General features: G+C 51.5%; 112 protein-coding genes (1 of these 112 cut by a window edge). 65 read left to right on the top strand and 47 right to left on the bottom strand.

Translation table 11 applies throughout. From position 1 onward, the window contains the following. The 5 genes from CSR04_RS00565 to CSR04_RS00545 form a co-directional block, all read right to left on the bottom strand. Positions 1-137: the 5' portion of a phage tail protein gene (locus CSR04_RS00565; protein WP_102794287.1), read on the bottom strand. 322 nt of this gene lie to the left of the window's left edge; the window shows 137 of its 459 coding nt (coding positions 1-137); the start codon lies at positions 135-137; the stop codon falls past the left edge of the window. Continuing rightward, positions 137-592, bottom strand: a complete 456-nt coding sequence (locus CSR04_RS00560) for a head completion/stabilization protein (RefSeq protein WP_102794286.1) — start codon at positions 590-592, stop codon at positions 137-139. Before CSR04_RS00560 ends, CSR04_RS00565 begins: the two co-directional genes overlap by 1 nt. A gap of 103 nt (positions 593-695) precedes the next feature. Then, complete coding sequence (gene gpM, locus CSR04_RS00555; protein ID WP_102794285.1) at positions 696-1,487, bottom strand: phage terminase small subunit; 792 nt, start codon at positions 1,485-1,487, stop codon at positions 696-698. A gap of 67 nt (positions 1,488-1,554) precedes the next feature. Next, on the bottom strand, positions 1,555-2,589 hold the full coding sequence (locus tag CSR04_RS00550) for a phage major capsid protein, P2 family (RefSeq protein WP_102794284.1): 1,035 nt from the start codon (positions 2,587-2,589) through the stop codon (positions 1,555-1,557). A gap of 11 nt (positions 2,590-2,600) precedes the next feature. Further along, positions 2,601-3,536, bottom strand: a complete 936-nt coding sequence (locus tag CSR04_RS00545) for a GPO family capsid scaffolding protein (protein ID WP_102794283.1) — start codon at positions 3,534-3,536, stop codon at positions 2,601-2,603. A 147-nt stretch (positions 3,537-3,683) separates the two neighbouring features. On the opposite strand from CSR04_RS00545, the gene CSR04_RS00540 reads away from it, so the two are divergent. The 3 genes from CSR04_RS00540 to CSR04_RS00530 are packed head-to-tail and all read left to right on the top strand — an operon-like array spanning position 3,684 to position 6,855. Next, a complete protein-coding gene (locus tag CSR04_RS00540; RefSeq protein WP_245921260.1) occupies positions 3,684-5,468 on the top strand; it encodes a terminase large subunit domain-containing protein in 1,785 nt (594 codons plus the stop codon). Between the two features lie 8 nt (positions 5,469-5,476). Beyond that, positions 5,477-6,493 (top strand): phage portal protein, encoded by a 1,017-nt coding sequence (locus CSR04_RS00535; protein ID WP_102794282.1) that lies wholly within the window; start codon positions 5,477-5,479, stop codon positions 6,491-6,493. Further along, the gene (locus tag CSR04_RS00530; RefSeq protein WP_245921256.1) at positions 6,490-6,855 is read left to right on the top strand and encodes an ogr/Delta-like zinc finger family protein; all 366 of its coding nucleotides are present in this window, start codon (positions 6,490-6,492) and stop codon (positions 6,853-6,855) included. Before CSR04_RS00535 ends, CSR04_RS00530 begins: the two co-directional genes overlap by 4 nt. Positions 6,856-7,131: 276 nt before the next feature. Here CSR04_RS00530 and CSR04_RS00520 read toward each other — a convergent pair whose 3' ends face one another. From CSR04_RS00520 to CSR04_RS25480, 15 genes are all read right to left on the bottom strand, one after another. After that, positions 7,132-7,938: a hypothetical protein gene (locus tag CSR04_RS00520; protein WP_146027075.1), complete on the bottom strand. Its 807-nt coding sequence runs from the start codon at positions 7,936-7,938 to the stop codon at positions 7,132-7,134. Between the two features lie 11 nt (positions 7,939-7,949). Beyond that, positions 7,950-8,366: a helix-turn-helix domain-containing protein gene (locus tag CSR04_RS00515; protein WP_146027074.1), complete on the bottom strand. Its 417-nt coding sequence runs from the start codon at positions 8,364-8,366 to the stop codon at positions 7,950-7,952. 295 nt (positions 8,367-8,661) lie between these two features. Then, positions 8,662-9,387, bottom strand: coding sequence for a DNA adenine methylase (locus CSR04_RS00510; protein WP_102794278.1), 726 nt, complete (start codon positions 9,385-9,387; stop codon positions 8,662-8,664). A gap of 208 nt (positions 9,388-9,595) precedes the next feature. Next, on the bottom strand, positions 9,596-12,469 hold the full coding sequence (locus CSR04_RS00500) for a replication endonuclease (protein WP_102794276.1): 2,874 nt from the start codon (positions 12,467-12,469) through the stop codon (positions 9,596-9,598). Positions 12,470-12,488: 19 nt separating this feature from the next. Continuing rightward, on the bottom strand, positions 12,489-12,728 hold the full coding sequence (locus CSR04_RS00495) for a hypothetical protein (RefSeq protein WP_102794275.1): 240 nt from the start codon (positions 12,726-12,728) through the stop codon (positions 12,489-12,491). Next, complete coding sequence (locus tag CSR04_RS00490; RefSeq protein ID WP_102794835.1) at positions 12,725-13,720, bottom strand: DNA cytosine methyltransferase; 996 nt, start codon at positions 13,718-13,720, stop codon at positions 12,725-12,727. Before CSR04_RS00490 ends, CSR04_RS00495 begins: the two co-directional genes overlap by 4 nt. A 15-nt stretch (positions 13,721-13,735) precedes the next feature. Next, complete coding sequence (locus tag CSR04_RS00485; RefSeq protein ID WP_102794274.1) at positions 13,736-13,918, bottom strand: hypothetical protein; 183 nt, start codon at positions 13,916-13,918, stop codon at positions 13,736-13,738. Beyond that, positions 13,915-14,850 (bottom strand): hypothetical protein, encoded by a 936-nt coding sequence (locus CSR04_RS00480; RefSeq protein WP_102794273.1) that lies wholly within the window; start codon positions 14,848-14,850, stop codon positions 13,915-13,917. The genes CSR04_RS00485 and CSR04_RS00480 overlap by 4 nt, the downstream gene beginning before the upstream one ends. A 9-nt stretch (positions 14,851-14,859) precedes the next feature. After that, entirely contained in the window at positions 14,860-15,300 is a 441-nt protein-coding gene (locus CSR04_RS00475) for a hypothetical protein (RefSeq protein WP_102794272.1), read from the bottom strand. Positions 15,301-15,309: 9 nt separating this feature from the next. Beyond that, positions 15,310-16,140, bottom strand: a complete 831-nt coding sequence (locus tag CSR04_RS00470) for a 3'-5' exonuclease (protein WP_102794271.1) — start codon at positions 16,138-16,140, stop codon at positions 15,310-15,312. A gap of 11 nt (positions 16,141-16,151) precedes the next feature. After that, complete coding sequence (locus CSR04_RS00465) at positions 16,152-16,871, bottom strand: DNA-methyltransferase (RefSeq protein ID WP_102794270.1); 720 nt, start codon at positions 16,869-16,871, stop codon at positions 16,152-16,154. Between the two features lie 17 nt (positions 16,872-16,888). Further along, complete coding sequence (locus CSR04_RS00460) at positions 16,889-17,443, bottom strand: hypothetical protein (protein WP_102794269.1); 555 nt, start codon at positions 17,441-17,443, stop codon at positions 16,889-16,891. A gap of 74 nt (positions 17,444-17,517) precedes the next feature. Next, on the bottom strand, positions 17,518-17,805 hold the full coding sequence (locus tag CSR04_RS00455) for a helix-turn-helix transcriptional regulator (RefSeq protein ID WP_102794268.1): 288 nt from the start codon (positions 17,803-17,805) through the stop codon (positions 17,518-17,520). A gap of 13 nt (positions 17,806-17,818) precedes the next feature. Beyond that, a complete protein-coding gene (locus CSR04_RS00450) occupies positions 17,819-18,319 on the bottom strand; it encodes a phage regulatory CII family protein (RefSeq protein WP_102794267.1) in 501 nt (166 codons plus the stop codon). Between the two features lie 2 nt (positions 18,320-18,321). Beyond that, positions 18,322-18,543: a Cro/CI family transcriptional regulator gene (locus CSR04_RS25480; RefSeq protein WP_102794266.1), complete on the bottom strand. Its 222-nt coding sequence runs from the start codon at positions 18,541-18,543 to the stop codon at positions 18,322-18,324. Between the two features lie 114 nt (positions 18,544-18,657). Here CSR04_RS25480 and CSR04_RS00440 point away from each other — a divergent pair, with 114 nt between their 5' ends. From CSR04_RS00440 to CSR04_RS00430, 3 genes are all read left to right on the top strand, one after another. Next, the gene (locus CSR04_RS00440) at positions 18,658-19,179 is read left to right on the top strand and encodes a helix-turn-helix domain-containing protein (protein ID WP_102794265.1); all 522 of its coding nucleotides are present in this window, start codon (positions 18,658-18,660) and stop codon (positions 19,177-19,179) included. 16 nt (positions 19,180-19,195) lie between these two features. Beyond that, positions 19,196-20,095 (top strand): hypothetical protein, encoded by a 900-nt coding sequence (locus CSR04_RS24830; RefSeq protein ID WP_102794264.1) that lies wholly within the window; start codon positions 19,196-19,198, stop codon positions 20,093-20,095. Positions 20,096-20,321: 226 nt separating this feature from the next. Continuing rightward, positions 20,322-21,155: a hypothetical protein gene (locus CSR04_RS00430; protein ID WP_146027071.1), complete on the top strand. Its 834-nt coding sequence runs from the start codon at positions 20,322-20,324 to the stop codon at positions 21,153-21,155. On the opposite strand, the gene CSR04_RS00425 is transcribed toward CSR04_RS00430, so the two are convergent. Continuing rightward, positions 21,139-22,377: a tyrosine-type recombinase/integrase gene (locus CSR04_RS00425; RefSeq protein ID WP_102794262.1), complete on the bottom strand. Its 1,239-nt coding sequence runs from the start codon at positions 22,375-22,377 to the stop codon at positions 21,139-21,141. The genes CSR04_RS00430 and CSR04_RS00425 overlap by 17 nt on opposite strands. A gap of 253 nt (positions 22,378-22,630) precedes the next feature. On the opposite strand from CSR04_RS00425, the gene pilM reads away from it, so the two are divergent. The 5 genes from pilM to CSR04_RS00400 are packed head-to-tail and all read left to right on the top strand — an operon-like array spanning position 22,631 to position 27,173. After that, positions 22,631-23,701 carry a type IV pilus assembly protein PilM gene (gene pilM, locus CSR04_RS00420; RefSeq protein WP_342751342.1) on the top strand — a complete coding sequence of 357 codons (1,071 nt, stop codon included), beginning with the start codon at positions 22,631-22,633 and terminating at the stop codon, positions 23,699-23,701. Beyond that, on the top strand, positions 23,689-24,279 hold the full coding sequence (locus CSR04_RS00415) for a PilN domain-containing protein (RefSeq protein WP_102794261.1): 591 nt from the start codon (positions 23,689-23,691) through the stop codon (positions 24,277-24,279). The genes pilM and CSR04_RS00415 overlap by 13 nt, the downstream gene beginning before the upstream one ends. After that, on the top strand, positions 24,276-24,884 hold the full coding sequence (locus tag CSR04_RS00410; RefSeq protein WP_102794260.1) for a type IV pilus inner membrane component PilO: 609 nt from the start codon (positions 24,276-24,278) through the stop codon (positions 24,882-24,884). Before CSR04_RS00415 ends, CSR04_RS00410 begins: the two co-directional genes overlap by 4 nt. Beyond that, entirely contained in the window at positions 24,881-25,420 is a 540-nt protein-coding gene (locus tag CSR04_RS00405) for a pilus assembly protein PilP (protein WP_102794259.1), read from the top strand. Before CSR04_RS00410 ends, CSR04_RS00405 begins: the two co-directional genes overlap by 4 nt. After that, complete coding sequence (locus tag CSR04_RS00400; RefSeq protein ID WP_102794258.1) at positions 25,413-27,173, top strand: type IV pilus secretin PilQ; 1,761 nt, start codon at positions 25,413-25,415, stop codon at positions 27,171-27,173. The genes CSR04_RS00405 and CSR04_RS00400 overlap by 8 nt, the downstream gene beginning before the upstream one ends. A 32-nt stretch (positions 27,174-27,205) precedes the next feature. Here the strand turns inward: CSR04_RS00400 and CSR04_RS00395 are convergent, their stop codons facing one another. Continuing rightward, entirely contained in the window at positions 27,206-28,378 is a 1,173-nt protein-coding gene (locus CSR04_RS00395; RefSeq protein WP_102794257.1) for a PA5033 family protein, read from the bottom strand. 286 nt (positions 28,379-28,664) lie between these two features. On the opposite strand from CSR04_RS00395, the gene aroK reads away from it, so the two are divergent. The 4 genes from aroK (at position 28,665) to CSR04_RS00375 (ending at position 32,646) form a co-directional block, all read left to right on the top strand. Further along, on the top strand, positions 28,665-29,180 hold the full coding sequence (gene aroK / locus CSR04_RS00390) for a shikimate kinase AroK (protein ID WP_102794256.1): 516 nt from the start codon (positions 28,665-28,667) through the stop codon (positions 29,178-29,180). 26 nt (positions 29,181-29,206) lie between these two features. Further along, positions 29,207-30,280, top strand: coding sequence for a 3-dehydroquinate synthase (gene aroB, locus CSR04_RS00385; RefSeq protein WP_102794255.1), 1,074 nt, complete (start codon positions 29,207-29,209; stop codon positions 30,278-30,280). A 9-nt stretch (positions 30,281-30,289) separates the two neighbouring features. Further along, a complete protein-coding gene (locus CSR04_RS00380) occupies positions 30,290-31,690 on the top strand; it encodes an SPOR domain-containing protein (protein WP_102794254.1) in 1,401 nt (466 codons plus the stop codon). A 65-nt stretch (positions 31,691-31,755) separates the two neighbouring features. After that, positions 31,756-32,646, top strand: coding sequence for a Dam family site-specific DNA-(adenine-N6)-methyltransferase (locus tag CSR04_RS00375; protein ID WP_102794253.1), 891 nt, complete (start codon positions 31,756-31,758; stop codon positions 32,644-32,646). On the opposite strand, the gene CSR04_RS00370 is transcribed toward CSR04_RS00375, so the two are convergent. The 3 genes from CSR04_RS00370 to CSR04_RS00360 all read right to left on the bottom strand — a co-directional run bounded on the left by CSR04_RS00370 (position 32,563) and on the right by CSR04_RS00360 (position 33,937). After that, positions 32,563-32,754: a DUF2970 domain-containing protein gene (locus CSR04_RS00370; RefSeq protein ID WP_102794252.1), complete on the bottom strand. Its 192-nt coding sequence runs from the start codon at positions 32,752-32,754 to the stop codon at positions 32,563-32,565. The two genes, CSR04_RS00375 and CSR04_RS00370, sit on opposite strands and share 84 nt — an antisense overlap. Continuing rightward, positions 32,754-33,071, bottom strand: a complete 318-nt coding sequence (locus CSR04_RS25095; protein ID WP_216362483.1) for a hypothetical protein — start codon at positions 33,069-33,071, stop codon at positions 32,754-32,756. Before CSR04_RS25095 ends, CSR04_RS00370 begins: the two co-directional genes overlap by 1 nt. 185 nt (positions 33,072-33,256) lie before the next feature. Beyond that, positions 33,257-33,937 carry a TorF family putative porin gene (locus CSR04_RS00360; RefSeq protein ID WP_102794251.1) on the bottom strand — a complete coding sequence of 227 codons (681 nt, stop codon included), beginning with the start codon at positions 33,935-33,937 and terminating at the stop codon, positions 33,257-33,259. 284 nt (positions 33,938-34,221) lie between these two features. Here CSR04_RS00360 and rpe point away from each other — a divergent pair, with 284 nt between their 5' ends. Together rpe and trpS are read left to right on the top strand one after the other, a co-directional pair. Next, a complete protein-coding gene (gene rpe / locus CSR04_RS00355) occupies positions 34,222-34,899 on the top strand; it encodes a ribulose-phosphate 3-epimerase (RefSeq protein WP_102794250.1) in 678 nt (225 codons plus the stop codon). Between the two features lie 47 nt (positions 34,900-34,946). Beyond that, positions 34,947-35,957, top strand: coding sequence for a tryptophan--tRNA ligase (trpS, locus tag CSR04_RS00350; protein ID WP_102794249.1), 1,011 nt, complete (start codon positions 34,947-34,949; stop codon positions 35,955-35,957). Between the two features lie 25 nt (positions 35,958-35,982). Here the strand turns inward: trpS and CSR04_RS00345 are convergent, their stop codons facing one another. Then, positions 35,983-37,518 carry an alkaline phosphatase D family protein gene (locus tag CSR04_RS00345; RefSeq protein WP_216362482.1) on the bottom strand — a complete coding sequence of 512 codons (1,536 nt, stop codon included), beginning with the start codon at positions 37,516-37,518 and terminating at the stop codon, positions 35,983-35,985. A gap of 176 nt (positions 37,519-37,694) precedes the next feature. Here CSR04_RS00345 and CSR04_RS00340 point away from each other — a divergent pair, with 176 nt between their 5' ends. The 10 genes from CSR04_RS00340 (at position 37,695) to CSR04_RS00295 (ending at position 50,963) form a co-directional block, all read left to right on the top strand. Continuing rightward, positions 37,695-38,285: an anthranilate synthase component II gene (locus CSR04_RS00340; protein ID WP_102794247.1), complete on the top strand. Its 591-nt coding sequence runs from the start codon at positions 37,695-37,697 to the stop codon at positions 38,283-38,285. Positions 38,286-38,456: 171 nt separating this feature from the next. After that, positions 38,457-39,254: a GGDEF domain-containing protein gene (locus CSR04_RS00335; protein ID WP_216362481.1), complete on the top strand. Its 798-nt coding sequence runs from the start codon at positions 38,457-38,459 to the stop codon at positions 39,252-39,254. A gap of 84 nt (positions 39,255-39,338) precedes the next feature. Further along, the gene (locus tag CSR04_RS00330) at positions 39,339-40,499 is read left to right on the top strand and encodes an HDOD domain-containing protein (protein WP_102794245.1); all 1,161 of its coding nucleotides are present in this window, start codon (positions 39,339-39,341) and stop codon (positions 40,497-40,499) included. Between the two features lie 315 nt (positions 40,500-40,814). Beyond that, positions 40,815-42,020 (top strand): aspartate aminotransferase family protein, encoded by a 1,206-nt coding sequence (locus tag CSR04_RS00325; RefSeq protein WP_102794833.1) that lies wholly within the window; start codon positions 40,815-40,817, stop codon positions 42,018-42,020. Between the two features lie 144 nt (positions 42,021-42,164). Next, a complete protein-coding gene (astA, locus tag CSR04_RS00320) occupies positions 42,165-43,193 on the top strand; it encodes an arginine N-succinyltransferase (RefSeq protein ID WP_102794244.1) in 1,029 nt (342 codons plus the stop codon). A gap of 2 nt (positions 43,194-43,195) precedes the next feature. Next, entirely contained in the window at positions 43,196-44,665 is a 1,470-nt protein-coding gene (gene astD, locus CSR04_RS00315; protein ID WP_102794243.1) for a succinylglutamate-semialdehyde dehydrogenase, read from the top strand. Positions 44,666-44,895: 230 nt separating this feature from the next. Then, positions 44,896-45,696 (top strand): DUF1338 domain-containing protein, encoded by an 801-nt coding sequence (locus CSR04_RS00310; protein ID WP_102794242.1) that lies wholly within the window; start codon positions 44,896-44,898, stop codon positions 45,694-45,696. A 103-nt stretch (positions 45,697-45,799) separates the two neighbouring features. After that, a complete protein-coding gene (locus CSR04_RS00305; RefSeq protein ID WP_102794241.1) occupies positions 45,800-46,726 on the top strand; it encodes a chemotaxis protein in 927 nt (308 codons plus the stop codon). A gap of 160 nt (positions 46,727-46,886) precedes the next feature. Next, entirely contained in the window at positions 46,887-49,235 is a 2,349-nt protein-coding gene (locus tag CSR04_RS00300; RefSeq protein WP_245921252.1) for a zinc-dependent metalloprotease, read from the top strand. Positions 49,236-49,367: 132 nt separating this feature from the next. Continuing rightward, positions 49,368-50,963, top strand: a complete 1,596-nt coding sequence (locus CSR04_RS00295) for an esterase-like activity of phytase family protein (RefSeq protein ID WP_102794240.1) — start codon at positions 49,368-49,370, stop codon at positions 50,961-50,963. Positions 50,964-51,216: 253 nt separating this feature from the next. Here CSR04_RS00295 and fusA read toward each other — a convergent pair whose 3' ends face one another. Continuing rightward, complete coding sequence (gene fusA, locus CSR04_RS00290; RefSeq protein ID WP_102794239.1) at positions 51,217-53,310, bottom strand: elongation factor G; 2,094 nt, start codon at positions 53,308-53,310, stop codon at positions 51,217-51,219. A 303-nt stretch (positions 53,311-53,613) separates the two neighbouring features. On the opposite strand from fusA, the gene trhP reads away from it, so the two are divergent. The 3 genes from trhP (at position 53,614) to CSR04_RS00275 (ending at position 55,668) form a co-directional block, all read left to right on the top strand. Further along, positions 53,614-54,945 (top strand): prephenate-dependent tRNA uridine(34) hydroxylase TrhP, encoded by a 1,332-nt coding sequence (trhP, locus tag CSR04_RS00285; protein ID WP_102794238.1) that lies wholly within the window; start codon positions 53,614-53,616, stop codon positions 54,943-54,945. A gap of 4 nt (positions 54,946-54,949) precedes the next feature. Continuing rightward, positions 54,950-55,195 (top strand): YfhL family 4Fe-4S dicluster ferredoxin, encoded by a 246-nt coding sequence (locus CSR04_RS00280; protein WP_102794237.1) that lies wholly within the window; start codon positions 54,950-54,952, stop codon positions 55,193-55,195. An 80-nt stretch (positions 55,196-55,275) separates the two neighbouring features. Beyond that, on the top strand, positions 55,276-55,668 hold the full coding sequence (locus CSR04_RS00275; RefSeq protein WP_216362480.1) for a GFA family protein: 393 nt from the start codon (positions 55,276-55,278) through the stop codon (positions 55,666-55,668). Positions 55,669-55,703: 35 nt separating this feature from the next. Here CSR04_RS00275 and CSR04_RS00270 read toward each other — a convergent pair whose 3' ends face one another. Both CSR04_RS00270 and CSR04_RS00265 read right to left on the bottom strand, forming a co-directional pair. Then, positions 55,704-56,717: a GGDEF domain-containing protein gene (locus CSR04_RS00270; protein WP_102794236.1), complete on the bottom strand. Its 1,014-nt coding sequence runs from the start codon at positions 56,715-56,717 to the stop codon at positions 55,704-55,706. Between the two features lie 85 nt (positions 56,718-56,802). Next, on the bottom strand, positions 56,803-58,956 hold the full coding sequence (locus CSR04_RS00265) for a GspE/PulE family protein (protein ID WP_102794830.1): 2,154 nt from the start codon (positions 58,954-58,956) through the stop codon (positions 56,803-56,805). Positions 58,957-59,359: 403 nt separating this feature from the next. On the opposite strand from CSR04_RS00265, the gene rpsJ reads away from it, so the two are divergent. The 12 genes from rpsJ (at position 59,360) to CSR04_RS00205 (ending at position 65,088) form a co-directional block, all read left to right on the top strand. After that, positions 59,360-59,671 (top strand): 30S ribosomal protein S10, encoded by a 312-nt coding sequence (rpsJ, locus tag CSR04_RS00260; protein ID WP_010179497.1) that lies wholly within the window; start codon positions 59,360-59,362, stop codon positions 59,669-59,671. Between the two features lie 18 nt (positions 59,672-59,689). Next, on the top strand, positions 59,690-60,328 hold the full coding sequence (gene rplC, locus CSR04_RS00255) for a 50S ribosomal protein L3 (RefSeq protein ID WP_102794235.1): 639 nt from the start codon (positions 59,690-59,692) through the stop codon (positions 60,326-60,328). A gap of 17 nt (positions 60,329-60,345) precedes the next feature. After that, positions 60,346-60,951 (top strand): 50S ribosomal protein L4, encoded by a 606-nt coding sequence (rplD, locus tag CSR04_RS00250; RefSeq protein WP_102794234.1) that lies wholly within the window; start codon positions 60,346-60,348, stop codon positions 60,949-60,951. Next, positions 60,948-61,250, top strand: coding sequence for a 50S ribosomal protein L23 (gene rplW / locus CSR04_RS00245; RefSeq protein WP_102794233.1), 303 nt, complete (start codon positions 60,948-60,950; stop codon positions 61,248-61,250). Before rplD ends, rplW begins: the two co-directional genes overlap by 4 nt. Positions 61,251-61,265: 15 nt before the next feature. Beyond that, positions 61,266-62,090 carry a 50S ribosomal protein L2 gene (rplB, locus tag CSR04_RS00240; RefSeq protein WP_102794232.1) on the top strand — a complete coding sequence of 275 codons (825 nt, stop codon included), beginning with the start codon at positions 61,266-61,268 and terminating at the stop codon, positions 62,088-62,090. Between the two features lie 15 nt (positions 62,091-62,105). Next, positions 62,106-62,381 carry a 30S ribosomal protein S19 gene (gene rpsS, locus CSR04_RS00235; protein ID WP_102794231.1) on the top strand — a complete coding sequence of 92 codons (276 nt, stop codon included), beginning with the start codon at positions 62,106-62,108 and terminating at the stop codon, positions 62,379-62,381. Positions 62,382-62,392: 11 nt separating this feature from the next. Continuing rightward, positions 62,393-62,725, top strand: coding sequence for a 50S ribosomal protein L22 (gene rplV / locus CSR04_RS00230; protein WP_102794230.1), 333 nt, complete (start codon positions 62,393-62,395; stop codon positions 62,723-62,725). A gap of 9 nt (positions 62,726-62,734) precedes the next feature. Further along, positions 62,735-63,445: a 30S ribosomal protein S3 gene (rpsC, locus tag CSR04_RS00225; protein ID WP_102794229.1), complete on the top strand. Its 711-nt coding sequence runs from the start codon at positions 62,735-62,737 to the stop codon at positions 63,443-63,445. A 3-nt stretch (positions 63,446-63,448) separates the two neighbouring features. Beyond that, positions 63,449-63,862: a 50S ribosomal protein L16 gene (gene rplP, locus CSR04_RS00220; RefSeq protein ID WP_102794228.1), complete on the top strand. Its 414-nt coding sequence runs from the start codon at positions 63,449-63,451 to the stop codon at positions 63,860-63,862. Next, positions 63,862-64,053 carry a 50S ribosomal protein L29 gene (gene rpmC, locus CSR04_RS00215; RefSeq protein ID WP_102794227.1) on the top strand — a complete coding sequence of 64 codons (192 nt, stop codon included), beginning with the start codon at positions 63,862-63,864 and terminating at the stop codon, positions 64,051-64,053. The genes rplP and rpmC overlap by 1 nt, the downstream gene beginning before the upstream one ends. Next, entirely contained in the window at positions 64,053-64,313 is a 261-nt protein-coding gene (rpsQ, locus tag CSR04_RS00210; protein WP_102794226.1) for a 30S ribosomal protein S17, read from the top strand. Before rpmC ends, rpsQ begins: the two co-directional genes overlap by 1 nt. A gap of 223 nt (positions 64,314-64,536) precedes the next feature. After that, positions 64,537-65,088, top strand: a complete 552-nt coding sequence (locus tag CSR04_RS00205; protein ID WP_102794225.1) for a hypothetical protein — start codon at positions 64,537-64,539, stop codon at positions 65,086-65,088. Here the strand turns inward: CSR04_RS00205 and CSR04_RS00200 are convergent. Further along, entirely contained in the window at positions 65,059-65,937 is an 879-nt protein-coding gene (locus CSR04_RS00200; protein ID WP_102794224.1) for a hypothetical protein, read from the bottom strand. The two genes, CSR04_RS00205 and CSR04_RS00200, sit on opposite strands and share 30 nt — an antisense overlap. A 155-nt stretch (positions 65,938-66,092) precedes the next feature. Between CSR04_RS00200 and CSR04_RS00195 the strand changes: the two genes are divergently transcribed. From CSR04_RS00195 to pntB, 3 genes are all read left to right on the top strand, one after another. Further along, positions 66,093-66,821: a hypothetical protein gene (locus CSR04_RS00195; protein ID WP_102794223.1), complete on the top strand. Its 729-nt coding sequence runs from the start codon at positions 66,093-66,095 to the stop codon at positions 66,819-66,821. Positions 66,822-66,981: 160 nt separating this feature from the next. Further along, entirely contained in the window at positions 66,982-68,535 is a 1,554-nt protein-coding gene (locus CSR04_RS00190; protein WP_102794222.1) for a Re/Si-specific NAD(P)(+) transhydrogenase subunit alpha, read from the top strand. After that, entirely contained in the window at positions 68,535-69,908 is a 1,374-nt protein-coding gene (gene pntB / locus CSR04_RS00185) for a Re/Si-specific NAD(P)(+) transhydrogenase subunit beta (RefSeq protein ID WP_102794829.1), read from the top strand. The genes CSR04_RS00190 and pntB overlap by 1 nt, the downstream gene beginning before the upstream one ends. Before the next feature lie 47 nt (positions 69,909-69,955). On the opposite strand, the gene CSR04_RS00180 is transcribed toward pntB, so the two are convergent. From CSR04_RS00180 to CSR04_RS00150, 7 genes are all read right to left on the bottom strand, one after another. After that, entirely contained in the window at positions 69,956-72,070 is a 2,115-nt protein-coding gene (locus CSR04_RS00180; protein ID WP_102794221.1) for a TonB-dependent receptor plug domain-containing protein, read from the bottom strand. Positions 72,071-72,181: 111 nt separating this feature from the next. Further along, positions 72,182-74,566: a TonB-dependent receptor gene (locus tag CSR04_RS00175; protein ID WP_102794220.1), complete on the bottom strand. Its 2,385-nt coding sequence runs from the start codon at positions 74,564-74,566 to the stop codon at positions 72,182-72,184. 188 nt (positions 74,567-74,754) lie between these two features. Next, positions 74,755-75,609, bottom strand: a complete 855-nt coding sequence (purU, locus tag CSR04_RS00170) for a formyltetrahydrofolate deformylase (protein ID WP_102794219.1) — start codon at positions 75,607-75,609, stop codon at positions 74,755-74,757. 98 nt (positions 75,610-75,707) lie between these two features. Continuing rightward, a complete protein-coding gene (gene thpR, locus CSR04_RS00165; RefSeq protein ID WP_102794218.1) occupies positions 75,708-76,268 on the bottom strand; it encodes an RNA 2',3'-cyclic phosphodiesterase in 561 nt (186 codons plus the stop codon). 16 nt (positions 76,269-76,284) lie between these two features. Then, positions 76,285-76,788: a YfiR family protein gene (locus tag CSR04_RS00160; protein ID WP_172449192.1), complete on the bottom strand. Its 504-nt coding sequence runs from the start codon at positions 76,786-76,788 to the stop codon at positions 76,285-76,287. Further along, entirely contained in the window at positions 76,785-78,722 is a 1,938-nt protein-coding gene (locus tag CSR04_RS00155; protein WP_102794216.1) for a TonB-dependent receptor plug domain-containing protein, read from the bottom strand. The genes CSR04_RS00160 and CSR04_RS00155 overlap by 4 nt, the downstream gene beginning before the upstream one ends. Continuing rightward, positions 78,719-80,008 (bottom strand): sensor domain-containing diguanylate cyclase, encoded by a 1,290-nt coding sequence (locus tag CSR04_RS00150; protein WP_146027070.1) that lies wholly within the window; start codon positions 80,006-80,008, stop codon positions 78,719-78,721. The genes CSR04_RS00155 and CSR04_RS00150 overlap by 4 nt, the downstream gene beginning before the upstream one ends. A 165-nt stretch (positions 80,009-80,173) precedes the next feature. Between CSR04_RS00150 and hrpB the strand changes: the two genes are divergently transcribed. From hrpB to CSR04_RS00135, 3 genes are all read left to right on the top strand, one after another. Further along, positions 80,174-82,639: an ATP-dependent helicase HrpB gene (gene hrpB, locus CSR04_RS00145; protein WP_102794214.1), complete on the top strand. Its 2,466-nt coding sequence runs from the start codon at positions 80,174-80,176 to the stop codon at positions 82,637-82,639. After that, on the top strand, positions 82,639-84,951 hold the full coding sequence (gene mrcB, locus CSR04_RS00140) for a penicillin-binding protein 1B (RefSeq protein ID WP_102794213.1): 2,313 nt from the start codon (positions 82,639-82,641) through the stop codon (positions 84,949-84,951). Before hrpB ends, mrcB begins: the two co-directional genes overlap by 1 nt. Positions 84,952-85,138: 187 nt before the next feature. Then, a complete protein-coding gene (locus CSR04_RS00135; RefSeq protein ID WP_216362479.1) occupies positions 85,139-86,053 on the top strand; it encodes a GGDEF domain-containing protein in 915 nt (304 codons plus the stop codon). A 15-nt stretch (positions 86,054-86,068) separates the two neighbouring features. On the opposite strand, the gene hemL is transcribed toward CSR04_RS00135, so the two are convergent. Further along, complete coding sequence (gene hemL / locus CSR04_RS00130; RefSeq protein WP_102794212.1) at positions 86,069-87,349, bottom strand: glutamate-1-semialdehyde 2,1-aminomutase; 1,281 nt, start codon at positions 87,347-87,349, stop codon at positions 86,069-86,071. Positions 87,350-87,373: 24 nt separating this feature from the next. Then, the gene (locus CSR04_RS00125) at positions 87,374-88,390 is read right to left on the bottom strand and encodes an aspartate carbamoyltransferase (RefSeq protein WP_102794211.1); all 1,017 of its coding nucleotides are present in this window, start codon (positions 88,388-88,390) and stop codon (positions 87,374-87,376) included. A 305-nt stretch (positions 88,391-88,695) separates the two neighbouring features. Here CSR04_RS00125 and CSR04_RS00120 point away from each other — a divergent pair, with 305 nt between their 5' ends. After that, positions 88,696-89,400 (top strand): AAA family ATPase, encoded by a 705-nt coding sequence (locus CSR04_RS00120; RefSeq protein WP_102794827.1) that lies wholly within the window; start codon positions 88,696-88,698, stop codon positions 89,398-89,400. Next, entirely contained in the window at positions 89,354-89,671 is a 318-nt protein-coding gene (locus CSR04_RS00115) for a ribbon-helix-helix protein, CopG family (protein ID WP_102794210.1), read from the top strand. Before CSR04_RS00120 ends, CSR04_RS00115 begins: the two co-directional genes overlap by 47 nt. A 224-nt stretch (positions 89,672-89,895) precedes the next feature. On the opposite strand, the gene hemJ is transcribed toward CSR04_RS00115, so the two are convergent. Beyond that, positions 89,896-90,327, bottom strand: a complete 432-nt coding sequence (gene hemJ, locus CSR04_RS00110; RefSeq protein WP_102794209.1) for a protoporphyrinogen oxidase HemJ — start codon at positions 90,325-90,327, stop codon at positions 89,896-89,898. Further along, a complete protein-coding gene (locus CSR04_RS00105; RefSeq protein ID WP_102794208.1) occupies positions 90,324-92,006 on the bottom strand; it encodes a chloride channel protein in 1,683 nt (560 codons plus the stop codon). Before CSR04_RS00105 ends, hemJ begins: the two co-directional genes overlap by 4 nt. Before the next feature lie 96 nt (positions 92,007-92,102). Between CSR04_RS00105 and CSR04_RS00100 the strand changes: the two genes are divergently transcribed. From CSR04_RS00100 to CSR04_RS00085, 4 genes are all read left to right on the top strand, one after another. After that, on the top strand, positions 92,103-92,822 hold the full coding sequence (locus CSR04_RS00100; RefSeq protein WP_102794207.1) for a DUF6776 family protein: 720 nt from the start codon (positions 92,103-92,105) through the stop codon (positions 92,820-92,822). A gap of 62 nt (positions 92,823-92,884) precedes the next feature. After that, a complete protein-coding gene (erpA, locus tag CSR04_RS00095; RefSeq protein WP_102794206.1) occupies positions 92,885-93,229 on the top strand; it encodes an iron-sulfur cluster insertion protein ErpA in 345 nt (114 codons plus the stop codon). Between the two features lie 120 nt (positions 93,230-93,349). Beyond that, the gene (locus CSR04_RS00090; protein WP_102794205.1) at positions 93,350-94,756 is read left to right on the top strand and encodes a type 2 periplasmic-binding domain-containing protein; all 1,407 of its coding nucleotides are present in this window, start codon (positions 93,350-93,352) and stop codon (positions 94,754-94,756) included. A gap of 13 nt (positions 94,757-94,769) precedes the next feature. Further along, positions 94,770-95,345: a glutathione S-transferase family protein gene (locus CSR04_RS00085; RefSeq protein ID WP_102794204.1), complete on the top strand. Its 576-nt coding sequence runs from the start codon at positions 94,770-94,772 to the stop codon at positions 95,343-95,345. A gap of 14 nt (positions 95,346-95,359) precedes the next feature. On the opposite strand, the gene CSR04_RS00080 is transcribed toward CSR04_RS00085, so the two are convergent. Next, positions 95,360-96,718 carry a S41 family peptidase gene (locus CSR04_RS00080; RefSeq protein WP_102794203.1) on the bottom strand — a complete coding sequence of 453 codons (1,359 nt, stop codon included), beginning with the start codon at positions 96,716-96,718 and terminating at the stop codon, positions 95,360-95,362. 169 nt (positions 96,719-96,887) lie between these two features. Between CSR04_RS00080 and CSR04_RS00075 the strand changes: the two genes are divergently transcribed. Further along, a complete protein-coding gene (locus tag CSR04_RS00075) occupies positions 96,888-98,672 on the top strand; it encodes a PLP-dependent transferase (RefSeq protein WP_102794202.1) in 1,785 nt (594 codons plus the stop codon). Positions 98,673-98,896: 224 nt separating this feature from the next. Beyond that, complete coding sequence (locus tag CSR04_RS00070; RefSeq protein WP_102794201.1) at positions 98,897-99,316, top strand: SRPBCC family protein; 420 nt, start codon at positions 98,897-98,899, stop codon at positions 99,314-99,316. Positions 99,317-99,375: 59 nt separating this feature from the next. On the opposite strand, the gene CSR04_RS00065 is transcribed toward CSR04_RS00070, so the two are convergent. After that, entirely contained in the window at positions 99,376-99,837 is a 462-nt protein-coding gene (locus tag CSR04_RS00065) for an Lrp/AsnC family transcriptional regulator (protein ID WP_102794200.1), read from the bottom strand. A gap of 13 nt (positions 99,838-99,850) precedes the next feature. Beyond that, positions 99,851-101,137, bottom strand: a complete 1,287-nt coding sequence (locus CSR04_RS00060; protein ID WP_102794199.1) for a peptidoglycan DD-metalloendopeptidase family protein — start codon at positions 101,135-101,137, stop codon at positions 99,851-99,853. Positions 101,138-101,337: 200 nt separating this feature from the next. Here CSR04_RS00060 and tyrS point away from each other — a divergent pair, with 200 nt between their 5' ends. The 9 genes from tyrS (at position 101,338) to CSR04_RS00020 (ending at position 110,800) form a co-directional block, all read left to right on the top strand. Beyond that, complete coding sequence (gene tyrS / locus CSR04_RS00055) at positions 101,338-102,537, top strand: tyrosine--tRNA ligase (protein ID WP_102794198.1); 1,200 nt, start codon at positions 101,338-101,340, stop codon at positions 102,535-102,537. 195 nt (positions 102,538-102,732) lie between these two features. Next, positions 102,733-103,260, top strand: coding sequence for a hypothetical protein (locus CSR04_RS00050; protein ID WP_102794197.1), 528 nt, complete (start codon positions 102,733-102,735; stop codon positions 103,258-103,260). Then, the gene (locus CSR04_RS00045; protein WP_102794196.1) at positions 103,244-104,497 is read left to right on the top strand and encodes a hypothetical protein; all 1,254 of its coding nucleotides are present in this window, start codon (positions 103,244-103,246) and stop codon (positions 104,495-104,497) included. Before CSR04_RS00050 ends, CSR04_RS00045 begins: the two co-directional genes overlap by 17 nt. Positions 104,498-104,500: 3 nt before the next feature. Further along, the gene (locus tag CSR04_RS00040; protein WP_102794195.1) at positions 104,501-105,910 is read left to right on the top strand and encodes a hypothetical protein; all 1,410 of its coding nucleotides are present in this window, start codon (positions 104,501-104,503) and stop codon (positions 105,908-105,910) included. Further along, positions 105,897-107,891, top strand: a complete 1,995-nt coding sequence (locus tag CSR04_RS00035; RefSeq protein ID WP_102794194.1) for an SUMF1/EgtB/PvdO family nonheme iron enzyme — start codon at positions 105,897-105,899, stop codon at positions 107,889-107,891. Before CSR04_RS00040 ends, CSR04_RS00035 begins: the two co-directional genes overlap by 14 nt. Further along, a complete protein-coding gene (locus CSR04_RS25325) occupies positions 107,888-108,010 on the top strand; it encodes a hypothetical protein (protein ID WP_281259774.1) in 123 nt (40 codons plus the stop codon). Before CSR04_RS00035 ends, CSR04_RS25325 begins: the two co-directional genes overlap by 4 nt. A gap of 1 nt (position 108,011) precedes the next feature. Then, positions 108,012-108,779: a MotA/TolQ/ExbB proton channel family protein gene (locus tag CSR04_RS00030; protein WP_102794193.1), complete on the top strand. Its 768-nt coding sequence runs from the start codon at positions 108,012-108,014 to the stop codon at positions 108,777-108,779. A gap of 9 nt (positions 108,780-108,788) precedes the next feature. Beyond that, positions 108,789-109,859 (top strand): VWA domain-containing protein, encoded by a 1,071-nt coding sequence (locus CSR04_RS00025; RefSeq protein WP_102794192.1) that lies wholly within the window; start codon positions 108,789-108,791, stop codon positions 109,857-109,859. Then, on the top strand, positions 109,856-110,800 hold the full coding sequence (locus CSR04_RS00020) for a hypothetical protein (RefSeq protein WP_102794191.1): 945 nt from the start codon (positions 109,856-109,858) through the stop codon (positions 110,798-110,800). The genes CSR04_RS00025 and CSR04_RS00020 overlap by 4 nt, the downstream gene beginning before the upstream one ends. A gap of 69 nt (positions 110,801-110,869) precedes the next feature. Here CSR04_RS00020 and CSR04_RS00015 read toward each other — a convergent pair whose 3' ends face one another. The 3 genes from CSR04_RS00015 to CSR04_RS00005 all read right to left on the bottom strand — a co-directional run bounded on the left by CSR04_RS00015 (position 110,870) and on the right by CSR04_RS00005 (position 114,734). Beyond that, on the bottom strand, positions 110,870-111,685 hold the full coding sequence (locus tag CSR04_RS00015) for a CsgG/HfaB family protein (protein ID WP_216362478.1): 816 nt from the start codon (positions 111,683-111,685) through the stop codon (positions 110,870-110,872). 266 nt (positions 111,686-111,951) lie between these two features. Beyond that, positions 111,952-113,262, bottom strand: coding sequence for a CsgG/HfaB family protein (locus CSR04_RS25090; protein WP_216362477.1), 1,311 nt, complete (start codon positions 113,260-113,262; stop codon positions 111,952-111,954). 119 nt (positions 113,263-113,381) lie between these two features. Further along, complete coding sequence (locus CSR04_RS00005) at positions 113,382-114,734, bottom strand: NAD(P)/FAD-dependent oxidoreductase (protein WP_102794190.1); 1,353 nt, start codon at positions 114,732-114,734, stop codon at positions 113,382-113,384. Between the last annotated feature and the right edge of the window lie 326 nt (positions 114,735-115,060).

Here is a 115,060-nt window from a genome sequence, read left to right as displayed (position 1 = left end):
GCGGCCACAATGCTGCCGTTGCTTACCTGTTTGCCACTTAGCTGCAACTGGCATTCGGTAATAAAGTGGTTGAGCTTTTCGCTGGCGACCAGGTTGGCCTGGTGCAGGTAGTTAAGCAGAGCTTTGAATTTTTGCATTAGATCAACTCGCAGGTAATGCCGGGCACGCCGCGCAGTTGTCTTACATACTGGTCGGCTTGCTGCCTGTACCAGTCTTCGTTCTTTTCGGCTTTTTCGCCGGTGGTGTCGCTGGTTTTACGGTCTGTCACGGTTGGCATGCGGCGCATTACTTCGGCCTTGGCCCAGTGGTAAACAGCAGCTAAGTACAGGGTGGTAAAGGCGCCATCAATGGGTTGGTTGGGGGCGTCGTCCAGGTCATAAATACCAGCGGTTTGCCAGCTTTGCTTGTGGCTGGTCAGGCGGGTGTTGATTTCGATCATGGCCAGCAGTAAGCACTGCTCAACCATGGCTTGGGAAAAGTCGGTGGCCACACGGTATTGCTGCTGAAAATCACCCAGCGAGATATCCGGGTAAAAGTCGTCGTTAGCCAACACTTTGGCTAAATACTCTTTGGTGCGGCCGGTAAAGCTCATGCTGGTACCCTGCTGGTAAAACTGACAGCAGGCAGGATCCGCAAGCCGGTTAGCGCACGGCTTTGGCTATTGGATCCTGCTGCGTCAGCGGCTGGGAGACACATCATTCGCCCTTGCTCGGTTGCTGCGCCTCGGCCTGTGCGGCCAGTTGCGCGGTAGCGTTTTTCAGTAAGCCTTTCACGCCTGCCTTGTCGTTGGCTTCCAGGGCGGCGTTGGCATAGTCAAAGGCCTGTTGCCAGTTGCTTTCTGCTTCGGCGTTTTTGGCGGCTTCGGCCAACACTTTGCCTTTTACAATGTCGTGTACGTCCCAGCCGCTTTGCACACCGTCAATGGCGAACTGCAGGGCGGGGGCCGGTTGCTTGGCCTTGCGCTGCGCTACTGAGTAGTCGGCCAGGCTGTCGCAGATAAATGTTTCAAAATTGGGGGTGTTGAATCTGGCGGGCAGCTTTTGTTTTTGCTGCATGGCTAAATTGGCGTAGACAAAGGCCATATCAAACTGCTGGCAATCGAACAGCCATACCACAGTTTGGCTTAGCACCTCGTTGGGGTGGTTATGGCCTGACTGGGCGTACTGCTGCAGGTAGTCCAGGTACTGGGGCAGAATGTGGGCCTTGTATTCCAGTTTTTCCTTAATGGTTTTCTGGTTTTTCAGGGTGTTAATGTCGCCCTGCAACGCTGCTTTGACAATGTCGTAGGTTTGCGCACTTTCCTGGCTGGCTTGCTGCTGTTGGCGTGTAGCCTCTTGCTCGGCCAGTTTGTTCAGGCGAAATTTGGCCGCGGGGTTACCGCCCACTTGTTGGTGCTGTTTGCCGTAGTTGGGGGCCGGTATTTTTACCGCTTCCCCGGCAGCCAGTTTGGCTTTTATTTCGGCCTGGCGGCGCTGTGCTATGTTCATTGGTTGTCTCCCAGTGCGTTTTCAAAATCGCCCTCGTAAGGGCGATTCGTGAAACCGTACTGATGGTTTATGGTCCTGTTTGTTCTTCCACGAACTCGACGTTGGCGCCTTCGATGTAGGCGGCTTTTTCGAGTTCTTCGACTACGTAGCCTTCGTTCTGGCTCATGTAGTCTTCGTACCGGTTCTTCTCAGGGTGGTCTTTGATATGCCGGCGCATACTGCCGCTTTGGTAGTACAGGCTGAGGTTGTCAAAGCTGGTGACCAGCAAACCGCGGGCCGGGAAGTAAGGCACGGTGTAGGTAGGCAAACCGCCGTAGGTGTCGATGGTTTGCGCCATTTCGATTTTTTCTTTTTCGCTGGGCAGTTCGCCGTGCTGCGCGTAGCGGCGGCCTTTGTCGCGCATGATCAGTTCGCGGCCAGCAATCACCACCAGGTCGCCCGCGTCGGCATATTCTTCTGGGATCATGGTCAGTGCGGAATACGCCAGGCTGTTAAGGTTTTCAAAGTCGCCACTGGCGCCGAGGATAATTTTGCCCGCGGTGTCGCCTTCGGTGAGTACTTGGGCTGGTGCTTGCTCACGCAGGATCTGCAGCCAGCCTTTGTTTACGTCCTGGCCTAGCGGGTTGGTCTCTGGGTCAGTGGTTAGGGCAATGCTTGTACCATGCCAGCCAATCATAACCTTATTGGTGGCAATGGTGCGCTGTATGTAGCGCTGATAACGCTGCACCAGGTCGGGGAACTTGGCCCAGGTGTCGATCATGATATAGCGAATGGCTGTGTCCATATTGGTTTGGAACAGCTCATAGCCTTTCTGGTCCAGGGCCAGTAATTCACGGGCCACCCTGGCACCTGCACCGCTGGTATCTGTGCGGGTAGTGACCAGGCCGTTAACGCTGCCTAACAGCTTTTCGCCTTTCAGCTCGGTTACCGGCAGTACGTTAACGCGCTGCAAAAAGTCACTGTGCAGGACGACTTTGTCCATCAGTTCCTGGTGCAGGCTGGGTTCTGCGGCGAATTGCTGGGCGACGGATTCCACGCCGTAGGTGGCCGCCATAGCGGTAAGTAGTGCGGCAAATTTATTGCGCGATGCGGTGCTTAACATGTCGGCGGCTCCTACAGAACTTTGTCCATGCCTTCACTACCCGTGGCTGGCGGTGTATCGTCGCCTGCGCCGGTAGTGAGAGCGGTGTTTAACTTTTCGGCCAGGCCATTAACCTGGTCGCTCAATTTGGTGATGGTGTCCTGCATGGCTTTTTTATCCTCTGCAGAAAATGACTCACCGGCAGGGGGTTGCCCACCCTCTGCCGGATTGTCATCACCACTGCCATCGGTTGCCGCTGCATTCACCTTTTGAGACAAGGCTTCAATGGTTTCCCCTTGCTTGGTTACTGCGGCGGTAAGATTTGCAATCGGTTCGCCCAGGGCGTCTTTAAGCGCGCTGGCTAGTTCTTCAGGTTTCATTTCGTCGTCCTGCTTTTGGCTAAATAGGTTGCGGAAGCTGAAAGGTTTTTTCTGTTCGCGCTTTTGGCTGGTCGAAAGTGGCGACAGGTCTGAAAAGTCCAGATTCGCCTTAAAGTTGGGCACCGCGTCTTTAATGCGTGTTTTGCTGTTGAAGTTGGCGCGGGTGGTATAGCAACATGCCGGGTAGTCGGTAGCGGCCAGGCCTACCAGGTAAGCCATGCCAGTGTCCTGAAAGTCGAAATCGACTTCTGCGCTGTAGTAAACGGCCTGCCCTGACTGGTTTAGCAGTACAAAACTGGCGTTAGGGCTTAAGATGGCATACAAGCAAAGTACGCCGTCTTCGTTCTTTTCGGCCCGAACTTCTACCACGTCGCCCAGCATGCCGCCGTTTAGGTCGATGGCATAAATGTTCTTGGCTAACCAGCCGCCCCATTCACCTTCATGATCAAGGTTGATACGTGCGCCGTATTTCCTGGCGTTGTAGGTGTCGGCCATTTGCTGAATATGTTCGTCCTTGATAACACGACCATCTACGGTCATGCCTGCCGAACAAATTGCCTGTGGGGTGGTTCTGAGGTCGCCTGCCATTTACATGATCCTGTGTCCCAATTGCATGGAGAATTGCGCTTTCGTTGGTGCAAAACTAGCGGGGTTTTATGGCGCTGAAAACGGCTTTAATTTTTTGAATTTCCTAGATTTTTGTTTTAGGAGGTAGGCGGAAAAGTAAGGCGGTTTTTGCTGTTTTTGGCGGGCTACTATGGCGGCACGTTGAACGACAATTCCGGCAGCATGGCAGGCTATAGCAGCGAGATACGCGACCAGGCAAAACGCCTGTACCTACAACACTGGGCAATGGACGACATTAAAGAGCACCTTAACCTGCCTAATGTGCGGGTGCTGTACCAGTGGAAGGAAAAGTATTGCTGGGACGACCTGCTAGCCCATGAGTCGCCCAAAATTGCCATAGCCCGCCGCCTGACCAGCCTGGCCGACAAGCCCACCAAAGACGACAACGATTTTAAAGAGATTGAAAAACTCAGCGCGGCGCTGCTGCAGCTTGAGAAAGTGGAAACTGAGCGGTTTAAACGCGAGCGCATGGAGCAGGGCGAAGACGGCCCCGGAAAAAAGAAAAAGAAGCGCAAGAAAAACGATGTTTCTGACATTACCGCCGAAGACCTGGCGCTGGTGCGCAACGACCTGTTTTACGGCTACCAGCAGCGCTGGCACGACAACAAGCACCAGCGCACCCGCTTTATTCTAAAAAGCCGCCAGATTGGCGCGACCTACTATTTTGCCTGGGAAGCCTTCGAAGACGCGGTAACCACGGGCGACAACCAAATATTCCTGTCGGCCAGCCGCGCTCAGGTAATGGTGTTTCGCGCCTACATACTGAGTTTTGCGAACAAGTACTTTGAAGTTGAGCTGAAAGGCAACCCGATCATATTGAGCAACGACGCGCAGTTGCATTTTTTGTCGACCAACGCGCGCACGGCGCAAAGTTACCACGGCCATTTGTATGTGGACGAGGTGTTCTGGATTAACGATTTTGCCAACGTGTGGCATGTGGCCAAGGGTATGGCCAGCCATAAGCGTTGGCGGCGCACGCTGTTTAGCACGCCGTCGAGCAAAAGCCACGACGCGTACACGATGTGGAGCGGCGACAGGTACAACGAAGGGCGCAAAGACGAAGACAAGCAGGAACTGGATACCTCGCACGCTGCGCTGCATGGCGGGCATTTAGCTAAAGATCGCATCTGGCGCGACGTGGTAACGGTGGAAGATGCCGCCAATGACGGCTGCGACCTGTTCGACATTGACGAGCTGAAAGAAGAGAACACGCCCGACGAGTTCGACAACCTGTTTATGTGCGAGTTTGTGGACGACAGCCACAGCGTATTTAAGCTGAAGCAGCTACTGGACTGCGCGACTGACCGGCAGCACTGGAAAGATTTTAAAGAAAACGCCACCCGGCCGTTTACCAACCGGGCGGTGTGGCTGGGGTACGACCCGGCCCGCTCGCGCGACGACGCCACCCTGGCGATTATTGCGCCGCCTGTATTGCCGGGTGAGAAATTCCGCGTATTACAGCGTGTGTATTTGCGCGGCAAAGACCTGCGCCAGCAGTCGGAAGAGATACGCAAGATCAAGGACCGCTACAACGTGCAGCATATTGGCATAGACGTTACCGGCATTGGCTGGGGTGTGTATGACCTGGTGAAAGTGTTTTACCCGCGTGCCTTGGCCCTGCATTACAGCCCTGAGATTAAAACCAAGCTGGTGCTGAAGATGATGGACGTGATCGGCGAGGGGCGTTTTGAGTACGACGCGGGCGACAAAGACATTCCGCAGGCCTTCCTGGCCGTGAAAAAGTTTGTGACCAGCAACGGGCAAATTAGCTACTGCGCGCACCGCAACGCCGAAAGCGGCCATGGCGATGTGTTTTTTGCCATTGCGCATGCCATTTACAAAGAACCGATTAACTACGGCAGGCGCAAAAGTAGCCTGTCGGTTGCAGCATAGGAACCGCCATGAGCAAGCCCCATGTCAAAATTCGCGCCGGCAATGTATTTAGCTTTGGCGACCCTGAGCCGGTGTTAAGCAGCCATTTAACCGACTACCTGGGCATTTTTACCCACAACGGGGAATACTACACACCGCCGGTTAGCCTTTCCGGGCTGGCCAAGTGCAGCCGGGCCAACGCCCACCACGGCAGCGCGCTGTATTTTAAGCGCAATATGGCGGTTAGGTGGTTTAACCCGTCGTCGGTATTATCGGCCCAGGACCTGGGCAAAGCTGCGTATGACTACCACCTGTTTGGGCAAGGCTATTTGCGGGCCCGCAAGCACAAGCTGGGTGGTTTTTTACGTTACGAGCATTTACCGGGCATGTATATGCGCAGGTTGAGTGACGGCACCAACCGCTACGGGTTGTTGCTGGAAGGGGGCAAGCTGCAGAAGTTTGCAGAAGGGGAAGTAGTGCACCTGATGGAATACGACCCGGTGCAGCAAATTTACGGTAGCCCGCAGTACCTGGGCGGGCTGCAAAGCATGCTGCTGAATGAGGACAGCACCCTGTTCCGCCGCCGTTACTACAAGAACGGCGCGCATATGGGCTACATCTTTTTAAATACGGCGGCGGAGCTGAGCGACGAAGACGAGATAACCCTGAAAGATCAGATAACCAAATCAAAAGGGGTGGGTAACTTCCGCTCTATGTTTTTGAGTTTGCCGGGGGCCGACAAAGAGGCGGTTAAAATTATTCCGGTGGGGGATATTTCGACCAAGGACGAGTTTGAGCGGGTGAAGAACATTACCCGTAATGACGTGCTGGCGATGCACCGTATACCGCCAGCACTTGCAGCGGTGATGCCCGACAATATTGCTGGGTTTGGCGATATTGAGAAGATTAGCCGGGTGAATTACGACAACGAAGTGGTGCCGATTCAGCAGGTATTTTTGCAGCTAAATGAGTACTTGCCGAGTGGCAGCCAGATTAGTTTTAAGGAGCCACCCAGCCAGGAACCAAAGCAGGGCGAGGCGGCATGAAAACGCGGTTAAATTGGGTTTTGTTGGGCAGTAGTGCGGCGGGCTGCGCCGATAGATTGCCCCGGATCCCGGCACTGGCTAAGGTTGCGGTGACGCCACCACCACGAGCCGACACCATGCGTATTACCTGCCCCACCTGCAAAGCCAAAGCGGTGATCACCAGCCGCGAGAATAAAACCGATACGGTTGCCGACCTGTATTGTATGTGTACCAACGCTAAGGAATGCGGGCACACCTTTGTTTATACCCTGGGTTACAGCCACACCTTGAACCCGCCACGGGCCAGCACGCTGGACTTGGCGGCACGCCTGATTAACACCCTAACCCCTATTGAGCGGCAACAGTTGCTTGACCTGCATTGATTGCCGCCCGGCAAGTTTTTGCCGCCTACCTGGCTGCAAAGCCTTGCCAATTCGCCTGCCTGTGCCTGGCACGGGCTTTGCCTAGTAAATAACCGGCCTGTGGTTGGCCGGTTTCACAAATGGAGTATTGCTATGATCAACTATGCTGCCGCATTACTGACAGCGTTTGCCCTGACCTTTGCCAGCGTTGGCCCCAGTGTGGCGAGTGAAGACCCGCCCAGCGTGTGGAAGCCGGGTGTACGGGTTTAAGGTAGTAAAAAGGCGGGTTAACCCGCCTTATTTTTTGAACTTGCGTTCCAGATGTTTGAGCATGCGTTCTTTGTCTTGCTCGTTGTGGGCGATGGCGGCGGCGTAGTCGGGTTGTTGGCGTTCGCGCAGCATGCAGTAAGCAAAGGCGGCTAACAGTAATACCGACATTAGGGCCATGGCGACGGCGTACAGATCAAACGGCAGGGTGGCGGCCAGGTAGGCCAAGGGGCTTTGGCTGGCGGCGGCTACCTGGTCCATGGTGCCCATAATGCTGCCGGTGGGTGGTACGTGGTGGGCAATGCCGTAGCCTGCTATGTACAGGGCAAAGGTAAATTCGATGCAAAACATGGCGGTGAGTATGCCAACCAGGTAGCGTTCGGCGCGGGTTTTGCGGTGTTTGGCAATGCTTAGTACGGCCCACTTTTGCTGTATACCCAGCGCCTGGCAAGTGCGGCTGGCCAGGCGAATCACGGCCCAGCGGTGGCGCAACCACAGCAGGTGCACGGCGTAGCACAGGGCAAACATGCTGGTCATGGCGTAGGCGTTGCGCACGTCGGTAAAAATAAACCAATAAGCGGCCAGGTAATACAGGGCAAATTCTAAGGTGGTGCCCGCGCCGAAAATTAGCAACACGTTGCGGTTATTGGCGCCTTTGGCCATGGCGCCGGTGATGATCATCATTAACACCACGCCGCCGGCTACCAGCAGTTGGAACAGTTCCATTTCGTTGGCTGGGCTAAAGCCAATGCCAAACATAAGCTGTTTTACCACAAACGAGGCGGCCGCCAGGGCCATCACTATGGTTATCAGTAGGTGATAAGTTGGGTTTTTCATGCTGGGTAACATTATTTTTTGTCCAGGTGCAGCAGGCGTAAGACTTTTTGCTTCATGCTTTGGGTGATCGACAGGCCGAACTTCACCGCGTCTTTGGTGGCTTTGAGGTCGGCCCATTCGGCGGCGCTGTCGGCTATGGCCTGGTACAGGTGTAGTATGTCTGACGGCACCATGTAGGTGCCGTTTTCGTAGCGCTGCACCCGGCGGCGGCTTAGGCCCGATATGCGGATTACATCGGCCTGGGTTATGCCCGCGTCTTCGCGTATGGCTACCAGTTTGTGGCCATAGCTACGGCGGGTGAGTTTGTCGATTTGGTTTTTCGACAGTTTGTTAAAATCAAGGTGTTCAACGGCCTGGGTAAAGTCGGCCCGGTTTAATTGCAGCAGTGGTTCTATGTCCATCCCCCGGCCGCTTGTATTTATTGTCACGCTACTACCATCCACTCTTTAGCCTCGGTTACAAAACTAGCACAAGGTTAAAGGTGTCGTGTAGGCGACATTTCTGACGCTGTTGTAAAAATATTTTATGGTGGTGTAAAGAAAAGCCCCGAAGGCAAACGGGGCTTACTGCACGGCGCGAAAAGGATATATGACAAGGAATACGCCGCAGTTTCAGTATAGACGGCTTTTGGTACCCTGCTGGCGTTTTTGCCGTGGACTGCCGGTAATGTTGCCAGTGCTGCAGTGATGGTGTTTTTGCCTGTGCTGGCCTGTGCGGGTGGGGTTACCCGCACTGCAGTATTTGTTTTTCCTCTTCTGGCAGGCTTTCGGCTAGTTCCCTGAGTAGTCTGGCCCGTTCTGCGGGCGTCCATTCGAGCAGCTTTTTTTTGTTACGGGTGATGCGGCGGGCTATGTCTATGCGTTTGTCGTTGTTGTCGCCCAGGTAACGGTCGTCGTGCAGGTAGGTGGGCTCGGCAAAGTTGCAGTATAGGTGTTCTTCGCGTACCTGGCCGCTACTGGCCACGCTGGTATGTTCGACCAGGCGCCAGTCTTTTAGGTGTTCGGCGTACAGGGGGTTTGGGTAGGTGCTGATCATGACGTTGCAGTCTAGATCTGTAATGGTGGTTAGCAATGCGCTGTGCTGGGCGTTGGTGAGTTCGTTGGCGTAACGGGCGTTGCTGGTGCGGGTGGTGTGTGGGTAGGGTGGGTCGAGGTAGATTAGGGTTTCGTGGCCCCATAACCCGGCAATGCTGCCGTAACGCAGAAAGTCCAGGGCGTTGCCGTAGTGTAATTCGCACCCAGGGAGTGCGTGCAGATATGCCTGCTGGAATTGCTGCAGGGCTGGCAAAAACAGGTCCATGCCTATGCTGCGTTTGGCGGGGCGCTTGTAGCGCATGACTGAGCCGCCGCCCAGGAACGGTTCGATATACAGATCGTGGACCGGCATTTGGTTAATGATGGTGTGGTAAACACCGGGCTGGCCTTTGCCGCCTAAGTAGCGTTTGGTCATTTGACGGCCCCTTTAACTGGTTGCCATTTTTTGCGGTTTTTGCCTGGCCCTTTTTTGGCGTATCTGGCATATGATGGCCAGAACCAGTTGTTAGGCAGAGAGTTTTCGCGCTGTTCTAACAGTTCGTTAATTGCCTGTAACCTTTGTCTGACTTGGGATTCTTTAAGGCTTAAACAGGCCTTTATGGTTTTCCGCATTAAATCGTTGTTCACGCTACGTCCTCCAGTTCGTCGTAGATATCGTCTTCGTCTGGCCAGTCTTCCATTAGGTCGCGCTGCAGGTAGTAGCGCACCGGCACCAGGTGCAGGCTGCCGTCGGGTTGGGTAACCAGGCGCCAGCCTTCGTTTTTGTTTAATACCAGGTCTTTGCCTTCGCGCAGGCGGGCTATATAGCCGCGCAGCAGGGCTGGGTTTATGCCTTGGGCGAGCAGGAATTCGGCAATGGGCTGGTCAGCAATGGGGATTTTGCTGGTGATTGCGGCCGCCGCTGGCATTTGTGGCGGTGGTGGGAAGGGGGATTGATAGCTGTTACCGGGTGGTTTTGGCTTTTCAGCAGCTGCCGCTGGCATTTGTGGCGGCGCTGGGTAGTTAAATTCTTGCGGGTTTGGTACCGCGCTGGCAGTTTCGCCGGGTGGCTGCGCAGGCCCCGGCGTACAGTTATTGACAGCACTCCGAGGGGCAGCGGCCGCTACGCTTGCCGCAGCCTGAGAGCCAGCCCCAGCGCGCTGCGCTGCGGCTAATACCGGGGCTTCGCCCCTGGCGCGCGGGCTTTCGCCCTTGCGGTGCAGGGACCAGCTTTGGCCGCTGGTAATAATGGCGGCGGTGTGGCTTTGTACGCCGATGGCTTTATGCGGCAGGGCTTCGCCGTAACGGTTGATCACCGGCTCTTGGGGCCTGAGCAGTTGCACGGGGCGGTGGTCGTGGCGTACGAATACGCCGCCCATGGCTTGCATGTATTTGTCCCAGTGGCCGGTGTCGGCCCACATGCGGGCGGCTTCTATGGTTTCGTCGGGGCAGCCTTTGGGGCGCAGGGTGGCCAGGTAGGCCTGTACATGGGCATTGCAGGGGGCAAAGTACTGGGCTTTGGCACGTTCGCGCCGGGCCTGGCTGGTGCTGCTGGTATACACAACAACGTGGCCATTGTGCAGGCTGTACTGCTGGCCGTTTTTGCGTTCCTGCTCGGCGTGTTGGGCGGCGCTTTTGTCGAGCCAGGTGGCTACGTGGGCATTGCACAGGGTGGTGCGGTTGGCGTAAAGCTGTTCGGTTTTAATGGCGGCGCGCCAGGGCGTAGCTTCTTCGCGGTTATATTTGCGCAGTTCGCGCCACACGGTAACCGATGGGTTGCCAACAAACTGAAAGGCCCGAATACCCCAGCACTTGCGCCAGGCGGTAACCCGTTTGGCGGCGTCGCTGGCGCTGTTGCCCAGGTTGTCGCCGTCCAGTTCGGTGCCGTCGGCCTGGTAACCGTCGATATTTTTGGAAATATATTTGGCTATGTAGCCGGTGGCGCTGCCTTTTTTGGGGTCGATGTACACTACATGCACACGGTTACGCTTGGCGCCCGCTTCGTTACCGTCGACCAGCAGGCCGTAGTGCTTAAATACTTCAACAATCTTGGCCTGGTCTTCTGGCCTGCTAAACAGCAGGTAATGGTGGTGCGGGGTTTCGTCTTCGTGCGGTTCGACTACGCGCAGGCCATAGGGTTTAATGCCAAATCGGTCGAGCGCGCTGCGTATCAGTGCCCAAATGTGGTTTAAGTAGGCGTTGGTTTGCCTGGGGGTGGCGCCGTCGTATTTGGGGTTGGCAATGGTACAGCGTTTGCCAAACAGGTTTTTGGTGGCAGTGGGGTGGTAACGGCTGGGCGCGGTTAGGGTGATCATCATACCGCTGTGGCCATTGGCGGTGGCAAATTCTTCATTGCCGCGTATGCGTACCATCAGTTCGTGGCGGCGTATTTTGGGGTTGGCGACTGACTTTTCTATCAGGCTCATTAGCGGCACTTCAACGCCGGTTTCTTCGTTGTAGGCCACCATGTCATTCAGCACTTTGCGGTTTTCGGCTTCGCGCTTTTGGTAGTAGCGGAAAGTGTCGTTGCTGATATAGGGCTGTTTGCCGTTGTGTACTACCCCGGCAGCAATGGCGATTTCTTCAAATTTCTGGCGGTGTACGGTGCGCAGTTTGCGTAGCCACCACTTTTCGCACAGCAGGCGGTTCAGGCCGATTTCGGCGTGCTCCTGGGTGAGGTCTTCAAAGGGTATGGCCTGGTACTTTTCGGTAATACCCATTTGGTTGGGGATGCTGCACAGCACCCGGTAAATGCGCACGGTTAGGGCTTCGTTGCTGTAGTAGTTTTCGCCGGCGCGCATCAGGCGCAGCATAAACTGGTAGGTTAGCCGCACCATGTCAAAGGCGTAGTCGCGTAGCTCGTTGTCGCTGCGCTGCCAGAATTCGTGCAGGTGGCGGGCGTCGGTTTGGTGCTGGCGGTCTGGCTGGCCGTCTTCGGCTTCGCCCTGGGTGCGCAGTACCGGCACGATGTGGGCCACAATTTCTTGTTGGTTTACACAGTCGACCCTTTCCAGCATGCACCACAGGGCGTCTTTGCGTTTTTCGTTAAAGGCTTTGTTCAGGCTGCGCAGTTCGGGGGCGCGGCCGAAGGTTAGGTCGCCCAGTTCGTCTTCCAGCACCATTTCGCTGGGTTTAAAAATCAGCGGGTTCTGGCACAGGCGGGCCAGCTTTTTGCTTAGGTGGCGGTTGTAAATACTGGTTAAAAAGTGGTTGGCGCGGCGGCGGGCCTGGCCCTGGTCTTTTTGTTTGTTGTTGGTGTTAAACAGGTCGCGGTACACGCTGGCCACGGCATTGCCGACGGTGGTGGGCAGCGGGCGTAGTACTTTGGCGCGGTGGTAGCGGTCGGCGTCGTCGCCCAATTTCCATAGGGCTTTTTCGCCCTGGCTGGCAAACAGATCGGGCTTGGCGTAGGTGACTTCGCCTTTTGGGGTTTGCCAACTGGTAAAGCGCGGCCACTGCGCCAGATGTTGGTGCAGGGCCGGGATAAATGGGGTGGGTAGTGGGTGGGTGGTGTGCATGTTAGGCAGTTGGCCGTTGTCAGTTATCCGTGGGCAGCGAACGGCGCTTGCGGGTGTTTACCTGTACCAACTGGCAGCGGCATACAGCCTCTGCCAGGTCGTGGCCGATGTTGTTGCAGGTGGCGCGCAGGCAGTCGCCCAGGTTTTGCCATTCTTCTGGCCCGCAGGCTTCCAGATCTTCGGCTATGGCGCGCAGGCGGGCTGCCATGTCGTTTAGGTGTTGTTGGGTTACTGGTTGGGTTAGGGTTGGGTTGGTCATGCTGCTTGCTCCTGCATTGCTAGCATGAAAGCGCTTATGAACTCTGCGGCCGCTTCGGCATTGATTGCATTGCCGTAACCGCGCAGGCGTCCCACTCTGGCGGGATCCCCATCAACCAACGGGAATGTGCCGGGTTCAACTGGCCGCCACTTGCCATCCTTGCAGAAGAGCCAGTCAGCATCTGCCCAGAGACCGTTAGTCTGGCGGGTTGCGAAATCCCCTTTATCAAGTCCAATGCATTCATTCCCCGTTTGCCGTCCGGCACCCTTTGTCCACTTTTTCCTTCTGCTGCTTTCGGTGACGGCCAACCCGCAAAGTGCACCATTTGTTTTAGTGCTAACCCGCCGGTAATTGTTTTGCCTATTTGGCCCCCGGTGCCGTCCTGCGCTCGACATGTCGGCCAACCCGCTAAAAATACTGCATCCTCTAATCGGCTCTTGTTGTTGAATGCCCTGTTTGGATTCCCCGTTGTGTGTCCGGAATGACAACTCCTTGGTGTAGGCCAACCAGAGTCTTTGCCGGATGTGCGGCGCACCGACGCCCGCAGCGCATAGATCGATCGCCCCGCCGGCGTAACCCTTGTTTTCCATGTCAGTTTGTACAAGGTCGAGCCAAGTAAGGCCGTCCTTGCTTGCAACTTGTTCACCAATAACGACATGAGGCTGGCACTGGTTGACAAGATGGAACCACGCTGGCCACAGGTGCCGCTCGTCAGCAAACCCTGCGCCTTTGCCTGCCGTGCTGAAAGGTTGGCAGGGGCATGATCCTGTCCAGACTGGTTTGTCATCTGGCCAGCCTGCTCTACGCAGTGCATATGACCAGACGCCGACGCCGGCGAAGAAATGACATTGGGTGAACCCTTTGAGGTCATTTGGTGTGACATCTTCAATGCTTCTTTCATCAACTACCCCTTGTGCTATGTGGCCTTCTTGGATAAGTACGCGCAACCAACTGGCTGCTTTTGGGTCAATTTCGTTGTAGTAGGCGGTCATGGTTTTGGCTCCCACTTATTTACGCGGCCATTTGCGCTTATGGCTGGCCCATTTTTTGTTTTTAAATTCGTGGTCTTCGGCGGTGGTTAGGTGTTCGCGCACCAGGGCCTGCAGGTGCGTGGGTACGTCCTGCAGGGTGGCGGTGTTGTCGCGAATTTTTGCCGCCCATTGGCGGGGCCAAAGACCGGTGTGGTTCATGCGTTGGCTGCCTTTGGTTGAGCTGTGTTGGCTTTCAACCCCGCAATAAAGCCGCTAAGGGCTTGTTTGACGGGCGGCACCCCCAAGGCTTTGGCAAGTTCCAGCACCAGTTCCTGCGCTTCAATGGCGCTTTGGGCGGTAATGCCGTGGCTGCTGAGCATGGCCCATTCGTTTATTTCGTCACGGGTGAGCCAGACCAGGTTGTCTTTCAGGTCTTTTCCGGCCAGGTCGCTGTTGATGTGCAGGAGCTTTTCAAACAGGGCGATAACGGGGCGCGGGCCTTCATAATCCGGTGCTTCAATGCCTAGCGCTTCGTGGATGCGGTGCAGGGTGTTGCGGTGGGTGCGGGCTTCCTGGGCTTGGGCCTGGGCTTGCTGTTTCAGATTGTCGCATTTGCGTTGTAGGTAGCTAAAGTTTTCGGCAGATGGAATGCTGTATAGGTTTTGCAGCGACCTGATAGCATTCAGCCCATTGCGGCGGCTTTTCATGGCAACCGCTACTGCGGTTTGGTCTGGCTGACTGGCAAAGTCGCAGCAATATTCTTTTTCGAATTGTTCCGGTGTCATGCTGGCTATGCGTGGGTCCAGGTGAAGTACTGGCCAGTAATTAATGGGGGCACCTTCTTCGGCGCGTATTTTGTCGGCCAGGTTTGTAGCGCTCACAACGTTCTGTTGGGCTTGTTCAGCTAAGCTTCTGGTTGGCTTTTCGCCCTGGTACTGAATGGTGTTTGGCGTGCCTTGTTCCAGTTGGATCAGGGCTTTTTGTATCAGGGCGTTTAGGTCGATCAGGCCGCAGTGGTCGGCAATGCAACTGCAGGTGTGCAGCACTTCCTGGGCGGTAATTTGTGTAAGGCCTGTATGGCGGCGTTTGGCCAGGCTGAGCGCTTCGTTGCATTGGCTGACCAGGGCTTGGGTGACAGTGGCGTTGTTCATGGTGGTTCCTTATTTGAGTGCTCTTAGCATTTCTGAAACTGATGTAACGATGTGGGTTGCCATCAGTGCCATTAGCTCGGGTTCTTCGCCGTCGCGGGTGAAGATGATGCAGCGCTTGCCCATGCCACAGAACCAGCCCGCTTCTAGGTGAGCTGAGCGGCCACATGGCAGTAATAACACGCAGGTGTCTGCCCACTGCATGGCGCGCATGTCTCTTTGAAAGCCGAGCGCTGCTATTGGGTGGTTTAATAGCAACTCTCTGTACCTCTCTGCAGACCAGTTTTGCCAATCAGGATCTATGTCACTCCATGCAAAGCCGTTACTGTCCGGTGTTGGGTTTTTAAAGTCGTAAACCTCGTGACCTGCCGCGCGCAAGACGTGTAGTACTTCCTGTTGGTCTTCGTTTCTCCAGCTTGATGCCAGATAAATTCTTCTTTTTTGGTTGTTCATGTTGGTTCCTTAATAGGTAAGGGCTTTTTGGCCCAGAAGACGTTCGTAAACGGCTTGTACGGCCAGGTGCCAGTGGGGGGCCATAAAGCACTGGCCGCTGTAGATCACGTTGCAGTCTTGCTTTGTGCCTGTGGTGCTTTTTCTGATGGTGAGTTCCAGTGTGTAGCCTCTGTCGGGTAGCAGGGCGTCAAGCAGGCTGTGGGCGCTGTAGGTGTCGTGGATGTTGGCGATGGCCTGGCGGGCTTCTTGCTCTGTTGGCTTCCATTGCCAGGCTGCCATGTGTTCGATTAGGTGCTTGGTCATCAGGCAGTCGGCGTAGGCGCGGTGGGCGGTTAGCCCTTCGGGCATAGCAAAGCCGGTAAGTTCGGCGGCGTGGCTGAGCTTTTGCCATTTGTACTGGCCGTTTTCTTTTGTTTCGCCGTGGAACATGGCAAAGGCGCGCATGGCACAAAACACATTGGCGCCTTTAAAGGGGTTGCCGCCGCTTTGTTCCATTAGCTGCTGGTCGTAGTCGCTGCTGTAGATAACCAGGTTGGGTATGTTTTCCTTAGCTTTGGTTAGCCCGTACAGGTTGGTCAGTTCGGTTCCTACCTGGATCCAGTCTGGTTCGCTTTTTACGGCCTCGTCGGTAATGCCGTGTACGTTGGTGGCGTCTGGCGGAATCGGTATGCCTGGGTTGACCAGGCTGCTGTAGTGGCTGTTGTCGGGGGCGATAACGGCCACTTCTACAATGCGGCCGTTTTCATCCAGCCCGGTGGTTTCGGTGTCGAGGGTATAAAACCCTTCGTGTTGCAGGCGGCGGCATTCGCTGGCTATGTAGATTTTGTCAAATACGTTCATGGCGGTGGTCCTTAACAGTGGTTTAGGGCAATGCCCTGGGTGTCGGCCTGGCTGGCCAGAAATTGGTGCGCGGCGGGCGCTATGTCGGTGCCGATGGCGTGGCGGCCAAGGCGGGCGGCGGCTAACAAGCCGTTGCCGCTGCCAAAGAACAGGTCGGCTACTACTTCACCCGGGGCGCTGGATTGTTCGATTAGGTCTTCGTACAGGCCGGGGGGCTTTTCGGTTGGGTAGCCTTTGTGTATGCGTTTGTGCTGTAGCACGTCGGGCATGCTTAGGTCGTGCAGGCGGCGCTTGCCTTTTTCCAGAAACATGACCCATTCGGTTTGGTTGCGGTAGTGGTAGCCCATACCAATGCTGAGCTTGTCCCAAGTGATGAATTTCCAGAATTTAAAGCCGGCTTGTTCGGCGATGGGTTTGATTAATAAGCCGGTTTCCTGGTCGCACATCACGTACATGTGGCTGTTTTTTTCCAGCACCCGGTAGGCTTCGATAAACAGATCTAAGTACCTGTCGTTGGGAAAGGTGGGAAACCAGGTGTTGCTGCTGGCGTCGCTTTGTTTTAAGCGGGTGGTGGTGCCTATGGCGCGGTGTTTTTCCAGGCTTTCGTAGGCAGGATCCGTAACAATCAGGTTTACCGATTGGTTGGGCTGCATGCGTAGCCAGTCTACGGCGTCTTGCTGCCATACGTTGATGGCGGGCGCAGCTTGGGCTATGTGGGCGGTGTTTGGCATGTGGTTATCCTTGGTGGTTATTGGCTGGCTTCGGCCTGCATGGCTTGTTTAAATTCGGCGCGCTCGGCCTCTTCGGCTTGTGCCAGTTCGGCCTGGCGCTGCCTGGCGGCTTCGGCCCTGGCGGCTTTGGCCTGGGCAATCAGTTGCATTTCTTCGTCGCTGGCGGGGGTTAGGCCTTTTAACTCGCCTATGTTCCAGGCGGCTGGCTTCCAAAAACCGGCTTTGCGCAAGCGTTCTACCAGTTCCAGGTAGGCGCGCAGGTTGATGTAAATCTGTTGGCGCTGGGCGCCGGTGAGCTGGTCGAAGGGTTTGGCCAGGTCGGCTTTGTCGATATAGGCGGCGTAAAACAGGGCGTTGCGCAGGCGTTTGGGCAGGGCGTCGAGAATGGCGCCAAGCTTGTGTTCGCGGCCTTCGCGCAGCATGGCTTGCAGGGCTTCAATATGTTCTGCCGGGCTGCGGTGCGGGGCGTGGTTGGCGGCTTGCTGGTTGCGTATATCCAGCTTATGCCAGGCGCTATGTTCGCTGGGGCGGTGGGCTGGAAGGTATTCGCCAGCCAGGGCTGTGTTTTTCATGGTGGTGTTCCTTAAAAAGGGCGGGCTGGGCCCGGTAAACCGCAGCCCGCCAAGGCTCTGCCAGCTAGACTCCGTTAGGCTTTACGCCGGGCTTGTGTGTGTTCGTTTTGTAACTGTTGGCCGTAGCGTTGGTGCCAGCCGATGGCCCCGGTTTTGTGCCATTCGGTTAGCTCTGACTGCCAAAAGCCCACGCGCCCTGGGGTAATGAAGTGCTTAGGCGGAAAGCGAAAATCGGCAATCATCAAATCAATGGTTTTGCGGCTAATGCCCAGTTGCAGGCAGGCTTCTTTCATTGTGACGTGGCGGTCATCGTCGGCAATGGGCTGGCCGCAGGCGTTCAGTACGGGGGCAAGTGGTTGCATGGTGGTGGCTCCTTTACTTGTTGTTCTGTACGGGCAGTTTTCTAACCTGGCTGCCTATGCTTTCGTCTAGTTCCAGCACGGTACGCACCGCATTTAAGGCGGCGGCGCGTATGGCCTGGCGTTCTTTGGCGTCGATTACGCCATCAGCACGGGCGTTGCGAATTTCGGTATGCAGGCAGCCGATCACTTCGCTTACCAGTAGCAGTTGGTCGGCTAACTCTTCCTCGCAAATGCAATCGGTTGGCAGGCTCACCAGGGCTTTGCCGCGCTTGGCGGCCCAGGCGGCCAGTTGCCTGTCGTCGTTCAGTGCTACCGACAGGGCTACGGCTTCAATCAGGGTTTGCACGTTGCGTTCTGACTCGGGGTTTAGCTTGTTGCGCACAATGGTTTCGCTGCTGCATACCATGATTTCTTTAAGGTCGTTGGTGTCGTAGTCCTGCAGCAGGCTGTACCCAGCCATCACCGGGTCTTCACATGCGTTTCGGCGTTTTATGTATGGTGTTTTGTTAGGCATGGTTAGCTAACCTTACTTACATGGAGTTGGTGACAAGGACGTTTTTGTAATGCTGGTTGCTTGGGTTCGCGCTTTAGGGCGCCTTGGGTTATCAATTCGATTTCCGCTTGGCGCCCGTAGGGTGGGTATTCGCCCCACTGGCAGACTGCTGGGTGTGCGATGTCTAGGACTCTAGCTGTTGCGTTTACACCGCCAAAGTATTCAATAACGTCTTTCGTCTTCATTTTGTTAACCAAGGTAAGAAAGGTTAACTTAGTATCAGATCGAAAAACTTACCTTGTCAACCAAATAGGTAAGTTTTCTTTTATTTTCTTACTTCGCCCCGTAAGCTTACTTACATGACTACAGGCGATATCATCCGCAAGATCCGCAAGACACTAAGGCTCACGCAGGCACAGTTTGGGGCAGGCATTGATGTGTCGCGCCCGTCAGTTACCCAATGGGAAAATGACGACCACAAACCGAAAGCCGATAAGATTTGGGCAATTTGTGAAGCGTGGCCGCAGTTGCCTGCCAGCCTTATGGAACAGTTGGTTCAAAGCGTTTATGAAAATAAGCGTGTCCCGCTTGAGTTGCGCCCGTTCTTACCTAACACGCCTGACCACAATGCCGTGGCTGAGCCAAAGCAGCATTTCAAAGTGTTGCCTAATGCTCCTTTAGATGCAGATGTAAGCCGCGAACAAGAGATGCATTTTCTGATGGCTGTGCAGTCAGCCATTTACGAATTGGCTATGGCTAAAGATATAAATATTAATGCCACCAATGCGGCGGAAACCGGCGCTAAACTGGCCTTTCGAAAGTTCTTTGGCAGCTTGCCAAAGGAGTTAAGCGATGCTGAATCTGAAAAAACAACAGGGTAATTTATAAGGACTTTACATGGATGACTTTGTTTTAGTTTCAGGCATTCAGGTTGAATTTGATTACAAGAATGCAAGTGGCGAGGTATTGCGCCGAACAGTTGACATAGAGCAAATTGATATTGATGAACACTATGACAACCAAGGAAATGAAGTTCATGGCTTAGCTGGCGGAATAACTGGTTTTTGTCATGTTAGAAGTGAAGAGCGTTCTTTTTCGTTAGACTCGATAAGGTCTGACATTCTTGTTTTGCATTCTGGTAATAGTATTCCATTGGCGCTACTGACCAGTGGAAAGTTAAAAGCTGTCGACTTGCTTGATTTGTTGAAACACCCTTCTGATAGAAAAAACAAAATTAAAGCAAAACCCTTATCAGCACAAAAGTATCAGCACGTAGAACCCAACTCATCTGTTACCAATTCTGACAACAAAGGTAAGCTAGGTTGTTTGATATTAATTTTGCTGTGTATAGCTGTCGGCTATTTAATGACACCAGACCGAATTGAAACAACTACTGATTCAATACAGACTATTCCTGTAGAAAATACCGAAGTTAACAGTGTTTCCGCTCCAACCGTTGATGATATATGGGCTGAGTTTAAGAAGTTGCAGCGGCGTGGAACTGGGCACACCATTAATAATCTTGCTGCAACTACCTTGTATTTTGGTTCTGATTCTAGATTTCTAGAATTCACTTTTGCTACCGAAAAACAGCCGGAACCATTTGAAGTTTATTTAGCTAATGATAGGCGAGACCCAAATTTCAACGTTTCGTTGAATTGGGATGGCGAAACCTATGTTCTCAGCAGTAAGCATGAGACTCACTTTATGTTTACGCTTGATGAAAATGGGGCAAACATGGCAGGTAAACTCGTAACTATTGGCGCAGATGGCCGCCCTGTTTTCGTGGAATTTTGATTGAATGATACTGCTCTATCAATCGCAGCATTCAACCTGTCGATACGTTCCACACCCGGCGGCATATCGGCGGCGCTGGCCAGTTCCAGCACTATGGCGCGGGCTTGGTACAAACTAATATCTGTTGTGCCTTCCATGGTAATTCCAGGTAGTAAGACGATGGTTTCATATTAGCCCACCGCACAGGCTTTGAAAGGCGGCAAGAGTGGCGCTTTGGGGGATTTTTATGGGTGATGAACAAAAATTGGATGCAGAAGAATTGGCACAATCTCAGGAAGAAAAGGAATTTCTTTCATACACCAGTAAAATAAAATCACGTATTCTCATAGGCCTTACTGTTGCTGCGGCTATTTATGTTGTTAGCATTTTTTTAACCCAGTCTTTTTATTCAGGCGACAGCGGCGACCTTGGCACGTTTGGCGACTTTGTTGGCGGCGTTTTTAATCCCTTCTTAAGCTTCTTGACTGTTTTACTTTTGGTGTATTCCATCAAGTTCCAGCTTTATGAGTTGCGACAAACTAGACTTGAAGTTAAACAAGCAACTAGTGAGCATAAGAGGTCAGCAACTGCAAATGAGTATCTTAGCAATCTTCAGGAATTTACACTTCTAGTGAACACGGTTGAAAAGGAAATTAGCAGCTTTGAATATGAAGTATACAATCTTAAGTTTGTTAACTTTCCAGAAGTTGACGATAAAAATAACCCAGTACTATCTGGCCCTGTACCACACTCGCGTTTGCGAGCCCGCTTGCAGGAGTTGGCATATTCTAATCATGCTACACGTTACCACTGGACTTTAGTTGGTGAGTATAATATTGATATATACGCATCTAGCTTAAAGTTAAGGTTTAAATTTCTCCAAAGTCTTGTAAACCAGTTTCATGCTTTAGATAGCAAGTTCAATTCTAGCAATGATGAAAGTAAGTTTTTTGGATTTGAGTATTATTCTTTGTATTCTAGTAAGCTTGATAGCGTTGAAAGATGTTTTAAGATTTGGGAAGTTATGTTAATGAAGCACAATGAACATAAATTCATCGGTTTCTTTAATATGAATAGATAATTTCAACTAGATACTTGTGCCAAATATCCATTGCTTGCTGTTTTTCCTGCAAATAGTCATACCTATCATAATGCACTGTGGCCACATCACTTTTAAAGTGCTGTTGCAGCATATCGCGATGATCACGATTTACCCCAGCTTTTGACATATGGGTTTTGCAAGTGCGGCGAATATCGCGTGGGGTAAACCGGGTTATGTTGGGGTGTTTGGCCAGCCAGGCGTTGCATTCGTTAAGTAGTGACCGCAGGGGAACCGGCTTTTTACCGTTGCGGGCGCTGGGGAATAGCAAACCGTTGGCGCTGCGGTGGTGCATGCAGGTGCGTAGTTCTTGTATGGCCAGTTCGCTGAGTGGCACAACGTGTGAACCGCGCGCCTGAATTTTTACCCGTTCAACCGGGATTTCAAACAGGCTGGCTTTGGTGTCGAATTCATCGGCATTGGCGGCGATAACTTCGCTAATACGCTGGCCTGCCAGGGCTAAATTTAGCCTAATGTAGCGGTGCAGGGTGGGGTGCATGTCTGTGGCATGCCAGATAGCACGTATTTCCTGTTCACTTAGATAGCGCTGGCCTGGGGTTTTGCTGTGTTCCAGGTCAATATCTCGTATAGGGTTGTGGGCAATGCCATAGGTTTTTGGCTGGCCAAACCGTTCCGGGCCGTTGTCGTAGTTGATACCGTACTGAAACATAACCGACAGGGCCGACTTTAAGCCCAGGGCGGCGTCTTTGGCGCCACGATTCCACACTTTGTAAATGATTTCGCGGGCCATATCTGCGGTGTAGGCGTTGGCAGGCATGTGCAGATCAACCTGCTTTTCAAAGCCGGTTTGCAGAAACCCGGCCACGGTGTTGTAGCTGTTCAGCTTACGCTTGCCTTTGTACCAGGTCAGAAAGTTTTGATATAGCTCGCCCAGGCTGGCCAGGCCTTCCAGTTTTGGCTGCTCTGGTGCTTTGGGGTCAATGCTTTGCTTAACCAGGCCCGCCAGTTCGGCAAATTCTATTCTGGCTTCGCGCAGGGTGTAGTCACCAGGTGCATTGCCATAACGTCCAAACTCAAAACGCTTGCGCGCTTTGTTGTGGAAGTACTGAATCTGGAATTTTTTGGCCCCTGTGGGGTAGACGTTAACCTGCAATCGGCTTTCGCCACGCTCGCCGGTTGATTCTGTAACAGTGTACTTTTTATCTTTCGGCTGCAGGCCCTTTAGGTATTTATCCGTAAACACAAACTGCCCCCACTACTGACACTATTAAGGGTTTATGGTGTCAGTAACGGCGATACTTACCGCACTTTGCCTACCCACTACAACCCAGTTCGATACAGGCTTAAGCCTTTCTTTATGCGGTTTTCCACAAAAGGTGCGCGTTTATCCCTTTTGTCATTTATATTTTATACCTATGTACAGTTATTAGAACCATTAACTATTTAATTTTAGTGAATAATGGTTTCGGCTAGTTTAACAAAAATAGGAAGCCCGCGTGCTTAATAATCTGTTCAGCAAAAAAATGCCTGTCATGTTGGGGTTAGATATTGGCACGCGCTCGGTTAAGGGCGTGTTGCTGAACAGCGTGGGGGGGCAGGTGCAGATTGTGGCTCATGCCTGTGAGTCCATTGCCGGTAATGCCTTTGCCGACCGGGAAATAAAAGATTTCGATGCGGTCAGCAATGCCATACGCAAAGTTAAAATGTCGCTGAAAAGTAAATGCAAAACCGTGGCGGCAGCAGTCTCCGGCTCATCTGTGATCACAAAAGTGGTGTTTATGGACCCCGACCAGTCTGATCACGAACTGGAAACCCAGATTGAAATTGAGGCCGACAGCCTGATTCCATACCCCCTTGATGAAGTCTATCTGGATTTTGAAGAGTTGGGGCCCAGCAAGTTGCACCAGGGCAAAGTGGATGTGCTGCTTAGTGCCGCACACCGGGATATGCTGGATTCCAGAGTGACACTGCTGCGCGAGCTGGAACTGGAACCTAAAGTGATCGATGTGGAAGGTTATGCATTGGGAACAGCGCTGCTGCAGTATGGCCCCGCCGTGGAAGAAGATGTGCCGCTTTGTTGCATTAACCTGGGAGCCAGCCAGCTGTTACTGACCGTGATAGAAAACAGTCAGGTGATTTACAGTAAGGAACATGCTTTTGGTATGGACACCTTAGTGCGCGATCTGGCGCTGGTATACGGTATCGAACTGGCCGAAGCCGAGCGCCAGTTGATGGACAACAGTCTGCCCGACGGCTGGCGGCAACAAAATGGCGCGATGTTTCTGGCTAACCTGCAACAGCAAATCAGTCGTTCCCTGCAAATGTACGTGGCATCAACCGGCCGTCAGCGCCCGCAAACCTTGCTGATCAGTGGTGGCGGTGCCAATTTGCCGGGTATTGCAACCGACCTGGAGCAGGAGTTGTCGATGGAAGTGAAGATCTTTAATCCCTTTGACACTATGCAAAATAAAGACAGCAAAGGGGAGAGTGAATTGAACCGGCTGGCGCCACAGTTGGCTATTGCAGTCGGTCTGGCGCACAGGAGTTTTACCCCATGGCACATATAAACCTTTTGCCCTGGCGCGAAGTTCAGCGTCAGAAACATAAGAAAGAATATGTGGCGACGCTGGCTATGGTGGCGCTGTGCGCATTGGCGTTGTTTTGGGGGATTGGTGCGGTGGTGGACAATATGATCACGGCCCAGCAACAACGTAATGACTTCCTGAATCAGCAAATTGCCGTGCTGGATGGGCAAATCGCCAAAATTAAGGATATTAAAGAGCAAAAGAAACAGGTTGAGCAGCGCATGGCCCTGATAGAGCAACTGCAGGCGAATCGCAATGCCGCGCCGCATGTCCTGGATGAGCTGGCCAGAATAGTACCACCTGGGGTGTCATTTATTACCCTGAGCCGCAAAAACAATCGGATGGATGTCACTGGCATCAGCGAATCCAACAATAGATTATCCGAATTTATGCGCCGTCTGGAAGAGTCGAGAGTCTTTACCAATGGTGACTTGTCGTCCATTGTTGCTGATACCAGCAAATCTGACGCAGTAAGCGAGTTTAAGCTGACCTTTAATATCAGCCCCAGTGTTGCTCCTGAGTTGCTGGCAACTGGCACAGCTGAAGGTAAAAAGAAATGAAGTTCGATTTCAACAAACTTAAGGAAATGAATGAACTGGACTTCGAACAAGTGGCAGTCTGGCCATTTGAAGTAAAGGCTGTAGTGGCCCTGGTGGTGGCCATACTGGTTAGTGTACTGGGCTATTATCTGCTGGTGAATGACAAGTTGCCGGTATTAACCAGCGCCGAGCAAAAAGAAATTGAGCTGAAGCAAACCTTTGAAGCCAAATATCGTATTGCCGTCAATCTGGACGCCTATCAGGAACAGTTAACCCGGATTCAGCAGGACTTTTCTTCCATGCTTAAATCCCTGCCTACCAGCAATGAAACGCCGGGATTACTGGACGATATTACCTTTGTTGGCACCTCTGCCGGCCTGAATTTCAAGTTGCTGAACTGGCAAAAGGAAATTCCCAAAGAATTTTACACTGAATTGCCAATACAGATGGAAGTCAGTGGCAGTTATCACGAGTTTGGGCAATTTCTGGCTAACGTGGCAGGTTTACCGCGTATTGTGACTGTGCATGATTTTGATATGAGCCAGGAAGGGAGCAGCCTCAAGCTTAGCCTGCAAGCCAAGACCTACCGGACTTCTAATACTGGGTTGCAAGGGGGCAGTAAATGAAACGCTGGTTGTTGAGTTTGGCTGTGGCCACAACCTTGCTGGGTTGTCAGCCCAGTATACAGGATTTACAGGAATTCGTGGTACAGGTAAAACAGAACACGCAAGTGAATATTGAGCCTTATCCCACATTCAGCAAAACCCCGCCCTTTCAGTATCAAGTGGCGGATATACGCAGTCCGTTTCAACGGTTGTCGGGTATCACCCCGGAAACCTTGCAAACAGCCAAGGCAAATTGCTTACAACCCGATTTTGCCAGGGCTAAACAGCCGCTGGAGCACTATGGTACTGACGCCTTATCGATAAAGGGCTTTTTTACCCGTGAACAGCATACCTGGGCACTGTTCCAGGCCAATGATGGCAGTTTACACAAAGCCAGAGCCGGGGATCGGCTGGGGCTGTTTTTTGGACGTATTATATCCATCAGGGAAGGTCAGGTAACTATCACAGAAATGCTGCCCGACGGCACCGGATGCTGGCAGGAAAAACAGGCCACGCTGACGGTGTCCGAAGCGGCAGGAGAACAGAAGAATGTCTGAGCGGTTTATATTCAACAAGAAACTCAATAAACGTAGGCGGTTACTACCTTGTATGCTGGTTGTTCTGGCTGGTGTGCTTGGCGTCAAGTCTATCTCGGCCCAGGCTCAGGACATGCAGCTTGTCGACCCGGATGCCAATAAAGCCTTGCCTTACAGGTTAACAGCGCTGGATTTTAAACGCAGTCAGGCTGGTGGAGCCCGGATACAAATGCAATTTGACCGGGAAGGCTTTGATGCTGCATTGGCGAAAGGCAAAGAGGGTTTGGAATTGATGTTACCAGGCAGTCAGTTAGCAGAAGACCTGCTGTATAAGCTGGATGTCACAGATTTCGGTACGCCGGTACAATGGTTGGAAACCTTTCAGGGGGAAAAAGGCAGCAAAGTGCTTTTTGCCGTGGAAGGTGACATGCAGTTCCGCCATCAGAAGAATGCCGCCAGCCTGGTGGTGGAAATTGACCCGCCTAAGCAGACCACCAGGGTAGAAACAGTGACCGATACGCAATACAGTGGCGCGCCAATTTCACTGGATTTCCAGGATGTACCGGTTCGTCAGGTTCTGCAGGTGATTGCCCAAATTAACGGTTTCAACCTGGTTACCACCGACACCGTGTCCGGTAATGTCACGATAAATCTGGATAATGTTCCCTGGGACCAGGCCCTTGGCATGATTCTCAAGATCAAGGGGTTGGATAAGCGTATGGAGGGCAACATCCTGCTGGTGGCGCCGGCAGAAGAACTGGCCTCCAGAGAGACCCAACGATTGCAATCCCAGCAGCAAGTGGCAGATCTTGCGCCATTAAAATCCGAAACCATTCAAATTAATTACGCCAAAGCCGCAGAGATGGCCACTATTCTGAAGTCTGGAGAAGGAGGTATTCTCAGCGCTCGTGGCACCGTTACGGTGGACAATCGTACTAATTCGCTGTTGATCCGCGACAGTCAGGAATACATAGAAGAAGCCAAAATAATGGTCAAGCAACTGGATATTCCTATCAAACAGGTGCTGATTGAGTCGCGCATGGTAACGGTAAGGGACAATGTGGACGAGCAGTTGGGAGTTCGCTGGGGGTTCAGTGATCAGCAGGACACCGATGGTGTATCGGGGTCACTTGAAGGGGCGCAGGCCATTGCCAGTGGACAGATCCCAGCTCTTGCCAACCGACTGAACGTTAATCTACCGGTGGCGGGTACATCGGCAGGCCGAATTGGTTTTCATATCGCCAAGCTGGCCGATGGCACCATATTGGACCTTGAACTGTCAGCCCTAGAGCAGGAAAACAAAGGCGAAATCATTGCCAGCCCGCGCATCACCGTGGCCAACCAGCATGAAGCCTATATCGAGCAAGGTACGGAAATTCCTTACGTGCAGGCTACATCCAGCGGTGCTACGTCGGTTGAGTTTAAAAAGGCAGTACTTAGCTTAAAGGTGACACCCCATATCACGCCGGACAACAGGATTATTTTAGATTTGGTTGTCACCCAGGATACCCGCGGCGACACTGTACAAACATCTACGGGCCCTGCGGTGGCCATCGACACCCAGGAGATTTCCACTCAGGTGCTGGTGGAAAATGGTGAAACCGTAGTGCTTGGCGGGATCTTTCAACAGAATCTGATCAAAGCCGTCAGCCAGGTGCCATTACTCGGAGATTTGCCGCTGGTAGGCAACTTGTTTAAGAATTCCAGAGATTTTAATGAAAAGCGCGAACTGCTGATTTTCGTCACGCCGCGAATTATGACTGAGCAACTCTAGTCAAAAGACCGGCAATCACCGGTCTTCTCTATTTAGTTGTATTTGATTCGATAGCTTTTGTCGTAAATGATTGCGTGCTGATTTCGCCCGTAGTTGTTAATCATGATCTCTTTTCCGGCAATACCATCAATATTGCGGACCTGTTCAACGTGATAGGCACCGGAGATTTGATATGTTCTGGTGCGGTTGTCTGCATCATCAATAATCTCAAAGTAGCCCGACTTTACTATGCCAATTTCGTCCCCGGTTTCACCATCGGTCTCATAATGACCGTTAATTGACCAATTGTTGCCTAGAATATAGCGTCTGGTTCGGTAAGCACGATCATCGACAATATGGATTGAGTCGCCTATTACAATGACAACCTCGGCACCCGCCAGCCCATTGGTGTCATAGCTACCGTTAATTGCCCAGTTGGAACCTAAACGGTATGAACGGGTGCGCTTTTGTTTTTGGTCTATCACGACAAGAGAATCTCCACTGACAATGACCATTTCTTCACCCGCCTGGCCATTGGTGTCATAGTGACCGTTAATGGCCCAATTGTTACCCAATCGATAGCTGTTGGTGGAGGCTGTTCTGTCGGTGATCATCACAACGCTGTCGCCGTTTACCACTGCAACTTCACTGCCAGGTTGCCCGTCTGTATCGTAGACGCCATTGATTGCATAGCTGTTATTGAGCCGATAACTGCGTACCCGCTGATCTTTGTCATCTATTATGCGGAAATATCCTGACTGCACGACACCTATTTCCAAGCCTGGCTGGCCATCGGTGTCATAGCTGCCTTGCACCGCGTATGAACCGCTGAATCTATAGCTAAAGGTCCTGTTGGTACATGGATGGAAGATATCGATACTGCTGGACTTTAACGTAACCTGGTCAATACAACCATCACCATTGAAATCACCGCTTGGAACCCAAGCTACGGCCTGGCTTTTTTGTACCTTTTTGAGACTGAGTGGGCCACCATCTCCATTAAAACCCTGTTCTGAAATGACCGCATAGTCAATGTCATGTTGTAAGAAGGCGCCCGATGCAGAGATTGACATTGGGGTTGGGTCAACATCTTTGAGTGCGTCATCAACATCATATTCCTGGGCGAGCACCTGGCTGCTGACGCTGCACAGCAATATGGCGCAGATTTTCAGATAGGGTTTTGATCTTAGAGAATGCTTCAGACATTGAAGATTTGTCTTGTTCATTAGATATTTCCTTATACTTAGTTGGATTGGCGGGCTACCAGAATAGTTAATATTTCGGTATAAACCTCCTCAATCAGCTTCCTTGCCAGTGGGCGATTTGGGCCTGTGCAATAGCAGAAAGCCGACATCGTTCACATCTTAACCGCAGTTTGAGATGAAAGGAAAGAATGAAACGGCCATCAAAACTTGCATAAATGGCGAATTAACTGAGATAATCCCGCCCCTGAAATTCGACCGGGGGTTGAGTTTATCCATTTTCAATTTTAGTTGTGTGACATAAGCAGAGATGGCCGAAAAACGTAATATCTTTCTAGTTGGACCTATGGGAGCCGGTAAGAGCACCATTGGTAAACACCTTGCAGATGAACTTCACTTGGAATTCTTCGATTCTGATCAGGAAATCGAACGCCGTACTGGTGCCGATATTGCCTGGGTATTTGATATCGAAGGTGAAGAAGGTTTCCGTCAACGTGAAGAAGACGTCATTAATGACCTGACTGAGAAGCAGGGCATCGTTCTGGCTACAGGGGGAGGCTCGGTAATCAGTAAGAATGTTCGCAACCGTTTGGCGGCCAGGGGCATAGTGGTATACCTGCAGACTACTATCGACAAGCAGGTTGCCCGCACACAGCGTGACAAACGTCGTCCGCTGCTGCAAAACAATGATCCAGAGAAGGTACTGCGCAACCTGGCTGACGAACGTAACCCGCTGTATGAAGAAGTGGCAGATTACGTGGTGCAAACCGATGACCAGAGTGCCAGGGCTGTGGCTACCCAGATTATTGAGAAAATCGGACTGTAACGCTTTCCTACCGCGAGGCTACGCTCATGAACCAATTGATTGTTGAACTGGGTGAGCGTAGCTACCCCATCTATATCGACGCCAACTTATTGCGTCAGCCTGATGTGCTTAAACAGCATTTAAAAACCGATAAAGTGGTGGTGGTCACCAATCAGGTGGTCGAAGTCCTGTACGGTGCTCTGATGCGAGAGCTGTTGGACGGTATGCAGGTCGAAACCATCGTACTGCCGGATGGCGAGCAATATAAATCACTGCAGAGTTTTGAAGCGGTATGCAGCCGTTTGCTGGAGATTCAGGCGGCCCGCGATACGACCCTGATCGCGTTTGGCGGCGGCGTGATTGGCGATCTGACCGGCTTTGTAGCAGCCTGCTATCAGCGTGGTATTCCTTTTATTCAGGTGCCAACAACCTTGCTTTCCCAGGTTGATTCTTCGGTCGGCGGTAAAACCGCAGTCAATCACCCTCTGGGTAAGAATATGATTGGTGCATTTTATCAGCCCCAGGCCGTGGTGATCGACACCATGACCTTGTGCAGTCTGCCAGGCCGCGAGTTCGCCGCGGGCATGGCCGAAGTGATTAAGTATGGCGTTATTTATGATGCTGAGTTTTTCGCCTGGCTGGAGAACAATCAGCAAGGCCTTAAAGCCAAACGTCAGGACTTATTGCAGCAAGTGATCAGGCGCTGTTGTGAAATTAAGGCCGAAATTGTTGCCAAAGATGAACGTGAGAGCGGATTGCGGGCATTACTGAACCTTGGCCACACTTTTGGTCATGCTATCGAAGCTGAGCAGGGTTACGGTAATTGGTTACATGGTGAGGCTGTTGCAACGGGCATTGTTCTTGCTTCTGAGGTAGCACAGCACAAGAATTGGTTGTCGGCGTCAGATCTTTGTCGTATTCGTGATTTACTGGTGTTTTTTGACTTACCTGTGCAGGCACCGGAAACCATGGGCTATGAAGATTTTATGCGGCATATGCGTCATGACAAAAAGGTGCAGGCCAGCCGTATCCGTTTTGTGATCCCAACCAGTATTGGCAGTGCTGTGGTAACTGACGATGTTGACGAGGCGCTGCTTAAACAATTGCTCGACGCCTCCTAAGAAGGCGCTGTGCATAAGGCATATCAGGACTTACATAAGAGACTGTCACACCTGACCAGCTTCGTGTCGGGTATGATTGTTTTGGCTGCAGAGGGGGAGGGGCACCAACAGGCCTTTGCCGGAGAATTTCTGGCCAGCCAGGGCTCTGACTGCAATCTAGCTTACATTAAGGCCACAGCCGGCAAAGAGGCTGCCAGCTATCGTCAGCAATTGGCCAGTCAGCTAATGGGCAATATCAGCCTAGACGCCCGTCGACCTCTTAACCACAGTTTGATGAAATTGCTGGAACGGGATCCGCAACCCGTGCTGATTTTTATTACTGGCGCAAATCATTTGCCAGTCGAACTTATCCTGGAGCTTTGGAACACAGTTCAGCAGCTTAGTGAACAGCAGTTTTGTGTGGTACTGGTTGGCAGTAATGACTGGGCCAGCTATACACAACAGAAATTACCGGGTCCCGGCCAACCTGTTTTGTTAACCCATGACTTTGCCGGATTAGAAAGTGTCAGCGGCTCTGAACTGGACCGGCTGATTGCTGAAAAGCGTAAGGCTTTTAATGCCAGGCTGGCGGCCAGAAATGCGCCACCCATGGAAAAAGCGCGTAGCGCTTTACAATCTGGTTGGATGAAAGTCGCGTTGAGTCTGATATTTGTTGTTTCTTTTGTCGGGTTGATGGCGTTTTTGTACCGGGATTCATTGAGTTCCATTTGGCTGCAATCGTCGCAAATTGTTAAGGATAGCAGTGCGCCAATTGATAAGGCTCAGATGGATAAGCAAGCCACTTCAGATGCATTATCAGACTCTGTAACTACTGATGTTCCGGTTGCAGAAGATATCCAGCTCGCCTCTGTGTCTGCTGTTGAGACATTGCCAGATAAAAGCAGTCAGGCGGATGAGTTGGTCAGTGACTGGCAAAGCCAGCTTGAAAAGATGCAGCCTGCTGAGGAGTCTGTCAAATCAGAGCCGCCGGGCATTCAGCCCGAATCAGATGCATCCTTAACAGAGCCTGTTCAGGTCGTTGCGCCACCCGTGCAGCAGCCTGATATTGAATCTGCACAGATTGCAGACCAAGCCGGGTCTGTCCCGGCTCAGTCAGCTTTTGCCTGGGATGAGGAAAAATTACTGGCGTTGCCCCCTGACACTTACCTTTTGCAGCTTTCTGCTGCCAGTGATGTGACTGTGTTAAATGGCTTTATTCAGGCTAATCAACTGGCGCCGAGCACCTGGCGATATCGAACCCTTCGCTATGGTGGTCCCTGGTATGTGTTGTTGGCCGGTGAGTCGTTTGCCAGCCTTGCACTAGCCCGCTCTGCGGTGTCAGGATTGCCTCAGGTTGTGCAGAGGGAAAATCCCTTTGCCAAAACGGCAAAGCAGGTACAGGAAGAAATTCAACGCACCGCAGCGCAATAAATTTAATCCAATTGAGCGGCGCTTTCAGTTACAATCCTGCCTTTGTATCGTAGCTTTCAGCCTGAATGGATAATAAGAAGTGTCGCGCCTTTTTGAAGTGGGCAGGCGGCAAATACGCACTGGTTAATGAGATCCGTAGTCGCTTGCCCGATGGACAGCGGCTGATAGAGCCTTTTGTCGGGGCCGGCTCGGTATTTCTTAACACCCATTACACTGAATATTTGCTCAATGACATTAATCCGGATCTGATTAATCTTTATAAAGTTCTGCAACAAACACCAGACCAATATATTCAGGATGCGCGTGAATTCTTCCGGGCTTCAGGCAATCAGTCAGAAACCTACTATCAGTTGCGCGACGAGTTCAATCAAAGTGACGACAGCTATTATCGTTCCTTACTGTTTTTGTATCTGAATCGCCATGGTTACAACGGCCTTTGCCGCTATAACCTATCCGGAAAGTTCAATGTGCCCTTTGGCCGATACAAGCAACCCTATTTTCCAGAGACTGAACTGCGTTTTTTTGCCGCTAAAGCGCAATACGCTACGTTTGTTTGCATGCCTTTTGCGGAAGTATTTGCATTAGCCTCAGAAGGTGACGTGATTTATTGCGACCCACCCTATGCGCCTATCAGTCGCACTGCCAATTTTACCAGTTATGCGGGAAGCGGGTTTCCTGTGGCTGAGCAGCGCAGTTTGGCGCAACACGCCATACAGACTATGCAAAGCAGCAGTGTGCCAGTGTTGATTAGCAACCATGATACAGAGCTCACCAGGGAAATTTATGCGCAGGCAAGTTTGTCTGAGCTAAAGGTGGGCCGTTACATCAGTCAGAAAGGGCATAAACGCAAGAAAGTGGATGAGTTGCTGGCTTTATTTCACCAGCCAGTTGACCAACATTGCCAGGCTGACAACAAATATCGCGACAAACATAACACCGACAATCAGGTAGGGTAAAACGCTGGGGCTGCTTTCAAAGTCTTGCTGGCGGTTCTTGGCACTCTGCACGCCAAAGGCACTGGCTACCACGCTCTTCAAAACCTGAGTCCAGCTTGGTTGGCTCATTAGCTGGCAGTGCGTTGATCTTTACCTGGCTCTGCGTGCCTGGACAACAGCTCAAGTAAATCAAGAAAATGGAACTGAACTGATTGGTTGCCGCCCTTAAGCCAGGACAGCCAACTGACATCCTGCTGTTGCCCGGTGGCACAGCGATTAGTAGGATGACTGAGTGGCAAACTGTTATCCAGCTCAATACCGGAATCACAATTGCATGAGCCGTAACTCTGTACATACTCCTGCTGAGCGGCGGGCACCATAAACACCATAAGCAGGAGCGTGGCCCCCGCTGCGGTTGAGTACATCATCCTGATTTTGCTGGTCATGATAAATCCAAATCTATCTGCTTCCCGACATTATACGCCAGAAGAAAGTTTGAACAACCAGCCTTATCCCATTGAGTGGTTCATTTGTCGCAATTTTAGACAACAATTGGGAATAGGCCAGCACGGCCAACAACATCGGAAAAATCAAGCTGCTGGCAAACTATGCTGACCTAAGAGTACCTCAGTTAGAAACTGGTTCCCCAACTCACCACAAATTTAGTATCGTCATCGCCGGACTCCTCATCTGCCTTGGACAAGGTAAACGTAAAATCCCCTTTACTCAGATCTAACTGAAAATGTCCGTAATCCTTATCACCATGCACGGCTTCGTCAATGTCGAAACTGTAGTAGCCGTAGGTCAATCCCAATGAAAAGTCTTCGGGCAGGGCAAAGCTATAACTGACGTGATAGTACATATCGCCCTTGCCAAAAGGGGCGTCGTCATCGGCGTCGCTATTGGCTGTGTAAGCCAGGCCAAACCCCAGGTCACCGAATGAGCCGTTGAAATACAATTCACCGAAGTTGGAATCATCATATTCTTCTTCAGGGTAAGCATAATAAATGTAACCCACGTCATAACCAAAATCGCCAGCTTCACCGCTGTATCCGGCATACCAGTCTGTTTCCACGCCATTGCCATTGCCCCAATCGATAGAGCCGACCCAGGTGCCTGCGTAGAAACCACTTTCATGGCTGTAATCCAGACCGCCTGAAATGGAGGGGCCGTCTGAGCTTTGTGTGACACCGCGCCACAGGTAATTGCTGGTGACACCGATATTCGCGCTGACTTCAGCCAGGCATACCGGGCTGGCCAGCGACAAACCCAACAGGGCAGTGAATAGTGACAACTTGTTGTGTGTTTTCATGTGTGTGCTCCGTTTTTTGATGTTGACTCTGTCTATCTGTTGAAAACCTGAGCAAGCTTGATGCCGCCCTGTGCAGAAAAACACACTGACCATTCATTTCTTCTTAAGGTATTGATTATTATTGATTAATTTTTGTTACTTGGATGGTTGGTCGGAAACTGGAGACCAAGACCGTAGGACATGCAAATACCCGTTGCACCATAAATGGGCGCAGGTGCAGCTGTTGGTGCAAGCCGACGGCTTTTTTTGTATCTTAGGCGTTACTGCAATCAGCTGGATCTGTCATGCAACCATTCTTAATCGCACCGTCCATACTTTCTGCCAACTTTGCCAAGCTTGGGGAAGAGGTCGACAACGTGCTGGCCGCCGGTGCCGACCTGGTGCACTTTGATGTGATGGACAATCACTACGTGCCCAATTTGACCTTTGGCCCCATGATTTGCAGTGCGCTGCGCAAAAATGGCGTGACCGCCGATATTGATGTGCACTTAATGGTGCAGCCGGTAGATACCCTGATAGGGATGTTTGCCGATGCCGGGGCCAGTATGATTAGTTTTCATCCTGAGGCCTCATTGCATATTGACCGAAGTGTGCAGTTGATTCATCAGGCGGGTTGTAAAGCCGGTCTGGTACTAAACCCGGCCACACCGCTGCATTATCTGGACTATATGCTGGACAAGCTGGATTATGTGCTGCTGATGTCAGTCAACCCAGGTTTCGGCGGGCAAAGCTTTATTCCGTCGGTACTGGATAAACTGCGGGAAGTAAAGTCTCGCATCAAGGCCAGTGGTCGTGAAATCCGTGTTGAAATTGACGGCGGCGTAAAAGTCGATAATATTCGCGCCATTGCTGAAGCGGGGGCAGATATGTTTGTAGCCGGTTCAGCCATATTTAACCAGCCTGATTATGCCAAGGTCATAGACGCTATGCGTCAGGAGCTGGCCAGGGCAAATATTGAGTAACAGTAACGGCGCATCAGCGTTTGCGAACACAGCAGGAATTTTTTGTTATGCATAAACCCATTGTATTAAGTGGCTGTCAGCCGTCCGGACAACTGACCATTGGTAACTATATGGGTGCGCTTAAACAGTGGGTGGGCATGCAGCAGGAGTACGATTGTCTGTATATGCTGGTGGATTTGCATGCCATTACCGTGCGCCAGGATCCATTGGCCCTGCGTAACGCCACCTTAGATGGGCTGGCCTTATATCTGGCCTGTGGCATCGACCCCAACCAGAGTACTCTGTTTATCCAGTCTCAGGTTCCGGAGCATGCACAACTTGCCTGGGTGCTGAACTGTTACACGCAAATGGGCGAGTTGAATCGCATGACGCAGTTTAAGGACAAGTCGGCTAAAAACGTTAACAACATCAATGCCGGGTTGTTTACTTATCCAACACTGATGGCCGCTGATATTCTGATTTATCAGGCCGAACAGGTACCGGTCGGTGATGATCAGAAACAACATCTGGAACTGACCCGGGATGTGGCGATTCGTTTCAACAATCAGCATGGTGAGACGTTCAAAGTGCCAGAGCCCTATATTCCCGAGTTCGGCGCACGTATTATGAGTCTGCAGGATCCGGCCAAGAAAATGTCCAAGTCTGACGACAATCTTAACAACTTTGTCGGCCTGCTGGAAGATCCCAAGAAAATCGCCAAGAAGATCAAAAAGGCCGTTACCGATTCAGATGAGCAGGCGCGTATCTATTTTGATCCTAAGGAAAAGGCTGGAGTGTCTAACTTACTGACCCTGCTAAGTGGCGCTACCGGCAAGTCCATCGAGCAATTGGTTCCTGAGTATGAAGGCAAGATGTACGGCCATCTGAAAGGCGATGTGGCCGATGCGGTGGTGGCTCTGCTGGAGCCCATTCAACAGCGCTTCCACCAACTGCGTGATGACCAGGCCGAACTTGACCGCATTATGTTGGAAGGGGCTGGGAAAGCCAGCGCCAGAGCGGCGAAAACTCTGGCGGCAGTTTATGAAAAGGTAGGCTTTATTGCCCGCCCGATAGGTTAGTTGAAATCCAACTGTTACTGACCTCTCAGGTCGGTAACAGTTGGGTATGCCACAGTCGTTCCCCTTTGCGATTAAAGTGACTGACAGTAAGGGCACCACTTTCTCCATCAATGTCCATCTGCCCAAAGAACTGATAATCCTGTGAAGGCTCTGCCCCTTGTTGCAAATCATCAGGAATACCTTTAAACACCAACTGCGGGCCAAAGGTATTATCCAGTTCCCCCGGACCAAAAGTACCGGCATGTAAGGGGCCACTGACAAATTCCCAAAATGGCATAAAATCCTTGAACTGCGCCTGTTCGGGGGCGTAATAATGCGAAGCGCAGTAGTGCACATCGGCAGTAATAAAGTGCACATTGTGAATGTGGTTGTCGCGAATGTGCCGCAGCAGTTCTGCCATTTCCAGTTCACGTCCCAGTGGCGGTCCGTCGATATTGGCCATATTTTCCGCTATCTCTGTGCCCCAATCGGTAACCTTCAGGCCAATCGGCATATCTGCCGCGATAATTTTCCAGGTGGCATCAGAACGGCTCAGACTCTGCTTCAACCAGGCGAGTTGCTGAGCACCCAGAAAAGCGGTTTGCGCACTGGATTCGGTTTGCCGATTCAGGCTGTTGGGGCCACGGTAACTGCGCATATCCAGCATAAAGATATCCAGGTGCGGACCATAGGCAATTTTGCGGTAAATCTGCCGCTCGTCCAGGCTGTTCAGGCGTATCGGGTTGCATTCCAACATGGCCCGGCGTGAATGCTCGGCAAGTAACGATATGCTTTTTTGTGTATACCTTGGGTCATCCAGTATCTGGCCAGGGAACCAATTGTTGCGCACCTCGTGATCGTCCCATTGTTGGAAGGTGGCGACCTGGCTATGCAGTTTTGCCACATGTTCATCGAGAAAGTTGTAGTAATAGTGCTCGCGAAATTCCTGTACGCTTTCGGCGACTTTGCTGACCCCCTCCGTTTGCAGGTTTTGCCATTGACTGCCGTCGCTCAGGGGCTTGCTTGACTCGATAGGATTATCGGCATAAATCAGGTCGCCACAATGGACAAAAAAATCCGGTTGCTGCCGCAATATCGCCGCATAGGTTTGCATGCCGCCACGACTTTTATCTATACCAAAGCCTTGTCCTGCGGTATCACCGGACCAGCAAAAACGCACATTGCCCTTCACTACCGGAGCCGTTTTGAACTGCCCCTGCCAGATATCACTGACGGCACCCGGATTTTCCAGGCTGACAAAGCTGACCCGGTAATACCAGATTTTGCCGGGCAATAGGCCATGCAACAGGGTTTTGGCATTAAAGTCAGTGGGAGCCAACGCGGCGCTGCCATGAAAAAGGGTGGTATGGCTAAAGTCTGGTGTGGCACTGATGGTAACCTGCATCAATGACGGGCGGTCAGTTCGACCCCAAATCACTGCACCATCAGCACTGACATCGCCAGCGCTGATACCGGTTAATAGTCTGGGGCGCTGTGGATCGGTTGACAGGGAAAACACCAGAGGGCTGGCACATAAACCGGCGGATGCCAGGCTGAATTTTAGAAAGTCTCTGCGCTGCAAGATAGTACTCTGCAAATTGTCATGGCTGTTATGTTAACCCATATTCATGGCGAAACTGTTACCGGAGCTTGCCAATGCGGTGGATGGGCCAGGCAGGTGAGTGTGCGGTTGGGGTTCTGTAAAATGCCAAGTTCCGCTATTATCCCTGCCCGGTTTTTTTCCTGCTGACTGGCTTCATGCTGCTGTTGATTGACAATTATGACTCCTTTACCCATAACCTGGCCCGATACTTTATGGAACTGGGGCAGGAAGTGCGGGTGGTGCGCAATGATCAGATCGATATTGCCGGGATAGAGGCGCTCGCCCCTGATTATCTGGTTTTTTCGCCAGGTCCTTGTACTCCGGATGATGCCGGTATTACCCTGAATGCCATTGCCTATTTTGCCGGCAGGTTACCCATTTTGGGCGTGTGCTTAGGTTATCAGGCTATTGGTCAGGTGTTTGGTGCTAAAGTCATCAGGGCGGCGAAGGTCATGCACGGCAAAACATCCATGCTAAGACACAATGAGTCGCGGCTTTTTGCCCGGGTAGACAATCCCTTTGTGGCGACACGCTATCATTCTCTGGTGCTGGCGCCTGAGTCTATCCCTGAAGATTTTACCGTTAGTGCCTGGGTAGAGGATGAAATGGGGGCCTCTACGGCAATGGCGATAGAACATAAAAGCCTGCCACTCTGTGGGGTGCAGTTTCATCCTGAGTCAGTGATGACTTTGGCAGGCCATTGTATTCTTAAGAATTTTCTCGAGTTGTATAAGGCAAAAGGCTGAAACTGGTCCATATTTACTGACACAGCAGCAGAAGTAAAAAGCCCCGTTTATTACATGCAACAGCGACCAGCAACTAATTTGCGCTTTCTGATCCTGTCAGCCCACTACTCTGGTCGGCCTTTCTTTGTTGGCGTTGGCGCTTGGCTGATAGTCAATGCCCTGGTGACTTGCTTGATAACTGTCTGGGTGCTGGCCGACGCGGATAAGCAAATTGCCTCTGACTGGTTAGGTGCGAGTCTGGCTTGGGTATCAGCTTTGGCTATTGGTTTTAGCTACGTGCTGGTTAGTTTTATCTTGCTCAAACGGCACATTAAGGTAACAGTGCTACTTGGTCTTTTGCTGCTTCAACAAGCCCGCTATCTGGATGGTTTGGACCAGGTATTACTGTTGCGGGGACAAGGGATGGACTTAGCTGAAGATGTGCTGTTCCTGCTTGGGGCGCTGATTCTGGCAAGTGGCATCACCTTGTGGGTGATTTTTACATACCGGCTATCCACACTGGACAAGCTCACCCGGGTACACAACCGACGCTATTTTGATACAGCCTTACAGCAACACCTATTGTTTCGTCGGCAGGAGCCTCATCGGGGTTGTTTGCTGGTGATGGATGTAGATGACTTTAAAAAAATTAATGATGACTTTGGCCATGCCATGGGTGACAAAGTACTGAAAATTTTTGGCGCAGTAATAAGTGAAAGCGCCAGACGCGAAGACATAGTATGTCGCAGTGGTGGAGAAGAGTTTGAAATTCTGTTGGTCCGGGTCGCTCCGGATACTGCGATGGACGTTGCCAGACGCCTGATGACAAAGATTGCGGATGCCACCCCACATTCATTGCCTATACTCACTGTCAGTATGGGGCTGACCGCAATTCGCGCGCAGGACAGTGTGGATAGCCTCAGACGTCGTGCTGATAAAGCCATGTATCAAGCCAAGGAACAAGGTAAAGCCCGTATTGTTCAGATTTAGAATTCGCTCAACCCGCTTCATCTTTTCCTATATGATGCATCTTTCATTCCGATAAACCCGATAGAAGAAACTCGAATAAAACTAATGACAGAGCAGCAAGACGTCTCACAACTCATCACACACAGATTCAGCAGCCTGCTGATTGGCCTGGATATGGCCAAACAAACTGTAATTGAAGACAAGGACGTCGAACTACCTGCATTTCTTGATCAGGACAGGGATGGACGTCAGTTATTGCGCGTAGAAAAACAGGCGCAACGTGACAAAAAACTCAATGAACGCTACCAGCAGAATTTTCTGGATAAACTGCAAGGCCAACTGAACGAAGAGCTGAAGCGCCGTATTGCCGAACAGTTGGTGGATACTGATACCTTATACAATAAACTCATTGGTATTCCACCACAGTTGCCTGAGGTATTGGATATTATGCCGGTCAAGGCCGCCTCTATTGGCCGCATTGAACCCTTAGTGGCAACGATTCCCTGGCTGGTTAGTGACCTGATCAAAATGGTCAATATGCCCAAGTACCGGCGCACAGATAAAAAAGGCAAGGTCATTCCGGTCGAGAGTTTGCGCATGGCATTGAGCTTTTTGGGGCTGGAAAACCTGAAACTAGTGATTCCGGCACTGGCATTCAGACGCTGGCTTCCGCAGATCACGGATCCCTATCCCAATATAAAAGTGCGTTTATGGGAACATGCCATGGGCAGTGCCCTTTCATGCAAAAAGGTGGCTGAAGTGGCTGGGGTTGATGCGGCGTCGGCCTTTACCCTGGGCATGTTGCATGAAATTGGCCGTATTGCTGTTATACGTCTGTATTTCCGTTTGTTTGAGGAGGTTCGGCGCGATGCAATTACCGAGGCGCATGAAGCAAAGATGAAGGAAGAGCATGCCGCTTTAGGGGAAATTGAACCTTCAGGGCAATGCCTGAGCGATGTAATGGAACAGTATTCGCTGCAGACCAGCAATTGGCTGATCGAACGCATGGATCTGAAAAGAGTCATGATCGCGCCAGCTATGTCAGAGGTGGTGCAATTCCTGCCAATCAGGAATATGCAGCCTTTGGCCAGAGTATTGATGCAGGGCCGCAGCTACAACCAGTACCGCATGCTGAAAAATCATCGTCTGATTAATATGGATGAAGCCAAATTGTTCTTACGGGGTATACAAATGCCAGCCGGTGCCCTTGCGGCATTGAAGGATGCGGATTTACGCCATCTGAATCTGACTTTTGAAGAAAATTAATTTGCTGTTAGCCGATTTGAGCGGCCAGACGATGGATTTCAGACATTATCGCTAAATTTTTTTTTACATATTCATGCACGCCCCGTTTCGGGGCTAAAATGTCAGGCTCGTTTCTTTGGTGGTAACAGACAGCGTTGGCTTTTTACAACAGTTACCAAATATAGTTATTCAGAATTCCTGCAAACTTAGGCCAATGCCTTGTATTCTGGGCGTTTGCGTCATGTTGACGGGAAGACACTGACGATCAGTTCTGCAATAATGGCGGCAGATTTTTTCGCCATTGCCCTTCTAAAAGCAAAGCAAGAGGTATCAAGAATGAAAGTGACCAGAGCATTATTCGACGACGTTATGGCTCCCAATTATAACCCAGCTGCCATGATTCCAGTTCGCGGTGAGGGTTCCAGAGTGTGGGACCAGGAAGGTATCGAATATGTGGATTTTGCTGGCGGTATCGCGGTGAATTCTCTGGGGCATTGTCATCCGGCCATGGTTGCCGCGCTGAACGAGCAGGGTAGCAAATTGTGGCACCTGAGCAACGTGTTCACCAATGAGCCAGCCTTGCGTCTGGCTAAAAAGCTGACCGAGATGACCTTTGCTGAGCGCGTTTACTTTGCCAACTCAGGTGCGGAAGCCAACGAAGCCGCCCTGAAGCTGGCGCGTCGCTGGGCGCTGGAACACCATGGTGAAAGCAAAAATCAGATAATCGCTTTTAAACAAGGTTTCCATGGTCGTACTTTCTTCACCGTTACCGTGGGCGGTCAGCCAGCATACTCTGACGGCTTCGGACCAAAACCTGCTGCGGTTGATCATGCCGTATATAACGACCTGGACAGCCTGAAAGCGCTGATTTCAGACAACACTTGTGCGGTAATGCTGGAACCACTGCAAGGTGAAGGTGGCATTATCAGCCCCACTAACGAGTTTATCCAAGGCGTGCGCGAACTGTGTAATCAACACAATGCCCTGCTGATTTTTGATGAAGTGCAATCAGGCGTAGGCCGTACAGGGGAACTTTATGCCTATATGGGCCTGGGGGTCACGCCAGATATTCTGACCACCGCCAAGGCGTTGGGTGGTGGCTTCCCCATTGGTGCTATGCTGACGACCAAAGACATTGCTGCCAGTTTGAAAGTGGGTACCCACGGCAGTACTTATGGTGGTAACCCGCTGGCCTGTGCTGTGGCAGAAGCTGTGCTGGATGTTATCAACAGCAAAGAAGTGCTGGATGGTGTTAAGCATAAGGAACAACTGTTCCGTGACGGCCTGAATGCCATTAATGCCAAATACCATGTATTTAGTGAAATACGGGGTAAAGGCTTGTTGTTGGGCGCAGCATTGAACGACAAATACCAGGGCCGTTCCAGAGATTTTCTGGTGGCCGCCGTGGCTGAACATCTGATGTGCCTGGTGGCCGGTGCAAACGTCGTGCGTTTTGCCCCTTCTCTGATTATTTCTGACGAAGACATCAAAGAGGGTCTGGCACGTTTTGAACGCGCCGTGGCCAAAGTAGTACAAGGATAAATTAGCGGGCAGGACGATGTCCTGCTTAATCCAGGATGGATGATTGACCGGTGCCGCAGCCTGGCACCGGTTTCTGTTTGCCGGATATTCCGGTTTCCCAAAGAGTGTTAACAAACCGCCTCAGTAACAGCGGAGTAAGCGACTATGATGGTGATTCGCCCAATCCAAGCCAGTGACTATGGGTCACTGCATGATATAGCCGTGGAGTCCGGTATCGGCTTTACGTCCCTGCCGGTTAATGAAACCTTGCTGCGCAATAAGATTGCCGGTTCGGAGGCATCTTTTGCCCAGGATGTGGATGCGCCCGGTGACCAAAGTTACCTGTTTGTGATGGAAGACAGCGAGACGGGTAAGGTGGTTGGAACCAGTGGTATTCAAGCCTCTGTCGGACTGGATGATGCTTTTTATCATTACCACCTGAGCAAGGTTGCACACGCTTCCAGGGAGCTGGATATCTATAATCTGGTGGATATTCTGACCTTGTGTAACGATTACACCGGGGTCACGGAAATCTGCACATTGTTTTTACGTGAACAGGCGCGTAAAGGCAACAATGGCCGCTTTTTGTCTAAGTTTCGCTTCCTGTTTCTGAAAGAGCATGCGTCACGCTTTGCTGAAACCGTGATAGCTGAAATGCGCGGGGTGTCTGATGAGCATGGCAATTCACCATTCTGGCAGTGGTTGGAAGAGCATTTCTTCTCTATGGACTTTCCTACCGCTGATTATCTGACGGGAATTGGCCAGAAGGTGTTTATTGCCGAGTTGATGCCGAAGTATCCTATATACGTCAATCTGCTCAGCAAAGAAGCCCAGGCGGTGATCGGCAAGGTACATGATAAAACCCGACCGGCGCTGCAATTGCTGGAGTCGGAAGGCTTCCGTAATCGTGGTTATGTGGATATCTTTGATGCCGGTCCGACAGTTGAAGCTGATCTTCAACATATTCGTACAGCCCGTATCAGCCGCAAACTGGCGGCGGCAGTCGGTGATCCCGAGGGGGCAAAGTTGCATATGGTGATTAATACCAAGTTGCAGGGCTTTCGCGCCGTGGTGACTCCCTTGCTGGTCAGTAAAGACGAACAACGGGCAATTATTTCTCAGGCCGCTTTGACGGCATTGCAAATTGATGAAGGCGACCAGGTGCGTTTTGCATCCTTGTTGCTAAAGGGGTAGAAATGAGCAAAGCACAATTTATCGCAGGCCAATGGCTGGAAGGCCATGGCCACCCAATGAGCTCCACAGATCCGGCTAAGAAGCAGGTGATTTGGCAGGCCCAGTCAGCGACTGCTGAGCAGGTTGAACAAGCCATTAACGCAGCCCGTCAGGCATCTTTACCCTGGGCGGAATTCAGTTTTGAAGAGCGCCTGGTTTTTGTTAAGCGTTTTGCTGAGCTTCTGGGTGAACATAAAGATGAACTGGCACTGGTGATCGCCCGTGAAACCGGCAAACCGCTGTGGGAAACTGCGACAGAAGTCGCTGCCATGGTCGGTAAGGTGGCAATCTCTGAGCGGGCCTACCAGGAGCGCACCGGCACGGTTGAAAACCCCATGCCGCAAGGTCGCGCCTTTATTCGCCACAAGCCTCATGGTGTGGTGGCGGTGTTTGGGCCTTATAACTTCCCCGGTCACCTGCCAAATGGGCATATTGTGCCAGCGCTGTTGGCCGGTAATACGGTCATATTTAAACCCAGTGAACTCACTCCCTTAGTGGCGCAGAAGACGGTCGAACTGTGGGAGAAAGCCGGCTTACCGGCTGGTGTTATCAATCTGGTGCAAGGGGAAGTGGAAACCGGTAAGGCGCTGGCTGGTCACCCTGGTATCGACGGTCTGTTTTTCACCGGAAGTTCGCGCACTGGCAAGTTACTGCATGAGCAATTTGGCGGTCATCCGGGTAAGATTCTGGCCCTGGAAATGGGCGGCAATAACCCGTTACTGGTCAAGAGTGTTTCTGACATCGACGCCACGGTACATGATATTGTGCAGTCTGCCTTTATCACATCCGGTCAGCGCTGTACTTGCTCGCGTCGCTTATTTATAGAGAAAGGCGAGCAGGGCGACGCCATTCTGGCCCGTTTGCTGGAAGTGACCCGCCAGATTAAAGTGGGCGACTACGACGCCCAGCCACAGCCCTTTATGGGCGCAATGATATCTGCCCGCGCAGCCGCACAGATGTTGGCAGCTCAGCAACAATTGCTGGATTTGGGTGCTACTTCGTTACTGGCAATGCAACACCTTGATGTGGAGTCAGGCTTTGTCACCCCTGGTATTGTCGACGTGACCGGTATTCTTGCCAGCCTGCCTGATGAAGAACATTTTGGTCCGTTGCTTAAAGTCATTCGTTACACGGATTTTGATCAGGCTATCGACGAAGCAAACAATACGGTATTTGGTCTGTCAGCCGGTTTACTGTCTGATGATGCCGAGCTGTATCAGCACTTCTTCCGTCGCATCCGTGCCGGTATTGTCAACTGGAACCGGCCGATCACCGGTGCCAGTAGTGCAGCCCCCTTCGGCGGTATAGGCGAGAGCGGAAACCATAGAGCCAGTGCATATTATGCGGCTGACTACTGTGCTTACCCGGTTGCCTCGGTGGAGCTGGATAAATCCGTTATGCCGACCAGCCTGAGCCCAGGCCTGTCGTTCTGAATGAGTCTGGCCGGGTAACGCCCGGCCATGATCTCTGATCTGAATCAAAGCCGTCCGAGCGAACAATTGCTACGCTTTTTCTGACAAATACATCACTGTCTGTTTTTTGTTCGAAATTGCTGTATAATACGCCGCCGCAAGAAGCTGCCTTGGCCCAATGGTGTGAAACCCTAGGCCAAAAAGCATTGAATTTACGTTTTTCAATCCCTTAGGACTGAGTAAGAAGCATCATGCACAATAACGTTGAGACCCTGTTTGCAAACCTTTGGCAAGACTACGTTGCCATGACCCCTTCCGCCTTAAAAGTTCACCAATTACTGGGTGATGGCGATGAACTGATCAATGACCATGTCGCATTCCGTACCTTTAATATCGATAAAGTCGGTCTGGAAAAACTGGCGGCGCACTTCCTGGCATTGGGTTACGAAGAAAAGGGGCAGTACAACTTTGAACAGAAAAAGCTCAAAGCCAAACACTTCGAACATGCTGACGACACTAAGCCTAAAGTCTTTATCAGCGAACTCTTGGTTGAGGAGTTTTCTGCGCCAGTTCAAGCCATAATCCGTAAAATGGTTGACGCAGTACCTGCTGATGCGGTGAACAAGGAAAACTTTTTATACTCTGGCACGCATTGGCAGGTCAGCAGTGAAGAGTATCAAACACTGCTGAATGAGTCAGAATATGCCGCCTGGGTCTCGGCCTGGGGATTCCGTGCCAATCACTTTACCGTCAGTCTGAATCACCTGAAACGCTACACTTTGTTGTCAGAAGTGAATGACAAGCTCAAAGAAGCTGGTTTTGAATTGAACACCTCCGGCGGCGAAATTAAGGGCGGTCCTGAAGTGCATCTGGCCCAATCTTCTACCATGGCGGATAAAATGGAAGTGTGTTTCAGTGACAAGAGCCTGGTGATACCCAGCTGTTTTTACGAATTTGCCCAGCGTTACGCCATGCCCAATGGAAAGTTATATACAGGCTTTGTGGCTGCCTCGGCAGATAAAATCTTCGAAAGCACCAACGTAGGTATGTAGTACCTGCCAACTGATTTATTAAAGCCCGCTTTTATGCGGGCTTTTTGTTGGTATTATCTTTGTACCTGCTATTGTTTAGCTTAAGTAGCCAATCGGAGCGATTATGAGCAAGTTGATTGCGTCAGTGGATCAAAGAACCAATATTGTTGGCCAGAATCGTCTGGAACTGTTGATCTTCCGCCTTATCGGCGAACAACCTTTTGGTATTAACGTATTTAAGGTCAGGGAAGTTCTGCAATGCCCTGAGCTGACTGAGATGCCTGGTGCCAGTAATTGTGTTCGCGGCATTGCTCATTTACGTGGTGTGCCCATCACCGTGATTGATCTCAGCGAAGCAACAGGCGGTAAGCGCATTGAAAATCTGAAATCGGCCTTTGTGCTGGTGACAGAGTATAACCGTACCACCCAGGGCTTTTTGGTCGGCGGCGTTGACCGCATCGTCAATATTAACTGGGAGCAGATTATGCCACCGCCCAAAGGCGCTGGTGCTAATCATTATCTGACGGCAGTCACCAAGGTCGACAATAAGCTGGTACAAGTTATCGATGTAGAGAAGGTGTTCGCCGAAATCTCACCCATTGATGAGGAAGTCAGTGAGGATGTGAAAAAGCAGGCATCGGAAGTGGATTTATCAGAACTTACCGTGCTGGTGGCGGATGATTCATCGGTGGCACGCAATCAGGTTAAACGGGCACTGTCGTCGGTCGGTGTCAATGTGGAGCTGGTGAATGACGGACGTCAGGCATTGAAATGGCTGGAAGACAAGGCCAAAGAAATGGGCGGTGATATTACCGCAAAAGTGCCACTGCTTATTTCTGATATTGAGATGCCGGAGATGGATGGTTATACCCTGACGACGGCTGTTAAAGCGCATCCTGATTTGCGTAAAGTCCATATTGTTTTGCACTCATCGCTGAGTGGTGTATTTAACGAAGCCATGGTGCGCAAAGTAGGGGCCGACCAGTTTATTGCCAAATTTCATCCCGACGAGCTGGCCTCTGCGGTGCGTAAGTGGATGGCGAGCGACTGAGTTATGTTCCGGTAGCCATTGAATATATCAGCCCGCTTCTGCGGGCTTTTTTATTGGCGCTTCAACAGTAAATCTGGCGAATTCGACCGACTTGCAGTTTATCTGTCAATCCGGCTGGGATATGGTAAGTGCAGGAAAAACAACAATATCAGAGGCAAGAATGAAAAAATGGGGAATATTGCTTTGTCTGTTAGTCAGCCCACTCACCCTGGCTGCAGGGATTAAGGACTTTACTAAAGGCATGGAGCATCGTCAGGGCTATTTTGATTTTTACTATCAGCCCAGTGAAGGCAAGCTGTTTCTGTTGGTGGACAAACTAGAGCAACCTTTTATTTTCCAGAGTTCTCTGCCGCGGGGAATTGGCTCTAATGATATTGGTCTGGACCGCGGTCAACTGGGTGAAACCCGCCTGGTACAGTTTGAGCGCTTTGGCAACAAGCTGGTGCTCAAACAACTCAATACCTATTATCGTGCCGACAGTCACAATGCAGCGGAACGGGCCAGCATCGACGAGGCTTTTGCCAGTTCTGTATTAGCAGGCTTGCCTGTGGTAGCCAGTGACGCAGATAAATGGCTGGTGGACTACAGTGATTTTCTACTCAGCGATATTCATCAGATAGGGCCACGCCTGGCGGCACAAAATCAGGGCAGCTATAAGGTCGACCCTAAGCGCAGTGGTGTTTACCTGAATCGTTCCAAAGCATTTCCCCTGAATACCGAGCTGGAAGCGTTGGTCACTTACGCAGGAAGCAAAGCCGGTGAGTTTGTCCGCCAGGTTACCCCAGAGCCGGATGCTATCAGTGTGCATTTACATCACTCGTTGGTGGCATTGCCCGAGGCCGGTTATCAGAGCCGTGAGTTTCACCCCTATTCAGGTTATTGGAAAGTGGAATACATGGATTATGCAGCCGCCATTGACGAGCCAATGGTAAAGCGTCTGCTGCCGCGCCATAGATTGCAGAAGAAGAACCCTGGTGCTGCCATCAGCGAGGCCATAGAACCTATTGTCTATTATCTTGACCCTGGGGTGCCAGAGCCGGTGCGCACCGCTTTGTATGAAGGGGCTATGTGGTGGAACAGTGCTTTTGAGCAGTTGGGTTACAAGAATGCCTTCGTGGTAAAAACTTTGCCTGCAGATGCTGATCCTATGGATGTGCGCTACAACGTTATTCAATGGGTGCACCGCGCCACCAGAGGCTGGTCATATGGTGCGGGTGTGACCGATCCCAGAACCGGTGAGATTATTAAAGGGCATGTCACGCTAGGCTCTTTGCGAGTAAGGCAGGACTTTCTGATCGCTTCTGGTTTAACCGGGCCATATAAGGGCAATCAGGCCGATGTGGAGAAGCAGAAAGCCATGGCGCTGGCCCGTATTCGCCAGTTATCTGCCCATGAAGTGGGGCATACCATTGGCCTTATTCATAACTTTGCTGCCAGTGCTAACGGGCGTGCTTCGGTGATGGATTACCCCCATCCTTTGGTGGAACTGAAAGACCAGCAAATCAGTTTGCAGCATGCCTATCGGGAAGGGCTGGGAGAATGGGATATTTACGCCATACAATATGGCTATGGCGACTATTCAGACCAGCAATTGGCTGCATTGGTGGCCAAGGCCAAAGCCGACGGGCTGGAGTATATGGCTGATGAAGATGCCCGGCCTACCGGTGGTGTCAGTGCCATAGGCCATTTATGGGATAATGGCGCTGACCCGGTGGAAGAACTGAAGCGTTTGATGCGGGTTCGACAGACTGCCTTGAGCCACTTTGGCTTGGACAATATTGCCAGCGGGCAACCGCTGTCCAGTTTGCACGAAGCGCTGGTGCCAATCTATTTGTTACACCGTTATCAGATTGAGGCCGTCAGTAAACTGGTGGGCGGGGCCTTCTATGAGTATGAACTTAAAGGTGAACACCCCCAAGCCAAGGGGTTCAAGTGGGTGGAAACTGAAAAGCAACAGCAGGCAGTAAAGGCGCTGCTCGACACAGTGCAACCGGAGTTTCTTGCATTGCCTGACAATCTGTTGGCATTGATTCCGCCTAAGGCCTATGGCGACAGCGACGGCCGCGAGAGTTTTAAAGGGCGCATGGGGCTGGCGTTTGACCCATTGTCGGCAGCGGAAGCGGCGGCCAATCATAGCCTTAGTATGTTGTTACACCCGCAACGTCTGAACCGATTATCGTCGCAGGGACAACTGACTGAGGTACTGAGCCAGATACGACAGTCGGTTATACAAGGGAAAGACCACAAGGGAAAACTGGCGTTAATTCAGCAAAGAGTTCGCCATGTAGCTTTTTATCAATTGATGAAAAGCCTGACCAGTCAGGATTTAGCCCCAGAAGCACGTGCGGCGTTATACCTGCAGATGGATGACCTGGCAGACTGGCTGGATAAGCATGACAAAGATGCCAATCTGAAGATGCTGCTGCAACAATGGCAAGCATTCGAAGACAATGGTGAATGGCAACCTGGTTTTAAACCCCTGGCTTTACCACCAGGGTCGCCCATATAAGTTTGACCGGAGCGTGGTGACTGCCGCGCATTTTTTCTCAGGCTTGCAATAAATCCTTCATTAATCAGTCACTAAAGTGACGTATTCGAACCCTACTCTGAGTTGTTTACAACCTTTGTAGGGACTCGAATAATGAAAAAGTTGGTGATTTCTGGATTAAGCCTGGCGGTGATGTTGGCGCTGGGAGGCTGTGACGACGGCGATGATGGTGCCCAAGGTGCGGCAGGCGAAAAAGGGGCGAGCGGTCTGAATAGCCTGGTCGTGCAAACTGAATTGGCTGCAGGAGATACGCAGTGTTGGATGGGCGGTGTACGCATTGACTCCGGCTTGGATAAAGACAGCAATGGCACATTGGAAAGTGCCGAAATCACTGATACGTCCTACGTTTGTCAGCCGGACAATTTCAGTTCCGCCGGTGTAACCTTGCCTTATTCTGTACTGCGCAACGATTTGCAAAATGGTGCCATTCCCGGTTCTACATTCGAGATCCGCAATGGTGGCTTTGGTTCTGACATGGACGGCCATCCCACCAACCCTATGCAGTTTTATGCGATCACTGACCGTGGACCTAATGCCAATTTCACCGGTGAGCAGGGCAGTGGCAAAATGTTCCCTACTCCAGATTATGTGCCACGTATCGGTTTGTTTGAGATTCAGGCCACGGGCAATATCCGTCTGCTAAAAACCATTCTGCTTAAAGACCGTGATGGCAATCCTATCAGTGGTTTACCCAATACAGCAGCGTTGGGAGGCACAGGTGAGACCCCTTACGATGCACAGGGTAATGTGATTCGGATGAATCCGGATTTACCTTATGATGCCAACACCAACCCCATCAAACTGGATGATTATGGTCTGGACTCGGAAGGCCTGGTTGCCATGAGTGATGGCAGCTTCTGGGTAAGTGACGAGTATGGACCGCATATGGTGCATTACAATGCCGACGGTGTGGAAATAGCGCGGATTAACCCTTTTGCCACGGACAGCCGCAATCTGTATAGCCTGCCAGCAGAGTTTGGCCATCGCTGGGCCAACCGAGGTATGGAAGGCCTGACTATCACCCCGGATGAGAAAACCCTGGTGGGCATTATGCAGTCCAGTCTGGACAATCCCACTAAGCATCGTACTGACCTGACCCGCATCGTCACGATTAACCTGGAAAGCGGAGCCGTGAGCCAGTACTTATATCGTCAGGAAAAAGCCCAGAATTCAAACTCGGCCATCAAAGCGCTGAGTGATACCAGTTTCCTGGTACTGGAGCGCGATGGCGCGTTTTACAACACCAATTCCAATGCCATGAAGCATGTGTATAAAATTGACATCAGCCAGGCGACGGATTTGGAAAGCATCACTGGCGGTGAGCTGGTCCAGGATGCTGAAGTCGGCTTATCGTTAAATGGTAAGAGCCTGGAGCAACTGATAGATGAAAACAGGCAGGATGGTAATACCGATGCCGGGTGGCAGTTACTGGCCAGTCATAATATTCAGCCTGTTGTAAAAAGCAGTCTGGTCGTGGATATGGTGGCCGAAGTTGGCTACCCTCACGATAAGATGGAAGGGCTATGGGTCATAGACGGACAACGTCTGGGGGTGATCAATGATGACGATTTTGCTACCTGGTCGAGCAATGGCGTGCTGGAACAAAAGTATCTGGACAGCAATCAATCCCAGATAGATGGCAACACCTTATATATTATTGACGGCCTGGATTTAGCCCCGGTGCAATAATTTCCCTGTGCCGTCATGACTGGCGGCATAATATTGCTGTGAAGATTAATTATTTTCCGATGAACTGCCAGCAATAGCTTCCATCGCAAACTGGTTGTGCTTGTCGGAGTGATTCAGTATGCCAGCAAGGAACTGGTAGATTTCGTCAAGCAAGCAGAATGGTCAAACGGCAGTGAGTGCGTTTCTATTTTGCAGATTTGCATAAAAAAATGCCGCTCAGTTGAGCGGCATTTTTGTGTCAGCGTCAGCCAGATTATTTCTTGGCTGCGGCTTTACGGGCTTTGGCTTCTTCGATGACCTTCTCAGACACGTTCTGCGGGCATGGCAGGTAGTGTGAGAATTCCATGGAGAACTGACCACGGCCAGATGTCATAGTACGCAGAGAACCGATGTAGCCGAACATCTCGGACAGAGGCACGTCTGCTTTGATACGCACGCCAGTTACGCCAGCTTCCTGGTCTTTGATCATACCGCGACGACGGTTCAGGTCACCGATAACGTCACCTACGTGATCTTCAGGAGTGAATACGTCAACCTTCATGATCGGCTCCAGCAATTGAGGACCCGCTTTTGGAATGGACTGACGGAAAGCGCCTTTAGCTGCGATTTCAAACGCAATGGCTGATGAGTCAACCGCGTGGAATGAACCGTCGAACAGTTCTACTTCCAGGTCCAGTACCGGGTAACCGGCCAGGGTACCTTCGTCCAGCATGCTCTTGAAGCCTTTGTCGATGGCAGGCCAGAATTCCTTAGGAACGTTACCGCCCACAACAGTGGAGCTGAACTTATAACCTGTTCCTGGCTCACCAGGACGGATACGGTAGTCGATCTTACCAAACTGACCAGAACCACCAGACTGTTTCTTGTGCGTGTAGGAGTCTTCTACGGCCTTGGTGATGGTTTCACGGTAAGCTACCTGAGGTTTACCTACAACCAACTCAACACCGAACGTACGCTTCAGAATGTCTACCTTAATATCCAGGTGCAATTCACCCATACCTTTAAGGATGGTTTCGCCGGAGTCTTCGTCGGTTTCTACGATAAAGGTCGGGTCTTCTGCGATCATCTTAGACAGTGCGTTACCCAGCTTCTCGGAAGCACCTTTGTCTTTTGGCGCAACGGCAATAGAGATTACCGGCTCAGGGAAGATCATAGGTTCCAGCGTACAAGGGTTGTTAGGATCACACAGCGTGTGGCCGGTTTTAACGTTCTTCATACCTACGAAGGCCAGAATGTCACCTGCCTGACAACCTGTCAGTTCGTTACGGTCATTGGCGTGCATTTCCACCATACGGCCGATACGCTCAGTTTTACCTGTAGCAGAGTTCAGGATGGTGTCACCCTTGTTCAGCTTACCTGAGTAAACACGTACGAAGGTCAGGGCGCCGAAACGGTCATCCATGATCTTAAATGCCAGGGCACGGAAAGGCTCATCAACAGATACAGTAGCAGTTTCGCCGGTAGGCTCACCGGTTTCTGAGTCAGTCATATCCTGAGGCAATACTTCGGTTGGGTTAGGCAGGTAGTCAACTACCGCATCCAGAACCAACTGCATACCTTTGTTTTTAAAGGCAGAGCCACAGAAAGTGGGGAAGAATGCCAGGTTGATGGTACCTTTACGGATACAACGCTTCAGGTCTTCGATAGAAGGCACTTCGCCATCCATATAAGCCATCATCAGGTCATCGTCCTGCTCAACAGCACTTTCTACCAGTTGCTCATGGTATTCATTGACCTGGTCAACCATGTCAGCAGGTACATCTTCTACCTTGTAGTTTTCTGGCAGGCCTGTGTCATCCCAAATATAGGCTTGCTTGGTCAGTACATCTACCACGCCAACGAAGTCATCTTCGCGGCCGATTGGCAGGGTCATCACCAGAGGGTTAGCACCCAGCACGTTTTTAATTTGCTTAACGACGCGGTAGAAGTCTGCACCCATACGGTCCAGCTTGTTGACGAAGATCAGGCGAGATACTTCTGAATCGTTAGCATAGCGCCAGTTGGTTTCAGACTGTGGCTCAACACCGCCTGAACCACAGAATACACCGATACCACCGTCCAGTACTTTCAGTGAACGATATACTTCAACAGTGAAGTCAACGTGTCCGGGAGTGTCGATAACGTTAAAACGGTGACCTTTCCAGAAGCAGGTGGTTGCAGCGGACTGGATAGTAATACCGCGCTCGGCTTCCTGTTCCATGAAGTCCATGGTGGATTCACCATCATGCACTTCACCTGTTTTATGGATCTTACCGGTGAGCTTCAGGATACGTTCAGTAGTGGTAGTTTTACCCGCGTCAACGTGGGCGAAAATACCAATATTTCTGTAGAGGGATAAATCTGCCATGGTTTCCTTCACAAAGTTTTAAGGGAAAAAAATCGCGCGCAAGTATACAGGAAAACGCAGTTAAAAACCCGTCTTCTGCTAAATAATTGCGCAAAAGTTATCGAATCCGTCAATGTCGACCGTCAAATATGCGCTTTGCACTTGTTTTGCCTGGTTTTAACCACCCTGCTTGTGTAACGGCCGAACCGGCTCATAGAGTTTAACCCAAGTTTATTGATCCGGATTAAATACTGCTACGGAAATCTGCTTTAGCATCCCCTGTAATTACAACCATTCATCTAATCGTTGCCAAAGGAGCCTTGTATGACGGCCTTAAAAGGCAAGCCCGAGCTTCTCAGCCCGGCTGGCAGTTTAAAGAATATGCGCTTTGCCCTGGCCTACGGTGCCGATGCTGTGTATGCCGGTCAGCCCCGCTATTCTCTGCGGGTCAGAAATAATGAGTTTAATCATGCCTTGCTGGCCCAAGCCATCGAAGAAGTGCACGAGCAGGGTAAGAAGCTTTACGTGGTGAATAACATTGCCCCGCATAACAGTAAACTGAAGACCTTTTTAGCCGATTTGCGCCCGGTGGTGGAAATGCAACCGGATGCACTGATCATGTCCGATCCCGGACTGATTATGCTGACCAGAGATACCTTTCCAAATATTGATATTCATCTGTCCGTGCAGGCCAATGCAGTGAACTGGGCCACGGTCAGGTTCTGGCAACAGGAAGGGATTAAACGGGTGATACTGTCTCGTGAGTTGGGGTTGGAAGAAATCGAAGAGATTCGTCAACGCTGTCCGGATATTGAATTAGAGGTGTTTGTGCATGGCGCCTTATGTATGGCGTATTCGGGGCGATGCCTTTTGTCCGGTTATATCAATAAGCGTGACCCCAATCAGGGCACCTGCACCAATGCCTGTCGCTGGAAATATCAGGTGCAGGGTATGCAACAAGGTGGTTGTGCAACTGACGCTCAAGGGCAGTTTGCACAGGCATTCTTGCAGGAAGAGTTGCGCCCGGATGAACTGATGCCGGTATTCGAGGATGAACACGGCACCTATATTATGAATTCCAAGGATCTGCGCGCCATTCAGCATGTGCACAAGCTTGCCGAAATTGGCGTGGATTCGTTAAAAATAGAAGGGCGTACCAAGTCTTTCTATTATTGTGCTCGTACCGCACAGGCGTATCGTCGTGCCATAGACAGTGCGGTCAGCGGTCAGGCCTTTGATCCCGGGCTGATGTCTGAACTGGAGAAGCTGGCTAACCGCGGCTATACCGAAGGTTTCTTGCGCCGCCATACACATGACGAATATCAGAATTACACCGAGGGCAGTTCAATCAGTGATACGCAGCAACTGGTGGGCGAAGTGCTCAAGCAGTTGGGTGACGGCCAACTGCTGATTGAAGTAAAAAACAAATTTATGCTGGGCTGCAGTCTGGAATTAATGACACCAAGCGGTAACTGCGACTTTGTGCTGACCCAGATGCAATCCGAGTCAGGCCTGCCGATGCAGGTTGCACCCGGCGCAGGTTACAGAGTTTGTATCACTGCACCTAAAGGCATGGATGTTAGTTACGGTATATTAATGCGTAACTTGCCGCAGCACAGTTCCACCAGGCAGCCCTTTTACCAGTTCGGGAGTTAATCTTATGGCGCTACATATCACTCAGGAATGCATTAATTGTGATATCTGTCCGATGGAATGTCCGAATCAGGCCATCAGCATGGGAGCAGAGTTTTATCAGATAGATGTGAATCGTTGCACGGAATGCGTGGGACATTATGATGAACCACAATGCGTGGCTTGTTGCCCGGTGGATTGTATTGAACCTGACCCAATCCATAAGGAAACTCAGGAACAGCTTTACGATAAGTTTCTGGCTCTGCACAGTTAATATGTTTGTCTTTGGCTGAAAGGCCATGGCGCTTGTGCGGGTCTAATGTGTTTCCTATTGCATGTTAAAGAAAGGAAGGGATGGTGATTAAAGGCAGTTGTTTGTGTGGGCAGGTCAGTTATCAGATCAATGGCCCGGTCGGCGAGATTGTGCACTGCCATTGCCGAACCTGTCGCAAGGCCCATGGCGCGGCTTTTTCCAGCGTGGCGTCGGTACAGGACCGGGATTTTCAGCTCAATGGCGGGGCGCTGCTTAAGTCATTTGAATCTTCACCAGGCAAGCGCCGCTTTTTTTGCACAGAATGTGGCACGCAGATTTATGCCAAGCGTGACAACACTGAACATGTGATTTTACGCCTGGGATCACTGGATGACGATCCGGGCAGTCGGGAAACTAAGCATATCTGGGTGGCGGATAAAGCCAGTTGGTATGCACTCAGGAGTGATATTCCCTGTTTCGGGGCGTTTGAATAAGCAGGCCGAAGCAATGCGGCACTTCGTCAGTGCGGTTAACCCAGCGGCATTACCCTGTTGCGTCCCAGGGTCTTGGCCTGGTACAACTGCTTGTCTGCCTGTTCAAGTAAGTCACTTCTACGCATGGCGCCGCTGAATTCCGCCACACCAAAGGATGCACTGATACCGTCCAGGCTCTTGCCGGTGCGTCTGTCCACCACACTGACCTTTTCAATGGCGCGGCGCATCACTTCAGCCTGGTGAATGGCCTGTTTGAGCTTACTGTCTTTCAGCAATACAGCAAATTCTTCGCCACCAAAGCGGAAAGCACTGGCATTGTCCCTGCAACTGTCTTTCAGTTTCTTGCCAACCGCTTTTAATACCCGGTCGCCCATTTGATGGCCAAACTGATCGTTAATCGACTTAAAGTGGTCGATATCCACCATCACCAGACAGGTGCCTTTATCGGGCTGCATCACTTTTAATTCTTCATCCAGATAACGCCGGTTGTAGAGGCCGGTCAGAGCGTCAAATAATGCGTTTTGTTGGCTGTCTTTCAATTTAGCCCTGAGTTCGCTGATTTCCTTTTCAGCGCTACTCAGAGCGGCCGTAAAGTCCAGCGTACTGCGTTTGATATGCTGGGTTTCCTTTACCAGGGAACGCACCAACTGCATCACTTCCTCAACCGACCAGCCTTCGCGTTCCACTTTGTCTAAATCTGACAAGCGATTGTCTATCGCTTGCTTAAAGTTCTGCGTATCGCTGCGGGTATCGCCAAGTGATTGCGACAATTCAATCAACATGGCCTCTACCGTCTGGCGCAATTGCCAGGCCTCTACTTCCTGTGTATCTGCCAGATGCTGGCGATACAGTTCCTGAATCTTTGCCGCAGAAATTGGCTGATTGTTTACCGTCAGTTTGTCCACTTCCGCGTTCAGCGGCGCAGACTGATTGCTGGCATAGGTGTACCAAAGCGCATAATTGGTGGGGATGGCGGAAATCTGATGTTTAATCAGCAGTGGGATGGTTTGTTTAAGTACCTGAAAAGACTTTTCCAGCTCGTCCGCCATTTTTTATTCTCAGTTGGGCGCCTTGGATAAGGCTAGTGTAGCAGAGACATTGCCTTCAGATCGCCAAGCCATGAACAACTTGGGGTCATTCGGTGCCACTGATAATCTGTACCTGTGCAATATCTGTGTCGCCTTTAAGTACCTTATAAATACCGTCCTGGGTTAAGGTGCGCATACCGTCTTTCATGGCCTGCTCCTTCATGGCCGACACTGCCGCTTCCTTATATACCAAGGCGCGTAGTTCCGGGGTCATAGCCAGCAATTCATGCACGCCAGTACGACCTTTGTAGCCAATATCGCCACAGGCTTCGCAACCCTTGGCCCTGAACAGTTTCAAGGGTTTTGGCAGGTTTAATTCATCAAGATATTCCTCGCCATACTGCCTGTGAATAAAGCCCAGGTCGGCGTCGGTTGCTTGATACTCTTCCTTACAATTCGGGCATAAGGTCCGGATCAAGCGTTGCGCCAGGATCCCCACACAGGCATCAGAGAAGTTCACCGGGTCCAGTCCCAAATCCAACAAACGAGTAATGGTTTCTGGCGCTGAGTTGGTGTGCAAAGTGGATAACACTAAGTGACCGGTTAGCGAAGCTTCAATACCGGCATGGGCGGTTTCTTTATCCCGCATTTCACCGATCAGAATAATATCCGGGTCGGCCCGCAAAAATGCACGCAAGGCATTGGCAAAGGTAAAACCAATTTTAGGGCTGACCTGTACCTGTTGCAGGCCGGCCTGGGTGATTTCCACCGGGTCTTCCGCGGTCCAGATTTTCTTTTCCGGGGTGTTCAGGTCACCCAGCACCGCGTGCAGCGTGGTTGTTTTACCTGAGCCTGTAGGCCCTACCACCAGAATGATACCGTGAGGCTTTTTAATCATTTCCTTCAGGCGGGCCGCATTACCTGGTGCCAGATTCAGTTTGTCCATGGGCATAGCGCCGCCGGATGCCAGGATCCGCATCACCACCCCTTCACCGGCGACAGTGGGAATTGTGGCCACACGCACTTCCACCAATTGCCCTGACATCTTGACGGCCAGCTTGCCGTCTTGGGGGACCCGCTTCTCGGCGATATTCAGATTAGCCAGAATTTTAATCCGCGCCACCACCGCATTGTGGTGTGAAGCAGGGATTTGGGTAATGTCGCGACACACACCATCAACCCGCATTCGTACCCGGGTTGGGCCATTCTTTTCAGCATCTACGTGAATATCTGAGGCATTCAGGCGCTTGGCATCATGCAGGATACGGCTAACCAGCCTGACCACCGCTGGAGCATCGTCTGACAAATCTTCCTGCTGTTCTTCCAGGTCATCGCCACCGCCGCCTATTTCGTCAAGGATTTCATCCATTTCCCCCGGTGCCACTGCGCCACCGCCGCTTTCGCCGAGATATTGCAATACCTGATTAGGCAAAGACACATGAATATCATAACTGTCGATACCCAAAGCGCTTTCAATCTCCATCAGCAGCGCAGCGTTGTTGGGTTCTGCCATCAAAATAATGGGATTGTCTGAGACGTCGGCCACCACCGCCACGTAATTGCGCTTAAGGTAAGACAGATTCAGCTTACTGTTGCCCTGATAGACGTGGTACTTATCTGGCAAGTAGGGTAGGTAGGGGACCTGATAATGTACAGACAGAGCGTGCCCCAATTCATTCTCGGCGATTCGATGTTCGCTGATTAAACGCTGTACCAGTTGCTTGGGGTCTTTACAACTTTCCAATAGCGCGTCAAGGTTGGCGTCCGAGATCAATTCCTTGTGCACCAGATACTGGAAGGGTTTGTTAGTACCGCCCAGTTCAAAGCGGAACTTTTCCCCTATCATACCGCCCAGTTGATTGGCCAGTTCCAGATCATCAGAATTAAAGTCGCCCTGGCGTTTATTAATAATCTGCATAACGCCCAACAGAACGCCGGCATTCATGACCGGCACACAAATAATATTGCGGGTAATAAAGGAAGAAGACTTGTCGAATTTGTCGGCAAAGCGCAAACGGGGGTGGATAGCGGCAAGTTCTTCGGCGTTATAAGGGTCGGAAATCAGCAGGGGCAATTGGCTTAGTGCCACATAACCGGCGATGGACTGCGGTGTAATAGGTACTTTAATTTCACGAATTTCACGGCCGGTTTTAAAGCGCGCGACCAAATCCTGATGTTGCCGGCGACGCTGGAAAATACTCATACGCTCGGCATCAAACATGCCCAGTACGATAGGCTCGAGTTTTTCGTAGGCGTCCATCAGCCCGATATTATCGTCCAGTAACTGGCGAATCTGGGTAAGCTGGCGGTCGGATTTGTTCGTGATCATGTTTTACAAAGTTATCATGGACTTACTATCTTAATGCTACTATAGCCGACAGCTATGGCGCTGAATATAGCGAAGCGGCATTTTATCCCGATGGGCGGCGACTGATACTGCTATCAAAATAGTGATATTTTGCATGATTGAGGTTGCATAAAAATCCCGCATAGGTATAATTCGCGCCCACTGCCAAAAAGGCATGCGTCTTCAAATTGAAATTTTCGATTCGAAGATGAATACAAGACCCTAATTTTGGGTCGGCGGTTTACACCCATCCTCCCCCTGGTTATTCAGGTTGGTGAGGGTGAATTTTTTTGTTCTTTTGATTGGAGCTTGGTCGATGCCAAATCAAAGAATTCGCATTCGTTTGAAAGCGTTTGATCACAAGTTGATCGATCAGTCTACGGCTGAAATCGTTGAAACTGCCAAACGCACTGGTGCTCAGGTTAGCGGTCCTATTCCTCTACCTACCCGCAAAGAACGCTATACGGTTCTGATTTCTCCTCACGTAAACAAAGATGCGCGTGACCAATATGAAATCCGTACCCATAAGCGTCTGGTGGACATCATCGAGCCTACTGATAAAACAGTAGACGCGCTGATGAGGTTGGACTTGGCTGCCGGCGTTGATGTTCAAATCAGCCTGGGCTAACAAGAGAGGGTTTTAACAATGGCGATTGGTATAGTCGGTCGTAAAGTAGGTATGACCCGCATCTTCACTGAAGATGGCGTGTCCATCCCTGTGACTGTTATCGAAGCAACGCCTAACCGCGTCACTCAGTTGCGTACTGAAGAGAAAGACGGTTATCGCGCATTGCAAGTCACTGCAGGTACCAAGAAAGCTAACCGCGTTACTAAAGCTGAAGCAGGTCACTTTGCTAAAGCTGGTGTTGATGCGGGCCGTGGCCTGTGGGAATTCCGCCTGAATGACAATGAAGGCGAAGGCATTGAAGTCGGTAGTGAAATCACTGTTGAAATCTTTGCTGAGAATGCCAAGGTTGACGTAATCGGTACCTCTAAAGGTAAAGGTTTCGCCGGTGCGATTAAACGTTGGAACTTCCGTCACCAGCGTAACTCGCACGGTAACTCTTTGTCTCACCGTGCCCCTGGTTCTATTGGTCAGAACCAGTCACCTGGTAAGGTTTTCAAAGGCAAGAAGATGGCTGGTCACTTAGGTGACGAGCAGGTCACTGTGCAGTCTTTGGAAGTTGTACGTGTTGACGCTGCCAACAACCTGTTGTTGGTTCGTGGCGCAGTACCCGGTGCAACAGGCGGCGATCTGATCGTCAAGCCTGCGGTTAAAGCGTAACGTCTGGGAGAATAGTGATGGAATTAGTATTGAAAGACGCGAACAGCGCTCTTGAAGTATCCGAAGCTACCTTTGGACGTGAGTTTAACGAAGCTCTGGTACACCAGGTAGTTGTAGCTTACGGTGCTGGCTCTCGTCAGGGCACTAAAGCGCAAAAAACACGTTCTGAAGTTAGCGGTGGCGGTAAGAAGCCATGGCGTCAAAAAGGTACTGGCCGTGCCCGTGCCGGTACTATCCGCAGCCCAATCTGGGTTGGTGGTGGTCGCGCCTTTGCAGCCAAGCCTCGTGACTTTGATCAGAAAGTAAACAAGAAGATGTACCGTGGTGCTATCAAAAGCATCCTGTCTGAACTGGTTCGCCAGGAGCGTCTGATTGTTGTTGAGAAATTCGGTGTTGAAGCACCTAAGACCAAGGAACTTTTGGCTAAGCTGAAAGCTTTGGATCTGAAAGACGTGCTGATCGTGACTGCAGAAGTAGACGAGAACCTGTTCCTGTCTGCCCGCAACCTGTACAAGGTTGACGTGCGTGATGTAGCCGGTATCGATCCTGTCAGCCTGATCGCGTTTGAAAAAGTGTTGATCACTGCCGATGCAGTGAAACAACTTGAGGAGGCGTTGGCATGATAAACGAAGAACGTCTACTGAAAGTGGTTTTAGCGCCACACATCTCTGAAAAGTCTACCATGGCTGCCGAAGGCGCCAACACTGTGGTTTTCAAAGTTGTGAAAGACGCGACTAAAGCCGAAATCAAACAAGCGGTTGAGAAACTGTTTGAAGTTGAAGTCGATGCAGTTCGTACCGTTAACGTGAAGGGTAAAACCAAACGTCACGGTATGCGCATGGGCAAGCGCAGCGACTGGAAAAAAGCTTACGTACAGCTGAAAGAAGGTCAGGACATCGACTTCGTCGGTGGCGCTGAATAATAGGGGGATTTAGACATGCCATTATTGAAAGCGAATCCAACTTCAGCCGGTCGTCGTCACGTTGTTCAGGTTGTTAACCCTGATCTGCACAAAGGCGCACCTTACGCCCCATTGCTGGAAAAAAACAGCAAAACTGGTGGTCGTAACAACAATGGTCGCATCACTGTGCGTCACATTGGTGGTGGTCATAAGCAGCACTATCGTGTTATCGACTTCAAACGTAACAAAGACGGTATCCCTGCTGTAGTTGAGCGTCTGGAATATGATCCAAACCGTTCTGCCAACATCGCACTGGTATTGTACGCAGACGGTGAGCGTCGTTACATCCTGGCTCCTAAAGGAATCAGCGCTGGCGATCAACTGTTGTCTGGCTCTGCTGCGCCTATCAAGGCGGGTAACAGCATGCCAATGCGCAACATGCCTGTGGGTACCACTGTACACGCAGTTGAAATGAAGCCTGGTAAAGGCGCGCAGTTGGCGCGTTCTGCTGGTGCTTATGCTCAGATTCTGGCCCGCGACGGCGGTTACATCACTCTGCGTTTGCGCAGCGGTGAAGTACGCAAAGTTCTGGCTGATTGCCGCGCCACCATTGGTGAAGTAGGCAACGCCGAGCACATGCTGCGTCAGTTGGGTAAAGCGGGTGCACAGCGCTGGCGTGGTGTTCGTCCGACCGTTCGTGGTGTTGCCATGAACCCGGTTGATCACCCGCACGGTGGTGGTGAAGGCCGTACCTCTGGTGGTCGTCACCCAGTTTCTCCTTGGGGTAAACCTACCAAGGGTAAGAAGACCCGTAGTAACAAGCGTACCGATAAACTCATCGTACGTCGTCGTAATAAGTAATAGCGAGGATTCACCATGCCACGTTCTCTCAAGAAAGGTCCATTTATTGACCTGCACTTGTTGAAGAAGGTAGAGACTGCGGTGGAAAAGAACGAGCGTCGTCCAATCAAAACTTGGTCACGCCGTTCCATGATCATCCCAAATATGATTGGGTTGACCATTGCAGTCCATAACGGTCGCCAACATGTTCCAGTACTGGTTACTGATGAAATGGTCGGCCACAAGTTGGGCGAATTTGCGCCAACGCGTACTTACCGCGGCCACGTCGCGGATAAGAAAGCTAAACGTTAAGGGGTAGGATAATGGAAGCATTAGCTAAACACCGTTTTGCCCGTACGTCGGCTCAAAAAGCACGCCTGGTTGCGGATCAAATTCGCGGAATGCACGTTGAGAAAGCTCTGGAGCTTCTGACTTACAGCCCTAAGAAAGCGGCTGGTCTGGTTAAGAAAGTTCTGGAGTCTGCCATCGCCAATGCTGAGCATAACGAAGGTGCAGATATCGACGAGCTGAAAGTCGCGAAGATCTTCGTCGACGAAGGCCCGACCATGAAGCGGATTAAGCCTCGTGCTAAAGGCCGTGCGGACCGTATTTTCAAGCGTAGCAGTCACATCACTGTTGTTGTGGCTGATAACTAGGAGTAGATAATGGGACAGAAGGTACATCCTACAGGTATACGCCTGGGTATCAGCAAACCATGGACTTCTACCTGGTACGCTAATACTAAAGAATACGCAGACAACTTGTTCAATGACCATCAGGTACGTCAGTTCCTGACCAAAGAACTGAAGAATGCGTCAGTTTCCAAGATCGTCATCGAGCGTCCAGCCAAGAGCATCCGTGTGACTATTCACACTGCGCGTCCTGGCGTGGTTATCGGTAAGAAAGGTGAAGACGTAGAAAAACTGCGTAAGTACGTTTCTAACCTGGCCGGCGTTCCTGCACAGATCAACATCGCTGAGGTTCGTAAGCCTGAGCTGGATGCGCAGTTGGTTGCCGACAGCATCTCCAGCCAGCTTGAGCGTCGTGTTATGTTCCGTCGCGCTATGAAGCGTGCGGTACAAAACGCCATGCGCATCGGCGCTAAAGGTATCAAGGTAGAAGTAAGCGGTCGTCTTGGCGGCGCTGAAATTGCCCGTTCTGAGTGGTATCGTGAAGGCCGTGTGCCGCTGCACACTTTCCGTGCTGACATCGATTACGCCACCTCTGAAGCCGGCACTACCTACGGTATCATCGGCGTTAAAGTGTGGATCTTCAAAGGTGAAGTTCTGGGTGGTCTGCCAGCAGCCAACGCTGTAGAGCAAGCACCAGCTCCTGCACCTAAGAAGAAAGGCCGCAGCGCGAAGCAAGGGGGCTAAGAGATGTTACAACCAAAACGTACGAAATTCCGTAAGCAGCATAAAGGTCGTAACCGCGGTCTGGCGATTGCAGGCGGTAAGGTAAGCTTCGGTACTTTCGGCTTAAAAGCCACTGGCCGTGGTCGCATGACTGCTCGTCAAATCGAAGCAGCCCGTCGTGCCCTGACTCGTCACGTTAAGCGTCAAGGTAAGATCTGGATCCGTGTATTCCCTGACAAGCCAATCACTGAGAAGCCTCTTGAGGTTCGTCAGGGTAAAGGTAAGGGTAACGTGGAATACTGGGTATGTCAGATTCAGCCTGGTCGTGTACTTTACGAAATTGAAGGTGTGCCTGAAGAGTTGGCCCGTGAAGCTTTCGAGCTGGCTGCTGCTAAGTTGCCCTTCAAGACAACCTTTGTAACTCGGACGGTGATGTAATGAAAGCTACTGAACTGAAAGATAAAAGCGTAGAAGAGCTGAACGCAGAGCTGCTGAACCTGCTGCGCGAACAGTTCAACCTGCGCATGCAACACAGCACAGGTCAGCTGGAAAAAACTCACCAGTTGAAGATTGTGCGTCGCAGCATTGCGCGTGTTAAAACCATTCTGACTCAGAAGGCAGGTGCCTAATGACTGAAAAAAATACACGTACACTGCAGGGCCGTGTCATTAGCAACAAAATGGACAAGTCCATCACTGTAGCTATTGAGCGCAAGGTGAAACACCCAATTTACGGTAAGTTCATCAAGCGTACTACTAAACTGCATGCACATGATGAAAACAACGAGTGCAGCATTGGCGATATCGTCACTGTAAAAGAGTGTCGTCCTTTGTCTAAGACAAAGAACTTTACTCTGGTTGCCGTTGTTGAGAAATCCACCGAGGTTTAATCCTCTCGGGATTTTGTAAAAAAGCGCCTTCGGGCGCTTTTTTTATGTCGTATTGCGACGTAGCAGGAGCACTCACCGGCGATGTCTCACCAAAAAAACATAGCCAATACAAGCACAAAACTGGGTCCCATAATAAGGTATGGCTTGGCTTACCTATTGGTCAGCTTAAAGGCGCTATGCTGGTAACAGGTCGGGGGCTTTTCCCCAATGCGGAGGCCTGGTTATGCGATGTACAGCTTTGCTCTATTTCTGCTCGGTAAGCACGTTAGCGCAGCCTCTGGATTTTGCCGCGCAACTGATCCAATGGCATAAACCAGAAGATCCCTGGCGCTATCAGCGCCTGGATATAGGAAATCAAGACTTCCGCCATCGTCTGCAGCAATTGGAGTGGCAGCATACTGTCACACAGGATCTATTCCTGTCTTTACAACTAAGTAAGAAAGACAAGGTCCTCAGCACGTGTCCCAATAGCCATAAAGTATCGGAAATGGATATAGCCCTGGTGCCAACGATTCGTTTTACAAATGATCTGTCTATAGGGGTAGGCTGGCATTTCTCTCGCGAGGGAACGTTAAAATTAGGGCAGCGTGAGGCGATGGCGTTAGGTAGTCGACAGGGATGGTTGATCAATGCCGAATTTCTGCTTAACCATAGACAAAACATGAAGTTGACATTCAGCAATGCCAATTATCTGGACAGGTTTAGTACGGGTCAATCTGCAGGAGAAGGTTTCACCGAAACTGCCTTACACCTGTCTTATCAAGTCAGTTTTTGACGGCTTGTTACAGTGTTGTTTTTTTTTAGAAAATAGCAACAAGCACAGTCCCGCTGTCATTAGCAGCAATACTGAAGGAGTTGGAATGCTTTGGTAAGTGAGAGCAACCTGATCACTATAATATTCAAAATGAGTTGATTCGCCCTCTAATATCGAACCGGAATAATCGGTTTTTAAGATGCTGATACTTAGCTGAGCCGCGTAGAAAGGCTGAGCACTAGGGTTTCTAAGTAACGACTCAATACCATTTTTATCGAAAAATGTTCGATCAACGTCATTCAGAATGCTGCCAAAGGCTATTATTTCTTGAAAATAAAAAGAGAATTTCATCAACCCATCTCCAAGATCAAGCTCAGTGATACCAGACATTCCCCCAACAGTGATGTCTAACAACTCATGAATGTCAGTGGATGATGACCAACTGGTCCCCCTGGCCGTCAATTGCAGAGGTTCTACGGCTGTATCTGTATATTCATTTATATCAACACGGCTCATCAGAGCATCCCTGAAAATACTGGCATACAAGACATCTACTAATTGATAGGTCGCTCCCCAGGTTTGTGTTGTTAAGCCAGTATTTGGGTCAGAGAACTCGTCAAAGTAAGGTATCACCTCTTTGTTTTCTGGGTTGCTAAAATCTAAATCAAACTGTTGAGTTAAACTTGTCTGCTCAGGCGTTAGTGAAGTGTATTGGTGCCTAGTACTTCCATCCGCTAAATATGTGGTATTTACCTGTGTCAGGCTAATATCGGATATATCAGCCGTGATAATGCCAGCAAATACAGATGAAGATATTAAGCTTGCTGCGAGTAAAAGCAATCTAGCTACAATGGCTCTGTCCTTGAACATAACAATATCCCTAATGTTGATACTCTGTCGTCGTGAGTGATTATTAATAGATCAAAAAATATACAAACTCAATGTGCTTTCATATATATAGCGGATTTGTTGCCCTGCTTAGCATTTGTGCCACACTTGATTCGATAAACTAGGCGAGACAAGTCGTGGACAGTGCAGATCTGGTCTTTATGTTGGTGGGTGGTGCGCTAATCCTGGTGGGATTGGTCCTGTTTGTTTTTGGTCGTCGGGACGGCAACAAAAATTACCTAGAAGGCTTTGGTATTAAGCTGGATGTCAGCAATCCCTCCATTATTCTAATTGTGGCTGGTGTAGGCTTGTTATTGGTTCCGCGTTTGTTACCCGCCAATAAGCCCTTGGAACACTCCGCAGTTAATCCGCAGATATTGCTTCCGTCTAATACTGCAAATCCCCAAAGCCAAGCAATTGTTCCTGGGCAAAGTAATGTACCGGCTGTCACAACTGCCAATGGACAGACACAACCCGTATCCCCAACAATAACGCCCACGGATAGTAATGTGGAGTCCGTTTTTTTGCCGCAGGGCATGTGGCAGTTAAGTGGTTATCAGGAATCCGGCATTGATGTGCCTGGCGTGCAGGGCAATATCTTGTTTAATGTGCTGTCCGGTGTACAGGCTAACTGGCGGGCTAACCTTGCCTATGCGGATATCTGGGGAAATTTTATGTCTTACGATTATGCCGGGCAAATCCGCAGTGCTAATGGGCAATACGTCATCGATTTGCTAAGCAGCAATGATCCGGGTTTTTCACCACAGCAAAATATTCCACTGGAAATGATGCTGGAAAATGGAGGTGTGCTGCATATGAAATATGATTTTGGCGGTGCACAAATTTTACTGCATTACATTCAGTAATCTGTCCGGCTGTTTGGTTGCCAGCAAGCCGGTCTGCCGGGCCTGCTCGTGCCGTTGCATCTCGGCTCTGACATGTTAGGTCGATGAAAATCGTTGATCCCTGACCTTCCCTTAGGTAGAACTGGTTATTAAAACAACAACCCTACACAAGGACCACTGCATGATCATAGGCATACCTAAGGAAATCCTGACCAATGAGACCCGTGTGGCGGCAACGCCAAAGTCTGTCGAGCAGTTGTTAAAGCTCGGCTTCGAGGTCCATGTGGAGCAAGGCGCTGGCGAACTTGCCAGTTTTAACGACCAGGCATATTTGGATGCAGGTGCGAAGATTGCGGCGCGCGAGGAAATCTGGCAGGCCGACATGATTTTCAAGGTCAACGCACCGATGAAAAATGGCCGTAAGAAAATTGATGAATTCGAGCTCATCAAGCCCGGTACGACTATTGCCAGTTTTATCTGGCCTGCGCAAAATCCCGCTTTACTCGAACAACTGGCCAGCAAGCAGGTCAACGTGCTGGCCATGGATGCGGTGCCACGAATCTCCCGTGCCCAGTCATTGGATGCGTTGAGTTCCATGGCCAATATCGCCGGTTATCGCGCGGTGGTGGAGGCGGCGCATGAATTTGGCCGCTTTTTTACCGGTCAGATTACCGCCGCAGGTAAAGTACCGCCAGCCAAGGTATTAGTAGCGGGGGCCGGTGTGGCCGGACTGGCTGCCATAGGTGCTGCAGGCAGCTTAGGTGCCATTGTGCGTGCCTTCGATGTGCGTCCGGAAGTGAAAGAACAAGTGCAAAGTATGGGCGCGGAATTCTTGGTGGTGGACGTTAAGGGCATGGAACAGAGTAGCGACGGCTATGCCAAAGAAACCTCGGCAGAATTTAATCAAGCCGCAGAACGCCTGTACGCAGAGCAAGCCAAAGAGGTGGACATTATTATCACCACGGCGCTGATCCCTGGCAAACCTGCCCCTAAGTTGATTAGTCAGGACATGATTGATTCAATGAAGCCCGGAAGCGTCATTGTTGATTTGGCGGCGGCTAACGGCGGCAACTGTGCCTATACCAAGGCCAATAAGATTGTCACTACTCCTAACGGCGTTAAGGTCATTGGTTATACGGATATGCCTGGGCGTTTACCAGCCCAATCATCGCAGTTGTACGCGACAAACCTGGTGAATCTGGCCAAGCTGCTGTGCAAAAACAAGGACGGGCAAATTGATCTGGACTTTGACGACCTGGTGATTCGCGGTGTCACAGTGATAAAGCAAGGTGAGGTGACCTGGCCGGCACCGCCCATCAAGGTCTCGGCGCAATCTAAACCCAAAGTGACCCCAGTTAAGGAAAAACAGCCAGATAAGCCAATCGACCCAAGGAAAAAATACGGCCTGCTGGCCGCTGGCATTGCTGCATTTGCCTGGGTAGCCAACTCCGCGCCGCCCGAGTTTTTGTCTCACTTTACTGTGTTCGTGCTGGCCTGCGTGGTTGGGTATTACGTGGTGTGGAATGTTAAGCATGCGCTGCATACGCCGCTTATGTCGGTTACTAACGCCATCTCCGGTATTATTGTGGTGGGGGCTTTGTTGCAAATCGGCAAGGGAGATGGGCTGGTGACCTTTCTGGCCTTTATTGCGGTGTTAATTGCTAGTATCAATGTGTTTGGCGGTTTTACCGTGACCCGGCGCATGCTTGAAATGTTCCGCAAGGGAGGAAAATGATGTCTGCAGGAATTGTACAAGCCGCCTATATCGTCGCGGCACTGCTGTTTATTATGAGTCTGGCAGGTTTATCTAAACAGGAATCGGCTAAAGCCGGCAATGTATACGGCATCATTGGTATGGCTATCGCGTTGATGGCCACCATCTTCAGTCCTGCTGCTGATGGTCTGGGTTGGATCCTGCTGGCCATGGTGATAGGTGCTGCCATCGGTCTGCACCTGGCGAAAAAAGTCGAGATGACTGAAATGCCAGAATTAGTGGCCATTTTGCACAGCTTTGTTGGTCTTGCCGCGGTTTTGGTCGGTTTCAATACCCATATTGAACATCCACCGTTGGTGGGGGCTATGCAGACCATTCATCTGGTGGAAGTGTTTCTTGGCGTATTTATCGGCGCGGTGACTTTTACCGGCTCGGTGGTGGCCTTTGGCAAACTGCGCGGATTACTGTCTTCCAAACCGCTGATGCTACCACACCGGCATAAACTGAATCTGGCGGCGGTGATTATTTCCTTTGTGCTGTTGCTGAACTATGTGGATGCCGGTGGGGCTACCACAACGTTGATTGTGGTGACGCTTATTGCGTTTGCGTTCGGCTGGCACCTGGTGGCGTCCATTGGTGGGGCGGATATGCCGGTGGTGGTATCCATGTTGAATTCCTATTCCGGTTGGGCAGCCGCTGCGGCTGGCTTTATGTTGTCCAATGATCTTCTGATTGTGACGGGTGCTCTGGTGGGCAGCTCGGGGGCCATTCTCTCGTACATTATGTGTAAAGCCATGAATCGTTCCTTTATCAGCGTGATTGCCGGGGGCTTTGGCTCTGACGGCAGTAGCACGGGAGACGAGGAGATGGGCGAATACCGCGAGGTAAAAGCCGAGGATGTAGCCGAACTGCTCAAAGATGCCAGCTCCGTCATTATTACCCCAGGTTATGGTATGGCGGTAGCTCAGGCGCAATATCCGGTGTATGAAATTACCGAGAAACTGCGCAGTCTGGGTGTGGAGGTGCGCTTTGGCATCCATCCGGTGGCAGGGCGGCTACCTGGGCATATGAACGTGTTGCTGGCCGAGGCGAAAGTCCCTTACGATATCGTGCTGGAAATGGACGAAATCAATGACGATTTTGCCAGTACCGATGTGGTGTTGGTGATTGGTGCCAATGATACGGTCAATCCGGCTGCCGCAGAGGACCCTGGCAGTCCTATTGCCGGTATGCCGGTGTTGGAAGTCTGGAAAGCCAAGAACGTAGTTGTGTTCAAGCGCTCCATGAACACCGGCTATGCTGGTGTGCAAAACCCGCTGTTCTTTAAAGACAATACCACCATGCTGTTTGGTGATGCCAAAGCGTCAGTGGAAGCGATTTTTAAAGCGCTATAGCAATTTAGCGGCCCCGGGCGGCTTCGGGGCCTGCTTTTCAACATCGGCTAGAATAACACTGAAAACTGCAATCTCAGATTACGGGGTGCCTGTATAAACTGATAAGGCGCAGTGCCACGCGGATTGCCGTGATAGTAAGTTTTATCCAGCAGGTTTTCCGCATATAAGCCGATGTTCAATCGTTGTCCCGTTGACAGTGGCCAGTCGGCAAAGCGCAGATGCAGGTTCAGGGTGGTCCAGGCCGGAATCTTTTCCAATGTGGTGCCGGCACCATCAAGGCGGTTGGCTTCGGTGAGGGTGCTAGCCCAATGATCCACAAAAGCGCTGAGCTGCCAATGCTCATCCTGATGGTAGGTGACACCCAGCTTAACTTTAGTGCGTGGCACATTGACTAAATGGTCCTGCCCATCAAGCTGCGGGTCATCTGCGGAAACGTAGCGAAAGCCCAGGAAGCCCTGCCACTGTCCACCACTGAAGCGCAGCAGGTTTTCTACGCCTCTGGCCTCTTGTTTCCCATCCACTTCTGTGCGCCACAGACGTCTGTCTGTATCAAATATCTGTTGATAGAAGTTTTTAATGGTCATGCTGTACAGCGCCACAACATTGGTTAACTCCATACCCTGCCATTGCCAGCCTTGGCTGTAGTTTAGCTCGTACATGTCAACCGTTTGTGAATCCAGGCTGTTGTCTTGCACGCCGTCAAATTCAAAGATGGTGGGTGGTCTGAATGCTTCGCCGTAGGTGAGTTTCCAGGCTGAACCTTGATCAGGCTGATATACCAGACTGATTCTGGGAAGCCAGGCATCATCGGTGAAATCCTGTTTGTTATAACGTAAGCCTGCGGTGAGATTAAGCATGGCCCCTTGGGTCAACTCCCAGCGCCTGGCGTACTGGCCATACAGCGCATGCTTATCCGATTTCTCTTTATCCACTGGCCAGCCTGCAGGGATGATCGGGGTGATCTGACCGGCGTTGTCCACATCGCGAATCTTGTGGCCGATATCGGTACGCCAGCCGTCGTAACCTATTATCCAGTCCTGGTCGGGGGTGCTCTGGTAGGAAAACTGGGTGCGAAAACGGTAGCGATAGGATGGTCCGATATCCTCTCGTTCGGCAAACACCTCAATATCATCAAAGGACTGCGCATCGTCTGGAACGCGGCCCTGTTGTTTAGCTTTTTCCTTGTACTCGCGAAACAGGCTGACTTCCATAAAGCCTTGCCAGTGCTCGTCAGGCTGAAAATTCCTGCCGGCAAACAGCAAGTTGTAGCCGCGCCAAGAGTCATCGCCGGTAACAAAGTCATAGGCCACACGCTCAATGCCACTGACATTGAAGGTGCGGGTCATATCCATGCCCAGATAATATTGCTGATAGGCCAGGCGGGCATCGACGGTAAAGTTATGCTCGTTATTGCGGTAGCCCCGGCTGCCGTGGTCGCGGATGTTATCCAGCTCCGGGCTGCGGCTGAAACGTTGGTCATCAAATACAAAATCACTGATTTCCCGGTAGTCCAAATCACTGTTAAACCAACTGGCACTCAGGCCATAGCGCCAGGCATTTTGCCCGCCGCTGAACAACAGATTGGCTTGTTGGGTATCCACTTCCCCGATCAGGCCACCTATTTCAAAAAACCTGTCGGGATCGCCCTGCGTTTTTTGATGTAATGACGGTAGCCGGGTGATGATATTGATCACCCCCTGTGCTGCATTGCCACCATACAAGGTTGAATTCGGGCCCTGCAATACCTCAACCCGCTCAATGCGATGGGCAGGAAAGTTGTTCATCATAAAGGCTTCATTGGCCAACAGGTTTTGCACTTCGCGGCCATCGATCAAAAGCAATGTGGACGACATATTGCCGGTAAAACCCCTTTGCCCACCGGCCAGCCACGACCACTGATAGAAGGTATCCATATTGGGAATGGCGGCGAGGATTTCTTTCATATCACGCCAGCCGAAACGGGCGATTTCGTCCTTATCGATAACGTAAACTGTGCCGGCCGCCGACAACCAGGATTCCTCCTTGCGTGCCGCCACACTGACTTCCATCGACAGTAACTGGTCCAGGGACAACTCAAACAAATGGGCGGTGGAATGATCCTGGGCGGCTTGAGCAAAAGACGATGTGCAAAATAAGCAAAGTGCGGTGAGTCGTAACGTCATGAAACCGTACCTAAAATACCCATATCTGGATTATAGACGGTGTTTCCAACTTGAATTCAGCGAAAATAACAAGCCCCGCCAATGCGGGGCTTCAGCCAAAGAATGCCATGATTAATAGAAGGTATAATCCAGCCTGATGGTCAGGGTTCTGCCCGCCAGATACTCGATATATTGCTGCGCTGTGGTGTTGTCCTGGTCCCGGCTTCGGGCAGAGCGGTATTGCACGGCTTCTTTGTCAAACAGGTTATTCAGATGCACACTGAGCTTCACATCATTTGTGACTTCCAAACGTCCAGACAAATTAAAGTAGCTGTAGGCTGCAACAATGTCTTCATCACGGGTATTAAAATGGGTTTTGTACTCACCGTAGTAGGTGTAATCCAGTCTGGCATAGGCTTGCTTACCAAAAAATTCAAAGCCCTGGTCCAGGGCCAGATAGGCGTTCCAGTCCGGCACCATGGTCATACTGTCACCCTTTTTCGCTTTAATGGCGTCGTTATCCACGGTGATTTTCGAATTGGTATAAGAGGTGTTAAAGATTAGCTCCAGCTCTTCAGCCAGTCTGGCGGTGGATTCAAACTCAAAGCCTCTTGAACGGGCCTCACCGGCGTTGGCAGTAAAAGTAAAACCACAGGTGGGCATATAAATATCGGTACGGATGTCTGTCCAATCGATTTGATACACGGCGGTGGCGAAATCTACGCGTCCACCAAAGGCGCTGGCCTTTAATCCCAGCTCATAGTTGTTAATTGCATCAGAGGTATAACGATTCTGGCGTTGCGGTGCATTGGGGTCGTCCTGGCAGGAGCCGGGTAATGGGCCGTTGTTACCGCCCGGACGGTAGCCTTCCGAATACAAGGCGTAGACCGACATGTCTTTTGAAGGGCGCCAGGACGCACTGAATTTATAACGGTTACCCGATTCATCACCGCTGGACAGAGTGGTTTCGTCAGACCAAATACCACTGGCTTGATCATGAAAATCGTCTTTCAGATCAAAGCGACGAATACCAGCATTCAGCTCCAGCTCCCCCATCTCGCCCAAGTCGAATGTGTAGGCCAGGTCGGCAAACAAGGCCAGCTCGCGGTAATAGTCTTTAATCAGCGAGTAGCGCCAGTTATTTTGCGGATTGCCGAAATTTTCCTGCCCCAGCTCGGTAACGTCCACCTCCCACCAATACAGCGCCAATGCGGACACCAGGTCCCCTTGTTCATGATATTGGTTTTGATTGTTAAAGGAGTCTTCGGTGAGTTTTTTGTCGTAGAACATACCGACGGTCCAACTGAGCGGGCCGGGATGCAGGTTCTGGAAACGCAGTTCGTGGGTGGTTCTTTCCTGATAGTCGTCGTAATCGTCATTAATTATCCAGGTCAGAAATAAATCGTCTGCATCCAGCCTGGTCCAGCTATCCAGCGAATTCATGCTGTACTTACGGTAGGAGCCGGCATAATTAAGGGTGGCAATATCAAACAGGTTGTCATGGTCGATATTCAGGGTATACAGATTAGTACTGTTTTTATACCAGGGGTCCAGGCGCTCCCAAACCTGGTATTTCTGGGCAACATTTTGTGCCACTTTAGGGGCACTGCCACCGCGGCAGGCCGGGCGCTCCAGTGCTGGATCGCATTCTACCTCTATGTGTTTAATGTCATAGCCGTAAGGGGCATCGGGATTGGCGGTGGCAATAAAGTCATAGTAAAAACCCGGTTTGGAACGGTCACCCAGATCTTCGCCTCGCTCATGATTTTCAACCCGGCTGAATCCCAGGGTAATATCCATTTGGTCAGAGACCTGCCACAGCAGTTGTGAACGTAAAAATCGGTTTTCCTTGTCAGATTGCAGGCCGGTATGCATATTCACAAATGGCAACTGATCATAATCTTTGTTGCCGTTCACCCGCAGGGCCAGCTTGCCGTCCAGCAGGGGCACATTAATACCCAGAGTCAGGTTGTTGTCATAGCCGTCAACGTCCTTTTCGGCGCCGACCTGCAAAGAGCCAAATAATTCAAACTCGTCCAGCTTGGGCTTGTTGGTAATAATACGTACGGTGCCGCCAATGGCGTTGGAGCCATAAAGTGTGCCCTGCGGGCCACGCAGTACTTCCACACGTTCAACGTCTGACAGATTAGTAAATTCAAAAGGAATATCGTCAACAAAGGTGGCGGTGGTATCCGGCACTGTGGTGTTGCCGCCGCTTAAGCCCCTTAAGATCAACTGGCCTCGCGGCATGGCTGCACCGGCCAGAGTGCGGTAGATATCGGTGGAGCTGGTATAGTTTCTGTCGACAATATCCATGGCGGAAATACTGGACACCGACATGGGAATTTCCACCAGGGTTTCTTCCTTACGACGGGATGTGACAACCACTTTTTCTACATTATCGGCTTGTGTGTCAGACGACACCTGAGCATTGACCGCTGGGGATGCCGTCAATGCCATCAGAATTGCCAGATGCAGGGAGTTCTTGCTGAGGCCTTTGTTGCCTGACATGTTCATATTGTGCTCCAGGTTATTATAAGCGTATCTACCTTAAGAATGTGCCCGGTGACAGTTTTGTGACTTTGGGCACAGAAGCTCAGTATATGAACAGATTTAAATTTTCAGCTAGCAGATTTTGTTTTTGAATCTCATATGTTTAGGTTTAAATCTGATGTTTCTTGACAGATTGATGGAACGGGTTACTTTCAGGCAAACACCACGGTCTTGTTGTGGTGGATAATCACCCTGTCTTCCAGGTGATAACGCACACCATTGGCAAGGGCTTGTTTCTCACAGTTCTTGCCTTTTCGCACCATATCTGCGGCCGTATCACTATGACTGATACGCATGACTTCCTGCTCGATAATTGGTCCTTCGTCCAGATCTGAGGTGACATAATGGCAGGTGGCACCGATCAGTTTTACGCCACGGTCGTAGGCCTGCTGATAGGGTTTGGCACCGGCAAAAGACGGCAGAAAACTGTGGTGAATATTGATGGCTTTGCCGCGCAGCGCTGCACATAACTGATTAGGCAAAATTTGCATAAAGCGGGCAAGCACGGTCAGGTCGGCCTGATAATGTTGTAGTAAGGTTTGCACCTCTTCAAACGCTTTGTCTTTGCCCAGGGCCTGAAAGTCCACCCAATGGAAGGGCACATTGTACCAATCGGCAAACTGCTGCATATGCGGGTGGTTGGCAATAATACAGGGAATATCGCAATACAATTCGTTGGTATGCCAGCGATGTAGCAGATCGATCAGGCAATGGGACTCATGGCTGGCCAGCAACGCCACCTTTTGCTTCTGATGGGAGTCCGTCAGGCGCCAGTTCATCTGATACTGCTCGGCTAACGGTCGGAACACCGAGCGAAAGGCCTCCAGACTCAACGGCAGTGAATCAGCCCGTATTTCGTGGCGCATAAAGAAGCGGCCGGTTTGCAAATCGGTATGATGGCTGGCTTCCACAATAGTGGCATTGTGACTGGCCAGAAACTGGCTGACGGCAGCCACCAGACCTACCTGATCCGGGCAATCAATGACGAGGCGAAAAGTTTGTTGCATGGCAGCGTCCCTTTATTTGTTATGCGCACGTTATACCAGTTGGTGAGGCATGGTAAAAGGTATGAAAACGGTTTACTGATGCACAGCATAACCAAAAGTTAATCCAGCTCACCTCTTGCCAGTCTTTCCCGCACTGAGCCGGCAACCGTCAGTGGCCATTGTTCCAGTACCCGGTAATTGACGCCCGAGCTGCTAGAGTGTGACTCGAACAGGCAAAAGGATTTGAACGATAGCTGCATATCTGGCTCGCACAAAGGGGCGGGCGGATTTTCACGCAGTTTGCGAAACAGACTGATATGCGGCTGATAGGGGCGGGGGTCTGTTGACAGCCCCTGATATGCCAGTTGGCTGCGCAATTGCCTGGCCAGATCAAGGAGTTCATCCGGTATGCTGGCCGGTCCTATCCAATACACTTTGGGCTTTGACCAATAGCCAGTCTGGTTTATATGTAAATCAAATGCCTGCCCGCAAACCTGTCGGGCAGCCATAAAGACAGACTCATAATGGCTGGAAGGTACCTCGCCTAAAAAGGCCAGGGTAATATGTAAATTCGCGGTGCTGACCGGTTGGGTCAGCGGGGGCAACATCTTATTGCGCCAGGTATCAATGGCGAGTTTGTCTGCCCCTGCCAAATCTAGCCCGAAAAACATTCGCATCATAACAACCTGTTGGATTTCAGCGTACTTCGGTGGCTAATTTTAACAGATGTGCGCTAAGTTCCAGCCCCCTGGCTCTGGCGTCGGTAAGGTTAATGCTGAAATTGAGGCTGTTATTGTCGGCAATTAAGCCAATGGCTGCGCCTTGCCTGAAACCTTCACTGGTGTCAGCCACCACCAGTACGGCGGAATCTTTGACTCCTTCAAGCCAGTAAAGGCTTTGCTGGCGGTCTTGCTGGCTGATAAACAGCAACTGGCATTGCTGTGCCTCTTTGCTGTCGATGGGGGTGACAACTTTGCTCTTTAGCTTGCTTGGCTGCGTACTGAGCAGTTCACTGACCGCATTAAATAGTGAGGGGTTACCAACAACGCAATACACCATTTCCTGTTTTGGGGGCGGGGGCCAGGTACTGAATTGGCTGAATCGGTATAGAAAAGCCGCCTTTAGCTGATTCTGACTTAATCCACTGGCCAGGCAGTGACATGGACACAGCAGCATCAGGAATAACAGCATCAGCCTCATGGTGCCCATCTCCAGCGCACAGACAAATGCGCCTGCCGGGGCCGTTGCAGGGTAGGAATACCACTAAGATCCGTGACTTCTTCTATCCTTTTGTTGCCAACATTTTGGATGCCGAGCGCCAGATCCAGCGAACGGTTTGGGGTCCAGACCAGATTCAAATCATGGCTAATGTAGCCGCCCTGGCGCCCATAAGGGGTAATGCGCTCGCTGATACCCTGGGTCAGCCAACTGAAGACTAGGTCAGGCCGCCAAATTGGGCGGTTGTAACGTAATTGTCCAATCAGCATGGGCGAGTTGCCCAGTCGGCCAAATTCTTCATCTGTGGTGCGTTGCACGGCCAGGGAAGCAACCAGGTTAGTGCCATCCGCCCAGCGTTTACTGACACCTGCCTCCAGGCCCAGACTTTTAATCGGCGGGCTGTTATAAAAGATCGGCGCGTCGAGATATTCGGTAATCAGGTCATCTATATCTGAATAATACAGGGTCACAAAGGATGTAAATGAGCTGGACCAGCGCTGTTTCAGACTGACCTCACTGGTAGATATGGATTCCCCCCCTAAGCGCGGGGCAAAAAAATACCGGTTATTACCACTTTCCAGTTGATTGGCGGCGCGGTAAGCCCGGTTGTAGCGTAACAATAATCTGCTATCTGCATTTATCTGGTAGCCAATGGACAAGCTGGGCGACCAATGCGCCGCCCTGTCTGTATGGTCATAGCGCAGGGCTAACTGCAACGCCAGGTCTGAGGCTACCTGCCAGTGATCCTGCAGGTATATGCCGTAGCGAAGGCCGTTATTGGTAAAACGCTGCTGTAACAGACCACTTTGTGAACGGGCATCGAATAATTGCCGGTGATCCTGCTGCAAATCAAGGCCCACAAGCCATAGATGGTTCTGCAATCCGTGGTATATCAGGCGGCTGTCAACATTGCTCCAGCGACCGGAAAAAAGACTATCCACTCTGTCCAGGCTGTTATCACTCTCTTGTACTGGAATAGAGCGTGTGTAGTCATTGCCATGAGTGGAGGCATGCAGGTAAATATCTGTGTAAGGGGTTAGGCGGGCATCATATGTCAGGGCTAACAAGTAGCTGTCACTGTTGTCTCTGATCACCTCGGTATAATCAGGCACAAGACCTAGCTCCGGGTACTGTCGTTCACGCCATACACCGGCCGCATTAAAATGCAGTCCGCCTTGCTGATGGCTGAGGGTGACTCTGGTGCTTTTTTCCTGATTCAGATGCGCAAAGGCTGCGTCTTCCGGCGAGATAAGGTCAAAGCCAAATTTAATATCGTCCCGGCCAATATGACTGAGTGAAAACCAACTGTCGTTACCCTGCTCAGAGCGGTGACCGGCCGTCAGCCGCATGTGCTTGTCACCTTCATGGGTGAGGTTGAGGGAGCCTTCCAGTGTGCCAATTTGGGCAGAAGACTTGGTGATAATATTAATTACGCCAAGCAGCGCATTGTTGCCATATAAGGCCGCGGCCGCTCCGGGGCTGTATTCAACCCGGTCAATAAGTTCGACGTCCACAAAAAATTCATTGCCGAGCAGACTGGCATCCAGCATATTTTCATTGATTCGGGTGCCGTTAAGCAAAAACAGAATACGGGCATTAAAATCACTGGGCCGGCCAATGCCCCGGGCGCCTACATACAGAAAGCTGCCGTCATCGCGCGTGGTTAATCCGCTGAACTGCGCCAGAATGTCTGCCATGGAGCGCAGGTTGTATTGCAAGATATCCTGGTCGGTAATGATGTGGGTAATGGCCATGCTCTCAGAGCTACTTTGCGCCATACGTGAGGCTGAAGTTACCTCGGTGTCTTCCGGAATCTCCTGTAGTGGCTGGGCCAGCAATGCTTCCAGATCGGGCAGAGTCTGGCCCTCAGTCAATGCTGACGTCAGTACAACTGCAATGCCCAGGTATCTTTTCATGTCGCGCCTCTGGAATAGACTCTGAAGTCATTTTTTCCCGCCCGTTTGGCACAATACATCGCTTCATCTGCGCAGTTCAGTAAGTCTATCGAAGAGGTAGCATCGGTTGGGTAGTAGGCCAGCCCTATACTGATACCGATGGGCATGACCTTCTCTTTGACCACAATCGGCTCATTGATCTTCTTTACAATCCGCTCAGCCAGCTTTTCAGCGGCTTCAGGTTGACTGACGCGGGTCAATAGCAGGGCAAATTCATCGCCCCCCAGTCGGCACAGCAAATCGGTGTCGCGAACCATCTTCTGAATGCGCCTGGCAACTGTTACCAGTGTTTCATCACCAGCGTCATGGCCGAAGTGATCGTTTACATACTTAAAGTTGTCCAGGTCTATAAACATCAGGCAGCTCAGCGTATGGTGCTGCGTGGTGTCAGAGGTTAACTGTTTAAGGCGCGTATTTAATGCCAGCCTGTTCGGCAGATTGGTGAGTGCATCCCGGTAGGCCAGTTGTTTGAGCTGCTGCCCCTGCAACTGTTCTTGCTGGAGCTGCTGATTCAGCTCCTTTTGCCATTTTTCCAGACGTTTTAACAGGTCATTAAACCTAAGCGTCAGGATACCTATTTCGTCTTCTCTTACCACTGAAGCTCTTAAGGTAAAATTGTGTTCCTGCCCCACCTGCTGAGCCAATGCGGTCAGTGACAGAAGGGGGGCAAGTGCCTGACGCTGCACTCTGGCCAGTAACATGGCAGAGCCCGCAAACAGCAATGCCAGCAAAAAAGCCAGCATCACAACCACACGAAGAAACCAATACAATAAGCCGGTGATATCCATCACCATCAGCACATCACCTTCCAGTTGCTCCTGCATCCACATGGGGTAGTGAAGCATTAGTTGTAGGCCAGAGAAGGCGATATAAGGTGTTGAATGTAAAGGTTGGTTATCCAGCTTGGGCGGCGAAAAGTCCGGTTTAGTTAATTCAGCAAACAGCTTGGCTTCGCGATCGCGCACCGCCACATAGAGTAACTGTTGCTGTTGGCCGACCAATGACAGTTCATGCTTTGCTGCCGTACTGTCACCAAAAATCACCATGGGCAAAACATTGTGGGCGAGCTGGGCAATGCTGATTTCGGCGGCTTCCGCCTGCCTTTCTCTGGCGGTCAGCCACAATAATAAGGTGATCAGGGTAAAAGCCAGCAGCATGCACCCGGCCATCACCGCGAGATTAAGCTGTGTAAGTCTTCTGACCAGTGAGCTTGTTGGCCGCAGATGGCGGGCCTTTGCCTCGTCCAAACTGATTAACCTATTAAGGAACAAGGTGTTATTTATTTCAGTTTAGCGAATAACCGCAAGTGGGCAACTTGCCGGGCACAGATTCTGTGGTGAATGCCGAGATAATTCAGCTCACCCCAGACAGCGATGATAGAATGCATTCACTGATGTAAGTTTATCCGGCAGATGAATACCGATTCACCCCTTCCCGTAGCGAGTGTGTTGTCCGAGTTGGTGACGGCGCTTAAACAACAAAATGTGATCCTTAGCGCGCCGCCGGGGGCCGGCAAGTCCACCCTGGTGCCCCTGCATTTGTTACAGCAGGCTGAATTCAGCGGCAAAAAAATACTGATGCTGCAACCGCGTCGTGTGGCCGTTCGCGCTATTGCCAGCTATCTGGCGGCCAGATTGGGTGAAACGGTGGGCCAGACCGTGGGTTATCGTATCCGCGGTGAAAGTAAAACCAGCAGTAACACCCGGCTGGAGATCCTGACAGAAGGCCTGCTAACCCGAAAATTGCAGCAGGACCCCGAACTGGCCGACACTGCCGTGGTGATCTTTGATGAGTTTCACGAACGAAACTTGCACAGCGACTTTGCTTTGGCCCTGTGTCTGGAAAGTCAGGGGGCACTGCGCGAAGATTTGCGCCTGTTAGTGATGTCGGCCACCCTGGATGAGCTTGGCCTTGAACAACTGCTGCCCGATGCCATCCGCTTGCAAAGTGCGGGGCGTAGTTTTGCCATTGAATACCATTACAAAGCGGTACCCACCAGTCAGCCATGGCTGCCCTGTATGGCCAGCCTGGTGTTACAGGCGTTACAGGAGCATCGCCAGGGCGTGCTGGCCTTCTTACCCGGTGCAGCAGACATTCGCAAACTGGCGCAATTGCTGACGCCCCATCTGGACGCATCGGTTCGCCTGCATTGTTTGTATGGTGAACTGGGCAAACAAGCGCAAATGGCCGCAGTTGAGCCCTTACCCGCAGGTTGCAAAAAGCTGGTATTGGCAACCAATATTGCAGAGACCAGTCTGACCATTGAAGACATTGCCGTGGTGGTGGATAGCGGGCTGGAAAAAATAGCCCGTTTTGATCTGAACCAGGGGGTCACCCATCTGGTTAGCCAGCGTATTTCGCAGGCTTCGGCCACCCAGCGGGCGGGGCGTGCCGGTCGGGTGGGGCCGGGAGTTTGTTACCGCTTATGGCCACAAGAGCAACAAGCACGTCTGGTCGCACAAAGCCAACCGCAGATATTACAAAGCGATGTGTCGGCATTGATGCTCGAAGCCCTGACCTGGGGCACTGAATTGACGGCACTGCCTTTGTTGGACAAACCTTCAGACGCGCAATTGGCGCAGGCCACGACGTTACTGAAACAGCTGGGCGCACTGGATAGTGATATGCGCGTCACCCGTCACGGTCGTGAGCTGGCCAAGCTGGGCAGTCACCCGCGTCTGGCCAATATGATGCTGTCAGCCTCACAGCAAAGCACGCAGGCACTCACCCTGGCCTGTATGCTGGCAGCCTTGCTGGAAAGTAAAGACCCCCTTAAACCGTCATACACTTTGGATATGGTTGAGCGTATCGACTGGTTGTTGTGTCACCGCCAGGACCCCATTATGCAACTGGCGGGCAACTGGGCCAGGCGACTGGGTGGCAGATTGACAGCCAAGGTGGATGGCCGCGAAGCCGGCAAATTACTGGCATTGGCGTTTCCCGATCGCATTGCCAAAAAACGCGGTGCCGGGCGTTACTTGCTGGCCAGGGGAATCGGCGTCAAGTTGGACGAATTGGATCCGCTGTGCAGCCATGAATACCTGCTGGTGGCGGACCTGATACAAACCGGCGATGGCGGAGATATTCGCGCCGGGCTGAGTGCTGCCCTGAGCCTGGCAGATATTGAAGCGACGGTTGGCCACTTGTTCACAGAAGAACTGCGCTGTGACTGGCACCAGCAGGCCGAACAGATTCGTGCCCGTAAAATACGTAAGCTGGGCAGCATTGAAATACGCAGCGAAGTGATGAGTCATCCCAGCAAGGCTGAACTGGAACAAATCTGGGCGGTACTCATCCGTGACAAAGGACTGGCCTGGTTACCCTTAACGGATAACAGCATCCAACTGATGCGTCGCATCCGTCTGGCCGCTCGCTGTCTGGGGCAGCCGGATGAGCAAGACTGGACAGATGCCGCCCTGCTGGACAGTCTGGCCGACTGGTTGTTACCTTATCTTGGCGAGGTGCGCAGTTTCCGGCAGTTGCAGGGACTGGATTGGCATAATCTGCTGCGCAATCGACTGGACTGGAACAGTCAGAGCCTGGTGGACAAAGAACTGCCAAGCCACCTGCTGGTACCCAGCGGCAGTCGCTGCACACTGGATTACCAGGAAGATGGACAGGTATGCCTGTCGGTCCGCATGCAAGAGATGTATGGTATGGCCACCACCCCTGCCATTGCCAATGGCCGTATTGCGGTGCTGGTGGAACTCTTGTCCCCGGCCCGGCGTCCACTACAAAAGACCGGCGACCTGGCCGGTTTCTGGCAAGGCTCTTACAAGGATGTGCAAAAGGAAATGAAAGGACGTTATCCCAAACACTTCTGGCCGGATAATCCGGCCACGGCGCAAGCCACCACCCGAACCAAAAAGGCGATGTAATGCGTAAAAGCAAGGCAGCTCAACCTTCCCGTAATCCTTTTAAATGGCTTTGGCGCCACAGTGGCAAATTTTTGTTGGTTGGGCTGGTTAGCCTGACGGCGTATTGCTTGTACCTGGATGCGCAAATAAAAGACAAATTCAGTGGCGACAAGTGGCAGGTGCCAGCACAGATTTTTGCCCGGCCAATGTTACTGCAGGTGGGCCAGGCGCTGGCGATGGACGAGGTGGTGGAGGAACTGGAATGGCTGGCGTACCGGCGGGTGTCTGCGGTTAAGGGCAGTGGCCAGTACAGTCGCCAGGGCAGTCAATTGGTATTTCATCGTCGCGCTTTTGAATTTGCCGAGGGCTTTGAAGACGAGGTCCGGGTGACCCTGAGTTTTGCCAAAGGTGAACTGGCGGCGATTCAAATGGATGGTGGCCGCGCCCAGGATAACATACGTCTGGAGCCCTGGTTGGTTACTCGCTTCACCAACAACAGCCAGGAAGATCGTATGTTGGTGGAACTGGTGGATGTGCCGCCTGCGTTGTTGCAAATGTTGCTGCTGGTGGAAGATCGCGACTTTTACGAGCATTTTGGTGTGGCGCCATTGTCAATTATCAGGGCGCTGATTGCCAACCTCAGCGCCGGTCGGGCAGTGCAGGGGGGCAGCACCCTGACTCAGCAGTTGGTAAAAAACTTCTTCCTCAGCCATGAAAAGTCCCTGACCAGAAAGTTAAACGAAGCCTTAATGTCGCTGCTGATTGAGCTGCGTTACAGTAAAGACGAAATACTCGAGGCTTATCTGAACGAGGTGTTTCTTGGCCAGAATGGTGCCAACGCCGTGCATGGTTTTGGTCTGGCCAGCTACTTTTACTTTGACCGGCCATTGAATGAACTGAGCGTGCCGGAAATGGCCATGCTGGTGGGCATTATCAAAGGGCCGTCTTATTACAATCCCAGACGTCATGAAGAGCGGGTGCTGGAGCGACGTAACCTGGTGTTGCGTCTGTATTTTGATGACCAGCAAGCCACTGCATCGCAGTATACCGACTGGCTTAAAGCCCCCCTGGGGCTGGCGCAGGGCTCCAAATTGGCCAGGGGCAAGCACCCGGCTTTTATGGACCAGGTTAAGCGCGAGCTGAATCAGGCCTTACCCGATCCTTCCCTGCATCAGGCCGGTATTAAGATATTTACCACCTTGGACCCGCTGGCGCAGCGAAAGGCAGAACAAGTGGTCAGCCAGGGGCTGAGCAATCTGGAAAAGCAGCGCAAAATCTCCGGGTTAGAAGCGGCTATGGTGGTAAGTGATATTGCCAGCGGTGAAATTCGTGCTTTGATTGGTGGTCGAGATACAGATTATCATGGCTTTAACCGTGCGCTGGATGCCCGGCGTTCAATCGGCTCGATTATCAAACCGGCCGTATATCTTACCGCGCTGGAACAACCAGCTTATTACAATCTTGCCACGCCACTCAAAGATCAGCCGATCAAGTTAAAAAGCAGCCAGGGGCAAATGTGGTCTCCGCAGAATTCAGACCGCCAGTACCGGGGGGAAGTGTCGTTGCTGACCGCGCTTAGCCGTTCACTAAACGTGCCAACGGTAAGTCTGGGTATGGAGCTGGGGCTGGGAGAAATTGCCTACACCTTAAAACGCCTGGGGGTTAACGAGGATGTCAGCCAGTATCCGGCGCTGACATTGGGCGCGGCGGCCTTTACCCCGCTCGAAGTTAATCAGATGTACCAGACCCTCGCCAACGAAGGATTGTATCTGCCACTGCATGCCATTGATACGGTCACCGACTCCGACGGTCGGCTAATCTGGCAACAACAACTGCACGCCGAGCGCCGGGCCGACCGCAAGGCGGTTTACCTGCTTAATTACGCACTCAATAAAGTGACCCGGGACGGCACGGCCAAGGTACTGAAGCAGACCTTCCCCAATCTGCACCTAGCTGGCAAAACCGGTACCACAGATGATTACCGGGATAGCTGGTACGCCGGTTTTGACCGCAACAACCTGGTGACCATCTGGCTGGGCAAGGATGATAACCAAAGTACCGGCCTGGCTGGTGCCAGCGGGGCACTGCCGCTGTATATTGAATATCAGAAATTACAGCATCCTAAATCCCTTGTCAGGCCATTCCCGCAAGGTCTGGGGATAGCCCACTTTGATGCGCATAAAGGCCATCACCTGCAAGCAGGTTGCCCCGACAGTATCAGTGTGCCAGCGGTGCTCGACGCACTGCCCGCCCCGCAAGGCTGTGCAGCGAAAATGCCGGTCAAGCAGGCGCCCAAAGAGAAAAGTTTTTGGGAACGTTTATTTGGCGAATAGCCCCATAGTAGCTATGACTCCGCGCTATAACATGGTTTTGAGAGTGATTTTACAAAGCGCAGGCCGTGCTAATATAAAGTGAGTCACGGCTGATTGTAAGAGACAAAGGCCAGATGCAGCCAGTGCTTATACTGGCTGTTAGCCTTAACTGGTATCAAGACCTTTTAACCCGCAACTGGGGCGCTGATTGAAACAGAATCTGGAATTACTGATGGAGATGCTGGCGGCGTTACCCGATCCGGTATTTATTTTGTCTGAAAGCGGCAGGTACGTGGCGCTGATTGGCGGGCATGATGCAAGGTATTACCATGACGGCTCCCACCTGGTGAATTTCAGTCTGCACGACGTACTACCCAAAGAGCTGGCCGACTGGTTTTTAGAGCAGATTCGCCAGACCATCGAAGAAAATCGCCTGCGCACAGTGGAATATGCACTGGGCGCGCACGATGTAAAGGGCCTGGAGCTGACCGAAGGGCCGGAACAGGACATCTGGTTTGAAGGTCGTATTCAGCCCCTCTCCAATCCGGTTGACGGTGAAAGGGCGGTGGTATGGGTGGCACGCAATATTACCGAACGGCATAACATGCAGTTGCAGCTTAAGAACCTGGCCGAACTGGATGAGCTGACCGGCGCCTACAACAGGCGCAAGCTGATGGAAGCGTTGGACGAAAAATTTGCCGAGTTTAAGCGTTATCACCATCCCACCTCGCTGATGATCTTCGATCTGGATCACTTTAAGCAGGTAAATGACAGATTTGGCCATATTGCTGGCGATAAAGTGCTGACCGCCATGGTTAAGCTATGCAAAAAGCAGCTACGCCAGCAGGATCTTCTGTGTCGTTACGGCGGTGAGGAGTTTGCCGTACTCTTACCCAATACCGACCTGGAAGAAGCCACCCAGCTTGCTGAAAGATTGCGCAAAACCATAGGGCAGTACGATTACCATAAGGAACTGGGGCAGGCCTATTCCATTACCGTCAGCGCCGGGGTCAGCGCCTTGTGCATCAAGGATAAAATAGAAAGCCTGATTAAACGGGCCGACGATGGCCTGTATCAGGCCAAAGCCAGCGGCCGCAACTGTGTTATCAGCCGCTCTTCCTGAGTTGGGCTAGTCTAGTTATAACGACGCCAGTACAATGTCTGCGGCGGCCAGGGTTTGCTCAATAATAACCTGATCGTGGGCGGCCGACACAAAGCCTGCTTCATAAGAGGCCGGGGCCAGATACACCCCTTCAGCCAGCATGGCGTGATAGAAGTGGTTAAACTGGGCCTGATTACAGTTTATAGCCTGCTGGTAGTTGGTAACCCGCTCCACGTCGGTAAAAAACAGGCCGAACATGCTGCCGGCATAGTTAATACTCATGGGGATACCGTGCTTATCGGCAATAGCCTTAAAGCCCTTGGCCAACTGCTCAGTGTTGTGGCTCAGTTGCTGATACAACCCGGCTTGCTGAATGGCGGTCAGTGACGCCAGACCTGCGGCCATTGCCACCGGATTACCGGATAAGGTACCGGCCTGGTATACCGGCCCGGTGGGGGCGATATGGCGCATAATCTCAGCTTTACCACCGAACGCGCCAACCGGCATACCTCCGCCTATTACCTTACCCAGACAGGTCAGATCCGGTGTAATCCCATAATGGGCCTGTGCACCGCCAAGTGCAACCCGAAAGCCGGTCATCACTTCATCCAGAATCAGTATCGAACCATACTGATCGCAAATTTCCCGCAGGCCCTGCAAGAATCCTTCAACCGGTGGAATACAGTTCATATTGCCTGCCACGGGTTCAACAATCATACAGGCAATTTGCTCGCCTACTTCGGCAAAGGCCTGGCGTACACTGTCCAGATTATTGTATTCCACCGTCAGAGTATGCTGGGCAAAATCGGCGGGAATGCCGGGCGAGCTGGGTACACCCAGAGTCAGGGCACCGGAACCGGCTTTAACCAGCAACGCATCGGCGTGGCCATGGTAACAGCCTTCGAATTTGAGGATTTTGTCGCGTCCGGTGTAGCCACGGGCCAGACGAATGGCACTCATGGTGGCTTCGGTGCCGGAATTAACCATACGTACCATTTCCATGGAAGGAACAAGCTGGCTGACCAGTTCCGCCATCAGCACTTCGGCTTCGGTAGGGGCGCCAAAACTTAAACCTTTTTCTACCGCTTCCAATACCGCCTGGCGAATGGCCGGGTGGTTATGACCCAGAACCATTGGTCCCCAGGATTGCACATAATCAATATAACGTTTGCCGTCGGCATCAAATAAATAAGGACCGTCGGCCTTTTCAATAAAAAGCGGCGTGCCACCCACGGCCTTAAACGCACGTACCGGTGAATTAACGCCACCAGGAATATGCTGTTGGGCGCGCTCAAAAAGTTGTACGGATTTTTGCATCTGAAAGCCTGCTTAAGTTAAAGACTAAATGTTCTGTTTGTTGCTGTACCACTGCACATCGCAGTCGTACTTTTCCACGATATCCTCTACCCCTAAGGTTAGGGCAAACAGTGCCATACGGATCAATACGCCATTGTCCACCTGGCGGAAAATGGCCAGGTTGGGGTTCAGGTTCAGGTCATTGTCCAGTTCATTGGCATCGGCACGGGAATCCCGTGGCAGGGGGTGCATAATCACGGTTTTTGACTGAAAGTGGCGGGTATAAATATCCTGATTAAGGCGAAATTTACCCCGGTATTTATTGGCTTCGTCCTTGGACGGAAAGCGTTCTTCCTGAATACGGGTCTGGTAGCAGATATCCGCATCCACACTGCCTTCCAGTTGTTCGGTGACCTTAAACTGGTGCCCGGCCCGTTCGATATCATCCAGAATGTACTGGGGCATGGCCAGTTCCTGTGGCGAAATCAAAGTGAAACGAATGTTCTTGTAAAGACAGAGTAACTTTGAAAGAGAATGAACAGTCCGGCCATGTTTAAGATCGCCAATCATGGCGATATGCATGCCTTCGATACTGTCACCATGGAACTGCAGCTCTTTGGAAATAGTGTACAAATCCAGCAGTGCCTGGGTGGGGTGCTCATTAGAACCGTCGCCGCCGTTAATTACCGGCACCCGGCTGCCTTCGGCAAATTCTGCCACCGAGCCTGCATCTGGATGACGCATGGCGACAATATCGGAATAACTGGACAACACCCTGGCGGTGTCAAACAGGGATTCCCCCTTAGACAGGGCGGACGTGGCCATCCCGGCGGTTTCCCGCACTTCGCCGCCCAGCAGGTTAAAGGCCGTACCAAAGCTTACTCTGGTGCGGGTGCTGGCTTCAAAAAACAGGTTGCCCAGAATGGCGCCGTCCAGTACCTGGGTGCGCTTTTGACGGTGTGCGTATGGGCGCATGCGATCCGCCACCTGAAATATCTGCTGAATATTGTCGCGATTGAATTGGTTGACCGAAAGAATGTGCTGACCTTTGAACTGACTCATGGGGCGCTGCCGGCTGGATTGCAAGTAGGCGGATTTTAGCAAGGTAGGCGCGTTAACTCTATCCCGCCACACTGATGAAGGCGGATTTTATTGCCGCTGTCAGCCTAAGCGTAAGCAGGTGCTGGAGCATAGTGTTGCTGGAAGGTCGGTGGCCTAATGGTATAAAACTGCATTCCTAATCATCAGACGCCATGCCAGCCTCTGCTGGCCCCTTTTTAGCGGTTGGATTAAATTTAATCAGCAACAGAGCTGCATCTGTAAGGCAGGTGCAGTTCGCCAGAGTGGTGGTAGTAAGAGGTGGAATCATGATTATTTTGGTTGGTGGTGAAAAGGGCGGCAGTGGCAAGAGCTGCCTGGCGCAAAACATTGCCGTGTATCTGCGGACCGAGCGTAACGCAACAGTGCTGATGGTGGATTGCGACCCGCAACGCACCACATCTGATTGGATCCATGAACGTAACAACAATAAAAAAGACTTACCTGGCATTCAGTGTGTGCAGTTATACGGCAAGATACGCAATGAACTGCTAAGTCTGCGCAACCACTATGATTTTGTCATTATCGACTGTGGTGGGCAGGACAATCTGGCACTGCGGTCATCCATGGCGGTGGCTGACCATATTCTGATCCCACTGCGCCCCAAACGCCGCGATCTGAAAACCGTGCCGCATATGGAAGATATTGTCTCCACTTGCAAGATGGTGAATCCCAAGATGAATGTGTCTTTTGTGATCACTCAATGTCCATCCTTACCCTCTTTGGCCAGCCGTATTATCGAAGCCAAGGAAGTGTGCCGTTCGTTTGAAATTCCGGTGCTGAATTCGGTGACCTTTAGTCGCAATATGTATGACGACAGCGAAGAGCTGGGGATGTCAGTGATGGAAAATGAACCTCAAGGCAAGGCCGCCTGGGAAATTCGCAGCATAGTTGAAGAATTGTTTGCCCGCGGCAGAGGAGAATCCTATGACATTCGCCAGTTTGAAGAAAAAATCGCCGTCGGCCAGTCCTGAACAAGTCAGTGTTGATGATTTTATTGATGAGGCTAACCTCTATGCGATGGGGCTGTCGAAGGTGGTGCCGCTGCATCCTGCTGATCATCAGCAGGACGTGGCCGAACCCTTTAAAAGCCACTGTTTTACCCTGAGTATTCAGGCCAGGGAAAAGCTGGATCAGCTATGTGAAGCCACCGGCATCTCCCGCTCCAGGCTATTGCGGATTATGCTTAATGAATTGCATCCAGAGCTGGATAAGGCCAGATATCTGGCCAGCCAGATTCGCTAGGGAGGGGGGTAAGTGGTCTGTAATCAGTCGGCAGATGGCTGAATGTAAGTGGTCAGATGGCAGAAATCCGTTGACAGCGGGTGAGGGCGAGTCAGACTAAACTGCCAACTGCCAACTGCCAACTGCCAACTGCCAACTGCCAACTGCCAACTGCCAACTGCCAACTGCCAACTGCCAACTGTCAATCAACCCACAGTGGGTCGGAATTGATTCCGACAGCCAGCTCAAAAAAAAGGCTTAACCACCGCCAGACAGACAATCGCCAGTAACACCAGCACCGGCGCTTCATTCAGAAAACGATAAAAGCGGCTGGAATGCCGGTTTTCGTCTCTGGCAAATTGTTTAAGCAGGCGGTACAGGTAGAAATGATAAGCGTAGATAAGGATAACCCCGACCAGCTTATAGTGCAGCCACATGGACGCGCGAAACCAGTCCCGGCCGTAGCTGAATATCAGGCTCAGACCCAATACCAGGGTCAGCACCGCAAAAGGGGTAACAAACCACCACAGCCTGCGTTCCATAATTTTAAACTGATCTTTAACCGCCTGGTTGTCGGTTTGGGCGTGATAAACAAATAAGCGCGGCAGATAAAAAATACCCGCCATCCAGGCCACCATAAAGAAGATATGCAAGGCCTTCAGCCATAAGATCATCAGTACTGCTCCTTCATCAATTGTGCCCGCAGGCTGTTCCAGGTAATTACACCGACAATATCCGCCGGGGTATCTTCATAGATATACACGGCACCATCGCGCCCGGCCTGCAATATTTCATACACCTCCGCCAGGGTGGCCTGAGACGGTACGCCCTCCATCACAAAGTATTTGAGTGGGTGGCTTTGTTCCGGGCTCAGACTGATATCAAACTGAACCAGGGAATACTGCATGCCAATTTCAAAATCCTGCGCCAGCACCAGCAAATCGGTTGGCTGCTTTTGCAGGTGGTCGAGCATCTGATGTTCCGGGCCATCCTGAAACAGTTTAAAGTCGCGCCGGGCTTCGGCCATCACGCCGGTTTTCTGCAGGTGTTCGCGAATAGACGAGGTGGTATAGCTAAGCTTCTGATAGTCCAGCTGGCGAATAAAAATGGAGCGATTACCCAACAACTGAGTGGAGGTGACATAAGCAGGGACTATGACCAACATGGCTGGCAATATCACCTGTGGGGAGAATGACAGCTCCATTACCGCAGACAAGGCTGCCAGTGGCGCATGCAATACCGCACTGAGCAGCCCGGCCATGCCAAGCAAGGCAAAGGTGCCGGTGTATTGTGAAACATCTTCTATAAACAAGCCCAGTGGCAGCAGCATAATGGCACCGGTCAGTACGCCGATGCCGATTACCGGGCCGATAACACCGCCAGGTATGCCCAAACCCAATGCTATCAGGGTCAGCAGAAACTTGGCGGCCAGAATGGCGAACAGCAGCATCAGGTTGTCCGGTGAACTGACCACAAATTGTATGGAACTCATACCTGAGCCCATGGCCTGCGGCATCAGGTAACCGACCAGGCCGGTCAGCAATCCTGCCAGTAACAGCCTGCTGGCCATATTTAATGGCCTGAACCAGCGGATCATATTCATCAGTTGATCGTTGAATAAGGTGGCCAGCGCGCCAAGCAGCACCCCTACCGGTATCAGGTACAAGTAAAACCAGTTGCTGAACTTGGTAAAATGCAGAAGCGCCAGTTCGCTGCTTTCACCAAATACCAGCCGGGTCAGCACCGAGCCGCAGGCCGCCGCCAGCATAACCGGTATAAAAATATGGATTTTGTATTCCCTGAGTACCACTTCCATCACAAAAATAACCGCTGCAAAGGGCGTATTAAAGGACGCTGAAATACCGGCCGCAATGCCACAACCTGCCAGGATGCGAATGCTGTTATAGGGCAACTTCAGCCATTGGCCAAGAAAGCTGCTACCTGCCGCGCCCAAATGTACCGAAGGGCCTTCCCGGCCGACCGAAAAACCGGCAGCCAGTGCCACTACGCCACCGAAAAACTGATTAATGCTGGTACGCAGTGGGATATGCCCGTAGCGGTGTTTGACCCGGTGGATCACATAAGGAATGCCCATGCGGTAATGTTTAAAACCGGTCAGAAATGCAAACAACAGAATCAGTAATGCCCCGATTATTGGCAGAATAAATCGGTCAACGGCATCCATGGTGGTAAAATTGTCGCCCTGTTGCAGGTACAATCCCTGCAAAATTTCAATGGTCAGGCGAAAAACAATAATCAAAATGGCAGCGCAGCTTCCGCCAACAATGCCGAGCAGGCAGAGTTGGACTGAAGTGCGTGGATGTGCGAGTTCCTGGCGCAGTCCCTGTAAAGTCATGTGGTGGCTGGCTATGCGATTTATCGCAAGTTTAACACAAGTCGAAGGAAGAAAACCCTGATATGACAGACACTTTAGTCAATTTGGAGGTGGCCGTTGCTGTCTCCTAAACAACTTAAAAGCAAAATTGGCGCAATGCGCTTTTATCTGGTGATCATGGCTTTATTGGCTCTGGTGGCTTATCTGGGCATACGTTGGGGTAATCACCAGTATGATTATCAGGCACGCCAGATTGCTGGCCTGGAACAAAGCCTGGCCAGGGTGACAAAAGAAAATAATCAGCTTACCAAGAGCCTGAATATCCTCGGTGTTGAGCTTGAAGTGGAACGGCTGGCCAATCAGCAAATGCAGGGTAACCTGACGCAGAATCTGCAAAAACAGGCGGAGATCCGCCGCGAATTGTCCTTCTATCAGAAAATTATGGCGCCGGAAACCCAGGAGCAGGGGGTTGTGGTGGACTCTCTGGACATTGAGGCCACTAACAGCCCTGGCTACTTCCGCTTCGCCCTGGTGTTGATGCAAAAGGACAAGCGTAAAGATTTAGTACAGGGCCAGGCGCAGGTATTGATATACGGCAGTCAGGATGGTCACCCGGCCAAGCTCACACTTACCGGCCTGATGGAAGACGATATTGAAGCCCTGGGCTTTCGCTTCCGCTATTTTGAAGTGCTGGAAGGCTTGTTTAAGTTGCCTGAGGGGTTTATTCCCCAGCGTATGGAAGTGGATTGCAATCTTAGTAAGCCCAAAAAGGGCGAGTTGAAGCGCAGCTTTGAGTGGTTATTGTTTGTTTCCGAAGCTGTTGAAGCGAATAGTTGATTGATTTACTCGGGTATAAGATAATGTGCCCTCGCCAGTCCGGCGTCTAGTTGAGGTAAATAATGTCTGTTGAGTCAGCCTATCCGGTGGAGTTTTCAGATGCGGCGGCCCGCAAGGTCAAGGCACTGATTGAAGAAGAAGAAAATCCGAACCTGAAATTGCGGGTGTTTGTGACCGGCGGTGGCTGCTCGGGTTTCCAGTACGGCTTCACCTTCGACGAGAAAGTCAACGACGGCGATATGACCATCGACAAAGACAGTGTCACCCTGGTGGTAGACCCGATGAGTCTGCAATATCTGCTGGGCGGCACGGTTGACTACAGTGAAGGGCTGGATGGCAGCCGTTTTCTGGTCAACAACCCCAATGCCACCACAACCTGTGGTTGCGGCTCCAGTTTCAGTATCTGATTGCTTGTGCGCCCGTCCTGGCAGACGGGCTGTTCTGTCTAAGCTGATTGTCTATTTGAATAACCTTTTCAAATCGGGCTAGTATGTAAATTAATCATACTCTGCTGGCTTTGTGTCTGTTTGAAAAAGCGCACCGGACTCCCTCTGCTGTTTTACGCCTGGGTGGCATTGTGCAAGCCTTTGTTCGCAGAGGACGCGCTGATACCACTGCGCATGGACAGTCCGATTCAGCCTGACAGTCCCTACAGTCTGTTTGTCGGCGAATTGCTGGGTAATGCCTATGCATCCCTGGGTTATCGCCTCGATCTGCAAAATATGCCACTGGGGCGAAGCTTTCTTGAGGCCGAGGAAGGGCGCTTAGACGGTTTACGTGACCGTGGTCAGACTATCGCCAAAGCCTATCCCAATTTGCTGCAGGTTCCTTTCCCGCTCTACGATTTTAACCTGGTGTTGCTGGCTGACAGGCGTCGATGTGGTCTGTGCGCCTTATCCGATGTAGACACTCTGGTGACCTTGCGTGGCTTTCAATTTCAGCAGGACTACTTCAGCCGCCAGCCATCCACCCATCAGATTATTAAACTGGGGGATACCGAATCGGTTTTGGACATGCTCACCCTCAAGCGGGTTGAAGCGGCGGTGCTGACCGAGCTTATCGTGCCTCCGGGATTCTACCGTAGCTCACCGCACTGGATTCAGTATCCGCTGGACAGTGCCACTATTTATCATTACCTGCACCACAAACATGCTGACCTGGCTGTGAAGCTAGCCAACAAACTACAGGAAATGGAGTTAACCGGCGAAGTCTGGCAGCTGCGGCAGAAATATCATATCCCTCCGCTGCAAACGGATTTACGCGCAGAGCTTGGCAGCCGCATATCTGCGGTGTCGGCCAACTGGAGGGGCTTTACCGACACCCCTGAAGGCACCTATTGGCGTATCCTGTTATCGGCGCTGGCACAAAGCGGATTGCAGGTACAAATCCGCCAATCCAACTGGAAGCGCGCTAAACAGGAGTTTGCCGAGGGGCGCGCCGACATTTTAGTCGGCGCTTATGATTTTGAAGTACCCGACAATGGGCTACGCTCCAATGTGCATATTGATTATGAATTCCCGGTTATGGCCATTGCCCACAGTGATGACGCCCTTGACCGCTATATTAGTGGTGGTCAGGCAGGCAAAGCTTGTTACGTGCTCGGCTACGAGTTTGCCAATTGGTTACCCGGCAATATTGAAGTGTACGAAGCCAGCAGCATGCCTGATTGCCTGAAGCTGTTACAGAACCAGCGGGTCGATTTACTGGTGGATTACAGCTACAACCTCAAAGACGAAGAGAAGCAGCATCTGGTTATGCGCGAAATCAAGGAGGCGCTGCCACTGTTTGTGGTGTTTCAAAATACCAGCCGCGGCCATTTGTTACGCAAAACCTTTGAAAAAGGTTTCCGGCAGTTGGTTGCATCAGGTGAGGTCGCGGGGTATTTTGCTGACCAGGCTGGCTATCGGCAGGCCAGACTCGTTAAACCACGCTAAATGGAGTTCCACTATGCTTAAGCTTTATGGCTCAACCACTTCTCCTTTTGTTCGTCGTATACGTATTTTGCTGGCTGATAAGGCCCATGAATATATCAATATGCAGATCTTTGAAGGACCGGATCGGCAGGTGTTACGCGAGTTAAACCCCACCCTGAAAATCCCGATGCTGGACGATGGGGGGCAGATTATTTTTGATTCCAGAGTGATATTTCGTTATCTCACGGAAAAGTTTGCACTGGGCTCGTTAAGCTGGGCGCAGGAAAACCAGTTAACTCTGATTGATTCGGTCAATGATGCACTGGTGCATAAGCTGCTGACGCAGCGCTCCCAAGTGGAAGCGGACCCGCAAAAGCTGATATTCCGTTTGCAGCAGGAGCGCATTGAAACCGTCCTGCAGGCGTTGGAAGCGCAGCTAACCTCCGGGCAATTCGGGGATTGGGGTTACCCGGAGATTTGCCTTTACAGCATGCTGGATTGGGCGCTGTTTCGCGAGCTGCACAGCCTGCAGGCCTACCCGGCCCTGCGTGCCTTTCATGCCGAGCATAACAACAAGGCCGAAGTGCAGGCCACCGATCCGCGAGAGTAATCAGCACCAATAGGCTAGCCGTGTTGAAGCAGGGCAATCGCCTGTTCAAGCCCCGGGTCCACACCGGCACGTAAATGTGCCGGTTGGGCATAATCAATCCGCTGCTCAACATCAATACCTGTTGCCTCAAACCACGCATCCTGCATGCTCAGGTAGCGTTCGTTGGAGATCCCATATTCCAGTCCACAAGGCAGGCGTTTTTCCAGCACGTCAGATAGCACCCCCTGACTGGTTTCACCTGCCAGAATCACATTGCCCCGCGCCTTCAGCATCAGTATCAGCAGCTCGGCGGCACTCATGGTAGAAGCGCTTTGCAGTACCAGCAGTGGCATACGCGGTAAAGTCAGTCCACTGGCGGGGGGTAGCTGGTAGCACTCGGTTTCTGTTTGCAAGGCGCCAAGACCTGCCTGCTTTTTATAGACCGATGTTGGTGAGGCCAAAAAGCGTTTAGCGATTAGCTGACTATGCTGATCGTAACCGCCAGGATTACTGCGCAGATCAAGCACAATGCCCCGGCAGTGCTGCAGGTCGCTGACAATCTGCTGTAAGGCCGTGTCCAGTGCCTGCATATCTGCGCGGATTTGCGCAGATTCATCATCGAGCTCCTCGCCGCTGAAGTCTTCCATGGCGTCGATAATGACAACCCCAATGTTTTCTTTGCTGATAAACCAATGCAGATTGCCATTGCCCGCCTGGCAGAATTGCCCTTCGGGGGCATAACTGAGCTTGATCTTTAGCAATGTGTCGGTTTGTGCAAACACATGATCCCACTGCGCTTCATGCGCTTTAATTCCGGCTTGCTGAGCCTGCTGTAAGAAGCTGTCCCAAATGGTTGGGCGTGCTACAAAATCACGGGCTGGGTAATCATCCAGACTGAGTTGGATGTGGGCATCGCGCACCGGGGCAATAAGCTGAGCACATTGTTCCAGCAATTGCGCCGGATGTTGAATATCCGCCAGGTGTTGAGGCAATTCAGGCCAGGTTACCCCGCGCCGCTCAAAGGCAATGTAATAGAGGGCAAAGCTTTGCCAAAATAATCTCAGTTCCAACCCGCCCTGGAAAAGATAGCCAGCTTGCTCCCGGCCAGGCAACAGCCTGAGTTTCTGCCAGGCCTGTTGATTCGTGGCGCGGTTGTAGATTTCATAGCGGTAATTAACGCCCAGAAAATCATCGATACGCCGCAGCCTGCCCAAACCATCCTGTTGCCAGTGCTGCTGTTCCCAGCCCAGCCTGCTTAGTTGCAGGTCTGGCCGGGTCAGCAGATGGTTGCCAACGACATCATAAAAACACACTTGCTGCGGTTGTATATGCATTAACCGGCCATAGGCCGGTGCTTCCCAGATTCCTTCAATACTTGCAGTCCGCCAGTTCACCGCTTGTTCCTTATTGTCAATTGCCTGTCTGCATTGTGGGGGCCAGCCACTGTAATTCAAGCTGTTCAGATTAGTGTTAGGGTGTTGACTAATATTCGGAAAATATACATTGAAAGCGAATATAGTTTTGCTTAATCTGGGTTTGTTTAAATTATGTTAAGGCTTTGCTATGGAATCTAATCTATCCCAGGCTAAGGTGCTGTCGCCACAGCGCAATACCAGCCAGGCACAGAGTGTCGAAGCACTGGCTCAGGAACAACTTCAGCACTTTGGTATTGATGCTGCGTCGGACTATGGTCAAGCCCTCTACCAGGCCGCGCTGCATCTCTACCAAACCCAGGGTGATATTGCCCGGCTGTGGCAGGTGACCCGAGACACCCTGGACGGATTGAGTCGCGAAGACAAAATTGCCCGCTTTAATGCCAAAAAATTTCTGTCGTTTCAGATGGCCAAGGTGCTGGATACCTTGCAAAACCCATTCAGAGCGGTGCATCAGAGTTTACATCGTCAGCAGGGCTCGCAACTGGCCAGAAACCATTATCCGCTGTTCGATAATGTTACCGCGTTATTCTCTGCCACTCCCGTGGTGGTGCGCACCGCGACCTATGTTTATGCCTGCACCGAATGGGTGGATGACGCCTTTCAGGGCAAAGAGGCAACTCACCAGATTTATTCGCGTTTATTGAACCCCACTGCTATCTCTCTGGCCAATGCCATAGTGGATCTGGAAGCCGGGCCTTATGCCGCGGAATACCTGGCCTGGAACTTCAACTCCGGCATGGCCGCCATTGACGGCATGCTGTCCAATGTATTGCGACATGGCGATGTACTGGTGGTGTCACGCAACATCTATGGCGGTGTATTCCAGTTGTTACATGACTATTTTGCCCGTTCTGATCGGCTCGACATTCAACTGGAGTGGTTTGATGGCTACAGCGCCGAACAATTTGGTGATTTTTTAACCCAGGTGAAAGAACGGCACGCCAGCCGACTGGCCGACGGACGCCAGTTACATGTGTATCTGGAATCACCCTGTAATCCGCATGGTTACGTGCTTGATGTACCGGCCATTTGTCGTCAGGCTCATGCTGGTGGGCATCTGGTGATGCTGGATGCCACCCTGGCTACGCCGGTGCTAAGCCAGCCATTGCAACGGGAAGACAAGCGGGAACGCCCGGACTATCTGGTGCATAGCTATACCAAAGATATCTGCGGTAGTGGTGCCACCACGGCTGGTGTGGTGATAGGTGAAAACCACCGCATGTTCCAGGCTAAGGGCGATAAGGTCAACGGCGTAGACTGGTCACAAACCCTGTTCTGGGATGTGTTTTATATTAAAGGGGCGTTTCTTGATTCAGAGAAAGCCTTCGATGTGCTAAACGGCATGAAAACCCTTGAGCAGCGGATGTTGAACAAAGTGATCAATACCCAGGTATTCTGTCGCTTTCTGGCATCTCACGCCGATTTTCGGGTTAACAGCCACGTACTGGACGACCATCCTAATGCACCACTGCGTCGAAGCCTGATGCGCCATGGCTGGCCATGTGCGTTGTTTACCGTGGATATGCAAAGTGCCGGTCTGGAACGCCAGACCTTTGTGCGTTTCTTTGATTCACTGGAGCCGGCTTTCAGCCATCAGGTTTCCATTGGCCAGAACAATACCATTATTCTGTGTCCGGCCCTGACCTCGCATTCTGAGCTGGCCGAGGCCGATCAGCATGCGGCAGGTATTTTCCTGACCACGATGCGGGTTGCCATGGGGACAGACAACGTGAAGGAGTTAATCGCACAGTTTATTCAAAGTGCCAGACTGCATATTGACCCGGTACGGCCGGGATTCAGCGATAAATTTATGTCAGCCCAGGACATTGATGCGCTTTACAAAGACGTGGCGATGACTTGTGCCCAGCAGCACTATACCTCAGGCCCAAGTATGTCAGATATGTTGGCATAACGAACAAAACCGATGTCCAGGCTCTCCCGTGGTCTGTTGTCCTTTGGGTGGTTAAATGCCCTGTGCGTTAACCACCTGTTTTAAATCTTGCTCCCGACGCCGTGCAGATTTCACTTTGCGCTTTTTGCGTGATTGCCTCTTTGCGAGGTCTCCCTGTAAAAAATATTGCAGATAACGCCCCTCCTGCCGATGATAGGACATCGCAGTTTGTATTTGGAACGTCCATGTATCAGTTCACCCTTAGTGTTAAGTTTGACGCCCCTTTGCCCCGTTTGTTTGATGCCTGGCATAAAACCGAGCTGATGCAGCAGTGGTGGGCGCCTGGCGATATGCTGGTGGCGCAGATCATGTCCAGCTTTCAGAAAGGCGGAAAGTTTCGTTTGGTGATGCAGGATAGCGACTTCAATCAGCATGTGGTGATGGGAGAATATCTGGACATCGTGGAAAATCAGAAGTTGGTATTTAGCTGGCAATGGCAGGACAGCGACCTGGTGACAACTGTCAGCCTGGACTTCGCCGAAATCAATCAGCACACCTCTGAGCTGACGCTCACACATAGCGGGTTTGCCGACCAGGAAATGGCTGACGACCACCAGGCTGGCTGGATTGGTTGTCTGGAAAAATTGTCGTTATTGACCTTATGAAGGTCGGCAGGATTAAGTCGTCAGTTGTTTGGGCTTAATCGCGAGTCTAGCCGCCAAGGTTAAAATCGGGGTAACGTTTGACTTTGGCGAAAATCATACACCAGGGCGGTTTCTACATGGTTGACCTCGGCTCTGGCGGTGACGGCGTTAAAGACAAAATCCCGCAGATGCAGGGTATCGGCAACCGTGACATGCACCAGAAAGTCATTTTCTCCGCCCATATGGTACAGACTTAACACCTCTGGCATAGGGAGTAGGTCGGCCATAAAGGCATCTACAGTTTCACGGTTATGATTCGACAAGCGCACCGCAATCATGGCCTGAATATGGCCACCCAGGGCGTTCATATCCAGACTCAGGCTGCAGCCCTGAATTACCTTGTCGGTTTGCAGGCGTTTGACCCGCTCCAGGCAGGAAGACGGAGCCAGGCCAACCCGGCTGGCCAGTTCCTTGTTGGTCAGCCGTGCATCCTTGAACAGCATCGCCAGTATCTGTAAATCCGTATTGTCCAGGGGGCGCATGGGTACTGACCGTTCAGCGCATCGCCAGCATAATGCGGCGGTTGTTATCCAGATGGGTCATATACTGCTCAGCCAGGGCCAGAAATTCTGCCTTGTCTTTGGCCGCTATGGGCTCGGCTTTGGGCAGTGTCACTGTACGGGGGTTACGGTGCACACCGTCAACCAAAAATTCGTAATGTAAGTGTGGCGCTTGTGACATTCCGGTAGAGCCAACATAGCCAATCACTTGGCCTTGCTTAACGTTTTGGCCTTTTTTCACCGCACGCTTGGAAAAGTGCAGGTACTTGGTGACGTACTTTTCACCATGCTGAATAAACACATAGTTGCCGTTATATTTGTTATAGGTGGAAGCAATAACTTTGCCGTCACCGGCAGCGACCACCGGGGTACCGGTGTTGGCGCGATAGTCTATACCGTTATGGGGTTTCACCCGTTTCTGAATAGGGTGGAAGCGTTTAGGGTTAAAATTGGAGCTGATGTACTTAAAGTTTACCGGTGCGCGCAAGAAGCTCTTACGCATGCTGCGGCCTTCAGGGGTGTAATAATTGCCATCGCTATAACGGATAGCCTGATACACATCGCCCTGATTGACGAATTCTGCGGCCAGAATTTTGCCGTGGCCGATAAACTCGCCGTCAATATATTCCTCTTCAAACACCAGGTTGAAGTTGTCGCCTTCACGCAGCTCCAGGGCAAAATCGATGTCCCAGCCAAAAATATTGGCCAGACTCATTATCTGGGCTTCAGACATGCCAGCTGCCATGCCAGCATTCCAGAAACTGGACTTGATAGTACCGCTGGCATAGCCCAGGCGCACATCTACCTGTTTGTTTTCCACGTCGCTTTGTAACTGGCCTTGCTCGTCTTGCTGAATATGCAGGGTTTCAGTGGCAGATATATTGTAGCTAAGGGCCTGAAACTGGCCCTGTTCGTCCATCGCCAGGCGTAACGTATCACCAGGCATCATTTTCAGCAGATGCTTGGCTGGCTCGCCAGCTCGGCTGACCTTGTAAGTATCCTGAGGACTGAGACCGGCGCGGGAAAATATTTTGGCCAGATTGTCGCCACGTTCTACCTGAAACTTGCGCCACTGCAAACCGGGTTCACTGACTTGCGTAATAGTTTGTTCAAGTACATCCAACTGCAGCGGATAACGCTTGCCTAACTCCAGTTCTTCTGTCTGACGTGAGGCCGTGGCCGGTTCGGACGGAAGCAGAAATGCCAGAACGGCCAGCAGGCCTAATCCGGTAATCATCAGCTTATGGGGTTTTGGCAGTTGTTTTATGGTTTGTTTTACCACCTACTACAACCTCTTACTTACTAAAACTTGCTACAACGACATTCAGACCCTAAAGCAGTAAAAGGGTTCCAAACGGCCGACGCTTCAGCGCAGAATATCTGCTTCTGGCGAGAATTTCTACTCCTGTGCCTTTTATTGCTTGGGAGCCGGGGCTAAAATGGCCAGCTATTTTGTGTCCCGGACTGAAGAGAAGCAAGTTAATGACAGATTGGCAAACCGCCTTCGCAGAGATTAAGCGCGGCAGCGAGGAAATCCTGCTGGAAGATGAATTGGTCGAGAAACTCAAGGAAGGCAAATCGCTTAAGATCAAGGCTGGGTTTGATCCAACGGCCCCCGACCTGCACCTGGGCCATACAGTATTAATTAATAAGTTGCGTACCTTGCAGCAGTTGGGCCATGAAATCACCTTTTTGATTGGGGATTTTACCGGCATGATTGGTGACCCCACCGGCAAAAACGTCACGCGTAAGCCCTTGTCCCGCGAAGATGTGCTGGCCAATGCCGAGACCTATAAAGAGCAGGTGTTTAAGATCCTCGATCCGGCCAAAACCAAAATTCGCTTTAATTCCGAGTGGATGAATGAGCTGGGCGCGGCCGGCATGATAAAACTGGCAGCGCGCCAGACCGTGGCACGTATGCTGGAAAGGGACGACTTCAAGAAGCGTTATGCTGGTGGACAACCCATTGCCATCCATGAATTCCTCTACCCTCTTGTACAGGGCTGGGATTCGGTAGCCTTGGAGTCAGATATGGAACTGGGCGGAACCGATCAGCGCTTCAATCTGCTGATGGGCCGTGAGTTACAGAAAGACGAAGGCATGCGTCAGCAAACCGTCTTGATGATGCCATTGCTGGAAGGTCTGGACGGCGTGCAAAAGATGTCCAAATCGCTGGGCAACTACATTGGTATCACCGACAGTCCGACAGAAATGTTTGGCAAGATTATGTCTATTTCTGACGAACTGATGTGGCGCTACTATGACTTGCTTAGTTTCCGCCCCCTGGATGAGATTGCCGGGCTTAAACAGCAAGTAGCCGATGGCGCGAATCCGCGTGATCTGAAGATACTGCTGGCCAAGGAAATTATTGAACGTTTCCATGATCAGGCCGCCGCCGAGGCCGCCCATCAGGATTTTATTCAGCGCTTTTCAAAAAATGCCCTGCCGGATGAGATGCCCGAATTGACAATTAGCCTGCCAACAGAAGGTCTGCCTATTGCTAATTTGCTCAAAGACGCGGAATTGGTGGGGTCTACGTCAGAAGCTCTGCGTATGATCAAACAAGGGGCGGTTAAGCTGGATGGTGAAAAGCTGGAAGACGGCCGATTGGTGCTGAGCGAGCCGGGCACCACCGTATATCAGGTGGGTAAACGAAAGTTCGCCAGGATTACCCTGCAATAACCATCGAAGGCGCCATAGGCGCCTTTTTTGCCTGGTATCGCGGTGTACCCAAAACATACCTGTATTCGCTATCCACCATGTCATATCCGCTAATGGCAAGGATGCAACAGCCTACCTGCCGCTCTGACCTATACTAAATTTTACAAATATCCCCTTGTTTTCAATTCGCAGATATAGCGCAATGGGAAGGTGTAAATGTGGAGTAAAGCCATGGCCAGAGTGCTGATGATCTTGCTGTTACCGGCCATGTTAGCCTGGGCGGCGGATCCACCGCAGGCTGATATTATTTATGATTGTACGCAAACCCGTATTGACGAGGTTGGCGACGCACTGCTGACCAAAGACGAACGACTCAAACAAATGGACCATGCGTTATATGAGTCAATCGACCGCTACGAAAGCTGTATGCGTAAGCAAATGCAGACCCTGGCTGAGGCACAAGGGCAAAGTGGCGGTGGCAATGCAGGGGATACGGTCTCGCAGGGGCAACATAGTAGTGACGGGGCGCAGCAACAAGTACAGCAGGCGCAAACCGAACCTAAGCCGTTGCCTCAGGTCAAACCTGGCAAAAAGCCGGACAAGGCGAAAGAACAGGCCATCGCTCCCAAGGACAATGATTCCATTCTGTGTAAACAGGTTTGGGAGGCTATGAGTCAGGAGCAGGATCAAGAGAAAAAGCAGAAATTGCTGGAGATTTACAAGAATTATGGTTGCGGTAAATAGTAAAAATTACGGCATTACGCCAGGTCGCTGGCTGGGTATGGCCGGGCTGTTTGTTTGCCTGTTGCTGTCAGGGTGCCAGTCTACCGGACGCTCTTCTGTGGCTGTGGGGCCTGGGGTTGGACCACAAGCTAATCAGCCCTTAGGTGATAAGAAGCGTGCCTATCGATATGACTCCAATATCTTCCTTGATGTAGCTGTGCCGGTTTTCGATCCCGGTATCCCCGCAGACGATGCCAAACTTGAGGAAGAGGGGATCTGGCCCCAGTTGCGCCGTTCTGAAGCTAATCGCTTTGCCGTGCAGACCAAACGCGCACTGGAAAATACCGGTGCGTTTGGGGCGGTGACTGTGGTCCCCAATCCACAAATGACAGCCGATCTTTATGTTATAGGGCGAATCCAGGAGTCCAACAGCGAAGATGTGAAAATCAAGATTGAGCTGGTGGATATTTCCGGCCAGAAATGGGACGAGGAAGTATTTAAACACAGAGTAAGTAAAGGTTTTTACCGGGATAAGCTGAATGAAGGCAAAGACTCTTACGAGCCGGTTTTCCGTGAAATAGCCGACTATGTGTACTTACAACTTTTGAAGCGCTCGGAGCAACGCAAACAGGAGTTGAAGAAAATTGCGGCAATCCGTTTTGCGCAAAGTTATGCGCCGGAAGCATTCGCAGGTTACCTGGATACCAACCGGCGTGGTGTAGTGGAGCTGAAACGGCTGCCAGATGAGTCCGACCCTATGCTGGCCAGAATGGCACCGCTGCGGGTTCAGGACCAACTGTTTTTTGACCGCTTGCAAAGTCAGTATGAGGGCTTTAACGCCAAAACCGACGAAAGTTATCACAGCTGGCAAAAAGAAACCTTACCAGAAGTGGCTGCGGCCAGAGAAGCCAGAAACGCTGCCGTGGTGCAGGGGATTCTGGGCGCAGTCCTGGTGGGCGCGGCGATCGCCAATTCCGATGCAGATTCCACTTCGTCACAAATCCTCACCGCCGGGGTGGGTATCGGCGGTGCGCTGCTGATTAAAAACAGTTTGGATAAAAGCGCTGAAGCCAGAGTGCACAAGGCGGCCATTGATGAAATGGGGGCTTCTTTGGATATCGAAATGAGTCCGCAGGTCATCAAGTTAAATGACGAGAATGTTGAGTTACAGGGGACTGCCCAGGAGCAATACCAGCAATGGCAGGCACATCTGCACAAAATTTATCAGATGGAGCAAACCCCTGACCGGCAGCTGTGATTTATGCTAGACGAACAAATTCGGCAAAGCCGACAGGCATCCAGCCTTGGCCGCAAAAAAGCCCTGCTGATAGCCGGATTGATTGTGGTGCTGTTGCTGTTGGCACTGTTTTTAATCCGCGGGCTGCAAAGCCCTCCTGTACCTGAGACCGTTGCGCAACAAAACGTTGATCCACAGGTTCAGGAGCAAGCCCGGCAGGCCTTTAAGCAAGCCTTGCTGGTATTTGAACAGGACATTGACCCTGTGCTGCAGCAGCCGCAGTTGATCAACTGGCAAAAAGCACAAGTGGCATCACTGCAGGCTGACAAACAGCAGGCGCTGGCTGATTTTGCGGCTGGCGACTCGGTGTCTGCGCTGTCGCGTTTGGCTAAGATCAGCGATGCAGCCCTGGCATTACAACAACAATGGCATGCCGCTTATCAACAGAAACTGACAGAAGCGCAGCTAGCCTTTGCTGAGGGCCGTATTCGTCAAAGTCAGTTATTGCTTAATCAGGGCGGACACATACAGTCGCATGGGGCGCAGGCCGAGGCTTTGCAACAACGTTTGGATGTGTTTGCACAGGTGGAACAGTTGCTCAAGGATGCGCAGATAGCCGAGGCAGAAAATGATCTGGGCAAACAGGTTGCTTTGTTGGAACAGGCCAAGTCTTTGGACCCGGCCCGGCATGAACTGGATAAGCTGCTGTCAGATGTAAAAACCAGATGGCGGGATCTGCAGTTTAGCAATCTGATTGAACAGGGCTTTGATTTACTCAGGCAAAATGACCTGCAAGGGGCGACAACCAAGCTGGAGCAAGCACGTAAGCTGGATTCGCAGCGCCCCGAAACCAAGGTGTTGGCCACCCAGATACAGGCAACGTCGCAAAGTCAGGGCTTAACTCAATTGCTTGAGCAAATACAGGCCGCCACAGTGGCGGATAACTGGCAGCAGGTGGCAGTTTTAACCAGCGCAGGGCTTAAGCGTTTTCCCAACCACCAACAGCTTTTGCAAAATCATCAACTGGCCGGGCAGATAAACAAGGCCAGTAGCCGACTCAAGCAATTTATGGCCGACCCGCAACGACTGCAGGACAGCGGCATTGCAGATGCAGCCAGGCAGACGCTTGTGGAATACCAGACACTTGGCCAATACAGCTTCAACCTGACCATGCAGATGCAAAGCCTTGAGCAGGCCTTAACTGATAACAGTCAGGCGGTAAGTCTGAATCTGCAATCCGATGGCAAGACTCAGATTCAGGTGGTCGGCGTGGGCCAAGTCGGCCAAGTTAGCGAACGCACCCTGCAATTACCGCCGGGGGACTATGTGCTACTGGGGAGTCGTGAGGGATATAGAGACAAAAGATTACCGGTGCATTTGCAACCCGGTGGGCAGGCTGTCACCTTGATATTGGTGTGTGATGAACGAATTTGATTTAAAGGTAAAACAACAAAAGCGCAGTTATGCCCTGTGGATGTTGCTAAGTGGCGCGTTGGTTGTCGTGATTATCGGTCTGGTGCTGATATGGTCACTGCTGGTCAGGGGCCATGCTGTGGTGGTGTCACCCGAGCAGGCGCAGGCCAGCCAGCAGTTTGAGGTGCAAAACGGCTGGGGCTTTTTTGTGGCAGACAAACTCTACGTATTATCCACACAGCTGTCTTTTCAGGCTAAAGCCAGGGATTTTGAGCCCAGAATCATTCAAGTGGATACTGCCAGCCCCAAGCTGTTATCTGTGATATTGGAGCCCAGTCCCGGTACCTTAAGTGCAGCGGTCAGTAATGGTGACAGCGAGACAGCCTGGTATCTGGATGAAGAACTGGTGCACCTAGGCCCGGATTGGCAACAGCAGCTTAAGCCAGGGCACTATGCGCTGCGCGTGGATAGCCCTTATCATCAGCCGTTACAGCAGTCCCTTGAGATTGTCAGCAATAAACGCGCTGAACTGAACTGGACCCTCAGCGAAATCAGCGGTGAACTGCTGATCCAATCCGTGCCGGAGCACGCCGGGTTAACCCTGAATGGCGAAGTATTGGGGCCTACTCCACAAACATTGCGCCGCCAGGGAGGCAAGTATCAGGTCAAGCTGACATTGCCAGGTTATCAAAGCCTGGAAGACGAAGTTGCATTGACCAGCGCAAGGCCTAAGGAGGTGCGCAAGTACCTGCTAAAACCGCTGCAAGCCACGCTTAATTTGAATCTGCAGCCAGAAGGAGGGCAACTTCTGATTGGTGGTAAGCAGGTGGCTACCCAGGGCCCGCTGTCTTTAGCCGCTAACCAATCGCACCAGCTGCTGTACCAAAAACCGGGGTATTTTAGTCATAGCCAACAAATCCGCCTTAAACCTGGTGAACAGCAGGATCTTGCCATTCAACTGAAGCCCGAAAAAGGTAAGGTCGTGGTGAAGGCCAGCCCCGAGGCCAGGGTGTATCTGGATGGCAAAGACATGGGGTTGACGCCCTGGCAGCAGCAATTACCTGCCCTAAGTTATCAGCTCGAGCTGACCCGGCCCGGATACCGCACCCAGCGCCACAGTATTAAGCCCTCCAGTCAGTCGGTGACCCAGGTGGATGTGCAGATGCTCACCGAGTACCAGGCCAGGCGCAAGGAGGGCAAACCTACAGTGGCCAGCCAACTTGGCATAGAGCTGGCGTTGATGCAACCTGGCCAGGTATTGATGGGCTCAGCGGATAATGAAAAAGGACGGCGTCGCAATGAATTTCAGCGTCAGGTTAGTTTAAGTAAAGCCTTTTATGTCAGCCGCCATGAAATCACCGAAGCGCAGTTTGCCGCTGCCACGGGTAAATCCCTGCAAAGCAACTTACCGGTGTCCGATGTCAGTTGGTTAGAAGCTGCGGCGTTCTGCAATTGGCTGAGTGAGCAGGAAGGCCTGCTGCCCTTCTATCAATTGGACAGAGGGCGTTATCTGGGGTTTGACCCAACAAGCCATGGTTACCGGCTGCCTACTGAAGCGGAATGGGAATGGCTGGCGAAAAAAGCGCAGCGCGCTACCGAAACCCAGTTTGTGTGGGGGGATAATGAGCGGATTCCCAAGGACGCTGGCAATTTTGCTGATGAGAGCCTTAAAGGCAGCCAGACCTTCTATCTGAAGGACTACCAGGACAAGATGGCGGGCAAGGCCCCGGTCGGCCAATATGCCAGAGACAGAGCGGGGTTATTCGACCTGGCGGGCAACGTCAGCGAATGGGTGCATGACTGGTATAGCAATCAACCACCAGATGGAACATTGCAAGTGGACCCTTTTGGTGCATCAAGCGGTTCAGCCCATGTTTATAAGGGGGCGAACTACCAAAGCGGCCGGTTAACCGAACTGCGTAGCGCCTGGCGTGAGCCGTTAAATAGCAGCGCCCCTTTTGTCGGCTTTCGGATTGTGCGCTATGTGGGGAATGAACCATGAAACGAATAAAGCAACTACTGATATTGGTTACCGCCCTGCTCAGTCTGGGCGTTACCCTGTATGCTGCAGGTCAGGCCATTGGTCTGGATTCTCCCACCACTTTTCCGGTAGATATCTGATATGCAATCCACTACTAAATTGCTGAGTCGTCCTTTTCTTTGGTCTTTGTTGGTATTAGCCCTGAGCATTATTGTGGTGCAGATGTTCTATGCCACTGTCGTGTCCCCTATTGCCGAGAATGCCCTGACAGCAGGGGGGGCGGCAGCCTCGCGCGGCTTTTTTGTGATTATCAAAGATGCCGAACAGCAGGTTTGTATCATTGCCATGCTGTGGTGCAGTTACCTGATTCTGGCTAAGGCCTGGGCACTGACTCAGGCCCAGCCGCTGTTCCGCCTGGACTTTCTTGCCGGTCAGGCAGAACAGGGGGAACTTGACCTGCCCAAAGCCTTGAATGAGTTGGAGCAGAGTCAATACAGTGAGCAGCCCCTGTTGCAAACCTGGATCATCTGTATCCGTCGTTATTTGCATACCCAGGATGTACAGAATGCCTCTGATGCTATTCAGGCCAGTGTTGAATCACTGGCGGTCAGGCTGGAGTCGGGTAATTCCATGATTCGTTACCTGATATGGGCCATTCCCTCCATCGGCTTTATTGGCACGGTGCGCGGCATTGGTCAGGCACTGGCGCAGGCCGATGAAGCATTGGCCGGTAACATTGCCGGCATGGTGGATAGCCTTGGGGTGGCTTTCAACTCCACTCTGGTGGCGCTGTTTATCAGTATTTTCTTAATGTTGCTGCTGCATTGGCTGCAGCATCTGCAGGATGCCATGGTGGTGGAAACCCAGGCGCACTGTGAAAAATATCTGCTTAAACACTTGCATGCCTGAGGCTAAGCCGTGCTGAAACGCCGAGACGCAGCAGGTTTTAACCTGGCTTTTTTGGATGTGATGGCCTGTGGACTGGGAGCGGTGATCCTGATTTTTATGTTGGTTAAATTCAATGCCACCACCTCCACACCCAGTGACGAAGAAACGCGTTTACAGACGGAGATTGCCCAGCAGCAGGCCCTGGCTGAGCAACTGACCAGATTGTTGGACAATAACAATCAGCAATTAACTGACACACAGCGTGCAGCCGATAGCGCGCAGATGCAGATAGATGCGCTGAGTGAGCAGGCTCGTCAAACTCAGCAGGCCGCCGCAGATAAAAGCGCCGTGCTGGCCAATCTGGAAAAGGCCGTGGCAGCGGCAGCGCCTAAACAGGCTGATGATCCGCTAGCTCTCAAGGGTAAAGGTGAAGAACGCTACCTGCTTGGCCTTAAAGTAGAAGGGCGACAGATTGGTATTTTGCTGGATAACAGTGCCTCCATGGCCGATGAGAAGCTGATCGATATTCTACGTTACAAAGTGAGCAGCAACGCCGAGCGGCAAACTGCGCCAAAATGGCAACGCAGCAAGCGCGCCGCCAAGTGGTTGCTGGCCCGGCTACCAGCCGAAGCCAAGGTGACCCTGTTTGCTTTTAATCAGCAGCCAAACCAACTTGGACCCAGTGCGCAGTTGGCGGCAAACGACGCTAAGGCGCTGGGACAACTGGCTCAGCAAATCGATCAATTGGTGCCAGAGCAGGGCACTAACCTGCAGGCGGCGCTCATGGCCATCAAGCAGGCGAATCCGGCCATGGACCACTTGTATATTATTACCGATGGCTTACCCACCCTGGGAGTGCAGGACGCGCAGCTTAAAAAACTCCGTCAATGCCCCTCGCTGTATAGTGGTGGCAGCACCATAGACGGTAATTGCCGGTTAATTCTGTTCGGCCACTCAGTGCGCCAGGCGGCCTTTCAGAATGTCAGTGTGAATGTGGTGCTGATGCCGCTGGAAGGCGACCCTGATGCCGCCCAGGCCTACTGGAACTGGACATCCAACAACGGCGGTATGCTGTTAAGTCCGGCGGAGGGCTGGCCATGAGACCGAGACGGCCATTACTGGAAATCTTTACCCTGTCTTTTCTGGACATTATTTCCTGCGCGTTTGGCGCCATTATCATGTTGGTATTGCTGGCAAAAAATGGTCAGGAAGGGGAGTATTTTGATCTGTCGGTGCTCAGCCAACTGGTCAGTCAGTTAGGTCAGGCTGAGGGCGCCGTTAGCCGCTTAAACCAGCAGGTAAGTGAGTCCCAGGCCGCCCTGCAACAAGCCCGTCAACAGCAAGCGAGCCTTGAAGAGCGCCGCAAGCAACTGGAAGCCGAACTCAGTGCCGCCAAGGACAAGGTGCAGCAACTGGCCTCTACCGCACAGGGGCTGCAATCGGTGCTTGAGTCCAGGCAACGGGCGGCAACAAGCAGTGGTGACGCCAAAGAGCGTGATGAAGAGGTGGGGGGAATCCCGGTAGACAGTGAGTATGTGATTTTTATTGTCGACACCTCTGGCAGTATGAAGTCCATCTGGGGGCGGGTGATGCAGGAAATGGATAATATTCTCAGCAGCCACCCTAAGGTCAGAGGCTTTCAGATTATGAATGATATGGGTGATTATCTGCTTAGCGCCAGTGCTGGTGGCTGGCGTCCTGATACCCCATCCAGCCGCAAAGCTATGCTCTCAGCAATGTCTGGCTGGAACAGCAATTCCAACAGCAGCCCGGTGGAAGGCCTGGAAGTGGCCCTCAGTACTTATGCCAGGAAAACCGACAAACTGGCCATTTATATTTTTGGTGACGATTATACCGGCGGCTCTTATGACGCCGTGATAGAAACCCTGAACCGCTTAAATACCGACAAGAATAGTGGTAAACGTCTGGCCCGTGTGCATGCAGTAGGCTTTCTGACCAACAGCCGCAACGCTAAATTCAGCACTCTGATGCGCGCCGTAACCCGCCAGAATCGCGGTAGTTTTCTGGCTATGCCTCTGTAACTGCACTGGGACAGCTACAGGTATAAAAAAGGCCCTGAATCAGGGCCTTAAAATCAGATAGATGGAACGTCAGTTAACGGTCAGTTTACCGCCTTTGCCCAAGCCGCCTTCCACATTCTGCGCTTTATAATTACGCAACGATTTAACCATATGGTTATACGAATCGGCGAATGCTGCGGTGATGACCTTGCCTTCCGGGGTGTCTGAGAAGCCACCTGCACCGGCGAACATACCAAACCAGGCACCGCCAAACAGGCTAAAGTCCCAATTTTTGGCGTTGCCCACGGAAGAGGATACCTGTACCCCCGAGCGATTATCGATTAATAACAGGGTAGTGGCGGCCTCGTTACTTCTGGCACCACCGGCAACCGCACCTACCCATCCGCCGATGAGGCCACCCATACCACCGGTTTTTTCCGAAAACTGGATTGAGGGTTGCATAGTGTAGTCGGCTGCCACTAACTGACCTTTGCCAAAATTGCTGCCGTCGCGTAATTCGCCCGAGTTCATCAGTTCGCGCTCTGCCGTCATGGCTGACATGGTTCTGCCGCGTTCTACAATCACAAAGCAGTTGGATTGTTGAATCATAGTGCGCAATACCGGCAAGGTACTGCCCAGGTTAGGGTAATGATTACGATAGGTGTACCACCAGGCTTCGTTCTGGTCTTCGAAGACTGACATAGTGCCCAGAGGGGCATCACATCTCTCCAATGCGTTGTTATTGCCTTCGGCATTGGCACCACCGGCGCCACCAGTGACCGTGTTACCACTGGAACCGCCCAGGGTGGGATTGGTACTCATACAGCCGCCAAGCAGACCGGCCAGAACCAGCGCCAGGCTGGCGTTTATCAGTTTCCTGCCACCAATTAATTTAATGGACATCATTCTATCTCCTTGAAACCATGCGAAAATTTCGGTCAGCATCATAGACCGGTGGTGTTTGTTTGTCCATCTTGGCTGGGGCCGGGCCGTGGAAAAGCATGGAAAAGCATCACCAGGCCCGAAGTTGAGCCTGATGATTTTGCTGGTGAGTAAGGCGTTTAATCTGCTTTTTACGCCGCATTGCGCGACGGCCAGTCAGGGTCTCAGTCGATAATGACTAGTTTGGGCAATGCTGCAACGGCGCAGCATTGCATTTTGGGTATAACGACTTAAATGCCCAGTAGCGATTCTTTGGTAATTAACTGGATTGAACCCAGCATGGATCTGACCGCATCACCCAATGCATCATTTTTCAACGCCAGATCCCGGTGTTGTTCAAATAGCTTGTTGTATTGCTCTATCTTACTGCCCAATGAGTTCCAGGCTTGCTGCTTGGCGGAGGCGGGCCAGGATTCCAGTTCAATTTTGCTCGACTGCAACTGACTGGAGAAAATGTTCATGGCGGCTACCACGCTGTTGCGGGTCTGATCGTTAATATTGGCTGTGGTGTAGGCCGATAATCCAGACGCCCAGGTGGCGGCATTTTTCAGATGACGGTAGTAATCTTTCAATGCATCTTCATCAAACTCATCCACATCGAATTCGTAGTTGCGGTCTTTACGCACTGTGGTCACAGAGCGGCTTTCCACATACACAGCCGGCGTCACCTGAGTTTTGGATGGCAGGCTGGCACTGTTGGTGGCTTGTGGCGTGGCATCATCGTCACCCCCAACCTGCAGGCGCCCACCTTTACCCAGGCCGCCTTTGACTTGCTGGGCACGGTAGTTACGCAGGGATTTGACCATTTGGTTATAAGAATCTGCAAAGGCTGCGGTGATAATTTTACCTTCCGGGGTATTGGTAAAGCCGGATGCGCCACCGCCCAGGCCGCCGCCAATAAAGCCGCCCAGCAGATTAAAATCGTAATTCCCGGCATTGCCTATGGAGGCAGAGACCTGCACACCGGAGCGGTTGTCAATCATCAGCAGGGTGGTGGATGCTTCATTTTTACTTAAGCCACCGCCCAGAATGGCGCCAAATGAGCCGAGCAAGGCCCCGCCAATGGCTTTCATTCCTTCGGTGCCCTGGGCAGAAAAGTGGATTTCCGGGCTCAGGGTATAATCGGCGGCTACCATTTGTCCGCCGCCGATATTGCTGGCGCCGCGCAACTGACCGGCCTGCATCAGTTCCCGCTCACGGGTCATGGCGTCCATGGCGCGACCACGTTCCACTATCACAAAGCAGTTGGACTGCTGGATCATCAGGCGAATCACCGGAATGGTACTGCCCAAATCAGGATAACGACGGCGGTAATCCTGCCACCAGGTCAGGTTTGTGTCTTCAAAAACCGATAAGGTACCCAGCGTTTCGTCACAGCTTTCCAGTTGACTGTTGTTACCTGCGGCATTGGCACCACCGGCAGCCCCGGTGACCGTATTGCCGCTGGAGCCGCCCATGGTCGGGTTGGTGCTCATACAGGCGCTAAGCAGTGTACCGGCAGCCAGCGCCATCAGTGTCCTACTACTAAGTTTAAATTGCATGTCTCTTTTTCCTTAAAACCGAAGGTGAACGAAAAAGAGTCTAGGGGGTGAAAAAAACCGCTGTCTACGCCCTGCACAGGCAACTGATGCAAAGGGCGGCTTAACTGAAGCTAAGTTGGCTAAATGGAATCCCGCAGGCGACCCAGATGGTAAAAGGCCCATAATCCCAGCCGTCGGCAGGCGGCTAATGGAAAATGCGGCAGTGGTGATTGCATAAAGGGTAAGTCTGGCAAGCTTGTGTCGCCTGCCACCCGCTGGGCCAAACGCTTACCAGCCTGACTGGCAAAAGACAGCCCGGAGCCGCAATAACCCATAGCATAAAATACCTGCCCCTGATCATCGGCCTGACAAATACGCGGATAATCATCCAGCGATACACTGACCCAGCCACTCCAGAAATACGCCACTTTGATGCCACTTAGTGCAGGTAGGGTGTCGGTGAGTGCGTTTAGCAATCGAGCCTGGTACACCGGGTGATTGGCATGCTTGCCCTGAATCGCGCCCCGCCCGCCAAACAATATGCGGTTATCCGGCAGCAAACGATAGTAGTATTTCAGAGTGCGGGTATCCATGGCCATCAGGCCGCTTTTCAGGCCACTGGCAGCCAACTGTGCATCACTCAGTGGTTCGGTCACGATGATACTGGACAATACCGGAAAATGTCGCCCATCAACGGCTGTAAAGAAGCGGTTTGCGGTATACCCATTGGTGGCAATCACCAGTTTATTGGCGCGTAATGTGCCATTGGGGGTAGTCAGCAACAGTTTACCGTTGTCCCGTGCAATCCCCTGCACTGGTGACCCCGTTAATACCTGCGCACCGGCTTGCTCAGCAAGCCTGGCATAACCCAGCGCCAGCTTCAGTGGTTGCACGGCAAAGCTATAAGGAAAGTGCAACGCGCCATGGGCCTGTGGGCTGTGTAAAAATTCCGCCTGTAATTGCTGGGCCGGAATAAAGCGCACCGGGTCCTGATACCTGGCGGACAATAATTCCGCCTGCTGTTGCAACTGCTCTACGGCATGGGCTTTATGGGCAATTTTCAGGTAACCGCCATGACTCTGATCACAGGCAATGTTGCCTTGTTCAATCAGACTCTGAACGGTATCGATACCCTGGCGGTACTCGGCATAAATGGCTTTCGCTGTGCGTTCGCCCCACTTTTGTTCCATCTGGCTGAACGACAGCCTGCCCGTGCCATTGAGCACAAAGCCACCATTACGACCGCTGCAGCCCCAGCCAATCTGATTGGCATCCAATACGGTGGCTTTTATGTCATGCTGTTTGGCCAGATGCCAGGCGCAGGAAAGCCCGGTATATCCGGCGCCGATAATTGCCACATCTGTATTCTGATCGCCTCCCTGGGGATGCAAAGGAACAGGCTCAACCTGACTGGCCCAGTAGGAATTTGGGTAAGCTTGGCCCTGACCGGGGTCTTTATCCCGCAATGGATCGTAGAAGTGTTGTGTGTGCATAAATCAGGAGTTACCCAGGCTAATTAAACTCAATTCTGTTAGAAAAAACAGCAATGAATGGGCTGTTATTATGTAATGGGTGGCAGTTATCGCGCTGGCGTTTGTCAGGACTAAAGTCCGACCCACTGTGGGTTGGGCTTCAGCCCAACAATGCTGAAGTGTGACGGAACCTTTTATTATCAAAAAATAAAAAAAATATTGATATATCAAAGCACTAGGTCAACACTTTGCCTCACGCCTCACGCCTCACGCCCAACTGTCATTTTTTTTTACACTGATTGTATCTTTGCTTATCTTTTATCATCAACAAAAATCATAACCAATTG

The organism is Bowmanella denitrificans (assembly GCF_002887595.1).
GTDB classification, from domain to species: Bacteria; Pseudomonadota; Gammaproteobacteria; order Enterobacterales; family Alteromonadaceae; genus Bowmanella; species Bowmanella denitrificans.
Note: the sequence above shows the minus strand (reverse complement) of the source record. Positions and strands in the feature narration are given on the sequence as shown.

Bases quoted from the DNA above. Each gene is read 5' to 3' on its own strand.
- CSR04_RS00560 (WP_102794286.1), bottom strand. From the start codon at position 592: ATGAGCTTTACCGGCCGCACCAAAGAGTATTTAGCCAAAGTGTTGGCT.
- gpM (WP_102794285.1), bottom strand. From the start codon at position 1,487: ATGAACATAGCACAGCGCCGCCAGGCCGAAATAAAAGCCAAACTGGCT.
- CSR04_RS00550 (WP_102794284.1), bottom strand. From the start codon at position 2,589: ATGTTAAGCACCGCATCGCGCAATAAATTTGCCGCACTACTTACCGCT.
- CSR04_RS00545 (WP_102794283.1), bottom strand. From the start codon at position 3,536: ATGGCAGGCGACCTCAGAACCACCCCACAGGCAATTTGTTCGGCAGGC.
- CSR04_RS00535 (WP_102794282.1), top strand. From the start codon at position 5,477: ATGAGCAAGCCCCATGTCAAAATTCGCGCCGGCAATGTATTTAGCTTT.
- CSR04_RS00530 (WP_245921256.1), top strand. From the start codon at position 6,490: ATGAAAACGCGGTTAAATTGGGTTTTGTTGGGCAGTAGTGCGGCGGGC.
- CSR04_RS00520 (WP_146027075.1), bottom strand. From the start codon at position 7,938: ATGAAAAACCCAACTTATCACCTACTGATAACCATAGTGATGGCCCTG.
- CSR04_RS00510 (WP_102794278.1), bottom strand. From the start codon at position 9,387: ATGACCAAACGCTACTTAGGCGGCAAAGGCCAGCCCGGTGTTTACCAC.
- CSR04_RS00500 (WP_102794276.1), bottom strand. From the start codon at position 12,469: ATGCACACCACCCACCCACTACCCACCCCATTTATCCCGGCCCTGCAC.
- CSR04_RS00495 (WP_102794275.1), bottom strand. From the start codon at position 12,728: ATGACCAACCCAACCCTAACCCAACCAGTAACCCAACAACACCTAAAC.
- CSR04_RS00490 (WP_102794835.1), bottom strand. From the start codon at position 13,720: ATGACCGCCTACTACAACGAAATTGACCCAAAAGCAGCCAGTTGGTTG.
- CSR04_RS00485 (WP_102794274.1), bottom strand. From the start codon at position 13,918: ATGAACCACACCGGTCTTTGGCCCCGCCAATGGGCGGCAAAAATTCGC.
- CSR04_RS00480 (WP_102794273.1), bottom strand. From the start codon at position 14,850: ATGAACAACGCCACTGTCACCCAAGCCCTGGTCAGCCAATGCAACGAA.
- CSR04_RS00475 (WP_102794272.1), bottom strand. From the start codon at position 15,300: ATGAACAACCAAAAAAGAAGAATTTATCTGGCATCAAGCTGGAGAAAC.
- CSR04_RS00470 (WP_102794271.1), bottom strand. From the start codon at position 16,140: ATGAACGTATTTGACAAAATCTACATAGCCAGCGAATGCCGCCGCCTG.
- CSR04_RS00465 (WP_102794270.1), bottom strand. From the start codon at position 16,871: ATGCCAAACACCGCCCACATAGCCCAAGCTGCGCCCGCCATCAACGTA.
- CSR04_RS00460 (WP_102794269.1), bottom strand. From the start codon at position 17,443: ATGAAAAACACAGCCCTGGCTGGCGAATACCTTCCAGCCCACCGCCCC.
- CSR04_RS00455 (WP_102794268.1), bottom strand. From the start codon at position 17,805: ATGCAACCACTTGCCCCCGTACTGAACGCCTGCGGCCAGCCCATTGCC.
- CSR04_RS00450 (WP_102794267.1), bottom strand. From the start codon at position 18,319: ATGCCTAACAAAACACCATACATAAAACGCCGAAACGCATGTGAAGAC.
- CSR04_RS25480 (WP_102794266.1), bottom strand. From the start codon at position 18,543: ATGAAGACGAAAGACGTTATTGAATACTTTGGCGGTGTAAACGCAACA.
- CSR04_RS00440 (WP_102794265.1), top strand. From the start codon at position 18,658: ATGACTACAGGCGATATCATCCGCAAGATCCGCAAGACACTAAGGCTC.
- CSR04_RS24830 (WP_102794264.1), top strand. From the start codon at position 19,196: ATGGATGACTTTGTTTTAGTTTCAGGCATTCAGGTTGAATTTGATTAC.
- CSR04_RS00430 (WP_146027071.1), top strand. From the start codon at position 20,322: ATGGGTGATGAACAAAAATTGGATGCAGAAGAATTGGCACAATCTCAG.
- CSR04_RS00415 (WP_102794261.1), top strand. From the start codon at position 23,689: ATGGCACATATAAACCTTTTGCCCTGGCGCGAAGTTCAGCGTCAGAAA.
- CSR04_RS00410 (WP_102794260.1), top strand. From the start codon at position 24,276: ATGAAGTTCGATTTCAACAAACTTAAGGAAATGAATGAACTGGACTTC.
- CSR04_RS00405 (WP_102794259.1), top strand. From the start codon at position 24,881: ATGAAACGCTGGTTGTTGAGTTTGGCTGTGGCCACAACCTTGCTGGGT.
- CSR04_RS00400 (WP_102794258.1), top strand. From the start codon at position 25,413: ATGTCTGAGCGGTTTATATTCAACAAGAAACTCAATAAACGTAGGCGG.
- CSR04_RS00395 (WP_102794257.1), bottom strand. From the start codon at position 28,378: ATGAACAAGACAAATCTTCAATGTCTGAAGCATTCTCTAAGATCAAAA.
- aroK (WP_102794256.1), top strand. From the start codon at position 28,665: ATGGCCGAAAAACGTAATATCTTTCTAGTTGGACCTATGGGAGCCGGT.
- aroB (WP_102794255.1), top strand. From the start codon at position 29,207: ATGAACCAATTGATTGTTGAACTGGGTGAGCGTAGCTACCCCATCTAT.
- CSR04_RS00375 (WP_102794253.1), top strand. From the start codon at position 31,756: ATGGATAATAAGAAGTGTCGCGCCTTTTTGAAGTGGGCAGGCGGCAAA.
- CSR04_RS00370 (WP_102794252.1), bottom strand. From the start codon at position 32,754: ATGAGCCAACCAAGCTGGACTCAGGTTTTGAAGAGCGTGGTAGCCAGT.
- CSR04_RS25095 (WP_216362483.1), bottom strand. From the start codon at position 33,071: ATGACCAGCAAAATCAGGATGATGTACTCAACCGCAGCGGGGGCCACG.
- CSR04_RS00360 (WP_102794251.1), bottom strand. From the start codon at position 33,937: ATGAAAACACACAACAAGTTGTCACTATTCACTGCCCTGTTGGGTTTG.
- rpe (WP_102794250.1), top strand. From the start codon at position 34,222: ATGCAACCATTCTTAATCGCACCGTCCATACTTTCTGCCAACTTTGCC.
- trpS (WP_102794249.1), top strand. From the start codon at position 34,947: ATGCATAAACCCATTGTATTAAGTGGCTGTCAGCCGTCCGGACAACTG.
- CSR04_RS00340 (WP_102794247.1), top strand. From the start codon at position 37,695: ATGCTGCTGTTGATTGACAATTATGACTCCTTTACCCATAACCTGGCC.
- CSR04_RS00330 (WP_102794245.1), top strand. From the start codon at position 39,339: ATGACAGAGCAGCAAGACGTCTCACAACTCATCACACACAGATTCAGC.
- CSR04_RS00325 (WP_102794833.1), top strand. From the start codon at position 40,815: ATGAAAGTGACCAGAGCATTATTCGACGACGTTATGGCTCCCAATTAT.
- astA (WP_102794244.1), top strand. From the start codon at position 42,165: ATGATGGTGATTCGCCCAATCCAAGCCAGTGACTATGGGTCACTGCAT.
- astD (WP_102794243.1), top strand. From the start codon at position 43,196: ATGAGCAAAGCACAATTTATCGCAGGCCAATGGCTGGAAGGCCATGGC.
- CSR04_RS00310 (WP_102794242.1), top strand. From the start codon at position 44,896: ATGCACAATAACGTTGAGACCCTGTTTGCAAACCTTTGGCAAGACTAC.
- CSR04_RS00305 (WP_102794241.1), top strand. From the start codon at position 45,800: ATGAGCAAGTTGATTGCGTCAGTGGATCAAAGAACCAATATTGTTGGC.
- CSR04_RS00300 (WP_245921252.1), top strand. From the start codon at position 46,887: ATGAAAAAATGGGGAATATTGCTTTGTCTGTTAGTCAGCCCACTCACC.
- CSR04_RS00295 (WP_102794240.1), top strand. From the start codon at position 49,368: ATGAAAAAGTTGGTGATTTCTGGATTAAGCCTGGCGGTGATGTTGGCG.
- fusA (WP_102794239.1), bottom strand. From the start codon at position 53,310: ATGGCAGATTTATCCCTCTACAGAAATATTGGTATTTTCGCCCACGTT.
- trhP (WP_102794238.1), top strand. From the start codon at position 53,614: ATGACGGCCTTAAAAGGCAAGCCCGAGCTTCTCAGCCCGGCTGGCAGT.
- CSR04_RS00280 (WP_102794237.1), top strand. From the start codon at position 54,950: ATGGCGCTACATATCACTCAGGAATGCATTAATTGTGATATCTGTCCG.
- CSR04_RS00275 (WP_216362480.1), top strand. From the start codon at position 55,276: ATGGTGATTAAAGGCAGTTGTTTGTGTGGGCAGGTCAGTTATCAGATC.
- CSR04_RS00270 (WP_102794236.1), bottom strand. From the start codon at position 56,717: ATGGCGGACGAGCTGGAAAAGTCTTTTCAGGTACTTAAACAAACCATC.
- CSR04_RS00265 (WP_102794830.1), bottom strand. From the start codon at position 58,956: ATGGACGCCTACGAAAAACTCGAGCCTATCGTACTGGGCATGTTTGAT.
- rpsJ (WP_010179497.1), top strand. From the start codon at position 59,360: ATGCCAAATCAAAGAATTCGCATTCGTTTGAAAGCGTTTGATCACAAG.
- rplC (WP_102794235.1), top strand. From the start codon at position 59,690: ATGGCGATTGGTATAGTCGGTCGTAAAGTAGGTATGACCCGCATCTTC.
- rplD (WP_102794234.1), top strand. From the start codon at position 60,346: ATGGAATTAGTATTGAAAGACGCGAACAGCGCTCTTGAAGTATCCGAA.
- rplW (WP_102794233.1), top strand. From the start codon at position 60,948: ATGATAAACGAAGAACGTCTACTGAAAGTGGTTTTAGCGCCACACATC.
- rplB (WP_102794232.1), top strand. From the start codon at position 61,266: ATGCCATTATTGAAAGCGAATCCAACTTCAGCCGGTCGTCGTCACGTT.
- rpsS (WP_102794231.1), top strand. From the start codon at position 62,106: ATGCCACGTTCTCTCAAGAAAGGTCCATTTATTGACCTGCACTTGTTG.
- rplV (WP_102794230.1), top strand. From the start codon at position 62,393: ATGGAAGCATTAGCTAAACACCGTTTTGCCCGTACGTCGGCTCAAAAA.
- rpsC (WP_102794229.1), top strand. From the start codon at position 62,735: ATGGGACAGAAGGTACATCCTACAGGTATACGCCTGGGTATCAGCAAA.
- rplP (WP_102794228.1), top strand. From the start codon at position 63,449: ATGTTACAACCAAAACGTACGAAATTCCGTAAGCAGCATAAAGGTCGT.
- rpmC (WP_102794227.1), top strand. From the start codon at position 63,862: ATGAAAGCTACTGAACTGAAAGATAAAAGCGTAGAAGAGCTGAACGCA.
- rpsQ (WP_102794226.1), top strand. From the start codon at position 64,053: ATGACTGAAAAAAATACACGTACACTGCAGGGCCGTGTCATTAGCAAC.
- CSR04_RS00205 (WP_102794225.1), top strand. From the start codon at position 64,537: ATGCGATGTACAGCTTTGCTCTATTTCTGCTCGGTAAGCACGTTAGCG.
- CSR04_RS00200 (WP_102794224.1), bottom strand. From the start codon at position 65,937: ATGTTCAAGGACAGAGCCATTGTAGCTAGATTGCTTTTACTCGCAGCA.
- CSR04_RS00190 (WP_102794222.1), top strand. From the start codon at position 66,982: ATGATCATAGGCATACCTAAGGAAATCCTGACCAATGAGACCCGTGTG.
- pntB (WP_102794829.1), top strand. From the start codon at position 68,535: ATGTCTGCAGGAATTGTACAAGCCGCCTATATCGTCGCGGCACTGCTG.
- CSR04_RS00180 (WP_102794221.1), bottom strand. From the start codon at position 72,070: ATGACGTTACGACTCACCGCACTTTGCTTATTTTGCACATCGTCTTTT.
- CSR04_RS00175 (WP_102794220.1), bottom strand. From the start codon at position 74,566: ATGAACATGTCAGGCAACAAAGGCCTCAGCAAGAACTCCCTGCATCTG.
- purU (WP_102794219.1), bottom strand. From the start codon at position 75,609: ATGCAACAAACTTTTCGCCTCGTCATTGATTGCCCGGATCAGGTAGGT.
- thpR (WP_102794218.1), bottom strand. From the start codon at position 76,268: ATGATGCGAATGTTTTTCGGGCTAGATTTGGCAGGGGCAGACAAACTC.
- CSR04_RS00160 (WP_172449192.1), bottom strand. From the start codon at position 76,788: ATGAGGCTGATGCTGTTATTCCTGATGCTGCTGTGTCCATGTCACTGC.
- CSR04_RS00155 (WP_102794216.1), bottom strand. From the start codon at position 78,722: ATGAAAAGATACCTGGGCATTGCAGTTGTACTGACGTCAGCATTGACT.
- hrpB (WP_102794214.1), top strand. From the start codon at position 80,174: ATGAATACCGATTCACCCCTTCCCGTAGCGAGTGTGTTGTCCGAGTTG.
- mrcB (WP_102794213.1), top strand. From the start codon at position 82,639: ATGCGTAAAAGCAAGGCAGCTCAACCTTCCCGTAATCCTTTTAAATGG.
- hemL (WP_102794212.1), bottom strand. From the start codon at position 87,349: ATGCAAAAATCCGTACAACTTTTTGAGCGCGCCCAACAGCATATTCCT.
- CSR04_RS00125 (WP_102794211.1), bottom strand. From the start codon at position 88,390: ATGAGTCAGTTCAAAGGTCAGCACATTCTTTCGGTCAACCAATTCAAT.
- CSR04_RS00120 (WP_102794827.1), top strand. From the start codon at position 88,696: ATGATTATTTTGGTTGGTGGTGAAAAGGGCGGCAGTGGCAAGAGCTGC.
- CSR04_RS00115 (WP_102794210.1), top strand. From the start codon at position 89,354: ATGACATTCGCCAGTTTGAAGAAAAAATCGCCGTCGGCCAGTCCTGAA.
- CSR04_RS00105 (WP_102794208.1), bottom strand. From the start codon at position 92,006: ATGACTTTACAGGGACTGCGCCAGGAACTCGCACATCCACGCACTTCA.
- erpA (WP_102794206.1), top strand. From the start codon at position 92,885: ATGTCTGTTGAGTCAGCCTATCCGGTGGAGTTTTCAGATGCGGCGGCC.
- CSR04_RS00085 (WP_102794204.1), top strand. From the start codon at position 94,770: ATGCTTAAGCTTTATGGCTCAACCACTTCTCCTTTTGTTCGTCGTATA.
- CSR04_RS00075 (WP_102794202.1), top strand. From the start codon at position 96,888: ATGGAATCTAATCTATCCCAGGCTAAGGTGCTGTCGCCACAGCGCAAT.
- CSR04_RS00070 (WP_102794201.1), top strand. From the start codon at position 98,897: ATGTATCAGTTCACCCTTAGTGTTAAGTTTGACGCCCCTTTGCCCCGT.
- CSR04_RS00065 (WP_102794200.1), bottom strand. From the start codon at position 99,837: ATGCGCCCCCTGGACAATACGGATTTACAGATACTGGCGATGCTGTTC.
- tyrS (WP_102794198.1), top strand. From the start codon at position 101,338: ATGACAGATTGGCAAACCGCCTTCGCAGAGATTAAGCGCGGCAGCGAG.
- CSR04_RS00050 (WP_102794197.1), top strand. From the start codon at position 102,733: ATGTGGAGTAAAGCCATGGCCAGAGTGCTGATGATCTTGCTGTTACCG.
- CSR04_RS00045 (WP_102794196.1), top strand. From the start codon at position 103,244: ATGGTTGCGGTAAATAGTAAAAATTACGGCATTACGCCAGGTCGCTGG.
- CSR04_RS00040 (WP_102794195.1), top strand. From the start codon at position 104,501: ATGCTAGACGAACAAATTCGGCAAAGCCGACAGGCATCCAGCCTTGGC.
- CSR04_RS00035 (WP_102794194.1), top strand. From the start codon at position 105,897: ATGAACGAATTTGATTTAAAGGTAAAACAACAAAAGCGCAGTTATGCC.
- CSR04_RS25325 (WP_281259774.1), top strand. From the start codon at position 107,888: ATGAAACGAATAAAGCAACTACTGATATTGGTTACCGCCCTGCTCAGT.
- CSR04_RS00030 (WP_102794193.1), top strand. From the start codon at position 108,012: ATGCAATCCACTACTAAATTGCTGAGTCGTCCTTTTCTTTGGTCTTTG.
- CSR04_RS00020 (WP_102794191.1), top strand. From the start codon at position 109,856: ATGAGACCGAGACGGCCATTACTGGAAATCTTTACCCTGTCTTTTCTG.
- CSR04_RS00015 (WP_216362478.1), bottom strand. From the start codon at position 111,685: ATGATGTCCATTAAATTAATTGGTGGCAGGAAACTGATAAACGCCAGC.
- CSR04_RS25090 (WP_216362477.1), bottom strand. From the start codon at position 113,262: ATGCAATTTAAACTTAGTAGTAGGACACTGATGGCGCTGGCTGCCGGT.
- CSR04_RS00005 (WP_102794190.1), bottom strand. From the start codon at position 114,734: ATGCACACACAACACTTCTACGATCCATTGCGGGATAAAGACCCCGGT.